Below are 95,506 nucleotides of genomic sequence, written 5' to 3'. Positions count from 1 at the left end.
ACCCGGCGGCTTGCTTGCCGTTGTTCCGTGTCAGTGGAGGCGCATTATAGGGAGTTCTGAGACGTTGACAAGCCCTGTTTTCAAAAAATTATTCAACCGTCTCTTTTTTGTGCAAAACGCCGTTAAAGCGGTAATTTTTCCAGCGTCGAGAAGCCATAGCGATGCAAAACGGGTAAAAGTTGTTCCGTTTCTGCCGTCAACGCCATGCAGAATGCTTTATTCTCGTCGCTGGACTTCGCGTCCGGCGCTTCATGCTCTAACAGCCAGGCGGTGCGACGGGCAATCGCCGCGCCGGAATCGATCAGCCGCGTGCCCTCGGGCAGAACGTGCTGCAGCTCCTCCTGTAAAAGAGGAAAGTGGGTGCAGCCCAGCACCACCGTATCCGGCGGCTCCTGCATCCGCAGCCACGGGCGCAGGATACGGCGCAGTTCTTCTAACGGCACAGGCTCGCCGTGCAGCTTCGCTTCCGCCAGCTCCACCAGCTCCGCCGACCCCAGCATTTCAATCCGACATTCATTGGCAAAGCGGTCGATCAGCTCACGGGTATAAGGACGCTTTACGGTGCCGCGCGTCGCCAGCAGGCCGACAATGCCGTTCGCCGTTAAGCGGGCGGCGGGCTTGATCGCCGGCACCACGCCGACAACGGGGAAGGCGAACTTTTCACGCAGAGCAGGCAGGGAGACGGTACTGGCGGTATTGCAGGCGATCACCGCCAGCGCCAGGGGATAACGCTGCTGGACAGCGGTGACGATTTCCACAACGCGCTCAACGATAAACTCCTCGCTCTTCTCGCCATAGGGGAAGGCAACGTTATCGAAAGCATAGATGTAATGCAGATTCGGCAGCAGCTGCCGAATCTCATTATAAACCGACAACCCACCGACGCCGGAATCAAACACCAGCACGGTGGGACGTGGATCAGAAGGTGTAGCTGCCAGACAAGGTGTATTCCCGTCCTGCAGATTGGTAGCCATAAACTGTCTCGTAATCTTTATCGAACAGGTTGGCTATTTTACCACGAACTGTCAGGTGTGAGGTGACGGGATACGATAAACCGACATCCCAGAGGCTCAACCCACCCATATTGACGGTACGCGAGTTGTCGTAATCATAATCGTAGCGCTTGCCGATGTAGTGATACGTCACATCCCACCCCAGATCGTAGACCTGGCCGTTCAGCTCGTATTTCACCTGCTGCTTCGCCCGGCGATAGAGGATCTTGTTAGTTTCATCATCGCGAGGGTCAACATACTGCAGCGTCAGATGGTGCTCCACCGGCCCTGTGGTGACATTCCCTGTCCACTCCAGCCCCTTGATTGTCGCAGACTTGACGTTGTAATAGGCGTTGTTGTCGTAATCGATGAGGTTTTGAATCTCATAGCGATACGCGGAGAGACGCCAGTCGACCGGCCCCGTCAACCCTTCGAGGCCCGCTTCCCACTGCTTCGACTCCTCTGGCTTCAGGTTCGGGTTAGAGGCGATGCCAAAACGTTCTGCGCCGTACTGCTGTCCGAGGGAGGGGGCGAGGAATCCTGTACCGTACGAGAGCGTTGTCCGATAACCCTCGATAAATTCCCAGCCTGCCGCCGTCTGCCAGGTACCGTGCCAGCCAAACTGCTCGTCATGATCCTCACGGCCGGAAGCTTCCAGCGTCACGCTGTCAATCTGCTGCTGGCCCGTCAGATAAAGACCGGTGGTATCGCGCTTATACACGTCGGTACTGGTCGTTCCGCTGGATTTCAGCTTCTCCTGTTTCCAGTCTACGCCACCGCTCACTGCGCCATGGCCCACCACAACATTATTTCCCCATTGGATATAGCGTTGTTCCATATCATCCAGGGTGGTGCCCGCGGCATAGCGGCCAGCGTCGCTGCTGTAGTTGTAATCTTTAATACGCTGATAGTTCGCAATCAGCTGGGAGGAGTAAATTCCGGAATGGTAGTGCAGACCGGTGTCCCAGGATTGGGTATAGGACTGATCTTCATCGTTTCCACCTGCGTAGCCCCAGTTACCCTGGTCATAGTCAGCATTGGCGGAATAACCATAGCCGCGGAAGAACCCCGAGAAGTTGTCATCGAACTGATGCTGTACCCCGCCCCATAGCATTTTATTGCGGTAGCCGTCGCGATCGCTGTCGCCGCTATAAGAGGAGTTCGGCTGGACGTTAAACCCTTTGGTGGTCTGATAGGCGCCGGCAGCGGTAACCAGCGTATCGCCAAACCGCTTGTTAAAGGCGCCATCGTAGGACTGATAGCCGTTCGTTCCCGCGCCGGCGTTGATCTGCGAACGCTCAGCATCGGTCATGGTGATGATGTTCACCACCCCGCCGATCGCCCCGGAGCCGTACACCGCGGAGCGCGGGCCGCGGATGTATTCCACCCGCTGGACCAGAGAGATAGGGATCTGACTGATATCCACGCCGTTGGAGATCCCCGGACGCGCCATCGGCACACCGTCGATCAGCACCAGCACGTGGCGAGCCTCCGTCCCCCGAACATACAGCGAAGCGCTCTGCCCCATGCCGCCGTTGCGGGCAATATCGACGCCGGGAAGACGACGCATGACATCGTTTAAATCTTTGGACTGCCAGCGGTCGATGTCATCGCGCGTCACTATATCGGTCGGCGCCAGCACGGTATTGACCGGCTGTTGAAAACGGTTTGCTGTCACCACCAACGTGTCTGAATTGCTGTCCTGCGCCCAGCCGGAAAATGCCGTGACGGATAAGGCCGTCATCAGCGAAGCTTTTTTAATCATTGTAAAAGCATCCGAAACAGAAAAAGGATGCCGCAGGTTTTATCAGTTGCTCGCGACGATAAAACCCAGTGCGACGTATTCCGGCAGGTCTTCGGGCTTGGAGGCTGTTTCAAGAAATAATGACTTCCCACGGCTAACCGCAGTGTCTGCACCGAGTGCGCTCATTTCTCACCTTCCTTACCGCTGCGCGTCAGCCCCAGATTTCCACTGGGTTCCCTTTTAACTCACAGGACCGGTAGGCGAATGCTACAATCAGAAACATATAGATGTCCAGACTGCTAATTATATTTCCCGCGGCATTCGAGGCTGGACATCCCCGGCGCTTTCCCTACAATCCCCGCGTACTTATTTTATTCAGGATACATCATGACCCCCGAACACCTTCCTACCGAACAATACGAAGCGCAGCTGGCAGAAAAAGTCGTCCGTTTGCAAACCATGATGGCGCCTTTCGCCGCGCCGGTTCCGGAAGTGTTTCGTTCGCCGGTCAGCCACTACCGTATGCGCGCCGAGTTCCGTCTGTGGCACGATGGCGACGACCTGTACCATATTATTTTCGATCAGCAGACCCGGTCGCGGATTCGCGTTGACAGCTTCCCGGCCGCCAGCGCGCTCATCAATCAGCTGATGACCGCCATGCTGGAGGGCGTGCGCAACAATCCCGTGCTGCGCCATAAGCTGTTTCAGATTGACTATCTGACCACCCTCAGCAACCAGGCGGTCGTCTCGCTGCTGTATCATAAAAAGCTCGATGATGCCTGGCGTGAGCAAGCGGAGGCGCTGCGTGACGCCCTGCGAGCCCAGGGGCTCAATGTGCATCTGATTGGTCGGGCGACTAAAACTAAAATCGAGCTCGATCAGGATTATATAGATGAACGCCTGCCGGTTGGCGGTCGGGAGATGATCTACCGTCAGGTGGAAAACAGCTTTACCCAACCGAACGCGGCCATGAACATTCAGATGCTGGAGTGGGCGCTGGATGTCACCAAAGGGGCGACCGGCGACCTGCTGGAATTGTACTGCGGCAACGGTAACTTCTCGCTGGCGCTGGCGCGTAATTTCGATCGCGTACTGGCCACTGAAATCGCCAAACCGTCGGTGGCGGCGGCGCAGTACAACATCGCCGCCAACCATATCGACAACGTGCAGATTATCCGCATGGCGGCTGAAGAGTTTACTCAGGCGATGAACGGCGTGCGTGAGTTCAACCGGCTGCAGGGTATCGATCTGCAAAGCTATCAGTGCGAGACTATTTTCGTCGATCCGCCGCGTAGCGGGCTGGACAGTGAAACGGAGAAAATGGTGCAGGCCTATCCGCGCATACTGTACATTTCGTGCAACCCGGAAACGCTGTGCCGTAATCTGGAAACGCTAAGTCAGACGCACAACGTTACCCGGCTGGCGCTGTTCGACCAGTTCCCGTATACCCATCACATGGAGTGCGGCGTTCTGCTGACCCGGAAATAGGCCAAAAAAAACCGGCAACGTCATATTGCCGGTTTTTTATCACTGGCGGCTTATTCAGCGGCGGTATTTTTGCGGTTACGCATCTTGTAGCCAATCCAGAAGACCATCGCGACGGACAGAACGGCCGGGAAGAAGTTAGAGCCGATATCCGGGTACTCCGCACGCACGACGGTGCTGTACAACAGCACCCCGAGAATAAAAAAGGCGGCGGCCAGGCCCGGTAGCCCGACGGGCATACTGCGATTCTGATAGCGCTGATGCAGACAGTAGACCGTCAGCAGCAGGGATAAGATGGGGAAGACGGAAAACGGAACTATCGAACTGAACAGCGCCGCAAAGGCGCCATTAATAGATAACCCGGCAATCAGCGCCAGCAGCAGCGTACCTTTATCTTGAACTGAGTGTTTCATTGCTCGTCCTTCACGTTATTCGGAATGATGTGACATTTTTTCTTGTTCACGGCGATACCAGTAATACGCGCCTTTAGAGATCATTCTGAGCTGCAGTACCAACCGTTCTTCCAGCTGTCGGCGCTGTTCAGGGCCGACATCCAGCGCTTCCGCGCCAGCGCTAAAAACGATGGTGACCATAGCTTCAGCCTGCGCTTCGGTAAAGGCGCGCGGCATATGGTTTTCGAGTTCTAAATAGTCGGCGAGTTCCGCAATAAAATGCTGGATTTCGCGTGCGACGGCGGCGCGAAACGCCGCAGACGTTCCCGAGCGCTCGCGCAGCAGCAGGCGGAAAGCGTTCGGGTTGTTACCGATAAACTCCATAAAGGTTGAGACCGAGGTGCGGATCACGCTGCCGCCTTTGGCAATCCGCTGGCGCGCCTGGCGCATCAGCTGGCGCAGCATCAGTCCGCTCTCATCGACCATCGTCAGGCCTAACTCATCGACATCGCGAAAATGACGATAAAAGGACGTCGGCGCGATCCCTGCTTCCCGCGCCACTTCACGCAAGCTCAGGCTGGCGAAACTCCGCTCAGCGCTAAGTTGGCTGAATGCCGCTTCCACCAGCGAACGGCGGGTTTTTTCTTTTTGTTGTGCTCTTACGCCCATCACGATGTATGAATCCTTCCAATAGCCCTGCTGGCACTATACCAGAGATTAAAACTAATCGGTTTGCCCTGGATTGTGAATGATTGTTTACGAGCCGTTTCTGCTTTTATGCCGCAAAAAAGCACAACGATAATTGGGTTAAAGCGCAGCGAATGTTATCATCGTGTTTATTTTATGTATAAAACAGGTGAGTAATGCCATGTCACACTCTTGGGATTATGATGCAATAGTGATTGGTTCCGGTCCTGGCGGCGAAGGCGCCGCCATGGGACTGGTGAAACAGGGAGCACGCGTTGCCGTCATCGAGCGCTACCATAATGTCGGCGGCGGTTGCACCCACTGGGGCACCATCCCGTCGAAAGCCCTCCGCCATGCCGTCAGCCGTATTATCGAGTTTAACCAAAACCCCCTCTACAGCGACCACTCCCGCCTTCTTCGCTCTTCTTTCGCCGACATCCTTAACCATGCCGACAGCGTCATCAACCAGCAGACTCATATGCGCCAGGGATTCTATGAGCGCAACCACTGTGAAATTCTGCAGGGCAATGCCCACTTCGTTGATGAGCATACTCTGGCGCTGGAGTGCCATGACGGCACGGTCGAGACGGTGACCGCGGAGAAATTCGTTATCGCCTGCGGATCTCGCCCCTATCATCCGGCGGATGTCGATTTCCACCACCCGCGCATCTATGACAGCGATTCGATTCTCAGCCTGCAGCATGAGCCGCGCCATGTGATCATTTACGGCGCCGGGGTAATCGGTTGTGAATATGCGTCGATCTTCCGCGGCATGGAGGTGAAGGTCGATCTGATCAACACCCGCGATCGTCTGCTGGCCTTCCTCGATCAGGAGATGTCAGATTCGCTCTCCTATCACTTCTGGAACAGCGGCGTGGTCATTCGCCACAACGAGGAGTACGAAAAGATTGAAGGCGTTGATGACGGCGTCATCATGCATCTGAAATCCGGCAAAAAGCTCAAAGCGGACTGCCTGCTGTACGCCAACGGCCGCACCGGCAATACCGACACTCTGGCGCTGGAAAACATCGGTCTGCAGACCGACAGTCGCGGCCAACTGAAGGTCAACAGCATGTACCAGACCGCCCTTCCGCACATTTATGCGGTTGGGGATGTCATCGGCTATCCGAGCCTCGCCTCCGCGGCGTACGATCAAGGACGCATTGCCGCCCAGGCGCTGGTGAAAGGCGAAGCCTCAGCGCATCTGATTGAAGATATCCCGACCGGGATCTACACCATTCCGGAAATCAGCTCCGTCGGGAAAACCGAGCAGCAGCTGACGGCGATGAAAGTGCCGTATGAGGTGGGTCGCGCTCAGTTTAAACACCTGGCGCGGGCGCAAATCGTTGGCATGAGCGTGGGAACCCTGAAGATCCTGTTCCACCGGGAGACCAAGGAGATCCTCGGCATTCACTGCTTTGGCGAACGCGCAGCCGAAATCATTCACATCGGCCAGGCGATCATGGAGCAGAAAGGTGGTGGTAACACCATTGAGTACTTCGTCAACACCACCTTTAACTACCCGACCATGGCGGAAGCGTACCGGGTTGCCGCGCTGAACGGCTTAAACCGCCTGTTTTAACGCCTTGTCGAAATGGCCATCCATCGTGCCGCGGATGGCCTCCGCCAGATGTTCATAGCGGCTGCGCAGCGGTGAGCCCGGACGGTAAACCAGACCGATGGTGCGTCTTGGCTCTGGCTTAATGCACGGCAGGTAGACCACGCCATCGCGTTTTCTTTCCTGCGGCACTGCCAGCGCAGGCAGCAGGGTAATACCGCTGCCTGCCGCCACCATATTGCGCAGCGTTTCCAGGCTGGTCGCGCGGAAGTGGGTATCCTCATCCGCCCCCGCTTCAAAGCAGAAGCCCATCGCCTGATCGCGCAGGCAGTGGCCATCCTCCAGCATCAGCAGCTTTTCACCGGCCAGATCCGACATCGGCACCCGGTCGCGGTTTGCCCACGGATGATCTTCATAGATAGCCAGCATCATCGGCTCATCGAACAGCGGCACCTCGATAAAGGCCTCGCTCTCTTTGACCAGCGCCAGGATGGCGCAGTCGAGCTTACCGCTGTCGAGCTGAGCCAACAGCTGATGGGTCTGCGCTTCGTGCAGATACATTTCCAGCTTCGGGAAGGTCTGATGCAGCATCGGAATGATGTGCGGTAGCAGGTACGGGCCAATTGTCGGGATCAAGCCGATATGCAGCGGCCCGGACATGGTTTCCCCTTGTTGGCTTGCCATCTCCTTGAGCACTTTTACTTCGCGTAACACGGTACGCGCCTGATCCACCAGCAACAGCCCCGCCTGGGTAAACAGAACCTTACGGCTGGTGCGCTCCAGCAGCATGACGCCAAGCTCATCCTCCAGCTTGCGGATCTGTCCGCTGAGCGTCGGTTGGCTCACATGGCATGAGTCAGCCGCCCGCCGGAAGTGGCGGTGTTCGGCGAGCGCTACCAGGTATTCAAGATCGCGAATATTCATTATTCATCCTCCATCGCCACGATAGTCCATGGCGATAGATAGCATAGCAACGAACGATTATCCCTATCAAGTTTTCTGTTCAATAATACGCCCATAAAGACGGTGAACCTGTGAAAACCACTGACCCGTCACACTGTTTCTCTACCCAAACAACTAAAGCCAACGTGAACTTTTGCGGACCTTGCGTCCGCTTTTTTTTTGCATAAAAAACCCGGCGTCGCTGGGCTCGGCCGGGTCAGGGAAGACAGATATCTGTGGATTAACTCAGACGGGCCTTCGCCTCGCCGATAGCCTGCGCCACCTGCTGCGGCGAGACGCCGCCTTTTGCCGCGCGTTTATCAAGGCAGGACTGCAGCGACAGGATCGGATAAACATCGTCCGCAATCACCGGGCTGAATTTCTGCAGGTCGGCCAGGGCCAGCGCTTCCAGCGGTTTCCCTTGCGCAATGGCTTCCACCACCGCTTCACCGACAATATGGTGCGCCTCGCGGAACGGTACGCCTTTCGCCACCAGATAATCCGCCAGCTCAGTGGCGTTGGCATAGCCCTGCTGCGCCGCTTCCGCACAGCGCGGACGTTTCACCTGGATGCCATCCAGCACCAGGGTCGCCATATGCAGGCAGTCGAGCCAGGTATCCAGAGCGTCGAAAAGTCCCTCTTTATCTTCCTGCATATCTTTGTTGTAGGCCAGCGGCAGCCCTTTCAGGGTCATCATCATGCCGGTCAGCGCGCCCTGCACGCGGCCGCATTTGCCACGGATAAGCTCCAGGGCGTCCGGGTTTTTCTTCTGCGGCATCAGCGAGGAGCCTGAGGTTACGCGGTCGGAAAGCTCGACGAAATTCGCTTCGCCAGAGTTAAAGAAAATCAGATCTTCCGCAAAGCGCGACAGATGGACCATGCCGATAGAGGCATCGGAAAGCAGCTCCAGAACATGGTCGCGGTCGGACACGCTGTCGAGGCTGTTGCGGGTGGCGGAGGCAAAGCCCAGCCAGCCGGCCAGCTGCTCGCGGTCGATTTCATACGCCGTCCCCGCCAGCGCGCCGCAGCCCAGCGGGCTAACGTCGAGGCGCTTCAGCGCGTCCTGCAGGCGGCTTTCATCGCGCGCCAGCATTTCGACATAGGCCAGACACCAGTGCGCGAACGTCACCGGTTGGGCGCGCTGCAGGTGGGTGTACCCCGGCATCACCGCGTCCTGGTTCTGCTGGGCCGTCTCCACCAGCGCGCTCTGCAGCTGGCGGTTCGCCGACAGCAGTTCGACAACGGTATCTTTGCACCACAGTTTAAGATCGGTAGCGACCTGGTCGTTACGGCTGCGGCCGGTATGCAGTTTCTTGCCCAACTGGCCCACTTTGTCGATCAGTTTGCCTTCCACCCAGCTGTGAATATCTTCAGCATCGCTGGCGAGGATTTGCTGCGGATTGGCGCGCACCTCTTCCAGTAGCACGTTCAGCGCTTCTTCCAGCTGCTGTTGTTCATCGGCACTCAGTACGCCGACCGTTACCAGCGCTTTCGACCAGGCGACAGAGCCAACGATATCCTGCTCCGCCAGACGATAGTCGAAGCGCAACGAGTCGTTGAACTGTTTGAACCGTTGATCTGCTGCCTGTGTAAAACGCCCGCCCCAAAGTGCCATAACATGCTTCCTTTATTCGTTAGTTCCGCCGGTGGCGTTGTGCCTCCCCGGCCTACGGTCTTGTAAGCCCGGCAGACAACGCGCCGCCGGGCATGAAATCTTAAGCCAGAATACGTGTGCCGATAGGCGTGCCGTTAAACAACGCCGGCAGCTGCTCGGCGTGACGCCAGGAGGCGATATCCACCGGACGGCCCAGAGCACGCGCCGCGTCGAGGGCCGCATTCACTTTGACAATCATGCCGTCAGTGATAATCCCCTGCTCGATCAGCTGCTCCGCTTTCTCGGCGGTCATCTCGGCAATACGCTGCCCTTTACCGTCGAGGATACCGCTGACGTCAGACAGCAGGATCAGATCCGCCCCCAGGGTAGCCGCCAGCGCCGTCGCCGCCTGGTCAGCATTGACGTTCATCAGCTGGCCCTCGTCGGTCACGCCGATAGAGCTCACCACCGGCAGGTAACCGCCCGCCAGCAGGGTGTTGATCAGCGTCGGAGAGCCCGGCTGCGCCAGCCCGACATGGCCCAGCTCAGCATCCAGCTGTGTCACCTTCACGCTATCGCCATCGCCGAGGAACAGGCCGACAGAGGCCAGACCGTGCTTTTTCGCCCACGCCAGCAGCGTCTTGTTGGCGGTTCCCGCCAGCGCGCCGGTGATGATGTCGATTTGCTCAGCCGGCGTCACCCGCAGACCATTTTTCTTCTGCACCGGCAGGTTGAGCTGCTTCATCAGCTCATCCACCACGCAGCCGCCGCCATGGACGATAATCAGCGGACGCTGGTGCGCTTCACGGTAATTGACCAGCGCGGTAAACAGACGCTCCAGCGCTTCTTCGCTATCGAGTAATACGCCGCCGAGTTTGATAATTAATGGGTTCATCATCACACCTTAAATAAGAGACTGCGTCTCAGCGAAGCCGAAACGAATATTCGCGCACTGCACCGCCTGCGCTGCGGCGCCTTTCAGCAGGTTATCTTCTGCCGCGACGACGATGAGATGGTCGTCCTGCACGGCAAAACCGATATCACAGAATGGCAGACCTTCGACGCTTTTCAATGCGGGCACGCCTTTATCATATAAACGTACCAGCGGTTTATCGGCGTAAGCCTGCTGGTAAACCGCCGCGATCTGCGCATGGCCAACGCCCGGCTTCAGGCGGCAGGTAATGGTTTCCAGAATGCCGCGCTTAAAATTACCCAGATGCGGGGTAAAAATCACCTTCGCTCCGAGGTGGCTGGCAATCTCCGGCTGATGACGATGGTTAAAGATGCCGTATGGCTGCAGGCTGACTTCACAGAAGCTGTTGCCGATCGCGGCTTTGCGTCCCGCGCCGCTCACCCCGCTGGTGGCGTTGATCACTGGCCACTGGTTGAGATCCAGCAGACTGGCATCAATCAGCGGCTTCAGCGACAGCTGCGCCGCCGTCGGGTAGCAGCCAGGCACCGCGATTAACTGCGCTTCTTTAAGCGCATCCGCGCTCCACTCCGCCAGACCATACACCGCCTGTTTAAGCAGGTCGGGATGCTGATGAGTGAAACCATAATATTTTTCGTAGAACGCCCCATCGTTAACGCGGAAGGCACCGGAGAGATCGAACACCACGCAGCCGGCGGCAAGGAACTGCGGCGCCAGATCGTGACTCACTTCGTGCGCGGTGGCGAGAAACACCACGTCCACGCCAGCGCTGAATTCGCTGATATCGGACATCGGCTGCAGCGGCATATCGACAATGCCTTTGAGCTGCGGATGCAGGTCGGAAATTAATTTTCCCGCATCATTGCTTTGCGCGGAGACCGTCAAAGCGGTTATGTTCATATGCGGATGACGATTGATATAGGTCACCAGCTCTGCGCCGGCATAACCACTGGCACCCACAATCAGCGTATTTAACATTGGAAGCGCATCTCCTTACATTCGATGGGTTTTCTTACGCTCAACGATATTGTATTTTTATTCACAATAAATGCATGAATATTGATACTATCACGACCCAAGGTGTGTCAACAATGAAAAACAATTTACCGCCCTTTATCGAGATTTACCGCGCGTTGATCGCCACACCGTCCATCAGCGCGACCGAAGAGGCTCTCGATCAGAGCAATGAGTCTTTAATCAATTTGCTGGCCGGCTGGTTCCGCGATCTCGGCTTTAATGTCGAGGTACAGCCGGTGCCGGATACGCGCCATAAATTCAACCTGCTGGCCAGCACCGGACACGGCGCCGGCGGCCTGCTGCTCGCCGGGCATACCGATACCGTGCCGTTCGATGACGGCCGCTGGACGCGCGATCCGTTCACCCTTACCGAACACGATAACAAGCTCTACGGCCTCGGCACGGCCGATATGAAAGGCTTCTTCGCCTTTATTCTCGACGCCCTGCGCGATGTCGACGTCACCACGCTGAAAAAACCGCTGTATATTCTGGCCACCGCCGACGAAGAGACCAGCATGGCCGGCGCGCGCTATTTTGCCGAAACCACCCGGCTGCGCCCCGACTGCGCCATCATCGGCGAGCCCACCTCCCTGCAACCGATCCGCGCCCATAAAGGACATATGTCCAACGCGATCCGTATTCAGGGCCAGTCCGGCCACTCCAGCGATCCGGCGCGCGGGGTCAACGCGATCGAGCTGATGCACGACGCCATCGGTCGGATTATGCAGCTGCGCGATTTGCTAAAAGAGCGCTACCACTTCGAGGCGTTCACGGTCCCTTACCCGACCCTCAACCTCGGCGCCATCCATGGCGGCGATGCCTCAAACCGTATCTGCGCCTGCTGTGAACTGCATATGGACATCCGCCCGTTGCCGGGGATGACCCTCAACGACCTCAATGGTCTGCTGGACGAGGCGCTGGCCCCGGTCAGCGAACGCTGGCCGGGCCGCCTGACGGTCTCGGAGCTGCATCCGCCGATCCCCGGCTACGAGTGCCCGCCGGACCATAAGCTGGTGCAGGTGGTTGAGAAACTGCTTGGCGCCCAGACCGACGTGGTGAACTACTGTACCGAAGCGCCGTTTATCCAGACGCTGTGCCCAACGCTGGTTCTCGGCCCGGGCTCGATCAATCAGGCCCATCAGCCTGACGAGTTTCTGGAGACGCGCTTTATCAAGCCGACGCGGGAGCTGATTAGCCAGGTGGTTCACCACTTCTGCTGGCACTAAAATCGCCCTCTTTTTCCGCCCCGCTCTCCCGGGGCGGAACGGTGACGATCGTCACATTTCCATAAGCGATGCTTATCCAGCGCCCCCTGAGTTAAATTTCGCAAATTACGGGTATTTACTCGTTTGCTGAAGCGATTTCGCAGTAATTGACGTGGGGGTATTTACGTGGCTTTATAAAAGACGGGTTGCTTATCCGTTGCTCACGTTCCAGCGCAGCGGATATAACAAAATAAAATGAGATGGGGTGTCTGGGGTAACATGAACGAACAATATTCCGCATTGCGTAGTAATGTCAGTATGCTCGGCAAGGTGCTGGGCGATACCATCAAGGATGCATTGGGAGAAAATATTCTTGATCGTGTCGAAACTATCCGTAAGTTGTCCAAATCTTCACGCGCCGGCAACGAAGCTAACCGCCAGGAGCTGCTGACCACGCTGCAGAATTTGTCTAACGACGAACTGCTGCCGGTGGCCCGTGCCTTCAGCCAGTTCCTGAATCTGGCCAACACCGCTGAGCAGTACCACAGCATTTCGCCGAATGGCGAAGCGGCCAGCAATCCGGAAGTCATTGCGCGCACCCTGAGAAAGCTCAAAGACCAACCCAATCTCAACGAAGACACCATCAAAAAAGCGGTGGAATCTCTGTCCCTGGAGCTGGTGTTAACCGCCCACCCGACCGAGATCACCCGCCGGACGCTGATCCATAAAATGGTGGAAGTGAACAACTGCCTCAAGCAGCTGGATAACAAAGATATCGCGGACTACGAGCACCACCAGCTGATGCGCCGCCTGCGCCAGCTGATCGCCCAGTCCTGGCATACCGATGAAATTCGTAAGCACCGCCCTTCCCCGGTCGATGAAGCCAAATGGGGCTTCGCGGTGGTGGAAAATAGCCTGTGGGAAGGGGTGCCTAACTACCTGCGCGAGCTGAACGAACAGCTGGAAGCCAACCTCGGCTATCAGCTGCCGGTGGACTTTGTCCCGGTGCGTTTCACTTCGTGGATGGGCGGCGACCGCGACGGCAACCCGAACGTGACCGCCGATATCACCCGCCACGTGCTGCTGCTCAGCCGCTGGAAAGCGACCGATCTGTTCCTCAAAGATGTGCAGGTGCTGATCTCCGAGCTGTCGATGGTGGAGTGTACTGACGAATTGCGCGCCCTGGCCGGCGCCGAGGGCGCTCAGGAACCGTACCGTTACCTGATGAAAAAACTGCGCACTCAGCTGATGGAAACCCAGGCCTGGCTGGAAGCGCGTCTGAAAGGTCAGAAGCTGCCGAAACCGGCGGGACTGATCACTCAGAACGAGCAGCTGTGGGAGCCGCTATACGCCTGTTATAAATCGCTGCAGGCCTGCGGCATGGGCATTATCGCCAACGGCGAGCTGCTCGACACCCTGCGCCGCGTGAAGTCTTTCGGCGTACCGCTGGTGCGTATTGATATCCGTCAGGAAAGCACCCGCCACACCGAAGCGCTGGGCGAAATGACCCGTTACCTCGGGATCGGCGATTACGAAAGCTGGTCAGAAGCCGACAAACAGGCTTTCCTGATCCGCGAACTAAATTCCAAACGTCCGCTGCTGCCGCGCCAGTGGGAGCCAAGCGAAGAGACCCGCGAAGTTCTCGACACCTGTAGAGTGATCGCCGAGGCGCCGCGCGGATCGATCGCCGCCTACGTGATCTCGATGGCCAAAACGCCGTCCGACGTGCTGGCGGTTCATCTGCTGCTGAAGGAGGCCGGGATTGGCTTTGCCCTGCCGGTGGCCCCGCTGTTCGAAACGCTGGATGACCTGAACAACGCCAACGACGTCATGACCCAGCTGCTGAATATCGACTGGTACCGCGGCTTTATCCAGGGCAAACAGATGGTCATGATCGGCTACTCTGATTCCGCGAAAGACGCAGGCGTGATGGCCGCCTCCTGGGCGCAGTACCAGGCGCAGGACGCGTTGATCAAAACCTGTGAGAAAGCCGGGATCGAACTGACGCTGTTCCACGGTCGCGGCGGCTCCATTGGCCGCGGCGGCGCGCCGGCCCACGCCGCGCTCCTCTCACAGCCGCCGGGAAGCCTGAAGGGCGGCCTGCGCGTTACCGAGCAGGGTGAGATGATCCGCTTTAAGTACGGCCTGCCGGAAGTCACCATCAGCAGCCTGTCGCTCTATACCAGTGCGATCCTCGAAGCCAACCTGCTGCCGCCGCCGGAACCAAAACCGCAGTGGCGCGACATCATGGCCGAGCTGTCCGACGTGTCGTGCAAGATGTATCGCGGCTACGTGCGTGAAAACAAAGATTTCGTGCCTTATTTCCGCTCCGCCACTCCGGAGCAGGAGCTGGGCAAACTGCCGCTGGGTTCGCGTCCGGCAAAACGTCGTCCGACCGGCGGCGTCGAGTCGCTACGCGCCATTCCGTGGATCTTCGCCTGGACCCAGAACCGCCTGATGCTTCCAGCCTGGCTGGGCGCTGGCGCTGCGCTGCAGAAGGTGGTTGAAGGCGGAAAACAGAGTGAACTGGAAGCGATGTGTCGCGACTGGCCGTTCTTCTCCACCCGCCTCGGCATGCTGGAGATGGTTTACTCGAAGGCCGACCTGTGGCTGGCGGAGTACTACGATCAGCGCCTGGTGAAACCAGAGCTGTGGGCGCTGGGTACCGAGCTGCGCAAGCTGCTGGCTGCCGATATCAACGTCGTGCTGGCCATCGCCAACGACTCCCATCTGATGGCTGACCTGCCGTGGATCGCCGAGTCTATCCAGCTGCGTAATATCTATACCGACCCGCTGAACGTCCTGCAGGCGGAACTGCTGCACCGTTCGCGCCAGGCTGAAGAAGAGGGCAAAGACCCGGATCCGCGCGTTGAACAAGCGCTGATGGTCACCATCGCCGGCGTCGCCGCCGGTATGCGTAACACCGGCTAATCGCTGTCTTTCCCCCGGCCGCCCGGCCGGGGGATTTTTCACCCGTTCTAGTGGTGCAGCATCTCATCAACGATCTGCTCTTTATGCAGCGCATACGGATAATAGGTCGGCCAGTTATCCATCTCTTTCAGCAACGCTTCCTGTGATTCATTGCCCATGAAAATATGGAAATGCTGCGATTTACGCGGGCCAATGATATGGTCGCTGAACTGGACATATTTTGGCGCGCTGGCATCTCCCTGCTGGCACTCGAACAGATAACGTACGCCCTTCTTACCGGAGGCGTAATGCAGGATTTTGTAGCCTGAATAGCGGTATTTGCAGCTGTTGACGGTCTCGCCAATGTGGAACTCAATCACGTCATCTTCAATGCCAATCTGTTCCACATCGGTGGCGTAGCCCTTCTTATAATAGGCGCGATACTCCTCCACGCTCTTGCCGCCGGGCTTTTTCGCCTTCTGCTCCAGCACCGGATCGAGATCGCCGTTGAGCAGATACGGGTTCACCGACTGCCAGACGCCCTCCCAGTCGCTCAGCGCGCGGTCCTGCACATCTTTATCCGCAAAAATGCCTTCGCTGGCCTGACGCTCCACTTCGGTTAGCGCCGGCCCATGGCTATGGTTGCCGTGGGCGAACGCCTGGGCGCTGGCTAGCGCCATGCCGAGTCCCAAGGCCAGCAGGGGGATCTTTCTGGTCATTACTCTCTCCTGAGTTTGCTATCAATGGTGACAAATTGTTACGATATAACATATCGTAACTGAGAAGCAATAGCGACAGGCTGGCGCTTTTACCGCTGGAATAATGTCCGGTATGATGAAAGGGGTGATGCACGGGGCGGAACAATGATGGACAACGATATCAATCAACTTATTGATGCATTGCTAAAAAAGCAGACCAGCCTCGGACGGGTTTATTTCGCCGGCGAGACGCGCTCGCCTGCTGAACCGGTGGTGCAGGTTGATTTTCCCCGTCTGAATATCCTCCTCGATGGTCAGCTGCGCGACCAGGCGCTCGGCGATAACGCCCCGCTCCTGGAGGCCCATGACGTGCTCTATATTCCTGGCGATAGCTGGAACTGCCCACAGTGGCAGGCGCCCTGCCTGCTGTTAAGCATCCTGTTCGCTAAGCAGCAGCTGGAGTGCTCGCTGCAGCGCTGGAATGGCAAGACGATCGCCGTTGTTGAAAAGCTACAGGCGCTGCGTCGCGGGCCGCGCGTCGGTTCCTTCCTGCTGCAGGCGCTCAACGAGATCCGGATGCAGCCGCAGGAGCAGCAAACCGCCCGCAGCATCGTCATCAGCCTGCTCAGCCACTGCCATGATCTTCTCGGCAGCCAGGCGCAAACCTCCTCGCGCAGCCAGGCGCTGTTCGAGGCAATCCGTCAGTACATCGAGGTCCATTACGCGGAGCCGCTGAGCCGGGAATCGGTCGCCCAGGCGTTCTATCTCTCTCCCAACTATCTTTCCCATCTGTTCCAGAAATGTGGGCCAATGGGCTTCAATGAATATCTAAACCACATTCGTCTCGAACAGGCCCGTATGCTGCTGAAGGGCCACGATATGAAAGTGAAAGACATCGCCCACGCCTGCGGCTTCGCCGACAGCAACTACTTCTGCCGCCTGTTCCGCAAAACCACGGAACGCTCGCCGTCTGAATACCGCCGCCAGTACCATAGCCAGCTGACGGAAAAATCGTCCGTGGCAAAAAACTAGATTTTTGTGTGTTAAACCTGACTTTTGTGCGCGCTATAGTTTCCTGCCATCCCAGCCAGCGTCGATAAATGTGATCTAAATCATCCTTAATCGCGATGCGTACATTTATCCAGTTTTTGGCAAATTTGTCATCTGGCGATCCTTCGAACGAAAGCCGTATGCTTACCTCAACGACAGCACCGAATTAAGCATTGAGGAAAACGCTATGGAACTCTATCTGGATACCGCCAACGTCGCCGAAGTGGAACGCCTGGCCCGCATCTACCCGCTGGCCGGGGTGACCACCAACCCGAGCATTATCGCCGCCGGTAAAACCCCGGTCTGGGATGTACTGCCGCGCCTGCAAAAAGCCGTTGGCCCGGAAGGAATTCTGTTCGCGCAGACCATGAGCCGCGATGCGCAGGGCATGGTGGCAGAAGCCAAACGCCTGAGCAACGCCGTGCCGGGCATCGTGGTCAAAATCCCGGTCACCGCCGAAGGCCTCGCCGCTATCCAGCTGCTGAAGAAAGAAGGTATCCCGACCCTTGGCACCGCCGTCTACAGCGCTTCACAGGGTCTGCTGGCCGCGCTGGCCGGCGCAAAGTACGTCGCGCCTTACGTTAACCGCGTCGACGCTCAGGGCGGGGACGGCATCCGCATGGTGCAGGAACTGCAATCCCTGCTGGAAATGCATGCGCCCGAAAGCAAAGTGCTGGCGGCAAGCTTCAAAACGCCCCGTCAGGCGCTGGATTGCCTGCTGGCTGGCTGCGAAGCAATCACCCTTCCACTAGATGTAGCGCAACAAATGCTCGGCACCCCTGCGGTAGAGTCAGCCATAGAGAAGTTTGAACAGGACTGGAATAACGCCTTTGGCACGCTGAACCTGTAACCGGACCCGCGCGCCGCCTGCGGGCGGCATCACGGTCATCGAGGAGGAATCGAAATGGATCGCATTATTCAATCACCAGGCAAATACATCCAGGGCGCAGGCGCCATCAAGCGACTTGGCGACTACCTGAAACCGCTGGCCGAACGCTGGCTGGTCGTTGGCGATAAATTCGTGCTGGGATTCGCGGAAGAGATGCTACGCAAAAGCCTGGCTGACGCCGGCCTGGCGGCGGAAATCGCGCCGTTTGGCGGTGAATGTTCGCATAATGAAATCAATCGCCTGCGCGATATCGCCGGCAGTGCGAAATGCACCGCCGTGCTGGGGATCGGCGGTGGTAAAACCCTGGATACCGCGAAAGCGCTGGCCCATTTTATGAAGGTGCCGGTGGCGATCGCCCCCACCATCGCCTCCACCGATGCGCCGTGCAGCGCGCTGTCGGTGATTTACACCGACGAAGGCGAGTTCGACAGCTATCTGATGCTGCCGCACAACCCTAACATGGTCATTGTCGATACGCAGATCGTTGCTGGCGCGCCGGCTCGCCTGCTGGCCGCCGGGATTGGCGATGCGCTGGCCACATGGTTCGAAGCCCGCGCGTGCTCACGCAGCGGCGCCACCACCATGGCGGGCGGGAAATGCACCCAGGCGGCGCTGGCGCTGGCCGAGCTGTGCTACAACACCTTACTCGAAGAGGGTGAAAAAGCGATGCTGGCCGCCGAACAGCACGTGGTCACTCCGGCGCTGGAGCGGGTGGTGGAAGCCAACACCTATCTGAGCGGCGTCGGTTTTGAAAGCGGTGGCCTGGCGGCAGCCCACGCGATTCATAACGGCATGACGGCCATCCCTGACGCCCACCACTATTATCACGGTGAAAAAGTGGCGTTCGGCACCCTGACGCAGTTGGTGCTGGAAAACGCGCCGGTGGAAGAGATCGAGACTGTCGCCGCGCTGTGTCACAGCGTTGGGCTGCCGATCACGCTGGCGCAGCTGGATATCAAAGGCGACATCCCGACCAAAATGCGCCTGGTGGCGGAAGCCGCCTGCGCTGAAGGCGAAACCATCCACAATATGCCGGGCGGCGTCGACGCCGACCAGGTCTACGCCGCGCTGCTGGTCGCCGACCAATATGGCCAGCGCTTCCTGCAGGAATGGGAATAATCCAGAGCAAAACAAAACACCCGGCGTCAGCCGGGTGTTTTTTATGTTTATCAGCCGGACGCGTCGCCCACTGACGGCGGAAATGGCAAGCACTCAGGCCGGACGCACGCCCAGCGTATGACAGATGGCGTAACTCATTTCGGCGCGGTTAAGGGTGTAGAAGTGGAAATCTTTTACCCCTTCCCGACTTAAGATCTTCACCATGTCCATGGCGATATTCGCCCCCACCAGCTGACGGGTTTCGGCGTCATTATCCAGCCCTTCGAACATTTTCGACATCCACACCGGGATACGAACGTTGGTCATATCCGCAAACTTTTTCGCCTGTTTAAAGTTGGAAACCGGCAGGATACCCGGAATAATTTCCACGTCGATGCCCGCCGAGACGCAGCGATCGCGAAAACGCAGGTAGCTTTCCACATCGAAGAAGAACTGGGTGATCGCGCGGTTGGCGCCTGCCTCGACTTTGCGTTTCAGGTTGAGCAAATCCGCCTGCGCGCTTTTCGCTTCCGGATGCACTTCCGGATACGCGGCGACGGAGATATCAAAATCCCCCACCTCTTTCAGCAGAGTGACCAGATCGGCGGCGTACATCTCCGGTTTACCGCTGCCCGGCGGCAGGTCGCCGCGCAGAGCGACGATATGGCGGATGCCGTTGTTCCAGTAATCCTGGGCGATAGTGCGCAGCTCATCGCGAGTAGCATCGATACAGGTCAGGTGCGGCGCCGCTTCCAGACCGGTTCGCTCTTTAATACCTTTGATGATGCTGTGGGTGCGATCGCGCTCGCCGGAGTTCGCGCCATAGGTCACCGAGACAAACTTCGGTTTCAGACTGCTCAGGCGATCGATGGATTTCCACAGGGTTTGCTCCATTTCACTGGTGCGCGGCGGAAAGAATTCAAAGGACACATTAATCTGGCCCTGGACTTCCGCCAGGCTCTGATTCAGGGCTTCCCGCTGATTGGCGTGAAAAAAGCTCATACCTTACCTCATCAATCGCATGTAATGGCTGTTGTGTTGCGAACTTCTATACGTTTAGACGTCCAGATGTAAAAATGACGGAAAAGCGCCCGGGCGTCAATAGAAAAATCTGCGTAAAGAGTGAGGAAAAGGCTGCCAACATGAAAAAACTTCATCTACCGGCGCTTTGCCAGCCTAAAGAGCCCGCTCTGCGGTCAACATGGGGTAGAACGATATTCAGCATGAGACGAGCGAGTCGTCAGGTGATCATCCAGCAGTGAGAGCCATTGCTGCACGGCTCCTGCCTGGTGAGGCGCATAGATCACCCCAAGGCTTAACGGCATGCTGTCGCCTTCAGCGACAGGACAGAACACTACCCCCTGACGCTGGATCGCGGAAAAGGACGCCGGCAGGAGGATCATGCCTTCCCCACGCGCGATTCGCGCCAGCAGCACATCATGTTCGGCGGGCTCTTCCACATAAGCGGGGGTATAGCCAGCCCGGTCGAAAATGCGCCGCGTGTAGTCAAAGAAATCGGGGTTACGCTCGCGTTTAAACCAGAACAGCGGCCGATGATTGAGCGCGCTTAGCGTTAACGCTGGTATGACGGCTTCCGGCCAGGAGGCTGGCACTGCTGCGATGAGCGGCTCCTGATACGGCAATGGATGCAGGTGCAGCCCTTCAGTATTGAGCGGCAGCGCGACCAGCGCCGCATCGAGTTTGCCTTTGCGCACCTGCTGCGCCAGCGCCGGTGAGGCGTGGCGGGTGATATGCAACCCGGGGGTATGTTCGCTTAGCGCAGATTCAACAGCAGCGAAAATGCCTTGTTCGAAGGCGGTGGTCACGCCCAGACGCAGAGACGGCGGCGAGTGAACGGAGAGCTCACTCAATGCCGCCAGCGTGCGTTCCTGGAGCGCCAGCATGGGCCGAATGATCGCCAGCACCTCTCTGCCCGCGTCGGTAAGGATCAGGCCTTTGCTATGGCGCTGAAACAGCGTCACCCCCAGCTGCGCTTCCAGATAGCGCATATGGCGACTCAGCGGCGGCTGCGAGATAAATAACCGCTGTGCCGCCCGGCTGATGTTATTTTCCTCAGCTACCACGGCAAAGGCACGCAGCAGGCGGATATCAAGAGAATGTAATCGCGAAGTTGTCATACTGAAAAGGTATCACGAAAAGGGTATTACTCAAGTCCGGTAAACTTCCCTACCCTTCCTCTCAACGCATCATCACAGAGAGGAAAAAACGATGTCCAGCGAACGTTATACCACCGGTCAGGAAATGCTTCAGCGCGTGGACGGTAGCGGCGGGGAGGCCGTCGTCAACAGCCTGCGGGATATCGCCCCCGACTTCGCCCGCTATCTGATTGAGTTCCCCTTCGGCGATATTTACGCCCGGCCAGGGCTTGATTTGCGTAGCCGGAAAATCGCCACCATCGCCGCGCTCACCGCGCTGGGTAACGCCGAGCCGCAGCTGAAAGTGCATATTGCCGCGGGATTAAATGTCGGTCTGACGCAAGAGGAAATTACGGAAGTGATCATGCAGATGGCGGTCTACGCCGGCTTCCCGGCGGCGCTAAACGGCCTGTTTGCCGCTAAAGCAGTTTTTGCGGCGCACTAACAAAAAAGACCAGGCCGCGCCTGGTCTTTTTCCCGGGACTACAGCAGCTGCGCCAGACGGTTAATATCCGACTGGATCGCCCCGGCGGTCACATCGCGCCCGGCGCCGGGCCCGCGGATCACCAGCGGATTATCGCGATACCAGCGGCTTTCGATAGCGAACACGTTATCGCACGGCAGCAGCGCCGCCAGCGGGTGCTCTTCGCGTACCGCTTCCACGCCGACGCGTGCTTTGCCGTTGGCATCAAAACGCGCCACGTAGCGGAGCACCAGCCCCATCTCGCGGGCCGCCTCCAGGCGCTGCAGCATCTGCTCGTTCAGCTCTTCGCCATTCTCAAAGAAGTGATCGACCGAACCCTCTTCACAGTGCGCCGGGACCAGTGATTCCACGCGCACCTGATCCGGCTCGATGTCGTAACCCGCTTCCCGCGCGAGGATCACCAGCTTGCGCATCACATCTTTACCGGACAGATCGACGCGCGGATCCGGCTCGGTCAGACCCTGCTGCCACGCCTGATCCACCAGGTCGGTGAACGGCACGGTGCCATCAAACTGCAGGAACAGCCAGGAGAGCGTTCCCGAGAAGATACCGCTCAGGCCGAGGATGGTATCGCCGCTGTCGATCAGGTCGCGCACCGTATGGTTCACCGGCAAGCCGGCGCCCACGGTGGCGTTATACAGCCAGTGGCGCCCTGTCTTCTCAAACGCGTCGTGGATCTGGCGATACTTATCGCTGCTGCTGGCCCCCGCCAGCTTGTTGGCGCTGATCACGTGGAAGCCATGGCTGGCGAAATCAAGATACTGGTCTGCCAGCTGCTCGCTGGCGGTGACGTCCAGCACCACTAAATCATCATACGGGTGCGCGCGCATCCACAGGAACAGCGACTCTTCGTCCTGCTCCACCGCTTCATCGTTGAAGAAAGCCAGCGCCCGGCTGGCGTCCAGCCCGTCGTAGTTCAGCAGACTGCGTTTACTGTCGACCACGCCGGCGAGCACAAACTCAAAGCCGGTGCGCGCCGAGAGCGTGGTTTGTTCACGGGCGAACAGCTCCAGCCAGCGGGAACCGATGTTCCCTTTGCCGAACAGCATCAGGCCGATACGCTTTTCGGCACGAAACAAGGACTGGTGCAGCCCCTGGATCAGGCTTTCCGTCGGCCCGGCGCGCAGGACGGCCACCAGGCTGATCCCCTCTTCCGACTGCCAGGTGAACTCCACCGGCTGCCCTTTCAGCTGCTGCCAGAAACGGTGGCAGTGCAGTGGGTTACGGGTGACGCCCGCGCCCACCATCGCCACCAGCGCCAGCTTCTGACGCAGACGCAGCTCGCCCGGAAGACCTGCCTCATCGAGCAGCTTCAGCGCGCTGTCGGCCACCTCGGAGGTATAGCAGAACTGCAGCAGTTTGCGGTCGGCATGGACGCCAACGGCTAACGGGCGCAGCTGGGCGCGTTTGAGCAGGGCGTCCAGCTCTTTATGCGCCAGTTTGAAATCGTGACCGGCCGGCACCTGGAACTCCACCAGGCAGACATCGTCATGGCTGGTGACAATCCGGGCGCCAGTACCGGAGGCCAGCACGCGCTCAATGCGCGTGGAACCCTGTTCCGGCGTATAGCTGCAGCGTAACTGCAGATCGATATCGCTGGCGGAAACCGGCTGTAGCGTGCGGGCATGGAGCACCGGCGCGGCCAGACGCGCCAGCTCGCTGGCTTCGTCCAGACGCAGCAGCGGCAGCAGACAGGCGTCTTTCACCTTGCGCGGATCCGCGCTGTACACCCCGGCGACGTCGCTCCAGATAGTGACGCGGGAAGCGCCCGCCAGCGCGCCGATCTGGGTGGCAGAGTAGTCAGACCCGTTACGGCCCAGCAGGACGGTTTCACCGGCCTGGTTGCGGGAGATAAAGCCGGTCACCACCAGACGCTTGTTAGGATGCTGCGCCATCAGCTGCTGCAGCAGTGGATAGGATAATCCTTCATCCACCTGCGGCTGCGCGGCGCGTTCCGCGCGCAGGAACGCGCGCGCGTCCAGCCAGGCGGCTTCCATTCCCAGCTGGTTGAGAACCGCCGCCATCAGGCGCGCGGACCACACTTCCCCATGGCCGACCACTTCCGCATAGACCGCTTCGGAAACCCCGCCGTCCAGCAGACCAGCCAGACGCTCAAGGTCGTGGATAAAGGCGGCGATCAACGTATCCGCCGCCGCAGGCTCCACCAGACCGCCAATCAGCTCGGTGTGATAGCGGCGAAGCGACTGCTGAACCTGATGCGCAGCAAGGCGATCGCTCTGGCTAAGCTTAAGCCAGCTGATCAGCTGGTTGGTGGTGCTGCCAGCGGCGGAGACGACCATCATGTCCCCCGCCTGCGAATACTCCTTCATGATCCCCGCGACGCGCAGGTAACATTTCGCATCCGCTAAACTACTCCCACCAAATTTGTGCAGCTGACGACCCTTCGCCCCTGCCTGCGCAATCACACTCATCTTTATTCCTCGTTTGCTGCCCGGAAGCCATTTTCCAGGTCGGCAATTAAATCTTCACCATCTTCGATACCGGTCGAAATACGCAGGAGCGTTTCTGAAATTCCGGCGGCGGCACGCGCTTCAGGCGCCATGCCGGCATGCGTCATCGTTGCCGCATGGGAAATCAGGCTTTCAACGCCCCCCAGCGATTCCGCCAGTGTAAACAGCGACAGCCCGCTCAGGAAGCGGCGCAGCGTCTGCTCGTCACCGTCCAGCTCGAAGCTTAACATTGCGCCAAAACCTTTTTGCTGACGCGCCGCAATTTCATGTCCCTGGTTTTCCGGCAGCGACGGATGATACAGCTTTTTCACCAGCGGCTGGGTTTTCAGATACTCGACGATCGCCAGGGCATTACGCTGCGCCACTTCCATACGGGGAGAAAGCGTCCGCAGCCCGCGCAACAGCAGATAGCTGTCGAAGGCGCTGCCGGTGACGCCAATGTTATTCGCCCACCATGCCAGTTCGGTGACAGTCGCCGGATCGTTGGCAATCACCACCCCGGCCACCACATCAGAGTGACCATTAAGGTATTTAGTACAGGAGTGCAACACCAGATCGGCGCCCAGCGCCAGCGGGTTTTGCAGCGCCGGACTCAGGAAGGTGTTATCGACCACGCTGATCGCCCCGGCTTCGCGCGCCAGACCACAGATTTTCGCAATATCCACCACCCGCAGCAATGGATTACTTGGGCTTTCGACCAGCACCAGCTTCGGTTTTTCCGCCAGCGCCGCCCGCAGCGCCTGCTCATCGTTTTGATCGACGAACTGAACGCGATAGCAGCCGCGCTTCGCCAGGCTATCGAACAGACGGTAGCTGCCGCCGTAGCAGTCGTGCGGCGCCACCAGCAGATCGCCAGGCTTAAGGAACACCGTCGTCACCAGCAGGATCGCCGACATACCGGTATTGGTCAGCACCGCGCCAGCGCCGCCCTCCAGCTCCGCTAAAGCGCGCTGCACCACATCACGCGTCGGGTTGCCGCGGCGGGAATAGTCGTGAGCGCGAGGTTCATTAAAGTCGGTGAAGTTATAGGTACTGGAGAGGTGGATCGGCGGGACAACGCAACCGTACTGCTCGTCGTCATTTAAACCGCTACGCACTGCGATGGTGGCCTGTTTACGCGTCATGTTGGGAAGTTCCTGGGCTGAATCGGTGAAAAGTCAGGCTTCAGAGTAAACATTGTCACAATAGACGTCAATACATCTGGACATCTAAACTTCTTTGCGTATAGATTGAGCAAAGTGCAAATAGCCGTTAAAATTATATGCATTAGCGCACGTCGGCGGCGGCTTATCTCATGTCAGAAAGCCCGCGCATACGGTAAACTACGCGCGATTATAGCCCGGGCGGAATATTCTGGCCCTTCACTAATAAACAGAGGATTAAGGTATCTCATGGCTGAATGGAGCGGCGAATATATCAGCCCATACGCTGAGCACGGTAAGAAGAGTGAGCAAGTAAAGAAAATTACGGTTTCCATTCCTCTGAAGGTGTTAAAAATCCTCACCGATGAACGCACGCGTCGTCAGGTGAATAACCTGCGTCACGCGACCAACAGCGAACTGCTGTGCGAAGCGTTCCTGCATGCCTTTACCGGACAACCGTTGCCTAACGATGAAGACCTGCGTAAAGAGCGCAGCGATGAGATCCCGGAAGCGGCGAAAGCGATTATGCGTGAACTGGGTATCGACCCGGATACGTGGGAATACTGAGACGATAAAAAGGGCGGAAGCACGCTTCCGCCCTTTTTCTTTCCCGCCCAGGCAGGCGAGAGACACAAAAAAGCCGCCCTGAGGCGGCTTCTTCTGGCAACTTACTTGCTGCCCGGGATGCTGAAGCGCTTGTTGAAGCGGTCAACACGGCCACCGGTAGCAACATCACGCTGTTTGCCGGTGAAGAACGGGTGGCATTTGCCGCACACGTCGAGGTTCAGGTCGTGACCTACGGTGGAGCGGATTTTCATGACATTACCGCAAGAACAGGTAGCAGTAATTTCGTCGTAATTTGGGTGAATACCTTTTTTCATGGGAGAACCTCAGTTAAGGCCGCGTCGCTCTTCCAGCCCTAACGCCAGACACCACGCGATATTAGTAATTTCCCGTCGCCCTCTACGCTGTTGACAGCGTGAAGCACGCGGTAATGGTCAATCTTCAATGCGATATAAAGCGCATCAAAGGCGGCGAATCATACAGAATTTGACCAGCATATGCAAACTGATCCGCGCCGCCTTATCGTAATGTGTATACTATCCCGCCAGATTTCAAGTCAGGAAGATGACATGCCCGTCGCCCACGTTGCCCTACCCGTTCCGCTACCGCGCACTTTTGACTATCTGCTGCCTGAAGGCATGGCGGTCAAAGCGGGCTGTCGGGTGCGGGTGCCGTTCGGCAAACAGGAGCGGATCGGTATTGTCGCGGCGGTCAGCGAACGCAGCGAGCTGCCGCTGGACGAGCTAAAACCGGTCGCGGAAGCGCTGGACGACGAACCGGTCTTCTCCGGTACCGTCTGGCGGCTGCTGATGTGGGCGGCTGAGTATTACCATCATCCGATTGGCGATGTGCTGTTCCATGCGCTGCCCATTCTGCTGCGCCAGGGCAAACCCGCCAGCGCGACGCCGCTGTGGTACTGGTTCGCCACCGAGCAGGGGCAGGCCGTCGACCTTAACGGTCTGAAACGCTCGCCGAAGCAGCAGCAGGCGCTGGCGGCGCTGCGCCAGGGAAAAATCTGGCGTCATCAGGTTGGCGAACTGGAATTTAATGAAGCGGCGCTGCAGGCGCTGCGCGGCAAAGGGCTGGCGGAGCTGGCCTGCGAAGCGCCCGCCCTCATCGACTGGCGCAGCGCGTATTCGGTTGCCGGCGAACGCCTGCGTCTTAATACCGAGCAAGCCACCGCCGTCGGGGCGATCCACAGCGCCGCCGATCGCTTCTCCGCCTGGCTGCTGGCGGGTATTACCGGCTCAGGGAAAACGGAAGTCTATTTGAGCGTGCTGGAGAATGTGCTGGCGCAGGGGCGCCAGGCGCTGGTGATGGTGCCGGAGATCGGTCTGACGCCGCAGACCATCGCCCGCTTCCGCCAGCGCTTTAACGCGCCGGTGGAAGTGCTGCACTCCGGACTCAATGACAGCGAACGTCTTTCGGCCTGGCTGAAGGCGAAAAACGGCGAAGCGGCCATTGTGATCGGCACCCGCTCCTCGCTGTTTACCCCTTTTAAAGACCTCGGCGTCATCGTTATCGACGAAGAGCATGACAGCTCCTACAAGCAGCAGGAGGGCTGGCGCTACCATGCCCGCGACCTGGCGGTATGGCGCGCCCACAGCGAACAGATCCCGATTATTCTCGGCTCGGCGACGCCGGCGCTGGAGACCCTGCATAACGTCCGCCAGGGCAAATACCGCCAGTTAACCTTAAGCAAACGCGCGGGCAATGCGCGCCCTGCCCAGCAGCACGTGCTCGATCTCAAAGGGCAACCGCTGCAGGCGGGTCTGTCTCCCGCGCTGATTAACCGTATGCGCCAGCATCTGCAGGCGGATAACCAGGTGATCCTGTTTCTTAACCGCCGCGGCTTTGCGCCAGCGCTGCTGTGCCACGACTGCGGCTGGATAGCGGAATGTCCGCGCTGCGACAGCTACTACACGTTGCACCAGGCGCAGCACCATCTGCGCTGCCACCATTGCGACAGTCAGCGCCCTATCCCGCGCCAATGTCCCTCCTGCGGCTCCACGCACCTGGTGCCGGTGGGTATCGGCACCGAACAGCTGGAGCAGGCCCTGGCGCCGCTGTTCCCTGACGTGCCTATCTCGCGTATCGACCGCGATACCACCAGCCGCAAAGGGGCGCTGGAGGAGCATCTCGCCGCCGTCCATCGCGGCGGGGCGCGTATTTTAATTGGCACCCAGATGCTGGCCAAAGGCCACCACTTCCCGGACGTCACCCTCGTCTCCCTGCTGGACGTCGACAGGGCGCTGTTTTCCGCGGATTTCCGCTCCGCCGAGCGTTTCGCTCAGCTCTATACCCAGGTCTCCGGGCGAGCGGGACGGGCAGGAAAACAGGGCGAAGTGATCCTGCAAACCCACCATCCTGAACACCCTCTGCTGCAGACCCTGCTGTATAAAGGCTACGACGCCTTCGCCGAACAGGCGCTGGCAGAGCGGCAGACAATGCAGCTACCGCCGTGGACCAGCCATGTGCTGATTCGTGCGGAAGACCATAACAACCAGCAGGCGCCGCTGTTTTTACAACAGCTGCGCAATCTGCTGCAGGCCAGTCCGCTGGCCGACGACAAGCTATGGGTGCTCGGTCCGGTTCCGGCGCTGGCGCCGAAGCGCGGCGGCCGCTGGCGGTGGCAGATATTGCTGCAGCATCCTTCGCGGGTACGCCTGCAGCATATCGTCAGCGGTACGCTGGCGCTGATCAATACGCTGCCGGAGGCGAAAAAAGTGAAGTGGGTGCTGGATGTCGATCCTATTGAAGGGTAAGCCTTCTCTTGCGAGCCGGATCGAAAAATTTAATAAGCATCACGTTTTTCATGAAAATTCTGTAACTCACTGCCGCGACTATCTGATAAAAATGATGCAGCAGTTAGCGCGCAAGGGAAATGCCAGCGCCATTCAGCGAGGAGAAACCAGGTGAAGCCCAAAAAACAAGTGGTTGCCGCCACCATGAAAGACGTCGCCTTAAAGGCAAACGTTTCCACGGCAACCGTGTCCCGAGCGTTGATGAACCCTGATAAGGTGTCGCAAGCCACCCGTAACCGGGTCGAGCAGGCGGCGCTGGAAGTCGGCTATTTACCGCAGTCGCTCGGACGCAATATGAAGCGCAACGAATCGCGGACGATCCTCGTGATCGTCCCGGATATCTGCGATCCCTTTTTTAGCGAAGTGATCCGCGGTATTGAAGTCACTGCCGCCGAGCACGGATATCTGGTGTTAATCGGCGATTGCGCCCACCAGAATCAGAAAGAAAAAACCTTTATCGACCTTATCATCACCAAGCAGATTGACGGCATGGTGCTGCTCAGCTCGCGCCTGCCGTTTGACGCCAGCGTGGAAGAGCAGCGCAATTTGCCGCCGATGGTCATGTCGAACGAGTTCGCGCCGGAGCTGGAGCTGCCCACCGTCCACATCGATAACCTGACGGCGGCTTTTAACGCGGTAAACTATCTTCACGAGCTGGGACACCAGCGTATCGGCTGCATCGCCGGCCCGGAAGATATGCCGCTGTGCCATTATCGCCTGCAGGGTTACGTGCAGGCGCTGCGCCGCAGCGGTATCACCGTTGATCCGCACTATATCGCTCGCGGCAACTTTACCTTCGAAGCTGGCGCCAATGCGCTGGAGCAGCTGCTGTCGCAGCCGGTACCGCCCACCGCGGTCTTTTGCCATAGCGATGTGATGGCGCTGGGCGCCTTATCGCTGGCGAAACGCCGCGGTCTGAAAGTGCCGGACGACCTGTCGATTGTCGGCTTCGATAACATCGCGTTGTCTGAATTTTGCGATCCGCCATTGACCACCGTGTCACAGCCGCGTTTTGATATCGGCCGTGAAGGAATGCTGCTATTACTTGAGCAAATGCAGGGTCATAACGTGAACAGCGGCTCGCGCCTGCTCGATTGCGAACTGATTGTTCGCGGCAGTACGCAAAAAATCAGACGATAACCATCAGGCTTTCGGGCCTGCTCTTCTGGTCAAAGGCCCGCCGCTTAAGTAACATGGCGGGCTGACGAACGAATATAAGACAGCGAAACGATAGTGGCACAACGAGATTATGTACGCCGCAGCCAACCGGCTTCTTCGCGGCGCAAAAAGAGCACTACCCGAAGCTCAAGGAATAAGCAAAGCAGCCTCCCGGCAATTTCACCGGCTATGGTGGCGATCGCGGCGGCTGTGCTGGTGGCCTTTATCGGTGGACTCTATTTCATTACGCACCATAAGAAAGAAGAAGCGGAAGCGATGCAAAATCGCCAGGCCGCCGGCAACGGCTTGCCGCCAAAACCGGAAGAGCGCTGGCGCTATATTAAAGAGCTGGAAAGCCGCCAGCCGGGCGTTCGCGCGCCGACCGAACCGACCGCCGGCGGCGAAGTGATGAAACCGGAGCAACTGACCGACGAACAGCGTCAGCTGCTGGCCCAGATGCAGGCCGATATGCGTCAACAGCCGACTCAGCTGACCGAAGTGCCGTGGAACGAACAAACGCCGGCCCAGCGCCAGCAGACGCTGCAGCGTCAGCGTTTAGCGCAGCAGCAGCAGCAGGCGCAACAGCAACAGTGGGCGCAAACTCAGCCGCAGACCGCGCAGCAGCAGCCGCGCGTTCAGCAGCCGAAGCCGGTCCAGCAGCAACAGCCGAAGCAGACCGCGTCAAACCAGCAGCCGTACCAGGATCTGCTGCAGACGCCGGCGCACACTACGACTACGCAGCCGCGCGCGCAGGCCGCCGCGCCGGTGACTCGAGTGGAGGAAGCGCCGAAAACGACCGCCGAGAAAAAAGACGATCGTAGCTGGATGATCCAGTGCGGCTCCTTTAAAGGCGCCGAGCAGGCCGAAACCGTCCGCGCTCAGCTGGCTTTCGAAGGGTTTGCTTCGCACATCACCACCAACAACGGCTGGAACCGCGTGGTCATTGGCCCGCTGAAAGGCAAAGAAAGCGCCAACGAGATGATCACCCGCCTGAAGATGGCTGGACACGCGAACTGCATTCGTCTCGCCGCCAGGGGTTGAAACCCTCAAAATCCCCCCCATCTATAATTGCATTCGGCCCCGCGGACAGCGCGGGGCCCCTGTTCCGCTTTTGCAACCAAGGGGTCTGCTCGTGACTACAATTGTAAGTGTTCGCCGTAACGGCCATGTTGTTATTGCCGGTGATGGCCAGGCTACGCTGGGCAACACCGTAATGAAGGGCAACGTGAAAAAAGTGCGTCGTCTGTACAACGACAAAGTGATTGCCGGTTTCGCTGGCGGCACCGCCGACGCCTTCACGCTGTTCGAACTGTTTGAACGCAAACTGGAAATGCACCAGGGCCATCTGGTGAAGGCCGCCGTTGAGCTGGCTAAAGACTGGCGAACCGATCGGATGTTGCGCAAGCTGGAAGCGCTGCTGGCCGTCGCGGACGAAAACGCGTCGCTTATCATCACCGGTAACGGTGACGTGGTACAGCCGGAAAACGATTTGATTGCTATCGGCTCCGGCGGTCCTTACGCCCAGGCCGCGGCCCGCGCGCTGCTGGAAAACACCGATATGGGCGCGCGCGATATCGCCGAGAAAGCGTTGGATATTGCAGGTGATATCTGCATCTATACCAACCATTTCCACACCATCGAAGAATTACCTTCTAAAGCGTAAGGATCTCCCATGTCTGAAATGACCCCACGCGAAATTGTCAGCGAACTGGACAAACACATTATCGGCCAGGACGCCGCCAAGCGTTCTGTTGCTATCGCCCTGCGTAACCGCTGGCGCCGGATGCAGCTTAACGAAGAGCTGCGTCATGAAGTCACGCCGAAAAACATTCTGATGATCGGCCCAACCGGCGTCGGTAAAACCGAAATCGCTCGTCGTCTGGCGAAACTGGCCAACGCGCCGTTTATTAAAGTTGAAGCGACGAAGTTCACCGAAGTGGGCTATGTCGGTAAAGAAGTGGACTCTATCATCCGCGATCTGACCGATGCGGCGATCAAAATGGTTCGTATGCAGTCCATCGATAAGAACCGTTACCGCGCGGAAGAGCTGGCGGAAGAGCGCGTGCTTGACGTGCTGATCCCACCGGCGAAGAACAACTGGGGCCAGACTGAGCCGTCGCAGGAACCGTCTGCGGCGCGCCAGGCGTTCCGTAAGAAACTGCGCGAAGGCCAGCTGGACGATAAAGAGATTGAAATCGATCTCGCTGCGGCGCCAATGGGCGTTGAAATCATGTCCCCTCCGGGCATGGAAGAGATGACCAGCCAGCTGCAGTCCATGTTCCAGAACCTTGGCGGCCAGAAGCAGAAACCGCGTAAGCTGAAAATCAAAGACGCGATGAAGCTGCTGATTGAAGAAGAAGCGGCCAAACTGGTCAATCCGGAAGAGCTGAAGCAGGAAGCCATCGACGCTGTTGAGCAGCACGGTATCGTCTTTATCGACGAAATCGACAAAATCTGTAAGCGCGGCGGCAACACCTCCGGCCCGGACGTCTCCCGTGAAGGCGTACAGCGCGACCTGCTGCCGCTGGTGGAAGGCTGCACCGTCTCCACCAAGCACGGGATGGTCAAGACCGACCACATCCTGTTTATCGCCTCCGGCGCGTTCCAGGTGGCCAGCCCGTCCGATCTGATCCCGGAACTGCAGGGACGTCTGCCGATCCGCGTTGAGCTGAAGGCGCTGACCACCCATGACTTCGAGCGCATCCTTACCGAACCGAACGCCTCCATCACCGTGCAGTACAAGGCGCTGATGGCGACCGAAGGGGTGAATATCGAATTCACCGAAGACGGTATCAAGCGTATCGCTCAGGCCGCATGGCAGGTAAACGAAACCACCGAGAACATCGGCGCGCGCCGTCTGCACACCGTGCTGGAGCGCCTGGTGGAAGATATCTCCTATGATGCCAGCGAGATGAACGGCCAGACCGTCACTATCGATGCCGAATATGTGAGTAAGCACCTGGATGTTCTGGTGGCAGATGAAGATCTGAGCCGTTTTATCCTATAATCCGGTGCAATGCATTTTCATCACTGTTGATGGGGGCTATCGCCCCCATTTTTATTGGCTAAAATAACTATGACTGATATCAGCCGTTCTCAGGCGTGGCTGGAAAGCCTGCGTCCTAAAACGTTACCGCTGGCGTTTGCCGCGATTATTGTTGGCACCGTCCTTGCCTGGGAGCAGGGGCATTTTGATCCCTGGGTCGCTCTGCTGGCGCTGATCACCGCCGGCTTGCTGCAAATTCTTTCCAACCTCGCCAATGACTACGGCGACGCGGTCAAGGGGAGCGATAAACCGGACCGCATCGGGCCGCTGCGCGGGATGCAGAAAGGGGTGATTACCCCCCAGCAGATGAAGCGCGCCTTGATTGTCACCGTCGCGCTGATCTGTCTGTTTGGTCTGGCGCTACTGTGCGTCGCCTGGCAGAGCGTCGGCGATTTCATCGGTTTCCTCGCGCTGGGTGGCCTGTCGATCGTGGCCGCCATCACCTACACAGTGGGCACCCGCCCGTATGGTTATATTGGCCTCGGTGATATTTCGGTACTCGTTTTCTTCGGCTGGCTGAGCGTCCTCGGCAGCTGGTATCTGCAAGCCCACAATGTGGAAGCGGCCATTTTTCTGCCGGCAACGGCCTGCGGTCTGCTGGCGACCGCCGTACTGAACATCAATAACCTGCGTGATATCGACAGCGACCGGCAGAACGGGAAGAACACCCTCGCCGTGCGCCTGGGGCCGGTCAATGCCCGCCGCTATCATGCCTGCCTGCTGCTCGGCGCCCTGCTGTGTCTGGCGCTGTTTAACCTGCTGGCGCTGCATTCTGCCTGGGGCTGGCTGTTTATTCTCGCCACGCCGCTGCTGGTCAAACAGGCGCGTTACGTCCTGCGCGAATCCGATCCGCTGGCGATGCGGCCGATGCTCGAAAAGACGGTCAAAGGGGCTTTACTGACCAACCTGCTGTTTGTTATCGGGATTATTGCCAGTAAGCTGGCGGCTTAACTGACAAATATCAATTAACAATTGATGATTTTGCCAACAATGCGATTCGCGGGATATACTAAAAACTCTCGCAGCAACTGAACGTTAAGCCTATGAAATACGATACTTCCGAGCTTTGTGACATCTACCAGGAAGATGTCAACGTCGTGGAACCGCTGTTCTCTAACTTTGGAGGACGGTCGTCGTTTGGTGGACAGATCATTACGGTAAAATGTTTCGAGGATAACGGGTTGCTCTACGATCTGCTCGAGCAGAATGGCCGTGGTCATATTCTCCTGATCGACGGCGGCGGCTCAGTACGACGCGCGTTAATTGACGCTGACCTGGCGCGTCTGGCCGTACAGAATGAATGGGAAGGGTTGGTGGTCTATGGCGCGGTGCGCCAGGTTGACGACCTTGAGGAACTGGATATCGGCATCCAGGCGCTGGCGGCCATTCCGGTCGGCGCGGCTGGCGAAGGCATCGGCGAAAGCGACGTGCGCGTCAATTTCGGCGGCGTGACCTTCTTCAGCGGCGACCATCTGTATGCCGATAACACCGGGATGATTCTGTCGGAAGACCCGCTGGATATCGAATAAACCTTGCGCCATAAAAAAGGCCTTCTCCATGAGAAGGCCTTTTGTTTATCCGGCGCGTAACTTAGTACAGTTTCTTCGCGCAATCCAGCCAGTCGTTCTTGAACGGACGCTTCATGTTCTCGATGGCATCGATGATGTCGTGGTGCACCAGCTTCTCGTTCTGGATGCCGACGCAACGGCCGCCATGGCCCTGCAGCAGCAGCTCAATCGCATAGGCGCCCATGCGGGAAGCCAGGATACGGTCGTAAGGAACCGGGGAACCGCCGCGCTGAATGTGCCCGAGGACGGTAGCGCGGGTTTCACGGCCGGTCTCTTTCTCGATGTAGCTTGCCAGCTCGTCAACGTCGCACATGTGCTCGGTGATCGCCACGATAGCGTGTTTCTTCCCTTTCGCGATGCCGGCTTTGATTTCCGCTACCAGATCGTCACGGGTATATTCCACTTCCGGCACCATGATGAACTCACAGCCGCCGGCAATCGCCGCCGCCAGAGTCAGGTCGCCACAGTAACGGCCCATCACTTCCACCACGGAGATACGCTGGTGCGAAGAGGAGGTGTCGCGCAGACGGTCAATCGCTTCCACCACGGTGCTCAGAGCGGTGAAGAAGCCGATGGTGTAGTCAGTGCCTTTGATATCGTTGTCGATGGTGCCCGGCAGGCCGATGCACGGGAAGCCCATCTCGGTCAGGCGCATCGCCCCCATATAGGACCCGTCACCACCGATAACCACCAGCGCGTCCAGGCCACGCTTCTTCATGTTTTCGATAGCCACTGCGCGGATGTGTTCTTCGCGGAATTCCGGGAAGCGAGCGGAGCCCAGGAAGGTGCCGCCGCGGTTGATCATGTCGGAAACGCTGTAACGGTCGAGCTGAACCATACGGTCTTCGTACAAGCCGAGGTAACCGTCATAGATTCCAAAAACTTCCAGACCTTCCGTTAATGCCGCGCGCACAACGCCACGAATTGCTGCGTTCATGCCCGGCGCATCACCGCCACTTGTCAACACACCGATTTTCTTAATCATGACTACCTCTGAACTTAGGAAGCAAAAAATAATTCTGTTGCCTGAAGCGCTCCCTCACCAGGAGTGCACGACGCTAATGACAATAGTATATCAAACGCCTCAAGCTGAATTGATTCAGGTCAGACCAAACGGCGGTAATTTATACAAAAAATGCCGAGCTGACCCACATTTTTACATCGAGTTTACAGACTATAACCTAACGCTCAAAAAAGCCCTGCTGCGCCGCCGGCACCACAGAACTGGGATCCTGATGGATAATGACATCGGAACCCGGGAAACGGCGCAGAATCGCCTGCTCCACCTGGTCTGCAATCACGTGGGCTTGCACCAGCGGGAGGTTATCTTCCATTTCCAAATGAATCTGAATAAAGCGGGTCGGCCCTGACTGCCGCGTTCGTAGATCGTGCGCCCCGCGGATGCCGGGCCATGCGGTCACGATGGTGATAATGTCCTGACGCTCCTCGTCAGGCAAAGCGCGGTCGAGTAACGACTGAACCGCCTCATAGCCCATCCGCAGCGCGCTATATAAAATATAGATGCCAATTCCTAAGGCAAACAACGCATCGGCGCGATGCCAACCGTACCAGGAGAGGCCCAGCGCCACCAGAATGGCGCCGTTCATCATAACATCAGACTGATAATGAAGCATATCCGCCCGCACCGCCTGGCTTTGGGTTTTTCGTACCACCCAGCGCTGGAAGGTCACCAGCGCCAGCGTGCTGAACAGGGCAATCAACGTGACGACAACCCCGACGCCGGCGGCCTGTAGCGGCTCCGGACGCACCAGGTGCTGAATACCGGTAAGAAACAGAAACAGCGCCGAGCCGGAGATAAACATGCTTTGCGCCAGCGCCGCCAGCGACTCCGCTTTGCCGTGGCCAAAGGTATGTTCTTCATCAGCAGGCTGCAGCGAATAGCGCACCACCAGCAGGTTGGTCAGCGAGGCGGCAATATCCACCAGCGAATCCACCAGCGCGGCCAGAATACTGACTGAACCGGTATACCACCACGCAAAAATTTTGATCAAAAGTAACGCGGAGGCCATCGCCGTCGCAGCGATAGCGGCGCGACTGACCAACCGGCCATAAGATTGATTCATATAGGCTCCTTCTCCTGCACTGCGCTTAGTATAACCTGAACTGGTGACGCTCACGGGACAGGCGAAGAAGTTGATTTGCCGAAAAAAGGACAAAAAAAACCCCCACATCATGTGGGGGAAGACAGGGATGGTGTCTATGGCAAGGAAAACAGGGTTTGTTACTGGGGTTGCAGGGTGTTGCTACTACTCGAAAGCATCATCGCTGAGCCTTTCTGCGTCCTTGCAACCTCACGCAACTGATCCATACGTTGCTGGTGCTTAGCATTTAAAACCGCTTGCTGCTCTGGCGTAAGCAGGTGGTACATCTGGTTGCGGACCTTAGCCATCTCGACCTGGCGAGCAACCTGTTCCTGCGCCATCTTTTCTGCCTGAGCGCGCACAGCGTTTTCATCAAAATTTTCTGCGGTGACAAGGCGATGCATTGTCTCCATTTCGCTAACATTAACGGGGAGCCTGTCGTGGCGTGCCCGTTGCATAAGATCCCGTAACTGCTGACGTTGCTGCTCGGTTAAACTTATGCCGTCAAACATATGGCTCTGGCTACCGCGCTGTCCCCCTTCGTCTCCGGGGAGCCAGTTAACGCTGGTAACGACTTCAGCGGCCTGGCTATATGCACTTAGCGCCAGCGTTGAGGCCATGACGGCAGCGATAACATTGCGCATCACATACTCCCAAAACGTTTGTGTCGCGATTCAACGAGAGACAGTCTACGATTCAGGCTGCAAACATGCGTCAGGGGGTGTAAAACAACGTAAAGTCATGGATTAGCGGGCCTTGATGACGTAATTTCTGCCTCGGAGGTATTTAAACAATGAATAAAATCCTGTTAGTTGATGATGACCGGGAGCTCACCTCCCTGTTAAAAGAGCTGCTCGATATGGAAGGTTTTAACGTGCTGGTGGCCCATGATGGGGAACAGGCGCTGGCCCTTCTGGACGACAGCATTGATTTATTGCTGCTCGACGTAATGATGCCGAAGAAAAACGGTATCGATACGCTTAAAGAGCTGCGTCAGACACACCAGACTCCGGTTATCATGCTAACAGCGCGCGGGAGCGAGCTGGATCGCGTTCTCGGCCTCGAGCTGGGCGCAGATGACTATTTGCCTAAGCCGTTCAACGATCGCGAACTGGTGGCGCGTATACGCGCGATTCTGCGCCGTTCCCACTGGAGCGAACAGCAGCAGACGACCGAAGCCGGCTCGCCGACCCTGGAAGTGGATGCCTTAAGCCTCAATCCGGGCCGTCAGGAAGCCAATTTCGATGGCCAGACGCTGGAGCTCACCGGCACCGAGTTCACCCTGCTCTATCTGTTAGCGCAGCATCTCGGCCAGGTGGTGTCACGCGAACATTTAAGCCAGGAAGTGTTAGGCAAGCGCCTGACGCCGTTCGACCGCGCCATCGATATGCATATTTCCAACCTGCGGCGTAAGCTGCCGGAGCGCAAAGATGGCCATCCGTGGTTTAAAACGCTGCGTGGCCGCGGGTATCTGATGGTTTCCGCTTCATGATTGGAAGTTTGACTGCACGCATCTTCGCCATCTTCTGGCTCACGCTGGCGCTGGTGTTGATGCTGGTGCTGATGCTGCCCAAACTGGACTCCCGGCAGATGACCGAGCTGCTGGAAAGCGAGCAGCGTCAAGGCATCATGATCGAGCAACACGTCGAGGCCGAGCTGGCCAACGATCCGCCAAACGACCTGATGTGGTGGCGTCGTCTGTTTCGCGCCATCGATAAATGGGCGCCTCCGGGTCAGCGCCTGCTGCTGGTCACCAGCGAAGGCCGCGTGATCGGCGCAGAACGCAACGAGATGCAGATCATTCGCAACTTTATCGGCCAGGCCGATAACGCCGATCATCCGCAGAAAAAACGCTATGGCCGCCTGGAAATGGTGGGCCCGTTCTCCGTCAGGGATGGGGAGGATAACTATCAGCTGTATCTGATCCGTCCCGCCAGCACCTCACAATCCGACTTTATCAACCTGCTGTTTGACCGGCCGCTGCTGCTGCTGATCGTCACAATGCTGGTTAGCGCCCCGCTGCTGCTGTGGCTGGCGTGGAGCCTGGCGAAACCGGCGCGTAAGCTGAAAAATGCCGCTGACGAGGTCGCCCAGGGCAACCTGCGGCAGCATCCAGAGCTGGAAGCCGGACCGCAGGAGTTTTTAGCCGCTGGCGCCAGCTTTAACCAGATGGTGACGGCCCTGGAGCGGATGATGACCAGCCAGCAACGGCTGCTGTCCGATATCTCGCACGAGCTGCGCACGCCGCTCACGCGCCTGCAGCTGGGCACCGCCCTGCTGCGCCGCCGCAGCGGTGAGAGCAAAGAGCTGGAGCGTATCGAAACTGAAGCGCACCGGCTGGACAGCATGATCAACGACCTGCTGGTGATGTCGCGCAATCAGGCGAAAAACGCCCTGGTGAGCGAGACGGTCAAAGCCAATCAGCTGTGGGGCGAAGTGCTGGACAACGCGGCGTTTGAAGCCGAGCAGATGGGTAAATCGTTCACCGTTGAGTATCCGCCGGGTCCGTGGCCGCTGTACGGTAACCCCAATGCGCTGGAAAGCGCGCTGGAGAATATCGTCCGCAACGCCCTGCGCTACTCGCACACCAAGATTTCCGTCAGCTTCTCAGTGGATAAAGACGGGATTACGGTTAACGTCGATGACGACGGCCCGGGAGTCAGCCCGGAGGATCGCGAGCAGATTTTCCGGCCATTCTACCGGACCGACGAGGCGCGCGACCGCGAGTCCGGCGGCACCGGCCTGGGGCTGGCGATTGTCGAAACCGCTATTCAGCAGCACCGTGGCTGGGTGAAGGCCGACGACAGCCCGCTGGGCGGTCTGCGCTTAACCCTCTGGCTACCGCTGTATAAGCGGACCTGACGCTGACCCGGCCTGCGCTGCGCCGGGTTACCGCCAGGAACGGTCAGGTCGCCCGGGTAAGGCGCTTGCGCCGCTACCCGGGAGACGCTGCGGAAAGCGCCAATATGGGGGAATTATTTCCCCCACAATCGCCGTGAATTATCCTCGATCTTGCCGCTTAAACGGCGCTTCTGCATGGTTCGACTCCAGCTTACCGACAGGCCCGCTACCGACAATAAGCGGTGGTACTGATCGTCATCAAACGGCATCTGCCAGGCAATCGCCCCGGCCTCATGGACGCTGACATCGCTCAGGCGAGAGACCAGTTCGAGCGGCGCATCGCTGGAGACTTGCCCCCCGGCGATCACCCGGTACAACCAGCCGGTCTTCCCGCTGTTTTGCATCAGCTGCGCCATATCACCGATCGCAAAATGAAAGTTGAGCTTGAAGCACGGAGAGCGCGGCTGGGTGACCTGGATCAGCGCCTCGCCCCAGCAAAAGATATCGCCAATGTAGACGTTTTGTTCGGTGAGGCCGGTAGTGGAGAGGTTTTCGCCGAACGCCGGGGCGCAGAACCGATCGGCCTGCTGGGGGAATTCACGGATCCAGTCGGCATAGTGTTCGCGCGGATAGTGACACAGCGCGCGGTCCGGCCCGCCGTGTATTTTCTTCTCCGCCTGCTCATCCCCTTCGAGACCGAGATCGCCGAGCTGCAACTCGCCGTCAACCTGGATTTTGCCGATCGCGCTGGGACGACTGCCCGTGTAGTCCCTGATTTTGCCGACAAAGACATTCACCGGATAATGCATGTCTGCTCTCCTTGCTACCGATATAAAAAAAGCGAGCCATCAGACTCGCTTCTCTCTTAGCACATTGCAACCTTATTTTTTGGCGGCAAAACGCGCTGCAGCTTCGTCCCAGTTCACCACATCCCAGAAGGCTTTGATGTAGTCCGGGCGACGGTTCTGGAATTTCAGGTAGTAAGCGTGTTCCCACACGTCCAGACCCAGGATTGGGAAGCCGGAAGCGCCGGAAATGGCTTCGCCCATCAGCGGGGAATCCTGGTTTGCGGTGGAGACAACGGCCAGTTTGTCACCTTTCAGGACCAGCCACGCCCAGCCGGAACCGAAACGGGTCGCAGCGGCTTTTTCGAATTCCGCTTTGAAGTTGTCCACAGAGCCGAAATCGCGCTCGATAGCCGCTTTCAGGTCGCCCTGCAGGGTGGTACCGGTTTTCAGGCCTTTCCAGAACAGGCTGTGGTTCGCGTGGCCGCCGGCGTTGTTACGCAGTACGGTTTTTTTGTCAGCCGGCAGCTGATCCAGCTTGGTGATCAGCTCTTCAGCGGACAGGTTAGCGAACTCCGGTAGGCTTTCCAGCGCGGCGTTGGCATTGTTCACGTAGGTCTGGTGGTGTTTGGTGTGATGGATCTCCATCGTCTGCTTGTCGAAGTGCGGTTCCAGAGCATCGTAAGCGTACGGCAGGGATGGCAGGGTATAGCTCATAATCATCTCCATTATTGTCGAGCGGCTCAAGTGTTAACGCCGCGTAAGCAGTTTGTCCATTATAGTTAATTAAATGGTATTGAAAATGCTTATCAATGCCGTATTTTTCATATGGATATAACCAGAAGAAATACCCGTCGTTTTGTGATGTAGAACAACTAATTAAGCCCATGGTTGCCAGAGTTCGCCATCCTGTGGCAACGTCCTGAAGGCGGCCAAAGCGGCTAATTTTTACACTCATCGCATCGGAAGCCGCCGTCTCCGATAAAAAAAGATGAGGATAAAATCAATGAACCACGCGATTACGATGGGTATTTTTTGGCATTTGATAGGGGCCGCCAGTGCCGCCTGTTTCTATGCCCCGTTCAAGAAAGTAAAACACTGGTCGTGGGAAACCATGTGGTCGGTCGGGGGGATCGTCTCCTGGCTGATCCTGCCCTGGGCCATCAGCGCCACCCTGTTACCCGATTTCTGGGCCTACTACCGCTCCTTTAACGCCTCCACGCTGCTGCCGGTCTTTCTGTTCGGCGCCATGTGGGGCATCGGTAATATCAACTATGGCTTGACCATGCGCTATCTCGGCATGTCGATGGGGATTGGCATCGCCATTGGCATCACGCTGATTGTCGGTACGCTGATGACGCCGATTATTAACGGTCAGTTTTCGGTGCTGATGCACACCCAGGGCGGTCAAATGACGCTGCTCGGCGTGCTGGTGGCGGTGGTTGGCGTTGGCATCGTCACCCGCGCGGGCCAGCTGAAAGAGCGCAAAATGGGCATCAAAGCCGAAGAGTTCAATCTGAAGAAAGGGCTTCTGCTGGCGGTGATGTGCGGTATCTTCTCGGCAGGGATGTCGTTCGCGATGAACGCCGCCAAACCGATGCATGATGCCGCCGCGGCGCTCGGCGTCGACCCGTTATATGCGGCGCTGCCAAGCTACGTGGTGATTATGGGCGGCGGGGCGCTGGTCAACCTTGGCTTCTGCTTTATTCGTCTGGCGAAAGTGAAGACTCTGTCAGTCAAAGCCGATTTCTCACTGGCCAAACCGCTCATCATCAGCAACCTACTGCTTTCCGCCCTCGGCGGCCTGATGTGGTATCTCCAGTTCTTCTTCTATGCCTGGGGCCACGCCAGCATTCCGGCGCAGTATGACTATATGAGCTGGATGCTGCACATGAGTTTCTACGTACTGTGCGGCGGTCTGGTGGGTCTGGTGCTGAAAGAGTGGAACAACGCCGGTCGTCGTCCGGTGAGCGTCCTGAGCCTCGGCTGCGTGGTGATCATCATCGCCGCCAACATCGTCGGTCTGGGAATGGCCAGTTAAGCACCGGATCATCTGCCTGACAAAGACGCTCTTCAGGCGGCGGCGCGACTGCGCTGCCGCCACTGCCCCGGCGACATGCCGATTTCCCGGCTGAACACCACCGAAAAGTAGTTACTGTCCTCAAAGCCGCACTGCATGGCGATATCGCCGATTAAGCGCTCGGTATGCTGCAACAGATACTGCGCATGGCAGATCCGTAGCTGGCGTAAATAGTGATTGATGGTCATGCCGGTTTGCTGGCGAAATTGCTGCCGTAGCGCCCGCTCGCTGCCGCCCTCCTGCTCGCAGAAACGCTCCAGGACAAAGGGTCGGCTCAGGCTGGCCGCCAGCGCGGCCAGCAGTTTGTCCAACAGCGCTTCGCGCTGCGTCGCCGCCAGATTATCCGTCGCGTAGCGATGGCGCTGGAGGGTCAGCGCCAGCTGAGCAAACAGCAGCTCGGCCATCGCATTCCCCTGCGCATCGTGCCGGGAACACTCGTGCTCAAGCTGGCTAATTACCTGGCGCGCCTGCGCCATACCGGTGCTGCCCATACGCCAGTGGGGCTTCCACGGCGTGCCGAAGAGGCCAGGGATCGCCCCCGCCCAGTCGAAATTGAGCTGCAGCCGCTCCGGGCAATAGATGATGTTCTGCAGAACCAGATCGTTAACGGAAGCATAGGAGTGTTTATCTTCGGCGCGAATATAGAACAGATCGCCGCGGGTAATGCGCCAGGGACGGTCGTTGAGAACGTGCAGCCCGTTGCCCCGCCACACCAGCACCAGCTCGCAGAACTCATGGGTGTGTTCAGCGAAGACGTTTTGCGGGTAGCGGTCGGCCACCGCCACCGCCTGCGTGGCGGAAGGGAAAAACTCCTCTTTACGTAGAATCAGACCGGCCACGGCTCACACTCCCAACGCGGATAACGGCGCATTATTCGCGTTTTTGGTCCGCAATACGTTGACTCCTCTCGCGTTACTGAAGAATAGCGTCGCGCCCCTGGCGGATATCGCGCGGCGACCAGGAAAACTCGCGGCGAAAAAGCGTCGAAAAGTGGTTACTGTCGCCGAATCCGCAGCGATAGGCGATATCAGTCACGCTTTCATCGCTGTGGCGCAGCAGGTGGCGGGCTTTCATCAGGCGCACCCGATTGAGATAGCGCTGCGGCGTCAGGCCGGTCTGCTGCTTCAGCTGGCGGTGTAGAGTACGCAGCGACAGCGAAAACTGCGCCGCCACCTCCTCCCAGCAGATCTCCTGCGCAAAATGGTCTTCCAGCCAGGCCAGCAGCTGATTCAGCCGCGCATCGTTGTTGGTGGCCTCTTCCGCAAGGCTGCTTTTCCGCAGCAGCACCAGCAGCTGCATAAACAGGATCTCACGGCTGGCGACGGCATGGGTATCCGTTTCGCTCCCCATGGCCTCCATCTGCGCCACGATATGCCGCACCTGCTGCAGGACCGTCTGGTTTACCCGCCAGTGCGACGGGTAGTTGCCCTCTTGCTCCTGGGGCAGCAGCTGGCTGACCCCGGCGAGAAAACGAAACGCATCCGGCGCGCGATAGAGCACGTTGGTCAGACACAGATTGTCCGTGTGCTCGTAAAGATGCCGGTCGTGATCGCGAATAAAGCAGACCGAGCCGCCGCCGATGGTATAAGGCTGGCCATTGAAGACGTGAATGCCCGTGCCCTGCTCCACGATGACAATTTCATGGAAATCATGGTGATGCTCCGGAAAGGCCGACTGAGGGAGGCGGGGTTCAATAGCCACCGTCGAGATCCCGGCCTTAAAGAAATCCGTACTGTGCAATATGGTCATGATGCCACCCTCGTAATGAGAAAAATTATCAGTCACCGGCTGATAGTAATGAAGGGTTGGCTATCCGGCCTTCAATTTTTGACCGCGAAATTCGTAAATCCTGCCGCTTTTTCAAGAATCAGCCGGAAAGATGCGGAACTGCGGACCCCATCACATCCTCCTCACCACCGCCCAAAACCGCAATTTGTGATTTTCCTCACGGTCACCTTTGCTTTCTTGCCAGCGGCCAGTTTCGGCTGTCCGTAGCGAGAAGGTGTTAGTCAGCGCCCTTTTTTAGACTGCGGACAATGATTTTAAGAAGGGTCGTTCCATGAGTATTCGTCATTGTGTCGCCGTCGATTTAGGCGCCTCCAGCGGGCGGGTCATGCTCGCCAGCTATCAGTCCGGGCCGCGCGCCCTGACGCTGCGTGAAATTCATCGCTTCACCAACAGCCTGCAGAAGGTGGATGGCTTCGACTGCTGGGATCTCGATAGCCTCGAAGGCGAGATCCGCCGCGGGCTGGAGAAAGTGTGTGAGCAGGGCATCCTGATCGACAGCATCGGCATCGATACCTGGGGCGTGGATTATGTCCTGCTGGATAAGCAGGGTCAGCGCGTCGGGCTGCCGGTCTCCTATCGTGACGACCGCACCCAGGGCCTGCTACGTCACGCTGAAGAACAGCTGGGCCGGGCGGAGATCTATCGCCGCAGCGGCATTCAGTTTCTGCCGTTTAACACCCTTTATCAGCTGCGCGCCCTGGTGGAGCAGCAGCCGGAGCTGGTCAGTCAGGCCGCCCATGCCGTGCTGATCCCCGACTATTTCAGCTTCCGCCTGACCGGCAATCTGAACTGGGAATATACCAACGCCACCACCACCCAGCTGGTCAACATCCACAGCGATAGCTGGGATGAGACGCTGCTGAACTGGACCGGCGCGCCGCGCGAATGGTTCGGTGCGCCGACGCATCCCGGCAACGTTATCGGCCACTGGATTTGTCCGCAGGGTAATAACATCCCGGTGGTCGCCGTCGCCAGCCACGACACCGCCAGCGCGGTGATCGCCTCCCCGCTGGCCGACCGCCATGCCGCCTATCTCTCCTCCGGGACCTGGTCGCTGATGGGGTTTGAAAGCCTGACCCCGTACACCTGCGACGCGGCGCTGCAGGCCAATATCACCAACGAAGGCGGGGCCGAAGGCCGCTATCGGGTGCTGAAAAATATTATGGGCCTGTGGCTGCTGCAGCGGGTGCTGAAAGAGCAAAACGTCAGCGACCTGCAGGGGCTAATCGCCCGCACCGCCGCGCTGCCGGCGTGCCGCTTCATCATTGACTGCAATGACGACCGCTTTATCAACCCGGCCAGTATGAGCGCCGAGATCCAGGCCGCCTGCCGCGGATCCGGTCAGCCGGTGCCTGACAGCGACGCCGAACTGGCGCGCTGCATTTTCGACAGCCTGGCGCTGCTCTACGCCCGGGTGCTTAACGAGCTGGCGGCGCTGCGCGGCCAGCCCTTCAGCCAGCTGCATATCGTCGGCGGCGGCTGCCAGAACGAACTGCTCAACCAGCTGTGCGCCGACGCCTGCGGGATCACCGTCGTGGCCGGCCCGACAGAGGCCTCCACCCTCGGCAATATCGGCATCCAGCTAATGACCCTCGACGAGCTGGCCAGCGTCGATGAGTTTCGTCAGGTGGTGCGCGGCAACGCGTCCCTCACCACCTTTACCCCCAATCCTGATAGTGAAATTGCCCGTTTCGTGGCGCAGTTTCAGCCACAACAGACCAAGGAGCTTTGCGCATGACCACTCAACTTGAACAAGCCTGGGAAATTGCTAAGCAGCGCTACGCCGCCGTCGGCGTGGATGTCGAGGAGGCCCTGCGCCAGCTGGACCGTCTGCCCGTATCCATGCACTGCTGGCAGGGTGACGACGTCGCCGGGTTCGAAAATCCGGCGGGAAGCCTGACCGGCGGCATCCAGGCCACCGGCAACTACCCGGGCAAAGCGCGCAATGCTCAGGAGCTACGCGCCGACCTTGAGCAGGCGCTGAGCCTGATCCCGGGGCCAAAGCGTCTCAACCTGCACGCTATTTATCTGGAATCCGACGCGCCGGTGGCGCGCAATGAGATTAAGCCGAAGCACTTTAAAAACTGGGTTGAGTGGGCGAAAACCAACAAACTGGGGCTGGATTTCAACCCCTCCTGCTTCTCGCATCCGCTGAGCGCCGACGGCTTTACCTTGTCGCATGCCAACGATGAGATCCGCCAGTTCTGGATCGACCATTGCAAAGCCAGCCGCCGCGTATCCGCTTATTTTGGCGAACAGCTGGGCACCCCGTCGGTGATGAATATCTGGGTGCCGGACGGCATGAAGGACATTACCGTTGACCGCTTCGCGCCGCGCCAGCGGCTGCTGAACGCGCTGGATGAAGTCATCAGCGAAAAATTCGACCCGGCGCATCACATTGACGCTGTGGAGAGCAAGCTGTTCGGTATCGGCGCCGAAAGCTACACCGTCGGCTCCAACGAGTTCTATATGGGCTACGCCACCAGCCGCCAGACGGCGCTGTGCCTGGATGCCGGCCACTTCCACCCGACGGAGGTCATCTCCGACAAGATCTCCGCCGCCATGCTCTACATCCCGCGTCTGCTACTGCACGTCAGCCGCCCGGTGCGCTGGGACAGCGACCACGTGGTGCTGCTGGATGATGAGACCCAGGCCATCGCCAGCGAAATCATTCGCCATAACCTGTTTGACCGCGTGCACATCGGCCTCGACTTCTTCGATGCCTCCATCAACCGCATCGCGGCCTGGGTGATTGGTACCCGCAATATGAAAAAAGCGCTGCTGCGCGCCCTGCTGGAACCGACCGATCAGCTGCGCCAGCTGGAGAACGACGGCGATTACACCGCCCGCCTGGCGCTGCTCGAAGAGCAAAAATCCCTGCCGTGGCAGGCCATCTGGGAGATGTACTGCCAGCGTCACGACACGCCGGCGGGCAGCCAGTGGCTGGACAACGTGCGGGCTTATGAGAATGCGGTTCTGAGCCAGCGCGGGTAATGCACGGGCTTCCCCGGGTCGCGGCTGACGCCTTACCCGGGCGACGAACCGGTAGCCCGGATAAGCCGTTTACGGCGCAATCCGGGGGCACGCACATATTTAGGGTGAGGGGGTCAACCCCTCACCGAATCAACAGGAAAGACAAGACTATGCAGACCATTATCGACGCCTGGTTCGTCCAGGGCATGATCAAAGCCACCTCCGACGCCTGGCTGAAGGGCTGGGACGAGCGCAACGGCGGCAACCTGACGCTGCGTCTGGATGAGGCGGATATCGAACCTTACGTGGCGGATTTCCACGCTAAACCACGCTATATCGCCCTCAGCCAGCCGATGCCAACCCTGGCTAACCAGCCGTTTATCGTCACCGGCTCCGGCAAATTCTTCCGTAATGTCCAGCTCGACCCGGCCGCTAACCTTGGCGTGGTGAAAGTCGACAGCGACGGCGCGGGATACCATATCCTGTGGGGCCTGACGGAGGATGCAGTGCCGACCTCCGAGCTGCCGGCACACTTCCTGTCGCACAGCGAGCGCATCAAACTGACCGACGGCAAGGACCGGGTGATCATGCACTGTCATGCCACCAACCTGATTGCCCTGACCTACGTCCTGGAGAACCACAGCGATCTGTTCACCCGCAAGTTGTGGGAAGGCAGCACCGAATGTCTGGTGGTCTTCCCGGATGGCGTCGGCATTCTGCCGTGGATGGTGCCAGGCACCGATGAAATCGGCCAGGCGACTGCGGAAACCATGCAAAAACACTCGCTGGTGCTGTGGCCGTTCCACGGCGTCTTCGGCAGCGGCCCAACCCTGGATGAGACCTTCGGCCTGATCGACACCGCCGAGAAGTCCGCCGAAGTGCTGGTGAAAGTCTTGTCCATGGGCGGTATGAAGCAGACCATCACTCGCGAAGAGCTTATCGCCCTTGGCAAACGCTTCAACGTGCAGCCGCTGCAGTCCGCGTTAGATCTTTATCCATAACAACATCGCGCCCCGCTCACCGAGACGGGGCGAAGCCTCACCTGCAAACCCTACAAAACTGACTCATGTGGAGTAAAAGCAATGAAAACAAAGACAAGCTTGATCCTCACCGTTGCCGCCCTGGCGTTGTCCGGTTCCGCCTTAGCAGAAGTCAAAATCGCCCTCGTGGCGAAATCGCTGGGAAATGGCTTCTTCGAAGCCGCCAACGTTGGCGCCCAACAGGCAGCCAAAGAGTTAGGTGATGTCAAAGTGATCTACACCGGCCCGACCACCACTACCGCCGAAGCGCAGATCGACGTGCTGAACGGGTTGATCGCCCAGGGGGTGGATGCGATCGCCATTTCCGCTAACGATCCGGACGCGGTGGTGCCGGTGCTGAAAAAAGCGATGCAGCGCGGCATCAAGGTGGTCTCGTGGGACTCCGGCGTGGCGCCGGCAGGCCGCCAAATCCATCTTAATCCCTCCAATAACGCCTTAATTGGCGAGACCAACGTCAAGCTCGCCGCCGATGCGCTGAAGGCGCTGAACGTGGAGAAGGGGGATGTGGCAGTGTTAAGCGCCACTCCGACCTCCACTAACCAGAATATCTGGATTGAGGAGATGAAAAAGGTGCTGCCGCAGTATCCGTCCGTACACCTTGTCACGGTCGCCTACGGTGACGATCTGTCGGATAAAAGCTACCGCGAAGCGGTGGGCCTGCTGAAATCATATCCGGACCTGAAAGTCATTGTTTCGCCGTCATCGGTGGGGATTGTGGCCGCCGCGCAGGCGGTGAAGGACCAGGGCAAAATCGGCAAAGTGTATGTCACCGGGCTGGGGCTGCCGTCGGAAATGGCCGGCGCGATCAAGTCTGGCGCCAGCAAAAGTTTCGCCATCTGGAACCCGATTGACCTGGGCTACGCCGCCACCTATCTGGCCGACGATTTAGTCAAAGGCACCGCGACCAAAACCGAAGCCAGTATGGGCAAGCTGGGCAAAGTGAAGCTGGATGCCGAGGGGAATGGCGCGATGGCCGAGCCGTTTGTCTACGATGCGAGCAACATCGATAAGTTCTCGAAGATTTTCTAACCCTTGTTCCCTCACCCCGGCCCTCTCCCAGAGGGAGAGGGGCAACGACTGGCCCTCTGCGCGATGCGGCCAGCGGGCGCCGGACCGTTCCCTCTCCCCTTTGGGGAGAGAGTTAAGGTGAGGGGCGATTTTACGGAGAACTATCATGTCAGCATCAACGCCACTGCTGTCGCTGAAGGGGATCACCAAGATTTTTCCCGGTGTGCGTGCCCTTGAGAACGTACAGCTTGATCTCTGGCCCGGCAAAGTGACCGCCCTCATCGGCGAAAACGGCGCGGGGAAATCCACGCTGGTCAAAGTCATGACCGGTATTTATCAGCCCGAAGAGGGGGAGATCCTCTATAAAGCGATCCCCATTCATCTGCCGACGCCGGAATCGGCGCACAAGGTAGGGATCACCGCCATTCACCAGGAAACCGTGCTGTTTGACGAACTCTCGGTCAGCGAAAACATTTTCGTCGGCCAGTATCTGTATAAGGGGCTGTTCAAAACGCTCGACTGGCCCGCGATGCATCGCCGGGCTGGCGAGATCCTCGCCCGGCTTGAAGTTCTGATCGACCCGCGCGCCACGCTGAAAACGCTCAGCATCGCCCAACGGCACATGGTGGCGATTGCCCGGGCGTTGGCTTTCGACGCCCAGGTGGTGATCCTGGATGAGCCGACCGCCGCGCTCTCGCAACATGAAATTCTGGAGTTTTATCAGATCGTTGAGCGTCTGAAGCAGGACGGGAAAGCGATCCTGTTTATCTCGCATAAGTTCGATGAAATTTTCGAGCTGGCCGACTATTACACCATCCTGCGCGACGGCGTTTACGTCAGCTCCGGGGCGATGAGCGATATCACCGAAGAGCGGATGGTGTCGATGATGGTGGGCCGGGCAATCGACCAAACCTACCCGAAAGTCGACTGCACGCCCGGAGAAACTGTGCTGGAGGTAAACGATCTTTGTCATCCTACCGAGTTTGCCCACATCAGCTTCAGCCTGCGCAAGGGAGAAATTCTAGGCTTTTACGGCCTGGTGGGCGCCGGACGCACCGAGCTGATGCAGGCACTCTCCGGCGTAACGCATCCCTCCTCCGGCGAGATCCGGCTGAACGGCAGCCCCATGCGCTTTCGCCAGCCCGCCGACGCCATCCGCGCGGGCATCGTCTGCGTACCGGAAGAGCGGCAGAAACAGGGGGCGATCATCGCCCTGCCCATCGCCCAAAACATCAGTCTGCCGCAGCTCAGTAAGCTCAACCCTAACGGCGTCCTGAACGACGCCCGGGAATGGCGGCTGGCGGACGAGTACGCCTCGCGCCTGCAGGTTAAAGCCTTCAGCTGGCGGCAGCCGGTGGAGACCCTCTCCGGCGGCAACCAGCAGAAAGTGGTGATCGGCAAATGGCTGGCGACCCATCCCGAGGTGATTATCCTCGACGAGCCGACCAAAGGCATCGATATCGGCTCTAAAGCCGCCGTGCATCAGTTTATGTCCGAGCTGGTCAGCCAGGGGCTGGCGGTGATTATGGTCTCGTCAGAGTTGCCCGAAGTGATGGGCATGGCCGACCGGATTATCGTGATGCACGAAGGGCTGATGGTCGCCGAGTACCGGGCCGGGGAAGCGACGGCGGAAACCATCGTTAGCGCCGCCAGCGGCATTGGCCAGGAGGCAGCATGATGGGACACGCATGGCTGAAGCATCGCGAAGCGCTGCTGGCGGTGGTCATCATTTTGATGATCGGCGCCATTGGCAGCCGAGCGCCATCGTTCGTTTCACCGGGCAATCTGGTGGAGATGTTTAACGATACCGCCATCCTTATCATCCTCGCCCTCGGGCAGATGATGGTGCTGCTCACCAAAGGCATCGATCTGTCGATGGCCGCCAACCTGGCGCTGACCGGGATGATCGTCGCCCTGCTTAACGCCCACTATCCGGGTATTCCGGTGGTGGCGCTGCTGGCGCTGGCAACCCTGCTGGGCCTGCTGATGGGGGTGATTAACGGCCTGCTGGTCTGGCGCCTCGGCATTCCCGCCATCGTGGTGACCCTGGGCACCATGAGCATTTATCGCGGCATTATCTTTCTGCTGACCGACGGCGGCTGGGTTAACTCACATCAGATGAGCGCTGATTTCCTCAGTCTGCCGCGCAGCGCCCTCCTGGGATTGCCGCTGCTGAGCTGGTGCGCCATCGCCGCGCTGCTGCTGGTGGGTTATTTCCTGCGCTACAGCCGCACCGGCCGGGCCTTATACACCGCAGGCGGCAACGCGACGGCGGCGTACTACACCGGTATTAACGCCGGGAAAATGCAGTTCGTCAGCTTCTGTCTCTCCGGCGCGCTGGCCGGCTTCTGCGGCTATCTGTGGATCTCGCGCTTCGCCGTCGCCTATGTCGACGTAGCGAACGGCTTTGAACTGCAGGTGGTCGCCGCCTGCGTGATCGGCGGTATCAGCACCATGGGCGGAAGCGGACGGGTGCTGGGCTGCCTGTGCGGCGCGCTGTTCCTCGGCGTCATCAATAATGCCCTGCCGGTGATCGGCATCTCGCCGTTCTGGCAAATGGCGATTTCCGGGGCGGTGATCGTCATGGCGGTGCTGCTTAACGAGCGCGGCAATCGCGGTCACGGGCGGTTAATCCTGCGTAACGCGGCGCTAGCCCGGCAGAAACAGGGGGTGAAATCATGAGCAAGATGATGGTATCTGAAGAGATGAAAAACGCCCCGGCCGCGCCGTCGCCGCTGCGCCGCCTGCTGTGCTGGGAAGGGTTTTTACTGGCGGTCACCCTGGCGGTATTTATCGGCAACGCCCTGGCTTCCCCTTATTTCCTTAATATCTGGAACCTGTCGGACGCCACCTTCACCTTTACCGAGAAGGCGATCGTCGTCCTGCCGATGGCGATGCTGATTATCGCCCGGGAAATCGATCTGTCGGTAGCCTCGACGATGGCGCTCAGCTCAACGGTGATGGGCTTCTGCGCGGCGGCGGGGATGGATACGCCGCTGCTGGTATTGGTCGGGTTGGGCGTGGGTCTGCTGTGCGGCCTGTTCAACGGTATCCTGGTGACGCGTTTTAACCTGTCGTCGATCGTGATCACCATCGGCACCATGAGCCTGTATCGCGGCATCACCTATATCCTGCTGGGCGATCAGGCGCTCAACCACTACCCGGAGAGCTTTGCCTGGTTCGGCCAGGGGTACGTGTGGGGCGCGCTCTCTTTTGAGTTTGCGCTGTTTATCCTCCTCGCGGCCGCCTTCACCTTCTTGCTGCATAAAACCAACTTTGGTCGCCGGACCTACGCCATCGGCAATAATCCGACCGGCGCCTGGTACTCCGGGATCAACGTGAAGCGCCATAACCTGGCGCTGTTCGCGCTGGTCGGGCTGATGGCCGGACTGGCGGCGGTCCTGCTGACCTCACGGCTCGGCAGTACCCGCCCTACCCTGGCGATGGGCTGGGAGCTGGCGGTTGTCACCATGGCGGTGCTCGGCGGCGTCAATATTCTCGGCGGCTCCGGCAGCATGCCCGGGGTGATCATCGCCGCCTTTCTGATGGGGCTGGTGACCTTCGGCCTGAGCCTGCTCAACGTCCCCGGCATCGTGATGTCGGTGATTATCGGCGCGATGCTGATCGTGGTTATCTCCCTGCCGATTATGACCCGGCGGATGCTGCAGCGAAGACGATGTTAATTTCCCCTTCACCCTAAATCCCGGAGGCGGTGCTACGCACCTGTCCTGGCTACCGGCCTGCAGACGCCAGTGAACCTGTAGCCCGGGTAAGGCGCCAGCCGCGACCCGGGAGTGGGTGAAGGGAAACGGATTACCCAAATCAACATTAAGGAGAATTATCATGAGTTTTATGTTGGCACTACCCAAAATCAGCCTCCACGGCGCGGGCGCAATCGGTGATATGGTTAAGCTGGTGGCAGGTAAAGGGTGGGGTAAAGCGCTGATCGTCACCGACGGGCAGCTGGTGACGCTGGGCCTGCTGGACAGTCTGTTTTCCGCGCTGGATGAACAGCAGATGGCATATCAGCTGTTTGACGACGTGTTCCCCAACCCTACCGAAGCGCTGGTGCAGCAAGGCTATGCGGCGTACCAGGCGGCCCGCTGCGATTACCTGATCGCCTTCGGCGGCGGCAGCCCGATTGATACCGCCAAGGCGATAAAAATCCTCACCGCCAACCCTGGCCCCTCCACAGCCTATTCCGGCGTCGGCAAAGTGAAAAACGCTGGCGTGCCGCTGGTGGCCATCAACACCACTGCCGGCACGGCGGCGGAGATGACCAGCAACGCAGTGATTATCGATAGCGAGCGTCAGGTAAAAGAGGTGATTATCGACCCGAACCTGATCCCGGATATCGCCGTCGACGACGCCAGCGTGATGCTCGACATCCCGCCAGCCGTTACCGCCGCCACCGGCATGGACGCCCTGACCCACGCCATCGAGGCCTTTGTCTCCGTTGGCGCCCATCCCCTGACCGACGCCAACGCCCTCGAGGCCATCCGCCTGATCAACCTGTGGCTGCCGAAAGCGGTAGACGATGGACACGATCTGCAGGCCCGCGAGCAGATGGCGTTTGGCCAGTATCTGGCGGGCATGGCGTTCAACAGCGCCGGCCTCGGGCTGGTACACGCCCTGGCCCATCAGCCTGGCGCCACCCACAACCTGCCGCACGGGGTGTGCAACGCCATCCTGCTGCCGATCATCGAAAACTTTAACCGCCCGAACGCCGTGGCGCGCTTCGCCCGCGTGGCGCAGGCGATGGGTGTCGATACCCGCGGCATGAGCGATGAAGCCGCCAGCATGGAGGCCATCAACGCCATTCGCGCGCTGAGCAAACGCGTGGGGATCCCCCAGGGCTTCAGCCAGCTTGGCGTCAGCAAAGCCGATATCGAAGGCTGGCTGGACAAAGCGCTGGCCGACCCGTGCGCGCCATGTAACCCGCGCCCCGCCAGCCGCGATGAGGTCCGCGAGCTCTATCTGGAGGCATTATGATCCGTAAAGCCTTTGTCATGCAGGTGAACCCCGACGCGCACGAGGAGTACCAGCGCCGTCATAACCCCATCTGGCCGGAGCTGGAGGCTACGCTGAAAGCCCACGGCGCGCACCACTACGCCATCTATCTCGATAAAGAACGCCACCTGCTGTTCGCCACGGTGGAGATTGAGTCGGAAGCCCGCTGGGAGGCGGTCGCCAGCACGGAAGTGTGCCAGCGCTGGTGGAAATACATGCGCGAGGTGATGCCCAGCAACCCGGACAACAGCCCGCTGAGCGCGAAGCTCAAAGAAGTGTTTTATCTGGCGTGAACCCCCACGACGCCGGAGAGTACCTTCCCCGGCCTCCCGCCATGCGTGCTGGAGGCCGTTTCAACGGCGGTAATGCAAAACAGGGAACACGATCCTTTGCGCCCCCAGTTTTTCTCGCCCATCATCCGGGAAAAAGTACGTATTTGTCTTTATCCGCATCGGTAATTTCTCTTAATACCCGGCAAGGTACGCCTGCGGCAACCACATTCGCCGGTATGGAGCGATTGACCACACTGCCCGCGCCTATGACTGAATTCTGGCCAATCGTTACCCCGGGATTAATAATCACCCCCGTGCCTAACCAGACCCCATCTTCAATCACCACCGGTAATGAAAACTGTTGATGCGTATGGCGCAGCGCGGGGTGGATGGGATGCCCGGCGGTGGAGATAGTGACATTTGGCGCAAACATGACGTTATTGCCGATGATAATGTCCGCATCGTCGACCAGCGTGAGGTTAAAATTGGCATAAAAATTATCACCAATCGTCGTATGGATCCCATAGGCAATATTGATCGGCGGCTCTATCCAGCATTGTTCGCCGACCTTCGCGAACATGCGCTGAATAATATCGTTGCGCAATTCCTGATTAAACGGATGCGAATGATTATATTCATAGGCCCGCGCTTTACCCATCAGCCGCTGCTCCGGCAAACCATATCCTGCATCCAGGTAAAGCTCACCGCTGTTCATACGTTTTTTCATATCCATCATGACCTCTTCCTTCTCTGTCAGGCACCATCCTGTGCCACGGAATGTTGATAATTAAACCGTCATCGCATTATCGCGCAGCGGCTCAGTTTTCGTCTTACCCGCTAACGTAAACGCCGATATTAAAGTGACGGTGAGGGCAATACCGCCGAGGATCATATAAGTCTCCTGGAAACCAATCCGATCATACATATTCCCGGCGAAGGCGGAGAGGAAGATCGCCGCCACCTGCTTGGCGAACTGGAAGCCCACCAGGTAAATGGTCGCCGACAGCCGGACGTCAAACACGCCGGTAATATATTTAAAGGCGCCCACCAGCAGGAACGGCACCTCCAGCGCATGGAGCATTTTCAGCGCCACCACTTCCGCGGCGGTGGTGGCGAAGGAAGAGCCAATCATTCTTGCCGCCATCACCATCCCGGCAATCAGCAAGGTATTCTTCGCCCCGATGCGGTTAATAATCCACGGCGAGCTGAACATAATGATGGCGTTACAAATTTCTCCCGCGGTGGTGGCGAAACCAAAGGCACGGGTGCCTGCTTCCGGGGTCGCGAAGAACGATTTGAAGAAGGTGGCGAACTGCTGATCGAAAACGTCATACACGCAGGCCACGCCGATGACGTACAGAATAAACATCCACATCTTCCGCTGGCGGAACATGCGCACCGCCGTTTTTAAATCGATCGCCGGGCGATTGGCGCCGAGCGAGTCCATTACCTGCGCGGACTGACTGGCCTGCGGTTTGGCGATAGCCACCAGCACCACCAGCAGCAGCGCGGCGGCCGAGCCCATCCAGAACACCCACTCCGGGTTAACGCTGAACAGCATCCCCGCCGTGGTGGCGCACAGCGCCCAGCCCAGGCAACCAAAGGTGCGCGCCTTGCCGTATTCAAACCCGCTGTTGCGGCTTACCCGTTCGATATAGGCCTCCATCGCGCCGGCGCCGGCGGAGAACACAAAGCCAATGTAAGCGCCGCCGCTCAGCGCCCCGAGCCAGATATTGGTTTTCAGCAGCGGAGCGAAAACATAAAGGAAGAAGGGAGCAATCAACACCAGCAGAACGGTCACGATCCACATCAGGTGTTTTTTCAGCCCCAGCTTGTCAGAGATCACCCCGAGGATCGGCTGGAAACAGATGGCGAACAGCGACAGGCTGGAGAAAACGAGGCCGGTTTCGGTTTTATTCAGGCCGATGACGTCCGACAGCCAGATCGGCAGAAACGGAAAGCAGGTGGCCATGATGAAGAAGTAGAGAAAGAAGAACAGCCCGAAAATCCAGAAGTTGGGGTTGTTTTTGTGGGTACAGACGGTCGGGTTCATTATATTTTCCTCAAGAAGGGCCGCGGCGCGGCCCGGTACCATCACACGCGTTGCAGGCCAATCAGAATGGCGCTTTCCGGGTCGAGGATGGGCAGCGCCAACCCCGCCTGCTGTAGCCACTCACCGCTTACGGTCTGCGGCGTCGTCATCCATGCCGGCAGCTTCCGCATGGTGTGGCCGCCCTCGCCGGTGATCTGTATGTTCGGATGATCGAGGAGCGTCACCTGATAGCGGGCGCTCGCCTCCAGCCCCGCCAGGCGCAGCGGCGCCATCAGGGTGTAGTCCGGCATCGCCAGCTGGCTGACGAGGAAAATCGCCTGCGCTTTATCCGGGCTGACGACGCCATGGGCAAGGGTGGTGGCGTCCGGCATATCCATCCGCCACTGCACGCCGTGATGGATCACGTCGCGCCATTGCTTATGCAGGGCCGCGTATTTCCGGTACCCGGCGCGTTCTTCTTCATCGGCGCTCACCGGATCCAGCTCAAGCCCCATATGACCGAACAGCGCCGTCAGGCCGCGGAAGGCGATACTGTGCTGGCGGAAGGTGGCATGACAGTGGCGATTACCGATGTGCGCGCCCATCACCTCCGGCGGGAAGAAGTAGCTCATGCCGCGCTGGATGGTATTGCGTTCAAGGGCGTCATTGTTGTCAGAAGCCCAGAAGCGATGGCTGCGCTTGAGGACTTCATAATCGATACGACCGCCGCCGGAGGAGCAGGATTCAAATTCAATATGCGGGAAGCGGGCCACCAGCGTATCGAGCAGGCGATAGAACTGGCGGGTTTGCGCATCGGCGGCAGCTTTACCGTTATGCCCGGGCTGCACCAGCTCGCGGTTCATATCCCACTTCACATAATCCACCGCGTGCTCGCCCAGCAGCCAGCTCATCCGCTCCAGCAGATAATCAAAAGCTTCCGGAATATTCAGGTTCAGGACAAACTGATGACGCCCGGGAAGCGGCGTATAGCCCGGCAGCGCCAGCACCCAATCAGGGTGTGCCCGAAACAGATCAGAATCCGGGTTAATCATCTCAGGCTCCACCCAGATGCCGAACTCCATCCCCAGCGATTTCACGTGGTCGATAACCGGCGTCAGACCGTGGGGATATTTGTCCTCATCGAGATACCAGTCGCCAAGCGCCGCCCAGTCGTCGTTGCGTCCTTTAAACCAGCCGTCGTCAATGATAAAACGCTCCACGCCCAGCGCCGCTGCTTCATCCGCCATGCGCATGATGTAGTCCGGATCGTGGTCGAAATAGATCCCCTCCCAGGTATTGAGATGCACCGGGCGCGGCTTGTTGCCCGGGAAGCGAATGATCCGTTCGCGCAGATAACGATGGAACTGCTGGCTCATACCGTTCAGCCCGTTCGCCGAGTAGCTGGCATACAGGTACGGCGTCCATAAGGTTTCCCCTTCCGCCAGCGCCATTTCGCCAGGCAGATAGAGCGCCTCGGCCTGCAGATAGCGGCGGCCATCGGTTTTCACCTCCGCCCGCAGGCGATGGTTGCCGCTCCAGCCCAGATGCACGCCCCAGACTTCACCCTGCATCTCGCTAAAGGCGTTGCTGCCGGTGATCAAGGCCGGGAAATGTTCGTGAGAGGTACGCCCGCGGCGGTTCTCCAGCACAAAGCTGTCGTGCTCCAGGGTCAGGCGATGAGGCTGAAACTCGCGGATCCAGCGGCCGTGGAAAGCCATTACCTCGCGAGCGCGTTCGGCGACCGGCAGCGTGACCGCCAGGCGCTCCACCTGCCATGGGCTGGCGCGCAGATTGGTCACGCCATGGCGCACGCTCAGCACGCCGCTGCTATCAAGCTGGATTTCACTGCACAACCGCAGGCCGGCCTGCGGGTCTTCGCTGACCAGGGTCAGCGTCTGGCCCTCGTGCCGCACTTCGCTGGTGGCGAAAATCGGCGAGGCATCCAGCCCCTGGCGATGGCCTTCAATGCCCGGAGCGCCAAACAGACCGTGACCCAGCTCCGCCATTAAGGTGACCGGGGAATCGACGTCGAGGCGGCCATTGGCGACCGGCCGCGTCAGGCTGTCGGCATCCTGCGGCGAAAAGTGGCTTAAATGCGGCCCCCAGTAGATAATTTCGGCGAAAGGGTGGGTTTTGATCACCACGTCAGCCGCTGCGCTTTGCAGGCGTATAATCGAATCAGACATTAGACATCTCCACTTCAAGGAATGCCTTACTGTTGATCCGAAACGTTTCGGACGCCAACCAAAACGTTTTGGATCCGTGATCGAGTTCAGGAAATTAATCTGTGGAGAGCGGTATCAGGCGGTTTCGCCGGGGATGAATTCGGGCTGCCAGAGCACCTGGAGCGAGGCCAGATCCTCGCCGGCGATTAAGCGGCGGACCATCGTGGCTATCTGGCGTCCAACCCCCTGTCGGGTGGACTGAACCACTGCGCCTACCGGGGTGTCGATGATGCTGTCCTGCGGCAAACCGTCGTAGACCACCAGTGAGACGCGCTCGGCGCCGGTAAGACGCCCGAGCTGAGCCAGGGCCATCGCCGCGCCGTCGCCATGGGTGTTGCAGTCGGTGACAATCGCCGTTGGCGGTTCAGGCAAGCGCAGCAGCTCCATCGTTGCCTGAAACCCGCCGCGGCGGGTGGGCGGCACGCTGCGCAGCCAGGTTTCCGCCAGGCCCGCTTCGCGCAGGGCTTCCAGGTATCCGTTGCGCCGTTGGGTAATAAACGCCTGATTATTATTTTCACTCAGCAGCGCGATGCGCCGATGCCCCTGTCTAATCAGATGGCGGGTGGCGCGGTAGGTGCCCGCCTGGTTATCGAAATCAAACCAGGCGTAGGGCTGCGGCAGGCGGCTACGGCCCAGCGCGAGGAAAGGAAAGCCGGAAGAGAGCAGCTGAATCAGGCGCGGGTCGTCGTCCAGGGTATGCGCGACGATCAGCGCATCGACGCGACGGCTCTGCACCATGCGCATATACCCGTGCTTATCGGCCTGTTCATCATCGGCGATCAGCAGTAAATCAATCTCATAGCGCGCCAGTTCGTGGCTGATTTCTCCCACCATTTCGAGAAAGACGTTGTTATTCAGCGGCGCGGGGCGCACGGGGAACACGAGGCCAACGGCGTCGATTTTGCCCATTTTCAGGCGACGCGCGAACGTGTTTGGCCGATATCCGCGACGCTGCGCTTCAGCCTCGACGCGAGCACGGGTCTCCTGCGACACATCATCATAGCCGTTTAACGCGCGGCTGACGGTCGTAACCGAGATCCCAAGTTCTTTAGCAATGGCTTTCAGCGACATAGGTATGCCTGTCTTCGCGGAAGAATGCGGCTAGTGTCCCGCAATACGGCTATGGCGTCCAGCGAGAGCGCGACGCCCGCCGGTGCGATGTCAGTTTTGCTCAGCGATCAGCAGCGCCTGCGTATCCGGCTCCAGGGCCTGAAACACATGCTCCTGATCCGCCGGGTAGCAGATATAGTCGCCCTCGCCGAGCTCTTCCGGCGCCGACGTCAATCCTACCCGCGCGCGCCCCTGAGTGACGATAATATGTTCCACTGACCCTGGCGGATGCGGATGCGAAATGCGGTCGGCGCCGGGCTGGGTGAGCAGCAAATAGATGTCCCTACGCGCGCCGGGCGGGCAGGCGGCCAGCAAAATAGCCTGATAGTTCGCCTGCTCCGCCACCACTTTTGTCCCCTCGCCGCGGCGGATCACCTGCGTTTTGTTCACCTGCGGCTCAAGCAGCCGGGCAAATGGAATATCCAGCGCCACGCAGAGCGACCACAGCGTTTCCAGACTAGGATTACCGTTGCCGGACTCCAGTTGCGATAGCGTGGATTTGGCGATACCCGCCCGACGCGCGACTTCCGCCAGCGAAAGCCCGGTCCGCGCCCGCTCCCGCACCAGACTTTTGGCGATAACGCTGATTGGCTGTGTCATACCCGCCCCTTTGTTTTTTATATCGAACGATTCGTTCGCCTTGAAAAACGATCATTATGTGTTCATTATAATGGAAATTCGTTCGATATGGCTAAGTGATATGAAACAAACTCTCTCCAGTCTCAGCGGAGACACGATAAAAGCGATTGCTTTAGTTTGCCTCGCCGTCGGGGTGGTGGGCATGTCCTATGGGTCGCTGGCGGTGGCTTACGGCTTCCCCTTATGGGTGCCGCTCGTGCTTTCGGTGTCCGTGCTGGCGGGCGCCTCTGAATTTATGTTTATCGGCATTGTCGCCAGCGGCGGTAGCCCACTGGCCGCCGCCGCCGCTGGCCTGTTAGTCAACGCGCGTCATATCCCTTTCGGGGTGACCGTGCGCGAACTGGTGGGTCGGCGCGCCTTAAGCTTTATCGGGTGCCACATTATGAACGACGAGAGCGTGGTCTTTGGCTTGTCGCAGCCCACCCCCGTGCAGCGCAAAGCGGCCTACTGGCTGTGCGGCGCCGGCGTGGCGCTGATCTGGCCTTTGGGTACGCTCACCGGCGCGGCCGTCGGCAAACTGCTGCCGGCGCCGGAGACCATCGGGCTTGATGCGGTCTTCCCGGCAATCCTGCTGGCGCTGGTGATCCCGGCCTTTAAAAACCGTACCACGCTGATCCGCGCCGCCAGCGGCGCCGCGCTGGCGCTTGCCGCCGTGCCGTTTGCGCCTACCGGGCTGCCGGTGCTGCTCTCGCTGTTTGGTTTACTGTCGAGGAAAAAATAATGGGCAATATGACGCTGTTTATCGCCGGTATCGCCATCCTGTCGCTGGGAACCTATCTGATGCGTCTTGGCGGCGCGAAGCTTGGTAATCAGCTGGCCTTTTCCGAGCGCTCGCAGGCGCTGCTTTCCGATGCGGCGACGGTGCTGCTTTTTTCCGTCGCCCTGGCCACCACTTTTTATGAAGGCGCGCATTTCGCCGGCATGGCGCGCGTTCTGGGCGTTGTCGTCGCCGTGTTCCTCGCCTGGCGCAAGGTGCCGCTGATCGGCGTAATTATCGCCGCGGCGGTGGTGACGGCGCTGCTGCGGCTGGCGGGTATGCCCTAGGACGGGTATGCGAAATTCGCCAGACCGGTGCGTTGTCCGCTAATTGTGCCTTCAAGCCAGTGAATAACCGGCGTTATCTCCAGCGGGCGCCGCTGGTCTATCGTCAGAAGGGGCCCTAAAGACATGGGCTGCGCACGCCCGGCCAGCTGGGCCAGCTCCGGCAGATACTCTTCGCCGGGGTGACCCGGCGACCGCGTCGCCAGCCGCGAGGCATAGCGCGCGACCGCCAGCTCGGGGGAGATATGGTTCCAGATCTCAATCACCTGCTCCACGCCCGCCTGCTGCAGCAATTTTTGCAAGGTCTCCCGGGGCTGGAAGCCGAACCAGGCGTCGATCAACCAGACCATGCTGGCAGGCGATGCGCCGACAATCGACCAGATCACCTCATACGCCGCACAGCCCAGTTGGCGATTCATTGGCCGGTCGACCGGGGCCAGACGCGCCATAAACGGCTCTTTGATGCCGTCGATCGTCAATACCGGCAGGCTGAAGGTCTCCGCCAGCAAACGGGTGATGGTACTCTTCCCCGAAGCCGGAATGCCGTTGATTAAAATAGCCGTTTTGCAGACTGGGGTCAGATGTCTGTTCATAGTAATGCGACAACCTCCTCCCGGCTGCGGGCCATCCGCAGTTTGGCCATCGTGTCATTGTTATCCAGCAGCGCGACGATGGAGCGGATCCCCTCCTCGATATGCGCATTGCTATCCCGGGCGCCAAACATAATGACAATGTCGGCCTTTTCACTGTCTGCAAAGGGAATCGGCTTTTCCAACAGCACCAGGCTAAAGCAGTTGCGTCTGACGCCGCACTCGGGTCGGGCATGGGGGATAGCAATACCTTCATCGAAAACGTAATAGGCGCCATGGTTCAGGGTATTGTCGATCACCGCCTGGCTATATTCGGTCGAAATAAAGCCTTTTGCCTCCAGCGGGCGGGCAGCCAGCTTTATTACCCGCTGCCAGTCGGACTCCACAACGCCAACCTGAATAGCATCGGCCTCAATAAGCAGTTCTTTTATGGTCATTCTGTATTCCTAAATATTGCGGCGAATAATATTGCGTAAATTATCAATCTGCAGAAACAGCGTATCAATATCCTGCCGGTGAGTGGTGCTTTTGGCATATATGGATAGCGCCCGGTTGTAAGTCAGCATCAATGTTTTTTGCACCTCGCTATTGCCAGGCTGGCGCTGTAGTGCGCCTTCCAGCCTGGCAATCTCCTCCGCCAACTGACGGGACTGTTGATCATAATCCTGCAGCGGGGTTTGCTCTTTTTTCCACAACGTTTTCAATGATTCAAACATAGCAAGTTCCCTCCCTGGCGGAAGACAGGGCAACGAAATAGAGAGTGACGGAGAAAACGTTATTTAAATAACGCCATTTTTTCCATTAAGACATCAGTGACAGCCTGGTTGGCGGGAATTAAGAATTTCCGTACGCTGTCATTCACTTTCCCTTTCTCAAACGTCGTTTTACAGCGGTCAACCCACTGCACGTTCATTTCCGTCCCGACGTTCACTTTATTAATCCCTTCGGTGACGGCCAGCCGCATATCCTCATCGCTGACGCCGGTACCGCCGTGCAGTACCAGCGGCACGCCGGTCGCCGCGCTAATCTGTTTCAGCCGCTGGTGCTGTATCTGCGCTTTACCGGTGTAGAGGCCATGCACAGTGCCCACCGAGACGGCCAGCATATCGACCTGGGTCTCCTCCACAAAGCGTTTCGCGTCTTCGACGGTGGTAAAGCAGATATCTTCCGCCGCCACCGCTTTTCCATCCTCTGACCCGCCGATCGCCCCCAGTTCGCCTTCTACCGTAATATTGCGCGGGCGGGCCATCTCCACCACTATTCGCGTATTACCGATATTTTCCTCAAGGCTTAAATGTGAGCCGTCGTACATCACCGACGAAAAGCCCGCGTTCATTGCCGTCTCGATGGCCTTAATATCTGAGCAGTGGTCAAGATGCAGACAGGTTGGAATATTTTCACTGTCCGCTAATGAACGCACGGCGTCGACCAGCAAACGATAGCCGAGGTACTCCGCGGTCCCGGTTGAAATTTGGATCATTAACGGGCTGTGGCTGTTTTGCGCGGCTTTGAAAAATGCCGGTAGCATCTCAATACAGTGCAAGTTAAACGAGCCAATCGCTTTAAAATTTCTCTCTTGGGCGATTTTTAAAATCTCATTGAAATTATACAGACTCATGAACATTTTCCCCTTTCGGCTTAGCGGATTTCCCGTTGACAAACCATGCCAGTGCGGCGACAAACACAATAAATAAGGCGACAAAGAGCCAGTTATTCTGGAAGGCGTGGCCTAATACCAGACCCGAGCTGATGACGTCAGAGTCGCTGAAGGTGACGCCCGTAAAGCCGTAACTCTCCAGCATGGGCACCAGAATGGCCGGCAGAAACGTGATAAACAGACCGTGAATAACCCCGCCGATCATCGCCCCGCGGCGTCCGCCCAGCGCGTTGCCAAATACCCCTGCCGTGCCGCCGGCGAAAAAGTTGGTTAACAGCCCGGGGAGGATCATCGCCAGACCGAACATAGGGAAGATCAGCATGCCGATAATCGAGCCGGCGGTCGTCGCCAGAAATCCGACAATCACCGCATTCGGCGCATAAGGAAACAGTACCGGGCAATCGAGAGCCGGCTTCGCATCCGGAACAATACGCATCGCGATACCGCGAAAGGCCGGCACCAGCTCATTGAGCAATAAACGCACGCCGCTATAGAGGACAAAAACCCCGGCGACAAACTGAATGGACTGCATAAAGGCATACATCAGGTAGTTAATCCCGCCGGAGAACTGCGCGATGTACTGCGGGCCCGCCGCGATAGCCGGGATGAGATACATCGGCACCATCACCACCGCCATGGCCAGATAGGTATCCTGCAGAAACTTAAAGTTATCAGGCAGCTCGAGATCTTCCGTGGAGCGGGAACCTTTGCCAACGACCTTCGCGACGGCGGCCTGCACCAGATAACCGATGGTACAGAAGTGCCCCAGGGCTACGTCGTCAGACCCGGTTATGCGCCTGACCACCGGCTGCGCCAGGGCCGGCATTAACACCGCCATCACGCCGCCGAAGATGCCCCCGGTTAAAATCAGCGGTACGCCGGTGAGCCCGGATTTATAGCCAATCACAGCGCCGATCGTCGCCATCCACAGCAGCGCCTGACCGGTAAGGAAAATATATTTTAGCGGCGTCAGACGAGCGATAATAATATTGACGGCAAAGATCACCAGCAGCGTCAGCGCCACTTCCGAACCTAATTCCCGATTCGCTAACCCGGCGATGGCGGCCACATCGGTAATGTAGCCCTTCATGCCAAACCCGTGGGTGAAGATATCGTTAAGGAAGGTTAGCGTGGCGACAATGATGTTGATCCCAGCCATCATAATTAAGAAGCCGAGCAGCGTTTTAAACGTCCCTTCCGCGGTTTTGCCCGGGGATTTCTTTTGCAGGATCAGGCCAAGCATGGCAATAAAAGCAATAAGAATAGATGCCTGACCAAGTAAATCCTTAACGATAAACGTAACGAAGCTATTCATAATCAGCCACCTTCAGATGACGTTCTTTTAAGAATGCGACGATTTTGGTTTCAATTTCCTCTTTATCCGTAAGTTTATTGAGCACCACGACGCGTTTAATTTCCTCTTCAGTGGCATCGGCGGTTAAGATGTCGGCAAAGGTTTTTTGCGTCAAAATCATATCCGATTTAAAGGCTCCGGCTTCGGATACGGTGGTGTGTTCAATATGAGCGGGAATTTCCAGCTTTTTTAAAACTGCCTTCGCCGTCATTTCAATGGCAAAGCTTGAACCGAGGCCGCAGCCACATACGCATAAAATTTTCAGCATGGAGGGTCTCCTCAAATAATATTGAGTTGCTTGGCAAGTTTATAATGATGTCCTTCAGTATCGACCAGACGTTTTTTCATACTGACTAAATCAATCGGAATAGGTTTATTACTGGAATTAATTATTATGGCTTTATTTTTCATACCTGACTGAATACAGCGAACCACCTCACTGGCCATAATGGTGCCCTGATAAATCTCTTCACAGGTCGGGTCACCGCTGCGTAAGCCATAGCCGACAATCGTTTTACGGATACGAACGCCAATTTGCGGTTCCAGCTGTTTGATCATGGTATCAATCGCTCCCTGAAAGCCGGGAGAGTACTCTTTGGTGTAGCCTTCTGAGCAGAGGATAACGACGCTGTTCTGGATGCTCAGCTTCCGGGTAATCCGTTCCGCAAGCATGGCCAGCGGCATCTGCGCCTCCGGGATCAGGGCAATATCCGCATTGCATTTAATGGCGGACTGTAACGTTAGTTCTCCACAATAACCTCCTAATATCTCAACCATAAAAACCCGCCCCGGCAGCGCTCTTCCGGTATTTCTTAAACGGGAGACTTCTTTAATAATCTGCTCGCAGGCCGTGGAAAAACCAATCGTATAATCACTGCCATACACATCATTATCGATAGTCATTCCCACGCCAAAGCAATTAATATCAAATTCACTTAGGGTATTGAGAAACTGCAGGCTGCCATCCCCCCCGGCCATAATAAGCACATCAATACGCAACGATTTAAGTTTTTTAGCAATCATTTCATATTCGCTGCGCTGCAGTTTGCGACTGGTGCGTCCGGAGGTAATGATCGGCACAGCGGTAATAGAGAAATCAACCAGATCGCGCCACGCGATATCCTGATGATTTTTCTCCAGCAGACCAGGAATACCGCCATTAAACAGGGTGATCTCGGCATCAGCCTGCCTGGCAATCTGGAATATAAAATTATTCATTCCCGAAACATCCCCGCCGCTAATAACGATGCCAATTTTCATGACGCTTCCTCGATCATTTGCCTGACGACATTTTTCCCTGACTGCAAGACTTCTATTTGCAATGGAGATCACATAATGCGTATTAAATTAGGTCCGTGAATAGTTGACAGGAGTGATATCACACTTATTTTTGTGATAAACATCTCATTAAAAGAGAGTGATCTTCATCGCTTTCTGGTTTTAATATCTTTATATTTCATAGCGTTAAAACATCGAGATATTCAGCATTGAAGATGTTTTATTTGCGGTAATAATGGGGATTTAAGAAAAGAACGGAAACGTGAGTACTGCCACATTTTTTTCGCGGCGGTGGGAAATAGTGGCTGTTTTTTGCCAAAGCGGAAACAAAAAAAGCGCCCTGAGGCGCTCTTTCGACAGTAGCGTTACGCTTATTTGTTCAGTTCCGCAGTCATATGCACGCGGTTGCCGGTAAACGCTTCGGTAATTTTGTAAGACGAAGCGCCTGCTGCCTGGGCCTGTGCGGCGATTTTCGCTTCCGCGCCGTCCATCGTTGTCGCGGTAGCGGTGACGGTTTCAGCAGCGAAGGAAGCAAAAGAGGCGGCCATAGCGATTACTGCGACAAAAGTTTTGATGCTTTTCATGAGATAAACCCTTTCATTTAGTTGTTTAGATAAGGCGTTGTGCCTTGATGTGTTAAATAGTAGCCCGCACATCGCTAAACAAAAAGCGGAAGGATTTGCTGTCATTGTTCAAATTTACTGATCAACTTTTAACCCGCATTCAAACGCTGCGGGTGGGTGTAGATCGTCGCCCTGCCCGGCTTGCAAAAGCCCACCAGCGTCAGGTTGCAGCGCTCGGCGACTTCCACCGCTAAGGTGGTAGCTGCTGATACCGCGAACAGGATCTCGACGCCGCACATCGCGGCTTTCTGCACCATTTCATAGCTGGCGCGGCTGGATACCAGCGCGGCGCCAGGCAGCCAGCCCTCGCCGATTTCCGCCCGCCGGCCGAGCAGTTTATCCAGCGCCACATGCCGGCCGACGTCTTCAAAACCGCCCGCCAGTTCGCCCGTCGACCGGACCCAGGCGGCCGCGTGGGTGCAGCCGGTGAGTCGGCCGATCGGTTGAAAGTCGTTAAGATGCGCCAGAGCCTGGTCGAGGTTGGCGAGATCGAACGTCTGGGTGAACGGCAGCGGCTGGACCGGCTTACCAATATCATTGAGCTGCTCGACGCCGCATACCCCGCAGCCGGTGCGCCCGGCCAGCGCGCGTCGCCGGGCTTTGAGCCCCATAAAACGCCGGCTGGAGAGTTCAATCTGCACTTCAAGGCCGTTGCACATCGACACCACGTCCATGCCGAAAATCTCCCGCCGATGCTCAATAATCCCTTCGGATAAGGAGAAGCCGACGGCGAATTGCTCGAGGTCTTTCGGCGTGGCCATCATCACTACGTGGGAGATACCGTTGTAGACCAGCGCGACGGGGACCTCTTCCGCTAACTCATCTGGCTGAGGGTGTTGCAGATCCTCGCGCTTCCAGAGGGAGACCTGGCGATATCCTGTGATGTTCGTCACATTTTCGATTTGTTCGAGAGGCTTCTTGTTCACTTTGCTTTAACCGTATTGGAACAGGCATACACACAATGTGGTATTCTGTTTTTATCCCTTCAGGAATGAGGGAAATATGCCCTAATTCTGAACCTTTGCGGCCTTCACCGCAAAGCAAATAACTACATGTGACAATGTCGAAACAAGGAGCGAACCATGCAGGTCAGCAGAAGGCAGTTCTTTAAGATCTGCGCTGGCGGTATGGCGGGAACCACGGCAGCAGCGCTGGGCTTTGCCCCGGCAACTGCGCTCGCGGAGACACGGCAGTACAAATTGCTGCGCACACGCGAAACCCGTAACACCTGCACATACTGTTCTGTCGGCTGTGGGCTGTTGATGTATAGCCTCGGCGACGGCGCAAAAAACGCCAAAGCATCCATTTTCCATATCGAAGGCGATCCGGATCATCCGGTTAACCGTGGTGCGCTCTGCCCGAAAGGGGCCGGTCTGGTGGACTTTATCCATTCTGAAAGCCGCCTGAAATTCCCGGAATATCGCGCGCCAGGCTCCGATAAATGGCAGCAAATCAGCTGGGACGAAGCCTTCGATCGCATCGCGAAGCTGATGAAAGAGGACCGCGACGCCAACTTTATCGCGCAAAACGACGCCGGCACCACCGTCAACCGCTGGTTGACCACCGGGATGCTGTGCGCCTCCGCTTCCAGTAACGAAACCGGCTATTTAACGCAAAAATTCACCCGCGCCCTCGGGATGCTGGCGGTGGATAACCAGGCGCGTGTCTGACACGGACCAACGGTAGCAAGTCTTGCTCCAACATTTGGTCGCGGTGCGATGACCAACCACTGGGTGGATATTAAGAACGCCAACCTGGTCGTGGTGATGGGCGGTAACGCCGCTGAAGCGCATCCGGTGGGATTCCGCTGGGCGATGGAAGCCAAAATCCATAACGGTGCCAAACTCATCGTTATCGATCCGCGCTTCACGCGTACAGCGTCAGTGGCTGATTTCTATACCCCGATTCGTTCCGGTACCGACATTACCTTCCTGTCGGGCGTGATCCTGTACCTGCTGAATAACGAAAAATTCAACCGCGAATACACCGAAGCCTACACCAACGCCAGCCTGATCGTGCGTGAGGACTACAGCTTCGACGACGGGCTGTTCAGCGGCTATAACGCAGAAAAACGCCAGTACGACAAAACCAGCTGGAACTATGAGCTGGATGAAAACGGCTTCGCTAAACGCGATACCACGCTGCAACATCCGCGCTGCGTCTGGAACCTGCTGAAGCAGCACGTTTCCCGTTATACCCCGGATGTGGTCGAAAACATCTGCGGTACGCCGAAGGCCGACTTCCTCAAAGTCTGTGAATACATTGCCGAAACCAGCGCGCCGGATAAAACCGCGTCGTTCCTGTACGCTCTCGGCTGGACCCAGCACTCCATCGGCGCGCAGAACATCCGCACCATGGCGATGATCCAGCTGCTGCTCGGCAACATGGGGATGGCAGGCGGCGGCGTCAACGCCCTGCGCGGCCACTCCAATATCCAGGGTCTGACCGACCTCGGCCTGCTCTCTACCAGCCTGCCGGGCTACATGTCGCTGCCTAACGAAAAACAGGCCGACCTGCAGACCTACCTGACGGCTAACACGCCGAAGCCGCTGCTGAAAGACCAGGTCAACTACTGGGGCAACTATCCGAAGTTCTTCGTCTCCATGATGAAAGCCTTCTTCGGCGATAAAGCGACAGCAGAAAACAGCTGGGGCTTTGACTGGCTGCCGAAGTGGGATAAGAGCTACGACGTTCTGCAGTACTTCGAGATGATGAATCAGGGCAAAGTGAATGGCTATATTTGCCAGGGCTTTAACCCGGTCGCCTCGTTCCCGAACAAAAACAAGGTCGTCGCTTCCCTGTCGAAGCTGAAGTTCCTCGTGACCATCGACCCGCTCAATACCGAAACGTCCACCTTCTGGCAAAACCACGGTGAGTCGAACGATGTTGACCCGTCGAAAATCCAGACCGAAGTGTTCCGTCTGCCGTCCACCTGCTTCGCCGAAGAGAACGGGTCTATCGTCAACTCCGGCCGCTGGCTGCAGTGGCACTGGAAAGGTGCGGACGCCCCGGGGATCGCTGTCACCGATGGCGAAATCCTCGCCGGTATCTTCACTCGCCTGCGTAAGATGTATGCCGAAGAGGGTGGCCCGGCGCCAGAGCCAGTGCTCAACATGACGTGGAATTACTCCACACCGCATGAGCCGGCGTCGGAAGAAGTGGCGATGGAAAGCAACGGTAAAGCGCTGGCGGATATTACCGACCCGGCGACCGGCGCGGTGATCGTCAAGAAAGGGCAGCAGCTGAGCTCCTTCGCACAGCTACGCGACGACGGCACGACCTCCAGCGGCTGCTGGATCTTCGCCGGAAGCTGGACGCCGGAAGGCAACCAGATGGCGCGCCGCGATAACGCCGATCCGTCCGGTCTGGGCAATACGCTGGGCTGGGCCTGGGCATGGCCGCTCAACCGCCGCATCCTGTATAACCGCGCCTCCGCGGACCCACAGGGTAAACCGTGGGATCCTAAACGTCAGTTGCTGAAGTGGGACGGCGCGAAATGGGGCGGCGTGGATATTCCGGACTACAGCGCCGCCGCGCCTGGCAGCGACGTCGGTCCGTTTATCATGCAGCCGGAAGGGATGGGCCGTCTGTTCGCTATCGATAAGATGGCGGAAGGACCGTTCCCGGAACACTACGAGCCGTTTGAAACGCCGCTCGGGACTAACCCGCTGCACCCGAACGTGGTCTCTAACCCGGCCGCTCGCGTCTTCAAAGGCGATCTCGAGCAGATGGGCAAAGCGGAGAAATTCCCGTACGTCGGCACCACTTACCGCCTGACCGAACACTTCCACTACTGGACCAAGCACGCGCTGCTTAACGCCATCGCGCAGCCGGAGCAGTTTGTGGAGATCGGTGAAAAACTGGCGAATAAGCTTGGCATCAGCCATGGCGATACCGTCAAGGTCTCCTCCAACCGCGGCTACATCAAGGCCAAGGCGGTGGTGACCAAACGTATTCGCACGCTGAAAGTGGACGGTAAGGATATCGATACCATCGGCATTCCTATTCACTGGGGCTATGAGGGCGTGGCGAAAAAAGGCTTTATTGCCAATACCCTGACGCCGTTCGTCGGTGATGCGAACACGCAGACGCCGGAGTTCAAAGCTTTCCTCGTGAACGTGGAAAAGGTGTAACGGAGACGACTTATGGCTTATCAATCGCAAGATATTATTCGTCGTTCCGCGACTAACGGTTTCACCCCCGCGCCTCAGGCGCGGGACCACCAGCAGGAGGTGGCGAAGCTTATCGACGTCACCACCTGTATCGGCTGTAAAGCCTGCCAGGTGGCCTGTTCCGAGTGGAACGACATCCGGGATGAAGTCGGTCACAACGTCGGGGTGTATGACAACCCGGCGGACCTGACCGCCAAGTCATGGACGGTAATGCGCTTCTCGGAAGTGGAGCAAAACGACAAGCTGGAATGGCTCATCCGCAAAGATGGCTGCATGCACTGCGCCGATCCGGGCTGCCTGAAGGCCTGCCCGTCAGAAGGCGCGATCATTCAGTACGCCAACGGCATCGTCGATTTCCAGTCCGAGCAGTGCATCGGCTGCGGTTACTGTATCGCCGGCTGTCCTTTCGATGTGCCGCGTCTGAACCCGGAAGACAACCGCGTCTACAAATGTACCCTGTGCGTAGACCGCGTTACCGTCGGCCAGGAACCGGCCTGCGTGAAAACCTGCCCAACCGGCGCCATCCACTTTGGCTCCAAAGAGGATATGAAAACGCTGGCCGGCGAGCGCGTGGCTGAGCTGAAAACCCGCGGTTACGACAATGCGGGCCTGTACGATCCGGCCGGCGTCGGCGGCACCCACGTCATGTACGTGCTGCACCATGCCGACAAGCCGAATCTGTACCACGGCCTGCCGGAAAACCCGGAGATCAGCCAGACCGTCAAGTTCTGGAAAGGCATCTGGAAACCGCTGGCGGCCGTCGGCTTCGCCGCGACCTTCGCAGCCAGTATCTTCCACTACGTCGGCGTCGGTCCGAACCGCGCGGAAGAGGAAGAGGACAACCTGCATGAAGAGAAAGACGAGGTGCGCAAATGAAACGACGTGACACCATCGTGCGCTACACGGCGCCGGAACGCATCAACCACTGGGTCACCGCCTTCTGCTTCATCCTGGCGGCGGTAAGCGGGTTAGGCTTTTTCTTCCCGTCCTTTAACTGGCTGATGCATATCCTCGGCACGCCGCAGCTGGCGCGAATTCTCCACCCATTCGTCGGGGTGGTGATGTTCGCGTCGTTCATCATCATGTTTTTCCGTTACTGGCACCACAACCTAATCAATCGGGATGATATCTTTTGGGCGAAGAATATTCGTAAGATCGTCGTCAACGAGGAGGTGGGCGATACCGGGCGCTATAACTTCGGCCAGAAATGCGTATTCTGGGCGGCGATTATCTTCCTGGTACTGCTGCTGGTGAGCGGTGTGATCATCTGGCGTCCGTATTTTGCGCCGGCTTTCTCAATCCCGGTGATCCGATTTGCGCTGATGCTGCATTCATTTGCCGCAGTGGCGTTAATTGTGGTTATCATGGTGCATATCTACGCCGCCCTCTGGGTGAAAGGCACCATTACCGCGATGGTGGAAGGCTGGGTCACCAGTACGTGGGCGAAGAAACATCACCCGCGCTGGTACCGAGAGGTCCGCCAGAAACAGGAAAAGTCATCTGAATGAGTATTCGCATAATCCCGCAAGACGAGCTGGGTTCGAGCGAGAAACGCACGGCGGAAGCCATTCCGCCGCTACTGTTCCCCAGACTGAAAAATTTGTATAACCGCCGCGCTGAACGCCTGCGCGAGCTGGCCGCCAACAACCCGCTGGGCGATTATCTGCGCTTTGCCGCGCTGATCGCCCATGCCCAGGAAGTGGTGCTGTACGACCATCCGCTGCAGATGGATCTCACCGCCCGCATTAAAGCGGCCAGCGAACAGGGCAAGCCGCCGCTGGATATCCACGTCCTGCCGCGCGACAAACACTGGCACAAGCTGCTGCACTCGCTGATTGCCGAGCTGAAGCCGGAGATGAGCGGCCCGGCGCTGGCGGTGATTGAGAATCTGGAAAAAGCCTCTGAGCAGGAGCTGGAGCAGATGGCCAGCGCGCTGTTTGCTTCCGACTTCGCCTCGGTCAGCAGCGATAAAGCGCCGTTCATCTGGGCCGCGCTGTCGCTCTACTGGGCGCAGATGGCCAGCCTGATCCCCGGAAAAGCGCGCGCCGAATACGGCGAACAGCGCCAGTTCTGCCCGGTGTGCGGCTCGATGCCGGTCTCCAGCATCGTGCAGATCGGTACCACCCAGGGGCTGCGCTATCTGCACTGCAATCTGTGCGAAACCGAGTGGCACGTGGTACGCGTCAAATGTAGCAATTGCGAACAGAGCCGCGATCTGCACTACTGGTCACTGGACAACGAGCAGGCTGCGGTGAAAGCTGAAAGCTGTGGCGACTGCGGAACCTACCTGAAGATTATGTATCAGGAGAAGGATCCAAAAGTCGAAGCCGTCGCCGACGATTTGGCATCCCTGGTACTCGACGCCCGCATGGAGCAGGAAGGCTTCGCCAGAAGCTCAATAAACCCGTTCATGTTCCCTGGCGAAGGGGAGTAAGTTCTCATCAAACCGGGAAGCACTTGCGACCCGGTCTTTCAATGCGTTTCTATAAAGATCATCTTGCTACGCCATTGGCTTACAGTAATCGAATCAGGCTCGTACAGCTACCAGTCACACATTACAAGTGCCAAACCGCAGTATCCAGCACCTCGGCCGGCGTACACGCATTTTTGCGAGCCGCTTTCCAGAACGTAAAGGCGATCTCATCAAGTCTGTCTTTTCGCCATAATCCAGGCTATAACACTGGATATTAAAACAGTATAAGGAACTTCACATGGCGCTGGAAAAAGGGATTGCTTCGCTGGTTGAGGCGTTTATTGCGGCAGAGCGTCCGTCATCACGCGATCAACATATTGATGATCGGAGAGCCGGCTATATCGCCAGCGCGGTGCTCGCCGGGGAGATGGAAACGAGAGTGCGGGTGGAGGATATCACGCTGGAGGGGATGAACTTCCGCATCGTTTCACCACCCACCGCCAGCGGCTTGTTGCCGACACTTATCTACTACCACGGCGGCTGTTTTGTCAGCGGCGGCTTTGCCACCCACGACAATCAGCTCCGTCAGCTAGCCTGGTTCAGCGGCTGCCGGGTGATCGCCGTGCAGTACCGCCTGGCGCCGGAGCATACCTTTCCGGCAGCGCACGATGACGCAGAACAAGGTGTCATGATTATCCACCGACACGCGGAGCAGCTTGGCGTTGACGCATCACGCATCACCCTGGCTGGCGACAGCGCCGGCGGGCACCTCGCTCTGGTAACGGCCCTGCGCCTGAAAGCGAATACGGCGTGGCAACCCGCGCAACTGATTCTGATTTATCCCATGCTTGACCCCACCGCCAGCATGGCGAGCTACGTCAGCAACGGCGCTGACTATGTGATTACCCGGGACACGCTGCTGAGCGGCTATGAAATGTACCTCGCCTCGACGCAGGCGAACCATCCGGATGCCAGTCCGCTCTGGCGCGACGATTTTCACGGTCTGCCGCCGGTGCATATTCTGACGGCGGAGTTCGATCCTTTACGCGACGAGGGCGAAGCGCTGCATCGAAGGCTGATGGCGCAAGGGGTGGAGAGTTCCTGTCAGCGCTATCTGGGGGTGATCCACGGCTTCTTTCAGCTGGGGGGGATCAGCCGCGCCGCGCGAGAGGCCATGCGGGATATCGCCTGGCGCGTAGCATCGCCAGGACGATAACCGCCCGGGGCTACTCTTCCTCGTTGCCGCCCTCTTCGTAAGAGCCAAAGGGCTTCGCCGGCAGCACGATGTAGATCCCCTCGAATACGGCGCCCTGTTTATCGTCGCCAAAAAGCTCCACCTGCATTTGCACGCGGGCTTTACGCCCACGCGCCAGACGGTCAAGATCGCCGCTCAGAGAACCGAGGTCGGCAATGGCGCTGGGGCGGCCGCTAATGGGCTGACTGTAGCGGATGTGCGCATCCGCCAGAATGATGGTGCCCCCCAGGTGCCGCTCGCGCAGCATCAGCCAGATAAGCCCCCATCCGGTTAAGGTGGCGAGCGAGAACAAGCTGCCGGCAAACAGCGTGTGGTGCGGATTCTGATTCCCCGCTTCCGGCATGGTAGTAATAAATTTCTGCCCGGTGTACTGCTGAATGCGCACGCCCATCTTTTCACTCAGCGGGATATGCTGATACCACGCATGCTGTAGCTGCGCGCACCAGTCGCCGCGGTGGAGAATATCGTCCAGCGACGCGACCGGTTTAATCATCAGGAAATGACGGATCGGCGTGGTGGTCGGGGTAGTAATCTCCCCCTGATTGACAAAGCCGAGCTTGGCGAAAAACTCCACCGCATCTTCGCGAGCGCTACAGGTGACCCGCTTAACCCCTTCCTGACGCGCGACGGACTCGAGGGTCATCGCCATCAGCGTACCCAGCCCTTTATCCTGCACCGAGGGATGAACGGCCATAAAGCGAATGGAAGCTTCATTCTCCGCATTGATATATAGCCGGCCGACGGCCACCAGGTTGCCCTCTTCATCCACCACCATCTGATGATGCGCCATCGCATCCCAGGCGTCACGTTCCGAACCCTTAGGCTGATGCAGCGGCTTACGCAGCATTTCCCAACGGAACTGATAGTAGCTCTCTAACTCTTCTGCTGTTTGCGGTACACGAAGGTGATACATAGTCGTACTCTCTTTTGTTACCCGCAGCCTGCCCGGAAGCTGGGTCATACCTGCAACCAAAAGGTCACGGGACCATCATTGACCAAAGAAACCTGCATATCCGCAGCGAATCTTCCGGTCTGGGTGTTCATTTCCTGCTGGCGACAGCGGGCGACAAAATACTCATACAGCGCCTCAGCGCGGTCCGGAGCAGCACCTTTCGAGAAGCTCGGCCGCATCCCCCGCTCGGTATCGGCCGCCAGCGTAAATTGCGAAACCACCAGCACGCTGCCGCCCGCCTGCTGAACATTCAGGTTCATTTTCCCCTCCGCATCGCTGAAGATGCGGTAGCCCAGCACGCGCTCGCAGAGGCGATTCGCTTTTTGTTCATCATCGTCTTTTTCGACCCCCAGCAGCACCAGAAGCCCCGGGCCAATTTCGCCCGTCACTTCGTCCGCCACGGTAACGCTTGCACGGGATACGCGTTGAATTAATGCAATCATGGTTGTTCTGTTTCTTCTGTTTTAAGTTTGCGGTATTCACCGAGAGTGACAGTAATTTCAGCGCCAAGCAAGACGATACACCAGGTCCAGTACACCCAGACGAACAAAATCGGCACCACCGAAATCACGCCATAAATGAGCTGATAGGACGGAAAGGTGGTGATATAGAGGGCAAACGCTTTTTTACCTGCCTCGAACAGCAGCGCCGCCACCAGCGCCCCGATCACCGCGTCGCGGTTACGCACCTGGGTGGTGGGTACAATACTGTAGAGCAGCCAGAATGCTGCCCAGGAGAGGATCAGCGGGAAAAGGCGGAGCAGATTATCAATTACGCCGTCCAGGTCGCTTGCCCAGCGCAGCGACAGCAGATAGGAACTGATCGCCAGGCTGGCGCCCGCCAGCAGCGGACCAAGGGTCAGGATCATCCAGTAGACGGCAAAGGAGTAAACTTTGGGCCGGCTGCGCGTGCTGCGCCAGATGGTGTTTAGCGCGCTGTCGATCGAGTACATCAGCAGCAGCGAGGTCACGATCAGGCCAAAGGCGCCTACGGCGGTCATGCGGCTGGAATTGGCGACGAACTGCTCGATATATCCCTGGATCACATCCCCGGTCGCCGGAATAAAATTGGCGAAGATAAAATGGCGGATCTGCACGCTGACTTCGGAGAACATGGGGAAGGCCGCAAACAGCGCGAACACGACGGCAATCAGCGGCACCAGGGACAGTAATGACACATAGGCGAGGTTCCCCGCCAGGGTGGTCATATGGTCTTCATCAATACGCCGCCACAGCAGCTTAAGCCACGCCAGCAGCGGCCGGGTATGGTGGAGTAATTTTTGATGAACGGTTCTTAGCATAGCTGTTTCGCGAAATAGTCAGGGATGGTCTTCTTCCCGGTCACCAGAATACTGGTGATCCCCAACCGGTTAGCCCCTGCTATATTATCGACGTTATCATCAAAAAAGACCGTATCTGCGGCGGAAAAACCCTCTTCTTCCAGTACTCGCTGATAAATTTGCGCTTCAGGCTTACGCATTCCCATCTCCTGAGACAGATAGATGCGATCGGCGGCAGCGCGCACTTCCGGGTATTCATCCGGCCAGAACGTGGTGTGAAGACGATTGGTATTGGAGAGCACCACCACGCGATGGCCCTGGGCACGCAGTTTTTGCATGATCGCAATCACTTCCGGACGCAGCGCGACAAACACCGCCTGCCAGCCGTGAGCAAACTGCTCATAGCTGAGGGACATATTCATTTCATGGCACATGGCGGCGGCAAAATCTTCATCGCTGAGCTCGCCGCGCTCATGCTGATGGAATGCCTCTCCCATGGTGAAATGCTGCTTCAGCGTCGCCAGCGGGATGCGGGTTAAATCGCTCCAGGCCCCCAATACCCGGTTGAAGTCAATGTCGACAATCACATTACCTAAATCAAAGATATAGAGCATTTTCGTCTCCTTCCGCGCCGTGGAAAATTAACTTTAGCGGGAAAGGCAGGATTTGACTATTGGCGTGTGATGCAGGAATCAAAAAAAGAAACCCCGCCGGAGAGGCGGGGTTTTACGAACAACAAGAAGAATAAATTACTCTTCTTTTGCACCGCGCATTGCGCGTTTACGGTCGTTCTCGGTCAGGTGACGTTTACGGATACGGATAGAGGTCGGAGTGACTTCTACCAGTTCGTCGTCATCGATGAACTCCAGAGCCTGCTCCAGGGTCATCTTAACCGGCGGAACCAGAACCGTGGCTTCGTCAGTACCGGACGCACGCATGTTGGTCAGTTTCTTACCGGTCAGGCAGTTTACCGTCAGGTCGTTAGAACGGCTGTGAATACCGATGATCTGGCCTTCGTAAACTTCCGCACCGTGACCGAGGAACAGCTTACCGCGATCCTGCAGACCGAACAGGGCGAACGCTACCGCTTTACCCTGACCGTTGGAGATCAGCACGCCGTTGTTACGCTGGCCCACTTCGCCCGGACGAACGTCGTCGTAGTGGCTGAAGGTGGAGTACAGCAGACCGGTACCGGAGGTCATGGTCATGAACTCTGAACGGAAGCCGATCAGACCGCGGCTTGGGATCACGTAGTCGAGACGTACGCGGCCTTTTCCGTCCGGATTCATGTTTTTCAGGTCGCCTTTACGCTCGCCCAGCGCCTGCATAACAGAACCCTGGTGCTGCTCTTCGACGTCCAGCGTCACGTTCTCGAACGGCTCTTGTTTACGGCCGTCGATTTCACGGAAGATAACTTTCGGACGGGAAACCGCCATCTCGAAACCTTCACGACGCATGTTTTCAATCAGAACGGACAGGTGCAGTTCACCACGGCCGGAAACGCGGAACGCATCAGCGTCTTCGGTTTCTTCAACGCGCAGCGCCACGTTGTGCACCAGCTCTTTGTTCAGGCGGTCCAGAATCTGGCGAGAGGTAACGAACTTACCTTCTTTACCGCAGAACGGAGAGGTGTTGACGTTGAAGAACATGGAAACGGTCGGTTCATCGACGGACAGGGCCGGCAGCGCTTCGACATTCTGCGGGTCGCAGATGGTGTCGGAGATGTTCAGCTCGCCCAGACCGGTGATCGCGATGATGTCGCCAGCTTCAGCTACGTCGCTCTCGATACGCTCAAGACCCAGGTGGGTCAGTACTTTACCGACTTTACCGTTACGGGTTTTGCCTTCGCTATCGATGATAGTGACCTGCTGGTTCGGCTTCACTTTACCGCGTTTGATGCGGCCGATGCCGATGACGCCAACGTAGTTGTTGTAGTCCAGCTGGGAGATCTGCATCTGCAGCGGACCGTCAAGGTCAACGTCCGGCGCCGGCACGCGATCGACAATCGCCTGGTACAGCGGGGTCATGTCTTCAGCCATGTCTTCGTGGTCCAGACCCGCGATACCGTTCAGCGCGGACGCGTAAACGATCGGGAAGTCCAGCTGTTCGTCGGTCGCGTCGAGGTTAACGAACAGGTCGAACACCTGATCGACAACCCAGTCCGGACGCGCGCCCGGGCGGTCAACTTTGTTGATGACCACGATCGGCTTCAGACCGTGGGCAAAAGCTTTTTTGGTCACGAAGCGCGTTTGCGGCATCGGGCCATCAAAGGCATCTACCACCAGCAGCACAGAGTCAACCATGGACATAACACGCTCAACTTCACCTCCGAAGTCGGCGTGCCCTGGGGTATCAACGATGTTGATACGGTAATCATTCCATTTGATTGCGGTGTTTTTCGCGAGGATGGTAATCCCACGCTCTTTCTCCAAATCGTTGGAGTCCATCACACGTTCTTGTGCTTCAGTACGTGCGTCGAACGTACCGGATTGCTGTAGCAGCTTGTCAACCAGGGTAGTTTTACCATGGTCAACGTGCGCGATGATGGCGATATTACGCAGATTTTCGATCACAACTTTGCCTCAGGCATTAGAAATAGCGCGTTATTGTACACGTATTAAGCGAAGGACTGAACAGGATCACAAACATCCTCCGCAAACAAGTATTGCAGAGTTTCTTTGTGACCGCTTTCACGGAGCGATAAAAGGGCACCGTAACAAAAATTGCACCAAAATGGTGCTCAATGTTCACACTGAGGCACTATTTTGGTGCATTATCTCCATCATGGTGCAGTCCTTTTGCACTATGGTGCGCATGATACAGCGTTTTATAGGGCATTTAAAAGTTGGCACAGATTTCGCTTTATATTTTTTAAGGCAACAACGCCACTTTTAAGCAGTATGAAGTTTTCGTTACCACGACGACAATGACCAATCCGGGAGAGTTTAAGTATGTCCGCTGAACACGTTTTGACGATGCTGAACGAGCACGAAGTGAAGTTTGTCGATCTGCGCTTCACCGATACCAAAGGTAAAGAACAGCACGTCACGATTCCGTCTCATCAGGTAAATGCCGAATTCTTCGAAGAAGGCAAAATGTTTGATGGCTCCTCGATTGGTGGCTGGAAAGGTATCAACGAATCTGACATGGTCCTGATGCCGGACGCTTCCACCGCGGTCATTGACCCGTTCTACGAAGAACCGACCCTGATCATCCGCTGCGATATCCTCGAGCCAGGCACCCTGCAGGGCTATGACCGTGACCCGCGCTCCATCGCGAAACGCGCTGAAGAGTACCTGCGCGCCACCGGCATCGCTGACACCGTCCTGTTTGGGCCAGAACCAGAATTCTTCCTGTTCGACGACATCCGTTTCGGCGCCTCTATCTCCGGCTCCCATGTCGCGATCGATGACATCGAAGGTGCGTGGAACTCCTCCACCAAATACGAAGGCGGTAACAAAGGTCACCGTCCGGGCGTGAAAGGGGGTTACTTCCCGGTTCCGCCAGTAGACTCTTCTCAGGATATCCGTTCCACCATGTGTATGATCATGGAAGAGATGGGCCTGGTTGTTGAAGCTCACCACCACGAAGTGGCTACCGCAGGTCAGAACGAAGTGGCAACCCGCTTCAACACCATGACCAAAAAAGCGGACGAAATTCAGATTTACAAATACGTTGTTCACAACGTCGCTCACCGCTTTGGTAAAACCGCGACCTTTATGCCGAAACCGATGTTCGGCGACAACGGCTCCGGCATGCACTGCCATATGTCTCTGGCGAAGAACGGCACCAACCTGTTCTCCGGCGACAAATACGCAGGTCTGTCTGAGCAGGCGCTGTTCTACATCGGCGGCGTAATCAAACACGCTAAAGCCATCAACGCCCTGGCGAACCCGACCACCAACTCCTACAAGCGTCTGGTCCCGGGTTACGAAGCGCCGGTTATGCTGGCTTACTCTGCCCGTAACCGCTCTGCCTCCATCCGTATTCCGGTGGTGACCTCTCCGAAAGCGCGTCGTATCGAAGTGCGCTTCCCGGACCCGGCTGCCAACCCGTACCTGTGCTTTGCGGCGCTGCTGATGGCTGGCCTCGATGGTATCAAGAACAAAATCCATCCGGGCGAAGCAATGGACAAAAACCTGTACGACCTGCCGCCGGAAGAAGCGAAAGAGATCCCGCAGGTTGCCGGTTCTCTGGAAGAAGCCCTGCAGGCCCTGGATGCTGACCGCGAGTTCCTGACAGCTGGCGGCGTATTCACTAATGACGCTATCGATGCTTACATCGCCCTGCGTCTGGAAGAGAACGACCGCGTACGCATGACTCCGCATCCGGTTGAGTTCGAACTGTACTACAGCGTCTAATTTTGCTGTAAATCCAGGGTATGTCGTGTTGTGGCGCGGGATGCCCGGGATATTTTGTTGCCGTGGAAACTTTCAGCCCATCTCAGGATGGGCTTTTTTCTCCACCAACACGCTGATCTCGCGAGCTTTTTACCGATAAAAAGCTATACTGCACTAAATTGGTGCACTCTTTTTCAGGAGACTGTCGAATGGCAACAGGCACACTGCCCGATGCTGGGCAGATCCTTAACTCTCTTATCAACAGTATCTTACTGGTCGATGACGACCTGGCGGTGCACTTTGCCAATCCTGCGGCCCAGCAGCTGCTGGCGCAGAGTTCGCGCAAACTGTTTGGCACCCCGTTACCTGAGCTGTTGAGCTATTTCTCATTGAATATCGGGCTGATGCAGGAGAGTCTGCAGGCGGGCCAGGGTTTTACCGATAACGAAGTGACGCTGGTTATCGATGGCCGCTCGCATATCCTGTCGCTGACCGCCCAGCGGCTGCCGGAAGGCTTTATTCTGCTGGAAATGGCGCCGATGGATAACCAGCGCCGCCTGAGCCAGGAGCAGCTGCAGCACGCGCAGCAGGTCGCCGCCCGCGATCTGGTCCGCGGCCTGGCGCACGAGATTAAAAACCCGTTAGGCGGCCTGCGCGGCGCGGCACAGCTGCTCAGCAAAGCCCTGCCCGACCCGGCGCTAACGGAATATACCAAAGTGATCATCGAGCAGGCCGACCGGCTGAGAAATCTGGTCGATCGCCTGCTCGGGCCACAGCATCCGGGCATGCACGTTACCGAAAGCATCCACAAGGTCGCCGAACGGGTAGTGAAACTGGTCTCGATGGAGTTGCCGGACAACGTGAAGTTGATCCGTGATTACGACCCCAGCCTACCGGAACTCCCCCACGACCCGGATCAAATTGAACAGGTGTTGCTGAACATCGTCCGTAATGCGCTGCAGGCGCTGGGGCCGGAAGGGGGCGAAATTGTTCTCCGTACCCGGACCGCTTTCCAGCTCACGCTGCACGGGGTGCGTTATCGCCTCGCCGCCCGTATTGACGTCGAAGATAATGGCCCGGGTATTCCGCCCCAGCTCCAGGATACGTTGTTTTATCCGATGGTCAGCGGCCGCGAAGGCGGTACCGGCCTGGGCTTATCTATCGCCCGCAGCCTTATCGATCAGCACTCCGGCAAAATTGAATTCACCAGCTGGCCGGGTCATACCGAATTTTCGGTATACCTGCCTATTCGGAAGTAGAGGTGTTTATGCAACGAGGGATAGCCTGGATCGTTGATGACGATAGCTCCATCCGCTGGGTGCTTGAACGCGCGCTCACCGGAGCCGGCTTGAGCTGCACAACGTTCGAAAGCGGCAATGAGGTGCTAGATGCCCTCACCACCAAAACCCCGGATGTACTGCTGTCAGATATCCGTATGCCGGGAATGGATGGCCTGGCGCTGCTCAAACAGATTAAGCAGCGTCATCCAATGCTTCCGGTCATCATAATGACCGCGCATTCCGATCTGGACGCCGCGGTCAGCGCTTATCAACAAGGCGCGTTTGATTATCTGCCCAAACCTTTTGATATCGATGAAGCCGTCGCCCTCGTCGACCGGGCGATTAGCCACTATCAGGAGCAGCAGCAGCCGCGAAATGCGCCGATAAGCAGCCCCACCGCCGATATCATTGGCGAGGCGCCGGCCATGCAGGATGTCTTTCGCATTATTGGCCGTCTGTCGCGCTCATCCATCAGCGTGCTGATCAATGGCGAATCCGGTACCGGTAAAGAGCTTGTCGCTCATGCCCTGCATCGTCATAGCCCGCGCTCAAAAGCGCCATTTATCGCGCTGAATATGGCGGCGATCCCCAAGGACCTGATCGAATCGGAACTGTTTGGGCATGAAAAAGGGGCCTTTACCGGCGCCAATACCGTCCGTCAGGGTCGCTTTGAACAGGCTGACGGCGGCACGCTGTTCCTGGATGAAATTGGCGATATGCCGCTGGATGTCCAGACTCGCCTGCTGCGCGTTCTGGCGGATGGCCAGTTTTATCGCGTGGGCGGTTACGCGCCGGTGAAGGTCGATGTGCGGATCATCGCCGCCACCCACCAGAATCTGGAGCAGCGGGTACAGGAGGGGAAATTCCGTGAAGATTTATTCCACCGCCTGAACGTGATCCGGGTGCATTTGCCGCCGCTGCGCGAGCGTCGGGAAGATATTCCTCGTCTGGCCCGCCATTTTCTGCAGATTGCCGCCCGCGAGCTAGGTGTTGAAGCCAAACAGCTGCATCCGGAAACGGAGACAGCGCTGACCCGCCTGGCGTGGCCGGGCAACGTTCGCCAGCTGGAAAACACCTGTCGCTGGCTCACCGTCATGGCCGCCGGCCAGGAGGTGCTGACGCAGGATCTGCCGAGCGAACTGTTTGAGACCACCATTCCTGATAGCCCGACGCAGATGCAGCCAGACAGCTGGGCGACGCTGCTGGGTCAGTGGGCCGATCGGGCGCTGCGCTCTGGTCATCAAAACCTGCTCTCAGAAGCGCAACCCGAAATGGAACGCACGCTGCTGACAACCGCCCTGCGTCATACTCAAGGACATAAACAGGAGGCTGCGCGCCTGCTGGGATGGGGTCGTAATACCCTGACGCGTAAGCTAAAAGAGTTGGGTATGGAGTAGGGTTTAACGGCGTGATGAAAAATAGCCGATCAGCGCAAAGTGCTGCTATTTTGTACTTTACTGTTCCGATGAGTTGAGTATGATCGTGCCCGGCATTAGGGGAGAGCATCATGTTTGAATCACTGGTGAGTATGATATCGAGCGGCGCCGCTGCGAGTCACACGCCGCAAACGGCAGTCGCTGCCGTGCTGTGCGCTGCGCTGGTCGGGCTGTTCAGCTAATTGTTCCCCCTCTCCTGCGGGAGAGGGGGAAAACATTAAATCACCCGTGAGAACTGCTGCATCCGAGCCTTTTGCCGGAGATAGGCATCAAAGCACATGCAGATGTTGCGGATCAGCAGGCGGCCTTTCGCCGTTACCTGGATAGCCTTACTCTCCACCACCACCAGCCCGTCATGCGCCAGCGGCGCCAGCAGTTTCAGGTCCTCGGCAAAATAAGTCTGAAAATCCATGGCCCACTGCGCTTCGACGGCATCAATATCCAGACGGAAGTTACAGATCAACGCCTTAATCACGTCGCGACGCAAACAGTCGTCACGGGTTAACGCGATCCCGCGCCACAGGGCGTTCCCTTGCTCTGCCACCTGCTGGTAGTACTGCTTCAGCTCTTTTTGGTTCTGAGCGTAGCTGTCGCCAATCATGCTGATCGCAGACACGCCCATCCCCAGCAAATCGGTATCGCCCTGAGTGGTGTAGCCCTGGAAATTGCGGTGCAGTACGCCGTGACGTTGCGCGACCGCTAATTCATCATCAGGACGCGCGAAGTGGTCCATGCCGATAAACTGATAGCCCGCCGCCGTCAGCGAGCCGATGGTCTCCTGGAGGATCTCCAGCTTCTGTTCAGCGGAGGGCAGATCGGCATCTTTAATTTTGCGCTGTGCGGCAAAGAGCGTGGGCAGATGCGCGTAGTTAAACACGCTCAGGCGGTCAGGGTTGAGCTCGGCGACCTTTTGCAGGGTGAAGGCAAAGCTCTCCGGCGTTTGCTTCGGCAGGCCGTAGATGAGGTCGATATTGGTCGAAGTAAATCCAATCTCCCGCGCATGGCGAAGCAAGTCAAAGATGAACGCTTCGTCCTGCTCGCGGTTAACCAGACGCTGAACCTCTTTATTGAAGTCCTGCACGCCCATACTCAGGCGGTTGAAACCCTCAGCGCGTAAATGATCGAGGACATCCAGCTCGATTTCACGCGGATCGACCTCGATAGAGATCTCGGCTTCGGCGCTGAAATGAAAATGGGTACGCAACAGATCCATCAGGCGACTGATTTGCGCCTTATTGAGATAGGTCGGCGTGCCGCCTCCCCAGTGCAGTTGCTTAACCTGACGGTTGGCAAACAGCGGCGCGCGGTGGATGATCTCCTGTTCAAGGAGATCGAGATACTGATCGGCCTTATGCTGCTGGCGGGTGACGATCTTATTGCAGCCGCAGAAATAACACAGCTTATGGCAAAACGGGATATGCACATACAGCGACAGGGGGCGCTGTGGGTAACGGGCCACAGCGGCATCGAATTCCGCCGCGCCGAATTGTGGTGAAAACTCCAGCGCGGTGGGATACGAGGTATAGCGCGGCCCGGAATAGTTATATTTCTGGATCAGGGCCAGATCCCAGTCGATTATCTGCTCAGACATGCTCACTCCTTCCGATGGTGCCGCCGACGGGTACGCCGTCCCGGCCCCACCGCACCGCGGGTCATGAGCCGGTTGCGCAGCCATTTCTGACGCCGCGACAACCGTCGTAGTTTAACGAATAACCACAGCAGATAACATATAACCAGAAGGGTTATAAGCAGTACCGGGGATCCGATGGGATGCAAATGTTAGTTTCCACCCTTCAGCAGACGCATCATATCTTCCTGACGCTCTTCCTCTTCTTCATCTTCGTCATCGTAAGAGAGGCCGAGCTGCTGCATCAGCTCATCAATACGATCCAGTTTGGCATCCACCCAGCTCTGCTCTTCAGCATTCAGGGTACCGCCCTCTTCCAGACGTTCCAGCAGCGCGTCCAGGCGCTCATCATTCTCCAGCAACTCCAGCTCAGCCTGCGGTGAAAGCATAGGTTTCTCGCTCTTTGGTTTATGCTGCTTGGGAGCTGGAGCGCTGCTTTCGCTCACGCCCAGCGGGATTGGTTTTTTGCTGCCCACGCGCGGATCTTGCGCCTGGCGCTGTTTTTTACCCGCTGAAGCCGCATCGCCGCCGTTCGCGCGACTTCCTGCCGCGTGGCCACGATGTTTCTTCTGCCGTTTGCGATCGCGAGCTTCCTGATTTAACTCTTCACGCGACTTGCGGCCGGATTTGCCACGGGTGGCGGATGTCGGTTTTTTCATGGTGTGTAATCTTCAGACAGTATTATTCAGTATAGAATTGAGGCGGAATCTAGCAGAAAGCAAGCAAAGAAAAAAGGCGACAGATTACTCTGTCGCCTTTTTCCTCACTGACCACCCTTAACGGGCTCTTCTTTCCCTGTTCGCTAACGACTTACCCTGTCTTTCCCTTAGCGTCCAACGGTCCCTGTTTCTTCCTTTTCCCTTTGAAACGTTTCCAAAACGCGTGTCATCCTGACAATCCTGTGGTCTTCGCCTCCTGGCGCTTCCTGACCCCTCGTCCTGAGTCCTCATCCTTTTCAGCATCCTCGCCGTTGTGTATTACTTTACCGTGTTGACAAAAATCGACAACCAGTCTGGCCGTTAAAAATCTACTTTCAGATTTCTCTATTTTTATAATTTATTTAGTTTCATATGGTTATGATTTATTGGCCTTATTTTTCTCAGGCATGTCCTATACGAAGAATAGCCAATGTCTCACAAAGTGAAGGGTTTTTACTTACAGAACCGGCGTGCGGTAAAAACAGCCTTTTTCTGCTGTTCAGGTATAATCCCTGCCATAGCCTGTTTTAACGGAGACGACCGTCTTGACCAACTGGAATTATCAACTGACGCACTTTGTCACCAGCGCGCCAGATATCCGCCATCTTCCTGCCGATACTGGTATTGAAGTGGCATTCGCCGGCCGCTCCAATGCGGGAAAATCCAGCGCACTGAATACGCTGACCAACCAGAAAAGCCTGGCGCGGACCTCCAAAACGCCCGGACGTACACAGCTGATTAACCTGTTCGAAGTTGCCGAAGGCAAACGCCTGGTCGACCTGCCCGGCTATGGTTATGCGCAAGTCCCGGAAGAGATGAAGATCAAGTGGCAGCGCGCGCTGGGAGAATACCTGGAAAAACGTCTGTGCCTGAAGGGCCTGGTGGTTCTGATGGACATTCGCCACCCGCTTAAAGATCTCGATCAGCAGATGATCCAATGGGCGGTAGAAAGCGATATTCAGGTGCTGGTGCTGCTGACCAAAGCCGATAAGCTCGCCAGCGGCGCGCGTAAAGCGCAAGTGAATATGGTGCGTGAAGCGGTACTGGCCTTCAATGGCGATGTCCAGGTTGAACCCTTCTCCTCGCTGAAAAAATCTGGCGTGGATAAGCTGCGACAGAAGCTGGATAGCTGGTTTAACGAAATCCCGCCGCAGGAAGAAGAGCGCGCCGCAGACGAGTAATCGTCACGAACAGCCGGATAAGAGCGTACCGCGCCTTATCCGGGTTCCTCTTCAGAATCAAGCACAAGCGTGTCCTGTCCCTTTGCCACTTTTCTTTCGCGCAATAAAAAACGCCCCGGTCATAAATGACCGGGGCGGCTAAAATATTCAGCCAAATCCGATTACGTGAAGTAAAAGGTCTGAAAGATAGAACATCTTACCTCTGTACCCTACGCGAATAACTCTACTCTTCTTTCGCTCACGGATAAAGCATTTTTTGTAGTTTTTTTTCACTATTTACATAGCAAATTCAAATGATCCTCACAAAACTCTATAAGTTATGTTGCTTACTTACAGAAAATCGCGTTGCGCTTTGTATACTTAGTGCGCTTGATCCCAGTTTTCTCCGCTGCCCACTTCCACCAGCAACGGTACCGCCAGCGTAGTGCTGTTCTCCATCAGTTCGTGGATCTTTTTCGATACGGCATCAAGCTCATCTTTATGCACTTCAAAGACCAGTTCATCGTGAACCTGCATGATCATCCGCACGCGAGGCTTCTCGCTGCGCAGCCATTCATCAACGGCAATCATCGCCCGCTTGATGATATCCGCAGCCGTCCCCTGCATCGGGGCGTTAATCGCCGCACGTTCCGCACCGGCGCGACGAGCGCCATTGCTGGACTTGATATCCGGCAAATAGAGTCGACGACCATCAAGCGTTTCAACATAACCTTGCTCCTTCGCCTGTGCGCGGGTGCGCTCCATATACTCCAGCACGCCCGGATAACGCTCGAAATAAAGATCCATGTACTTCTGCGCTTCTTTACGCGGGATGTTCAGCTGGCGGGCCAGGCCAAAGGCGCTCATGCCATAGATCAGACCGAAGTTGATAGCTTTCGCACTGCGCCGCTGTTCGCTGCTGACGCTGTCCAGCGGTAAGCCAAACACTTCAGCCGCCGTCGCCCGGTGAATATCCTTCCCTTCCGCGAAGGCGGTCAGCAGGCCTTTATCCCGCGACAGGTGCGCCATAATGCGCAGCTCGATTTGCGAGTAGTCCGCCGAGACAATGACGTAATCTTCCGGCGCGATAAACGCCTGGCGAATACGGCGCCCTTCTTCGTTACGCACCGGAATGTTTTGCAGGTTTGGATCGGTAGACGACAAACGGCCAGTGGCGGTAACCGCCTGATGATAGGAGGTATGCACGCGGCCCGTTTTGGGGTTAATCATCAGCGGCAGCTTATCGGTATAGGTCGACTTCAGCTTCGCCAGCCCACGGTACTCCAGAATCACTTTCGGCAACGGGTAATCGAGCGCCAGCTCTTCCAGTACCTCTTCAGAGGTTGACGGCGCGCCGCCCGGCGTCTTCTTCAGCGGTTTGATACCCTGTTTTTCAAACAGGATCGTTTGCAGCTGTTTGGTGGAGGAGAGATTAAACGCTTCCCCGGCGATCTCATGCGCCCGCTGCTCCAGCTCAACCAGGCGCTGGGCAATTTCCTGCGAGTGCGCATGCAGCACGGCGGGGTCGATTTTAACGCCATTGCGCTCAACGCGAGACAGCACCGGCACCAGCGGCATTTCAATGTGCTGGAAGATATTCAGCGGACCTTCATGCTGCTGCAGCTTCGGCCACATTTTCAGATGCAACTGAAGCGTGACGTCGGCGTCTTCCGCCGCGTAGCGACCAGCCTCTTCCAGCGCAATCTGGTTAAAGGTGAGCTGATTCTTACCCTTGCCAGCGATCTCTTCGAAGGTAATCGTTTTATGCTTCAGCCAGCGGTCGGAAAGACTGTCCATATCGTGGCGGCCCGCCACGCTGTCGAGAATGTAAGATTCCAGCATGGTATCGAACGCAATCCCGCGCAGCTCAATGTCGTAATTAGCCAAAATGCCGCGATCGTATTTGAGATTTTGCCCAACCTTGAGCAGCTTCTCATCCTCCAGCAGCGGTTTAAGCAGCGCCAGCACGCGCTCGCGCGGGATCTGGTCCGGCGCATCAAGGTAATCATGCGCTACCGGGACATAGGCGGCCACGCCCGGCTCAACAGCGAATGAAAGGCCGACCATGTTGGCGGAGATGTTATCCAGGCTGTCGGTTTCCGTATCAAAGGCAAAGAGCGGCGCCTGCTTCAGCTTATCGATCCAGGTGAGCAGCGTGGCCTCATCAAGGATAGTGACATAGTGCTCTGCTGAAAGTGCAGTAGCGGCTTCAACCTCTTCTTCGGCTTCTGCCGCTGCTGCAGGCACTGCAGGTTTCGCAGCCGGTTTGCCCCCCTTCGCCTGCAGCCATTTCCCGGCTTCAACGTCGGTGGTCCAGCGCTTAAACTCATACTGTCTGAACAGCGCCAGCAGATCGTCTGCAGCCGGCGGCTGCACCTCAAGCTCTTCACAAGTGAGCTCCAGCTCGACGTCGGTTTTGATGGTCGCCAGCTGATAAGAGAGATAAGCCACCTCCTTGTTCTGCTCCAGCTTCGCCGCCATCGTTTTCGCGCCGCGGAAGCTCAGTTCAGCGATTTTCTCCGGTTCCGCATACAGCGTATCGAGGCCGCCAAGGCCTTGCAGCAGCGCCTGGGCTGTCTTTTCGCCCACGCCCGGCACGCCAGGAATGTTATCCGAGGAGTCGCCCATCAGCGCCAGGAAATCAATAATCAGCTCCGGCGGGACGCCGTATTTGGTAACCACCTCATCCGGCCCGAGGATAGTGTTGGTCATGGTATTGATCAGGGTGATCCCCGGCGTCACCAGCTGGGCCATGTCTTTATCGCCGGTACTGATCAGCACCGGACGTCCGGCCCTTTCCGCTTCCCGCGCCAGGGTGCCAATCACATCGTCAGCTTCGACGCCCGGGACCGCCATCAGCGGCAGCCCCATCGCTTTCACCATCTTATGCAACGGCTCAATCTGCGCGCGCAGATCGTCCGGCATCGGCGGGCGATGAGATTTGTAATGTTCGAACAATTCATCACGGAAGGTTTTCCCTTTCGCATCAAAGACCACGACGGCATGAGTCGGTTGATACTGCAGAATCAAACTGCGCAGCATATTCAGTACGCCGTACATAGCCCCGGTGGGCTCCCCTGCGCTGTTAGTCAGCGGCGGAAACGCATGATACGCCCGATAAAGATAGGAGGAGCCGTCAACGAGGATGAGAGGGTTTTCTGGGATCTGAACCATAATTTCCGTGCCTGTTTATCAGATTATGGATAAAGGATGCCACAGACGGGCATGAAATCCTGAATTTTTCCCGCATTTCGCGGAAAAGATTCAACGATCGTCGCGATCGCGCGACAACTTAGCTTGTGGATAACTTTGTGCATAGTTTTACAACGTCAGCTTATCCGCCCCGGGAAATAAATGAATAAATAGTATTAATTAATATTTATCAATCACTTAAAAACGGATCAACGATCCTGGCATTAATTTGATGACCTAATCTTCCATGTGGATAGAAGATCCTTGTTTTTTTCTGTTCTGGTAAGACCCGTCATTTGCCGCGTTTTCTGGTAAAATCAGCCCCTTGCGCAGCTTAAAGGCGCTCTTTGTCAGCCTAACTTTCTGAATAAACTAACTATGTCGAGATTACTCGCTGCGATAACACTTCCGCTGAGTATCGCCTTAACCATCTTAGTCACCGTTATCTGCTCTGTACCGATCATCGTCGCCGGGCTGATTAAACTGCTGGTCCCCATTCCAGCGGTATGGCGCTCTATATCCGTTTTTTGCAATTTTATGATGTACTGCTGGTGCGAAGGGCTGGCGCTGCTGTTGCATCTCAATCCCTGGCTAAAATGGGACGTCCAGGGTCTGGAAGGCCTGAACAAAAAGAACTGGTATCTGCTGATCAGCAACCACCACAGCTGGGCAGATATCGTGGTGCTGTGCGTACTGTTCCGCAAGCATATTCCGATGAATAAGTACTTCCTTAAACAACAGCTGGCGTGGGTACCGTTCATCGGTCTCGCCTGCTGGGCGCTGGATATGCCTTTTATGCGCCGCTATTCGCGTAGCTATCTTATTCGTCACCCGGAACGCCGTGGTAAAGATGTCGAAACCACCCGCCGTTCATGTGAGAAATTCCGCTCACATCCGACGACTATCGTCAATTTCGTGGAAGGCTCGCGTTTTACCGACGCAAAAAAGCGCGAGACGCGCTCCCCTTACCACAATCTTTTACCACCGAAAGCGGCAGGTATTGCCATGGCGCTCAATGTTCTCGGTTCGCAGTTCGATAAACTGCTGAACGTTACGCTGTGCTACCCGGAAAATAATGCAAGGCCGTTTTACGACATGTTAAGCGGCCGACTGACGCGCATTGTGGTTCGTATCAATCTGGTACCGATTGGCGAGGAGCTACACGGCGATTACGTCAACGATAAGAACTTTAAGCGTGGCTTCCAGCGCTGGCTGAATGGGCTGTGGGAAGAGAAAGACCGTCAGTTAACTGACATCATGCGGGACAAAGAAAGGACGCCACGGTAAAGCAGATAGAGTAACGCCGGTCAGTGACCGGCGTTTTTTTTATTTCTTCTCAACCAGCTGCTTCACGGTATCCGCATACTGAGCGACGAAGACATCCATATTGCTGGTGTCCATCCCCTGCGGGTTCAGCTGGTACTTACCATTGACGTACATAGCCGGTACCCCCTGCAGCTGCAGATCGGCTGCCGCTTTCTCCTGCTGAGCGACCAGAGATTTCACCACGAAGCTGTTCCATGCGGCATCGTAGTCTTCCCCTTTCACGCCAGCGTCGACGAACACTTTACGAATGTCAGCCAGGCTCTGCACGGTCTGGTTTTTCTGCACCGCTTCGAACATCGGCGCCGTAATTTTATCTTCAACGCCCAGCGCGATGGCAACAGCCCATGCCTGCGTCAGCTCCTTGCCCAGCGGCCCCAGGAACTCGACGTGGTATTTGGTCATTTTGGTGCCTTCTGGCAGTTTCTGGCGCACGCTGTCAGAGACATGCAGCACTTCTTCAAACTGATAGCAGTGCGGGCAGTAGAATGAAAAGAACTCAAGCACCTGTGGCTCGCCAGCAACCGGCTTATCAAGGGTGATGTACTGCTTGCCGTCGGTGATCTGGGCAGCGGATGCACTAAAAGCCAGAATCATACCAGCCAGCGCCAGCCAAACTTTTTTCATGATTTACTCTCTCCTGGATATATCACATTAATACATTGGCGTTAACTGAAGCGGGGGTTCCTGTAGAACCTTCACCTGCTCGAGAAAAGTAGACGTCTGCCCTCGCCAGTAATCCTCCCCGGTTAACCAGGGGAAATTAACCGGGAAAGCCGGATCGTCCCAGCGTCTGAGCAACCACGCCAGATAATAAACCAGTCGCATGGCGCGTAAAGGTTCGATAAGCGCGATTTCATCGCTGTTAAAGGGGCTGAATTCCTCATAGGCCTCGACGATGGTCTCCAGCTGCATACGCTGTTCAGCCTTATCGCCGTTGAGCAGCATCCACAGATCCTGAATCGCCGGGCCGGTTCGCGCATCGTCTAAGTCAACAAACAGCGGCCCATCGCGCCAGAGGATATTGCCTGCATGGCAGTCACCATGCAGGCGCAAAGTAGTCCCGCCGCCGTGCCATTGGGTCATGACGGCAGCGATGAGTTTATCGGTCGCCTTCAGGAAATCGGCCTTCAGGCCTGACGGGATAAGCGTCGACTGTTCAAATACCTGGCGCGGTTCCAGCAGATACTCCTGCACGCCAATCTCCGGACGCACAGAAAAGCGCTGTTTGCGCCCGGTCTGGTGCAGGCGCCCAAGATAACGGCCAACCCACTCCATCTGATCAAGGTTATCCGCCTCGAACTGTCGGCCGCCAAGGCTTGGGAAAACGGCAAAATAAAATCCCTGATGCTGATGAAGCGTACTGTCGTTAAATAACAGCGGCGCAGCAACGGGCACTTCATCTTCTACAAGCTGAAGCGCAAACTGGTGTTCTTCAAGGATCTGCGCTGCCGACCAGCGCTCAGGACGATAGAACTTCACCACATAGCGATGACGCTCTTCGTCCTGGAACTGATAAACGCGGTTCTCATAGCTGTTCAGCGGGGTAAGACCGGAGTCCACCCGCATACCCAGATCGAATAATCCATCGATAATGGTATCCGGGCGAAGCGTCTGAAAAGTAAAAGCCTTATCGTGCATCCTGACATCCGATAATCGTACGAATAGTTCAGGATATCATCTCATTGCGCTTTACGCGGCAGCGCTTACAACCTTTTACTCTTTTATTACGCCGCGGGCGCGCAACAGCGCGGTTTTAAAGTCCTCTTCATAATCCTTCTGAATACCCGGGATGACAGCATCTTTTGAAGAGTCACGCATCTTCAGGTGATAGATCAGAATATCGTCGGAAAGATCGCTCAGTTCGCCATCATAGCCGGCCTCTTTCGCCAGCTTCTGCAAAAATTGCATCAGGTTCAGTTCAGGCTCTTTCTGCCAGGCGGGCTGGAGGAGTTCAATTACTTCATTCAGACGTTTACATTTCATGGTCATGCTCCTTACTCTTGATAGGGACAAGTTAACAGGGTCAATCCCACAATGAAAGAGGCGATATTCATATGCAAAGCGAGGCGATAACCGGCGTCGTGCTGGCGGGCGGCAGGGCCACGCGAATGGGCGGCATTGATAAAGGATTACAGTTGCTCAATGGACGTCCTCTCTGGCGACACGTCGCGGAGGCATTAGCTCCGCAGGTAGATGAGTTAGTGATTAGCGCCAACCGTCACCTTACGCAGTGGCAAGCCAGTGGATATCCGGTGTTTCGTGATACGCAGGCGGGGTACCCGGGTCCTTTAGCCGGTATGCTTGCTGTGATGCAGCAGGTCGCGAGTCCATGGTTTGTTTTTTGCCCCTGCGACACGCCCTTCATTCCGTCATTTTTAGTTGAGCGCTTTATCCAGCAAAAAAGCGCTGCGCCGGTGGTTTGGGCCCATGACGGCGAACGGGATCATCCCGCCGTTGCGCTGGCGCATCGGCAAATTATTCCGCATCTGGAGGCCTATCTTGCCAGCGGCGAACGCCGGGTAATGGTGTTCATGCGCCAGATGGGCGGCCATCCGGTTAGCTTCAGCGAGGTAAAATCGGCTTTTATGAATGTGAATACGCTCGAGGATTTGCAACGTATGCAGGAGCCATCATGATCCCGCTATTAGCGATTGCCGCCTGGAGCGGTACAGGGAAAACGACATTATTAAAGCGTCTCATTCCTGAGCTGTGCGCTCAAGGATTACGCCCTGGTCTGATCAAGCATACCCATCATGATATGGACGTGGATAAGCCGGGCAAAGATAGCTATGAATTGCGCAAGGCGGGCGCTGCGCAAACCATTGTCGCCAGCGAACAGCGGTGGGCGCTGATGACCGAAACACCCGAGAAGCCGGAATTAGATCTCACATGGCTGGTCAGTCGAATGGATGCCAGCAGACTGGACCTTGTTTTGGTCGAGGGTTTCAAGCATGAAGCAGTGCCTAAGATCCTGCTTTTTCGGCAAAACAGCGGCCATCGTGTGGAAGAGTTAACGATGGATGATCATACGATCGCCGTGGCCAGCGATGTATCGATCGCGACCTCACTTCCGCTGTTGGATTTAAATAATATTCCGCAGATTGCGACATTTATTGTCGGCTGGTTAGCGAAGCAGTAGCAGGACTTCAGGCGATATTTTTCCCTAAGTCGGTGCTGCATATCTTGTCCGCGCCACAGGGGCGTAGCCCCATGTCAGATCCGTAGCCCCGGTAAGCGCAGCGCCACCGGGGAGGCGTACCGGCACCCTCCCCGGAGGACAAAAACGCAAAAAAGCTCAGTCTTTCGACTGAGCTTTCTGCTTTATTTGATGCCTGGCAGTTCC

89 protein-coding genes and 1 riboswitch are annotated in these 95,506 nt (G+C 57.4%); of the genes, 43 read left to right on the top strand and 46 right to left on the bottom strand.

What is annotated here, in order from left to right:
- Positions 1 to 122: 122 nt before the first annotated feature.
- On the bottom strand, positions 123 to 974 hold the full coding sequence (gene murI / locus ABLV04_RS15480; protein ID WP_132136065.1) for a glutamate racemase: 852 nt from the start codon (positions 972 to 974) through the stop codon (positions 123 to 125).
- Positions 919 to 2,757 (bottom strand): TonB-dependent vitamin B12 receptor BtuB, encoded by a 1,839-nt coding sequence (gene btuB / locus ABLV04_RS15475; RefSeq protein ID WP_032454489.1) that lies wholly within the window; start codon positions 2,755 to 2,757, stop codon positions 919 to 921. Before btuB ends, murI begins: the two co-directional genes overlap by 56 nt.
- 64 nt (positions 2,758 to 2,821) lie before the next feature.
- A riboswitch (cobalamin riboswitch) is annotated at positions 2,822 to 3,009 on the bottom strand.
- Between the two features lie 114 nt (positions 3,010 to 3,123).
- On the opposite strand from btuB, the gene trmA reads away from it, so the two are divergent.
- Positions 3,124 to 4,224, top strand: coding sequence for a tRNA (uridine(54)-C5)-methyltransferase TrmA (trmA, locus tag ABLV04_RS15470; RefSeq protein ID WP_004203692.1), 1,101 nt, complete (start codon positions 3,124 to 3,126; stop codon positions 4,222 to 4,224).
- 50 nt (positions 4,225 to 4,274) lie between these two features.
- Here trmA and ABLV04_RS15465 read toward each other — a convergent pair whose 3' ends face one another.
- Positions 4,275 to 4,634, bottom strand: coding sequence for a YijD family membrane protein (locus ABLV04_RS15465; RefSeq protein ID WP_004203691.1), 360 nt, complete (start codon positions 4,632 to 4,634; stop codon positions 4,275 to 4,277).
- Positions 4,635 to 4,649: 15 nt separating this feature from the next.
- Positions 4,650 to 5,285 (bottom strand): HTH-type transcriptional repressor FabR, encoded by a 636-nt coding sequence (fabR, locus tag ABLV04_RS15460; protein WP_004151856.1) that lies wholly within the window; start codon positions 5,283 to 5,285, stop codon positions 4,650 to 4,652.
- 196 nt (positions 5,286 to 5,481) lie between these two features.
- Between fabR and sthA the strand changes: the two genes are divergently transcribed.
- A complete protein-coding gene (gene sthA, locus ABLV04_RS15455; RefSeq protein WP_002883016.1) occupies positions 5,482 to 6,882 on the top strand; it encodes a Si-specific NAD(P)(+) transhydrogenase in 1,401 nt (466 codons plus the stop codon).
- Here sthA and oxyR read toward each other — a convergent pair.
- The 4 genes from oxyR to argC form a co-directional block, all read right to left on the bottom strand.
- Positions 6,865 to 7,782 carry a DNA-binding transcriptional regulator OxyR gene (gene oxyR / locus ABLV04_RS15450; protein WP_002883015.1) on the bottom strand — a complete coding sequence of 306 codons (918 nt, stop codon included), beginning with the start codon at positions 7,780 to 7,782 and terminating at the stop codon, positions 6,865 to 6,867. The genes sthA and oxyR overlap by 18 nt on opposite strands.
- A 259-nt stretch (positions 7,783 to 8,041) precedes the next feature.
- A complete protein-coding gene (gene argH / locus ABLV04_RS15445) occupies positions 8,042 to 9,415 on the bottom strand; it encodes an argininosuccinate lyase (protein ID WP_048336619.1) in 1,374 nt (457 codons plus the stop codon).
- Between the two features lie 100 nt (positions 9,416 to 9,515).
- Complete coding sequence (gene argB / locus ABLV04_RS15440; protein ID WP_085955164.1) at positions 9,516 to 10,292, bottom strand: acetylglutamate kinase; 777 nt, start codon at positions 10,290 to 10,292, stop codon at positions 9,516 to 9,518.
- 6 nt (positions 10,293 to 10,298) lie between these two features.
- Positions 10,299 to 11,303 (bottom strand): N-acetyl-gamma-glutamyl-phosphate reductase, encoded by a 1,005-nt coding sequence (argC, locus tag ABLV04_RS15435; RefSeq protein WP_025710967.1) that lies wholly within the window; start codon positions 11,301 to 11,303, stop codon positions 10,299 to 10,301.
- A gap of 113 nt (positions 11,304 to 11,416) precedes the next feature.
- Between argC and argE the strand changes: the two genes are divergently transcribed.
- Complete coding sequence (argE, locus tag ABLV04_RS15430; RefSeq protein ID WP_023291537.1) at positions 11,417 to 12,568, top strand: acetylornithine deacetylase; 1,152 nt, start codon at positions 11,417 to 11,419, stop codon at positions 12,566 to 12,568.
- A 258-nt stretch (positions 12,569 to 12,826) separates the two neighbouring features.
- Positions 12,827 to 15,478 carry a phosphoenolpyruvate carboxylase gene (gene ppc, locus ABLV04_RS15425; RefSeq protein WP_023291536.1) on the top strand — a complete coding sequence of 884 codons (2,652 nt, stop codon included), beginning with the start codon at positions 12,827 to 12,829 and terminating at the stop codon, positions 15,476 to 15,478.
- A 47-nt stretch (positions 15,479 to 15,525) separates the two neighbouring features.
- On the opposite strand, the gene zinT is transcribed toward ppc, so the two are convergent.
- On the bottom strand, positions 15,526 to 16,176 hold the full coding sequence (zinT, locus tag ABLV04_RS15420) for a metal-binding protein ZinT (RefSeq protein ID WP_023291535.1): 651 nt from the start codon (positions 16,174 to 16,176) through the stop codon (positions 15,526 to 15,528).
- Between the two features lie 69 nt (positions 16,177 to 16,245).
- Here zinT and ABLV04_RS15415 point away from each other — a divergent pair, with 69 nt between their 5' ends.
- The 3 genes from ABLV04_RS15415 (at position 16,246) to ABLV04_RS15405 (ending at position 19,213) form a co-directional block, all read left to right on the top strand.
- On the top strand, positions 16,246 to 17,187 hold the full coding sequence (locus ABLV04_RS15415; protein WP_257394959.1) for an AraC family transcriptional regulator: 942 nt from the start codon (positions 16,246 to 16,248) through the stop codon (positions 17,185 to 17,187).
- A gap of 205 nt (positions 17,188 to 17,392) precedes the next feature.
- Entirely contained in the window at positions 17,393 to 18,055 is a 663-nt protein-coding gene (gene fsa / locus ABLV04_RS15410; RefSeq protein ID WP_032454484.1) for a fructose-6-phosphate aldolase, read from the top strand.
- 54 nt (positions 18,056 to 18,109) lie between these two features.
- A complete protein-coding gene (locus tag ABLV04_RS15405; protein WP_032454483.1) occupies positions 18,110 to 19,213 on the top strand; it encodes a glycerol dehydrogenase in 1,104 nt (367 codons plus the stop codon).
- Between the two features lie 93 nt (positions 19,214 to 19,306).
- Here the strand turns inward: ABLV04_RS15405 and metF are convergent, their stop codons facing one another.
- Positions 19,307 to 20,194: a methylenetetrahydrofolate reductase gene (gene metF / locus ABLV04_RS15400; protein WP_023291532.1), complete on the bottom strand. Its 888-nt coding sequence runs from the start codon at positions 20,192 to 20,194 to the stop codon at positions 19,307 to 19,309.
- Between the two features lie 194 nt (positions 20,195 to 20,388).
- Positions 20,389 to 21,330 carry a LysR family transcriptional regulator gene (locus ABLV04_RS15395; RefSeq protein ID WP_117129504.1) on the bottom strand — a complete coding sequence of 314 codons (942 nt, stop codon included), beginning with the start codon at positions 21,328 to 21,330 and terminating at the stop codon, positions 20,389 to 20,391.
- A 91-nt stretch (positions 21,331 to 21,421) separates the two neighbouring features.
- Here ABLV04_RS15395 and ABLV04_RS15390 point away from each other — a divergent pair, with 91 nt between their 5' ends.
- A complete protein-coding gene (locus ABLV04_RS15390) occupies positions 21,422 to 21,793 on the top strand; it encodes a carboxymuconolactone decarboxylase family protein (protein WP_180266331.1) in 372 nt (123 codons plus the stop codon).
- Between the two features lie 38 nt (positions 21,794 to 21,831).
- Here the strand turns inward: ABLV04_RS15390 and ABLV04_RS15385 are convergent, their stop codons facing one another.
- Together ABLV04_RS15385 and metB are read right to left on the bottom strand one after the other, a co-directional pair.
- Positions 21,832 to 24,264 (bottom strand): bifunctional aspartate kinase/homoserine dehydrogenase II, encoded by a 2,433-nt coding sequence (locus ABLV04_RS15385; RefSeq protein ID WP_023291529.1) that lies wholly within the window; start codon positions 24,262 to 24,264, stop codon positions 21,832 to 21,834.
- Between the two features lie 2 nt (positions 24,265 to 24,266).
- Positions 24,267 to 25,427, bottom strand: coding sequence for a cystathionine gamma-synthase (gene metB, locus ABLV04_RS15380; protein WP_004203678.1), 1,161 nt, complete (start codon positions 25,425 to 25,427; stop codon positions 24,267 to 24,269).
- A gap of 267 nt (positions 25,428 to 25,694) precedes the next feature.
- Between metB and metJ the strand changes: the two genes are divergently transcribed.
- Entirely contained in the window at positions 25,695 to 26,012 is a 318-nt protein-coding gene (gene metJ / locus ABLV04_RS15375) for a met regulon transcriptional regulator MetJ (RefSeq protein WP_002882924.1), read from the top strand.
- 101 nt (positions 26,013 to 26,113) lie between these two features.
- Here the strand turns inward: metJ and rpmE are convergent, their stop codons facing one another.
- Complete coding sequence (rpmE, locus tag ABLV04_RS15370; protein ID WP_002882922.1) at positions 26,114 to 26,326, bottom strand: 50S ribosomal protein L31; 213 nt, start codon at positions 26,324 to 26,326, stop codon at positions 26,114 to 26,116.
- A gap of 252 nt (positions 26,327 to 26,578) precedes the next feature.
- Between rpmE and priA the strand changes: the two genes are divergently transcribed.
- From priA to rraA, 7 genes are all read left to right on the top strand, one after another.
- Positions 26,579 to 28,774 carry a primosomal protein N' gene (gene priA, locus ABLV04_RS15365; protein ID WP_348815862.1) on the top strand — a complete coding sequence of 732 codons (2,196 nt, stop codon included), beginning with the start codon at positions 26,579 to 26,581 and terminating at the stop codon, positions 28,772 to 28,774.
- Between the two features lie 150 nt (positions 28,775 to 28,924).
- Positions 28,925 to 29,953, top strand: coding sequence for a DNA-binding transcriptional regulator CytR (cytR, locus tag ABLV04_RS15360; RefSeq protein WP_004203676.1), 1,029 nt, complete (start codon positions 28,925 to 28,927; stop codon positions 29,951 to 29,953).
- Between the two features lie 93 nt (positions 29,954 to 30,046).
- Positions 30,047 to 31,012 (top strand): cell division protein FtsN, encoded by a 966-nt coding sequence (gene ftsN, locus ABLV04_RS15355; protein ID WP_072013396.1) that lies wholly within the window; start codon positions 30,047 to 30,049, stop codon positions 31,010 to 31,012.
- A 91-nt stretch (positions 31,013 to 31,103) separates the two neighbouring features.
- On the top strand, positions 31,104 to 31,634 hold the full coding sequence (gene hslV, locus ABLV04_RS15350) for an ATP-dependent protease subunit HslV (protein ID WP_002882918.1): 531 nt from the start codon (positions 31,104 to 31,106) through the stop codon (positions 31,632 to 31,634).
- Between the two features lie 9 nt (positions 31,635 to 31,643).
- Positions 31,644 to 32,978 (top strand): HslU--HslV peptidase ATPase subunit, encoded by a 1,335-nt coding sequence (gene hslU, locus ABLV04_RS15345; RefSeq protein ID WP_002882917.1) that lies wholly within the window; start codon positions 31,644 to 31,646, stop codon positions 32,976 to 32,978.
- A gap of 69 nt (positions 32,979 to 33,047) precedes the next feature.
- Positions 33,048 to 33,968 carry a 1,4-dihydroxy-2-naphthoate polyprenyltransferase gene (menA, locus tag ABLV04_RS15340; RefSeq protein ID WP_004203673.1) on the top strand — a complete coding sequence of 307 codons (921 nt, stop codon included), beginning with the start codon at positions 33,048 to 33,050 and terminating at the stop codon, positions 33,966 to 33,968.
- Positions 33,969 to 34,060: 92 nt separating this feature from the next.
- On the top strand, positions 34,061 to 34,546 hold the full coding sequence (gene rraA / locus ABLV04_RS15335) for a ribonuclease E activity regulator RraA (protein ID WP_002882913.1): 486 nt from the start codon (positions 34,061 to 34,063) through the stop codon (positions 34,544 to 34,546).
- A gap of 61 nt (positions 34,547 to 34,607) precedes the next feature.
- Here the strand turns inward: rraA and pfkA are convergent, their stop codons facing one another.
- The 3 genes from pfkA to cpxP form a co-directional block, all read right to left on the bottom strand.
- On the bottom strand, positions 34,608 to 35,570 hold the full coding sequence (pfkA, locus tag ABLV04_RS15330) for a 6-phosphofructokinase (RefSeq protein WP_002882911.1): 963 nt from the start codon (positions 35,568 to 35,570) through the stop codon (positions 34,608 to 34,610).
- Between the two features lie 196 nt (positions 35,571 to 35,766).
- The gene (gene fieF, locus ABLV04_RS15325; RefSeq protein WP_008807873.1) at positions 35,767 to 36,669 is read right to left on the bottom strand and encodes a CDF family cation-efflux transporter FieF; all 903 of its coding nucleotides are present in this window, start codon (positions 36,667 to 36,669) and stop codon (positions 35,767 to 35,769) included.
- A 158-nt stretch (positions 36,670 to 36,827) separates the two neighbouring features.
- Positions 36,828 to 37,331 carry a cell-envelope stress modulator CpxP gene (gene cpxP, locus ABLV04_RS15320; RefSeq protein WP_023291526.1) on the bottom strand — a complete coding sequence of 168 codons (504 nt, stop codon included), beginning with the start codon at positions 37,329 to 37,331 and terminating at the stop codon, positions 36,828 to 36,830.
- A gap of 149 nt (positions 37,332 to 37,480) precedes the next feature.
- Here cpxP and cpxR point away from each other — a divergent pair, with 149 nt between their 5' ends.
- Both cpxR and cpxA read left to right on the top strand, forming a co-directional pair.
- The gene (gene cpxR, locus ABLV04_RS15315) at positions 37,481 to 38,179 is read left to right on the top strand and encodes an envelope stress response regulator transcription factor CpxR (protein ID WP_004203671.1); all 699 of its coding nucleotides are present in this window, start codon (positions 37,481 to 37,483) and stop codon (positions 38,177 to 38,179) included.
- The gene (gene cpxA, locus ABLV04_RS15310; RefSeq protein ID WP_008807874.1) at positions 38,176 to 39,549 is read left to right on the top strand and encodes an envelope stress sensor histidine kinase CpxA; all 1,374 of its coding nucleotides are present in this window, start codon (positions 38,176 to 38,178) and stop codon (positions 39,547 to 39,549) included. Before cpxR ends, cpxA begins: the two co-directional genes overlap by 4 nt.
- A 113-nt stretch (positions 39,550 to 39,662) precedes the next feature.
- On the opposite strand, the gene yiiM is transcribed toward cpxA, so the two are convergent.
- Both yiiM and sodA read right to left on the bottom strand, forming a co-directional pair.
- The gene (yiiM, locus tag ABLV04_RS15305; protein WP_147734108.1) at positions 39,663 to 40,337 is read right to left on the bottom strand and encodes a 6-hydroxyaminopurine reductase; all 675 of its coding nucleotides are present in this window, start codon (positions 40,335 to 40,337) and stop codon (positions 39,663 to 39,665) included.
- A 72-nt stretch (positions 40,338 to 40,409) separates the two neighbouring features.
- Positions 40,410 to 41,030 (bottom strand): superoxide dismutase [Mn], encoded by a 621-nt coding sequence (gene sodA / locus ABLV04_RS15300; protein ID WP_004203668.1) that lies wholly within the window; start codon positions 41,028 to 41,030, stop codon positions 40,410 to 40,412.
- Between the two features lie 289 nt (positions 41,031 to 41,319).
- Between sodA and rhaT the strand changes: the two genes are divergently transcribed.
- Complete coding sequence (gene rhaT, locus ABLV04_RS15295) at positions 41,320 to 42,354, top strand: L-rhamnose/proton symporter RhaT (protein ID WP_023291524.1); 1,035 nt, start codon at positions 41,320 to 41,322, stop codon at positions 42,352 to 42,354.
- Positions 42,355 to 42,386: 32 nt separating this feature from the next.
- On the opposite strand, the gene rhaR is transcribed toward rhaT, so the two are convergent.
- Together rhaR and rhaS (ABLV04_RS15285) are read right to left on the bottom strand one after the other, a co-directional pair.
- Complete coding sequence (gene rhaR, locus ABLV04_RS15290) at positions 42,387 to 43,232, bottom strand: HTH-type transcriptional activator RhaR (protein ID WP_004203666.1); 846 nt, start codon at positions 43,230 to 43,232, stop codon at positions 42,387 to 42,389.
- 73 nt (positions 43,233 to 43,305) lie between these two features.
- On the bottom strand, positions 43,306 to 44,142 hold the full coding sequence (gene rhaS, locus ABLV04_RS15285; RefSeq protein WP_004203665.1) for an HTH-type transcriptional activator RhaS: 837 nt from the start codon (positions 44,140 to 44,142) through the stop codon (positions 43,306 to 43,308).
- A gap of 310 nt (positions 44,143 to 44,452) precedes the next feature.
- Here rhaS (ABLV04_RS15285) and rhaB point away from each other — a divergent pair, with 310 nt between their 5' ends.
- From rhaB to rhaM, 9 genes are all read left to right on the top strand, one after another.
- The gene (gene rhaB, locus ABLV04_RS15280) at positions 44,453 to 45,919 is read left to right on the top strand and encodes a rhamnulokinase (RefSeq protein WP_101978042.1); all 1,467 of its coding nucleotides are present in this window, start codon (positions 44,453 to 44,455) and stop codon (positions 45,917 to 45,919) included.
- A complete protein-coding gene (locus tag ABLV04_RS15275; RefSeq protein WP_180266330.1) occupies positions 45,916 to 47,175 on the top strand; it encodes an L-rhamnose isomerase in 1,260 nt (419 codons plus the stop codon). Before rhaB ends, ABLV04_RS15275 begins: the two co-directional genes overlap by 4 nt.
- 149 nt (positions 47,176 to 47,324) lie before the next feature.
- On the top strand, positions 47,325 to 48,155 hold the full coding sequence (rhaD, locus tag ABLV04_RS15270) for a rhamnulose-1-phosphate aldolase (protein ID WP_050534179.1): 831 nt from the start codon (positions 47,325 to 47,327) through the stop codon (positions 48,153 to 48,155).
- 81 nt (positions 48,156 to 48,236) lie between these two features.
- Entirely contained in the window at positions 48,237 to 49,223 is a 987-nt protein-coding gene (rhaS, locus tag ABLV04_RS15265; RefSeq protein WP_023291520.1) for a rhamnose ABC transporter substrate-binding protein, read from the top strand.
- Positions 49,224 to 49,368: 145 nt separating this feature from the next.
- Positions 49,369 to 50,880 (top strand): sugar ABC transporter ATP-binding protein, encoded by a 1,512-nt coding sequence (locus tag ABLV04_RS15260; RefSeq protein ID WP_060591305.1) that lies wholly within the window; start codon positions 49,369 to 49,371, stop codon positions 50,878 to 50,880.
- Positions 50,877 to 51,884: an ABC transporter permease gene (locus tag ABLV04_RS15255; protein WP_072096694.1), complete on the top strand. Its 1,008-nt coding sequence runs from the start codon at positions 50,877 to 50,879 to the stop codon at positions 51,882 to 51,884. The genes ABLV04_RS15260 and ABLV04_RS15255 overlap by 4 nt, the downstream gene beginning before the upstream one ends.
- Positions 51,881 to 52,885 carry an ABC transporter permease gene (locus ABLV04_RS15250; protein ID WP_032454468.1) on the top strand — a complete coding sequence of 335 codons (1,005 nt, stop codon included), beginning with the start codon at positions 51,881 to 51,883 and terminating at the stop codon, positions 52,883 to 52,885. The genes ABLV04_RS15255 and ABLV04_RS15250 overlap by 4 nt, the downstream gene beginning before the upstream one ends.
- Before the next feature lie 160 nt (positions 52,886 to 53,045).
- Positions 53,046 to 54,194, top strand: a complete 1,149-nt coding sequence (gene fucO, locus ABLV04_RS15245) for a lactaldehyde reductase (protein ID WP_180266329.1) — start codon at positions 53,046 to 53,048, stop codon at positions 54,192 to 54,194.
- Positions 54,191 to 54,505 carry an L-rhamnose mutarotase gene (gene rhaM, locus ABLV04_RS15240; RefSeq protein ID WP_180266328.1) on the top strand — a complete coding sequence of 105 codons (315 nt, stop codon included), beginning with the start codon at positions 54,191 to 54,193 and terminating at the stop codon, positions 54,503 to 54,505. Before fucO ends, rhaM begins: the two co-directional genes overlap by 4 nt.
- A gap of 121 nt (positions 54,506 to 54,626) precedes the next feature.
- On the opposite strand, the gene ABLV04_RS15235 is transcribed toward rhaM, so the two are convergent.
- The 5 genes from ABLV04_RS15235 to ABLV04_RS15215 form a co-directional block, all read right to left on the bottom strand.
- Positions 54,627 to 55,220 carry a maltose acetyltransferase domain-containing protein gene (locus ABLV04_RS15235; RefSeq protein WP_072414121.1) on the bottom strand — a complete coding sequence of 198 codons (594 nt, stop codon included), beginning with the start codon at positions 55,218 to 55,220 and terminating at the stop codon, positions 54,627 to 54,629.
- Between the two features lie 51 nt (positions 55,221 to 55,271).
- On the bottom strand, positions 55,272 to 56,537 hold the full coding sequence (locus tag ABLV04_RS15230; RefSeq protein WP_023291509.1) for an MFS transporter: 1,266 nt from the start codon (positions 56,535 to 56,537) through the stop codon (positions 55,272 to 55,274).
- Positions 56,538 to 56,578: 41 nt separating this feature from the next.
- Positions 56,579 to 58,702, bottom strand: a complete 2,124-nt coding sequence (locus ABLV04_RS15225) for an alpha-galactosidase (RefSeq protein ID WP_180266327.1) — start codon at positions 58,700 to 58,702, stop codon at positions 56,579 to 56,581.
- A 114-nt stretch (positions 58,703 to 58,816) separates the two neighbouring features.
- A complete protein-coding gene (locus ABLV04_RS15220; RefSeq protein ID WP_050534184.1) occupies positions 58,817 to 59,812 on the bottom strand; it encodes a substrate-binding domain-containing protein in 996 nt (331 codons plus the stop codon).
- Between the two features lie 90 nt (positions 59,813 to 59,902).
- On the bottom strand, positions 59,903 to 60,451 hold the full coding sequence (locus ABLV04_RS15215; protein WP_002882865.1) for a helix-turn-helix domain-containing protein: 549 nt from the start codon (positions 60,449 to 60,451) through the stop codon (positions 59,903 to 59,905).
- A gap of 100 nt (positions 60,452 to 60,551) precedes the next feature.
- Here ABLV04_RS15215 and ABLV04_RS15210 point away from each other — a divergent pair, with 100 nt between their 5' ends.
- Both ABLV04_RS15210 and ABLV04_RS15205 read left to right on the top strand, forming a co-directional pair.
- Complete coding sequence (locus tag ABLV04_RS15210; protein WP_050534185.1) at positions 60,552 to 61,211, top strand: AzlC family ABC transporter permease; 660 nt, start codon at positions 60,552 to 60,554, stop codon at positions 61,209 to 61,211.
- Positions 61,211 to 61,534 (top strand): AzlD domain-containing protein, encoded by a 324-nt coding sequence (locus ABLV04_RS15205; protein WP_180266326.1) that lies wholly within the window; start codon positions 61,211 to 61,213, stop codon positions 61,532 to 61,534. Before ABLV04_RS15210 ends, ABLV04_RS15205 begins: the two co-directional genes overlap by 1 nt.
- Here the strand turns inward: ABLV04_RS15205 and ABLV04_RS15200 are convergent.
- From ABLV04_RS15200 to fdhD, 9 genes are all read right to left on the bottom strand, one after another.
- A complete protein-coding gene (locus ABLV04_RS15200) occupies positions 61,531 to 62,124 on the bottom strand; it encodes an ATPase AAA (RefSeq protein ID WP_044520894.1) in 594 nt (197 codons plus the stop codon). The two genes, ABLV04_RS15205 and ABLV04_RS15200, sit on opposite strands and share 4 nt — an antisense overlap.
- Positions 62,121 to 62,558, bottom strand: a complete 438-nt coding sequence (locus tag ABLV04_RS15195) for a PTS sugar transporter subunit IIA (RefSeq protein WP_004203645.1) — start codon at positions 62,556 to 62,558, stop codon at positions 62,121 to 62,123. Before ABLV04_RS15195 ends, ABLV04_RS15200 begins: the two co-directional genes overlap by 4 nt.
- 9 nt (positions 62,559 to 62,567) lie before the next feature.
- Positions 62,568 to 62,837 carry a hypothetical protein gene (locus ABLV04_RS15190; protein WP_050534187.1) on the bottom strand — a complete coding sequence of 90 codons (270 nt, stop codon included), beginning with the start codon at positions 62,835 to 62,837 and terminating at the stop codon, positions 62,568 to 62,570.
- 59 nt (positions 62,838 to 62,896) lie between these two features.
- Positions 62,897 to 63,739, bottom strand: coding sequence for a class II fructose-bisphosphate aldolase (locus tag ABLV04_RS15185; protein ID WP_032429032.1), 843 nt, complete (start codon positions 63,737 to 63,739; stop codon positions 62,897 to 62,899).
- Entirely contained in the window at positions 63,726 to 65,093 is a 1,368-nt protein-coding gene (locus ABLV04_RS15180; protein ID WP_348815855.1) for a PTS sugar transporter subunit IIC, read from the bottom strand. The genes ABLV04_RS15185 and ABLV04_RS15180 overlap by 14 nt, the downstream gene beginning before the upstream one ends.
- A complete protein-coding gene (locus tag ABLV04_RS15175; protein ID WP_004203640.1) occupies positions 65,086 to 65,400 on the bottom strand; it encodes a PTS sugar transporter subunit IIB in 315 nt (104 codons plus the stop codon). The genes ABLV04_RS15180 and ABLV04_RS15175 overlap by 8 nt, the downstream gene beginning before the upstream one ends.
- An 11-nt stretch (positions 65,401 to 65,411) precedes the next feature.
- Positions 65,412 to 66,392: a 6-phosphofructokinase gene (locus ABLV04_RS15170; protein ID WP_049013713.1), complete on the bottom strand. Its 981-nt coding sequence runs from the start codon at positions 66,390 to 66,392 to the stop codon at positions 65,412 to 65,414.
- Between the two features lie 389 nt (positions 66,393 to 66,781).
- Positions 66,782 to 66,994, bottom strand: a complete 213-nt coding sequence (locus tag ABLV04_RS15165) for a YdgH/BhsA/McbA-like domain containing protein (protein WP_023291501.1) — start codon at positions 66,992 to 66,994, stop codon at positions 66,782 to 66,784.
- A gap of 128 nt (positions 66,995 to 67,122) precedes the next feature.
- The gene (fdhD, locus tag ABLV04_RS15160; protein WP_023291500.1) at positions 67,123 to 67,959 is read right to left on the bottom strand and encodes a formate dehydrogenase accessory sulfurtransferase FdhD; all 837 of its coding nucleotides are present in this window, start codon (positions 67,957 to 67,959) and stop codon (positions 67,123 to 67,125) included.
- A 156-nt stretch (positions 67,960 to 68,115) separates the two neighbouring features.
- On the opposite strand from fdhD, the gene fdnG reads away from it, so the two are divergent.
- The 5 genes from fdnG to ABLV04_RS15135 all read left to right on the top strand — a co-directional run bounded on the left by fdnG (position 68,116) and on the right by ABLV04_RS15135 (position 74,834).
- Positions 68,116 to 71,166 (top strand): formate dehydrogenase-N subunit alpha, encoded by a 3,051-nt coding sequence (fdnG, locus tag ABLV04_RS15155; RefSeq protein WP_089849836.1) that lies wholly within the window; start codon positions 68,116 to 68,118, stop codon positions 71,164 to 71,166.
- Positions 71,167 to 71,178: 12 nt separating this feature from the next.
- Entirely contained in the window at positions 71,179 to 72,081 is a 903-nt protein-coding gene (gene fdxH, locus ABLV04_RS15150; protein WP_002882822.1) for a formate dehydrogenase subunit beta, read from the top strand.
- On the top strand, positions 72,078 to 72,713 hold the full coding sequence (fdoI, locus tag ABLV04_RS15145; protein ID WP_004203632.1) for a formate dehydrogenase cytochrome b556 subunit: 636 nt from the start codon (positions 72,078 to 72,080) through the stop codon (positions 72,711 to 72,713). Before fdxH ends, fdoI begins: the two co-directional genes overlap by 4 nt.
- On the top strand, positions 72,710 to 73,639 hold the full coding sequence (fdhE, locus tag ABLV04_RS15140; protein WP_004203631.1) for a formate dehydrogenase accessory protein FdhE: 930 nt from the start codon (positions 72,710 to 72,712) through the stop codon (positions 73,637 to 73,639). The genes fdoI and fdhE overlap by 4 nt, the downstream gene beginning before the upstream one ends.
- A gap of 277 nt (positions 73,640 to 73,916) precedes the next feature.
- Positions 73,917 to 74,834, top strand: coding sequence for an alpha/beta hydrolase (locus ABLV04_RS15135; RefSeq protein WP_180266324.1), 918 nt, complete (start codon positions 73,917 to 73,919; stop codon positions 74,832 to 74,834).
- 10 nt (positions 74,835 to 74,844) lie between these two features.
- Here the strand turns inward: ABLV04_RS15135 and fabY are convergent, their stop codons facing one another.
- The 5 genes from fabY to typA form a co-directional block, all read right to left on the bottom strand.
- On the bottom strand, positions 74,845 to 75,786 hold the full coding sequence (gene fabY / locus ABLV04_RS15130; protein WP_180266323.1) for a fatty acid biosynthesis protein FabY: 942 nt from the start codon (positions 75,784 to 75,786) through the stop codon (positions 74,845 to 74,847).
- 44 nt (positions 75,787 to 75,830) lie between these two features.
- A complete protein-coding gene (dtd, locus tag ABLV04_RS15125; protein WP_004203627.1) occupies positions 75,831 to 76,268 on the bottom strand; it encodes a D-aminoacyl-tRNA deacylase in 438 nt (145 codons plus the stop codon).
- Positions 76,265 to 77,125 (bottom strand): virulence factor BrkB family protein, encoded by an 861-nt coding sequence (locus tag ABLV04_RS15120; RefSeq protein WP_004203625.1) that lies wholly within the window; start codon positions 77,123 to 77,125, stop codon positions 76,265 to 76,267. Before ABLV04_RS15120 ends, dtd begins: the two co-directional genes overlap by 4 nt.
- On the bottom strand, positions 77,119 to 77,718 hold the full coding sequence (gene yihX, locus ABLV04_RS15115) for a glucose-1-phosphatase (protein ID WP_017899838.1): 600 nt from the start codon (positions 77,716 to 77,718) through the stop codon (positions 77,119 to 77,121). The genes ABLV04_RS15120 and yihX overlap by 7 nt, the downstream gene beginning before the upstream one ends.
- Before the next feature lie 135 nt (positions 77,719 to 77,853).
- A complete protein-coding gene (gene typA, locus ABLV04_RS15110; protein ID WP_023291496.1) occupies positions 77,854 to 79,677 on the bottom strand; it encodes a ribosome-dependent GTPase TypA in 1,824 nt (607 codons plus the stop codon).
- 378 nt (positions 79,678 to 80,055) lie between these two features.
- On the opposite strand from typA, the gene glnA reads away from it, so the two are divergent.
- From glnA to ABLV04_RS15090, 4 genes are all read left to right on the top strand, one after another.
- Positions 80,056 to 81,465 (top strand): glutamate--ammonia ligase, encoded by a 1,410-nt coding sequence (gene glnA / locus ABLV04_RS15105; protein ID WP_004203622.1) that lies wholly within the window; start codon positions 80,056 to 80,058, stop codon positions 81,463 to 81,465.
- Positions 81,466 to 81,653: 188 nt separating this feature from the next.
- A complete protein-coding gene (glnL, locus tag ABLV04_RS15100; protein ID WP_004203621.1) occupies positions 81,654 to 82,703 on the top strand; it encodes a nitrogen regulation protein NR(II) in 1,050 nt (349 codons plus the stop codon).
- Positions 82,704 to 82,711: 8 nt separating this feature from the next.
- Positions 82,712 to 84,121, top strand: a complete 1,410-nt coding sequence (glnG, locus tag ABLV04_RS15095; protein WP_002882749.1) for a nitrogen regulation protein NR(I) — start codon at positions 82,712 to 82,714, stop codon at positions 84,119 to 84,121.
- A gap of 110 nt (positions 84,122 to 84,231) precedes the next feature.
- Positions 84,232 to 84,342 carry a YshB family small membrane protein gene (locus tag ABLV04_RS15090; protein ID WP_004152951.1) on the top strand — a complete coding sequence of 37 codons (111 nt, stop codon included), beginning with the start codon at positions 84,232 to 84,234 and terminating at the stop codon, positions 84,340 to 84,342.
- Positions 84,343 to 84,377: 35 nt separating this feature from the next.
- Here ABLV04_RS15090 and hemN read toward each other — a convergent pair whose 3' ends face one another.
- Positions 84,378 to 85,751: an oxygen-independent coproporphyrinogen III oxidase gene (gene hemN, locus ABLV04_RS15085; RefSeq protein ID WP_110238354.1), complete on the bottom strand. Its 1,374-nt coding sequence runs from the start codon at positions 85,749 to 85,751 to the stop codon at positions 84,378 to 84,380.
- Between the two features lie 188 nt (positions 85,752 to 85,939).
- Positions 85,940 to 86,446 carry a Der GTPase-activating protein YihI gene (gene yihI, locus ABLV04_RS15080; RefSeq protein ID WP_002882743.1) on the bottom strand — a complete coding sequence of 169 codons (507 nt, stop codon included), beginning with the start codon at positions 86,444 to 86,446 and terminating at the stop codon, positions 85,940 to 85,942.
- A gap of 584 nt (positions 86,447 to 87,030) precedes the next feature.
- On the opposite strand from yihI, the gene yihA reads away from it, so the two are divergent.
- On the top strand, positions 87,031 to 87,666 hold the full coding sequence (gene yihA / locus ABLV04_RS15075; protein WP_023291493.1) for a ribosome biogenesis GTP-binding protein YihA/YsxC: 636 nt from the start codon (positions 87,031 to 87,033) through the stop codon (positions 87,664 to 87,666).
- Positions 87,667 to 88,026: 360 nt separating this feature from the next.
- On the opposite strand, the gene polA is transcribed toward yihA, so the two are convergent.
- The gene (gene polA, locus ABLV04_RS15070) at positions 88,027 to 90,819 is read right to left on the bottom strand and encodes a DNA polymerase I (protein ID WP_048296380.1); all 2,793 of its coding nucleotides are present in this window, start codon (positions 90,817 to 90,819) and stop codon (positions 88,027 to 88,029) included.
- 396 nt (positions 90,820 to 91,215) lie between these two features.
- On the opposite strand from polA, the gene ABLV04_RS15065 reads away from it, so the two are divergent.
- Complete coding sequence (locus ABLV04_RS15065) at positions 91,216 to 92,124, top strand: acyltransferase (protein WP_023291491.1); 909 nt, start codon at positions 91,216 to 91,218, stop codon at positions 92,122 to 92,124.
- A gap of 39 nt (positions 92,125 to 92,163) precedes the next feature.
- Here the strand turns inward: ABLV04_RS15065 and dsbA are convergent, their stop codons facing one another.
- The 3 genes from dsbA to ABLV04_RS15050 all read right to left on the bottom strand — a co-directional run bounded on the left by dsbA (position 92,164) and on the right by ABLV04_RS15050 (position 94,146).
- The gene (gene dsbA / locus ABLV04_RS15060) at positions 92,164 to 92,787 is read right to left on the bottom strand and encodes a thiol:disulfide interchange protein DsbA (protein WP_004203613.1); all 624 of its coding nucleotides are present in this window, start codon (positions 92,785 to 92,787) and stop codon (positions 92,164 to 92,166) included.
- Positions 92,788 to 92,814: 27 nt separating this feature from the next.
- The gene (locus tag ABLV04_RS15055) at positions 92,815 to 93,801 is read right to left on the bottom strand and encodes a serine/threonine protein kinase (protein WP_023291490.1); all 987 of its coding nucleotides are present in this window, start codon (positions 93,799 to 93,801) and stop codon (positions 92,815 to 92,817) included.
- 75 nt (positions 93,802 to 93,876) lie between these two features.
- The gene (locus ABLV04_RS15050; RefSeq protein WP_002882612.1) at positions 93,877 to 94,146 is read right to left on the bottom strand and encodes a YihD family protein; all 270 of its coding nucleotides are present in this window, start codon (positions 94,144 to 94,146) and stop codon (positions 93,877 to 93,879) included.
- A 71-nt stretch (positions 94,147 to 94,217) separates the two neighbouring features.
- On the opposite strand from ABLV04_RS15050, the gene mobA reads away from it, so the two are divergent.
- Both mobA and mobB read left to right on the top strand, forming a co-directional pair.
- Positions 94,218 to 94,799, top strand: a complete 582-nt coding sequence (gene mobA / locus ABLV04_RS15045; protein WP_023291489.1) for a molybdenum cofactor guanylyltransferase MobA — start codon at positions 94,218 to 94,220, stop codon at positions 94,797 to 94,799.
- The gene (gene mobB, locus ABLV04_RS15040) at positions 94,796 to 95,302 is read left to right on the top strand and encodes a molybdopterin-guanine dinucleotide biosynthesis protein MobB (RefSeq protein WP_023291488.1); all 507 of its coding nucleotides are present in this window, start codon (positions 94,796 to 94,798) and stop codon (positions 95,300 to 95,302) included. The genes mobA and mobB overlap by 4 nt, the downstream gene beginning before the upstream one ends.
- The last annotated feature ends 204 nt before the right edge of the window (positions 95,303 to 95,506 follow it).

It is taken from the genome of Klebsiella sp. JN_Kp127 (assembly GCF_040062505.1).
Taxonomy (GTDB): domain Bacteria; phylum Pseudomonadota; class Gammaproteobacteria; order Enterobacterales; family Enterobacteriaceae; genus Klebsiella; species Klebsiella quasipneumoniae.
The sequence above is the reverse complement of the archived record's forward strand: the minus strand, read 5'-3'. Positions and strand labels throughout refer to the sequence as shown.

Coding starts and splice junctions, on each gene's coding strand:
- rhaS (WP_004203665.1), bottom strand. CDS start 44,142: ATGACCATATTGCACAGTACGGATTTCTTTAAGGCCGGGATCTCGACG.
- fsa (WP_032454484.1), top strand. CDS start 17,393: ATGGAACTCTATCTGGATACCGCCAACGTCGCCGAAGTGGAACGCCTG.
- glnG (WP_002882749.1), top strand. CDS start 82,712: ATGCAACGAGGGATAGCCTGGATCGTTGATGACGATAGCTCCATCCGC.
- ABLV04_RS15055 (WP_023291490.1), bottom strand. CDS start 93,801: ATGCACGATAAGGCTTTTACTTTTCAGACGCTTCGCCCGGATACCATT.
- sodA (WP_004203668.1), bottom strand. CDS start 41,030: ATGAGCTATACCCTGCCATCCCTGCCGTACGCTTACGATGCTCTGGAA.
- argE (WP_023291537.1), top strand. CDS start 11,417: ATGAAAAACAATTTACCGCCCTTTATCGAGATTTACCGCGCGTTGATC.
- fabY (WP_180266323.1), bottom strand. CDS start 75,786: ATGTATCACCTTCGTGTACCGCAAACAGCAGAAGAGTTAGAGAGCTAC.
- trmA (WP_004203692.1), top strand. CDS start 3,124: ATGACCCCCGAACACCTTCCTACCGAACAATACGAAGCGCAGCTGGCA.
- ABLV04_RS15395 (WP_117129504.1), bottom strand. CDS start 21,330: ATGACAACTTCGCGATTACATTCTCTTGATATCCGCCTGCTGCGTGCC.
- ABLV04_RS15225 (WP_180266327.1), bottom strand. CDS start 58,702: ATGTCTGATTCGATTATACGCCTGCAAAGCGCAGCGGCTGACGTGGTG.
- pfkA (WP_002882911.1), bottom strand. CDS start 35,570: ATGATTAAGAAAATCGGTGTGTTGACAAGTGGCGGTGATGCGCCGGGC.
- ABLV04_RS15235 (WP_072414121.1), bottom strand. CDS start 55,220: ATGATGGATATGAAAAAACGTATGAACAGCGGTGAGCTTTACCTGGAT.
- polA (WP_048296380.1), bottom strand. CDS start 90,819: ATGGTTCAGATCCCAGAAAACCCTCTCATCCTCGTTGACGGCTCCTCC.
- sthA (WP_002883016.1), top strand. CDS start 5,482: ATGTCACACTCTTGGGATTATGATGCAATAGTGATTGGTTCCGGTCCT.
- glnA (WP_004203622.1), top strand. CDS start 80,056: ATGTCCGCTGAACACGTTTTGACGATGCTGAACGAGCACGAAGTGAAG.
- fdoI (WP_004203632.1), top strand. CDS start 72,078: ATGAAACGACGTGACACCATCGTGCGCTACACGGCGCCGGAACGCATC.
- ABLV04_RS15275 (WP_180266330.1), top strand. CDS start 45,916: ATGACCACTCAACTTGAACAAGCCTGGGAAATTGCTAAGCAGCGCTAC.
- ABLV04_RS15190 (WP_050534187.1), bottom strand. CDS start 62,837: ATGTTTGAATCATTGAAAACGTTGTGGAAAAAAGAGCAAACCCCGCTG.
- cpxR (WP_004203671.1), top strand. CDS start 37,481: ATGAATAAAATCCTGTTAGTTGATGATGACCGGGAGCTCACCTCCCTG.
- ABLV04_RS15170 (WP_049013713.1), bottom strand. CDS start 66,392: ATGAAAATTGGCATCGTTATTAGCGGCGGGGATGTTTCGGGAATGAAT.
- ppc (WP_023291536.1), top strand. CDS start 12,827: ATGAACGAACAATATTCCGCATTGCGTAGTAATGTCAGTATGCTCGGC.
- metJ (WP_002882924.1), top strand. CDS start 25,695: ATGGCTGAATGGAGCGGCGAATATATCAGCCCATACGCTGAGCACGGT.
- ABLV04_RS15215 (WP_002882865.1), bottom strand. CDS start 60,451: ATGACACAGCCAATCAGCGTTATCGCCAAAAGTCTGGTGCGGGAGCGG.
- ABLV04_RS15180 (WP_348815855.1), bottom strand. CDS start 65,093: ATGAATAGCTTCGTTACGTTTATCGTTAAGGATTTACTTGGTCAGGCA.
- rhaS (WP_023291520.1), top strand. CDS start 48,237: ATGAAAACAAAGACAAGCTTGATCCTCACCGTTGCCGCCCTGGCGTTG.
- ABLV04_RS15090 (WP_004152951.1), top strand. CDS start 84,232: ATGTTTGAATCACTGGTGAGTATGATATCGAGCGGCGCCGCTGCGAGT.
- murI (WP_132136065.1), bottom strand. CDS start 974: ATGGCTACCAATCTGCAGGACGGGAATACACCTTGTCTGGCAGCTACA.
- btuB (WP_032454489.1), bottom strand. CDS start 2,757: ATGATTAAAAAAGCTTCGCTGATGACGGCCTTATCCGTCACGGCATTT.
- mobA (WP_023291489.1), top strand. CDS start 94,218: ATGCAAAGCGAGGCGATAACCGGCGTCGTGCTGGCGGGCGGCAGGGCC.
- yiiM (WP_147734108.1), bottom strand. CDS start 40,337: ATGCATTATCCGGTGAATGTCTTTGTCGGCAAAATCAGGGACTACACG.
- priA (WP_348815862.1), top strand. CDS start 26,579: ATGCCCGTCGCCCACGTTGCCCTACCCGTTCCGCTACCGCGCACTTTT.
- ABLV04_RS15255 (WP_072096694.1), top strand. CDS start 50,877: ATGATGGGACACGCATGGCTGAAGCATCGCGAAGCGCTGCTGGCGGTG.
- rhaM (WP_180266328.1), top strand. CDS start 54,191: ATGATCCGTAAAGCCTTTGTCATGCAGGTGAACCCCGACGCGCACGAG.
- argH (WP_048336619.1), bottom strand. CDS start 9,415: ATGGCACTTTGGGGCGGGCGTTTTACACAGGCAGCAGATCAACGGTTC.
- ABLV04_RS15385 (WP_023291529.1), bottom strand. CDS start 24,264: ATGAGTGTGATTGCGCAGGCAGGGGCGAAGGGTCGTCAGCTGCACAAA.
- ABLV04_RS15260 (WP_060591305.1), top strand. CDS start 49,369: ATGTCAGCATCAACGCCACTGCTGTCGCTGAAGGGGATCACCAAGATT.
- ABLV04_RS15185 (WP_032429032.1), bottom strand. CDS start 63,739: ATGAGTCTGTATAATTTCAATGAGATTTTAAAAATCGCCCAAGAGAGA.
- yihI (WP_002882743.1), bottom strand. CDS start 86,446: ATGAAAAAACCGACATCCGCCACCCGTGGCAAATCCGGCCGCAAGTCG.
- rhaD (WP_050534179.1), top strand. CDS start 47,325: ATGCAGACCATTATCGACGCCTGGTTCGTCCAGGGCATGATCAAAGCC.
- ABLV04_RS15210 (WP_050534185.1), top strand. CDS start 60,552: ATGAAACAAACTCTCTCCAGTCTCAGCGGAGACACGATAAAAGCGATT.
- ABLV04_RS15120 (WP_004203625.1), bottom strand. CDS start 77,125: ATGCTAAGAACCGTTCATCAAAAATTACTCCACCATACCCGGCCGCTG.
- ABLV04_RS15405 (WP_032454483.1), top strand. CDS start 18,110: ATGGATCGCATTATTCAATCACCAGGCAAATACATCCAGGGCGCAGGC.
- zinT (WP_023291535.1), bottom strand. CDS start 16,176: ATGACCAGAAAGATCCCCCTGCTGGCCTTGGGACTCGGCATGGCGCTA.
- ABLV04_RS15135 (WP_180266324.1), top strand. CDS start 73,917: ATGGCGCTGGAAAAAGGGATTGCTTCGCTGGTTGAGGCGTTTATTGCG.
- metB (WP_004203678.1), bottom strand. CDS start 25,427: ATGACGCGTAAACAGGCCACCATCGCAGTGCGTAGCGGTTTAAATGAC.
- cpxA (WP_008807874.1), top strand. CDS start 38,176: ATGATTGGAAGTTTGACTGCACGCATCTTCGCCATCTTCTGGCTCACG.
- metF (WP_023291532.1), bottom strand. CDS start 20,194: ATGAGCTTTTTTCACGCCAATCAGCGGGAAGCCCTGAATCAGAGCCTG.
- mobB (WP_023291488.1), top strand. CDS start 94,796: ATGATCCCGCTATTAGCGATTGCCGCCTGGAGCGGTACAGGGAAAACG.
- rraA (WP_002882913.1), top strand. CDS start 34,061: ATGAAATACGATACTTCCGAGCTTTGTGACATCTACCAGGAAGATGTC.
- oxyR (WP_002883015.1), bottom strand. CDS start 7,782: ATGAATATTCGCGATCTTGAATACCTGGTAGCGCTCGCCGAACACCGC.
- ABLV04_RS15175 (WP_004203640.1), bottom strand. CDS start 65,400: ATGCTGAAAATTTTATGCGTATGTGGCTGCGGCCTCGGTTCAAGCTTT.
- fieF (WP_008807873.1), bottom strand. CDS start 36,669: ATGAATCAATCTTATGGCCGGTTGGTCAGTCGCGCCGCTATCGCTGCG.
- ABLV04_RS15195 (WP_004203645.1), bottom strand. CDS start 62,558: ATGACCATAAAAGAACTGCTTATTGAGGCCGATGCTATTCAGGTTGGC.
- argB (WP_085955164.1), bottom strand. CDS start 10,292: ATGATGAACCCATTAATTATCAAACTCGGCGGCGTATTACTCGATAGC.
- ABLV04_RS15390 (WP_180266331.1), top strand. CDS start 21,422: ATGTCCAGCGAACGTTATACCACCGGTCAGGAAATGCTTCAGCGCGTG.
- fucO (WP_180266329.1), top strand. CDS start 53,046: ATGAGTTTTATGTTGGCACTACCCAAAATCAGCCTCCACGGCGCGGGC.
- ABLV04_RS15205 (WP_180266326.1), top strand. CDS start 61,211: ATGGGCAATATGACGCTGTTTATCGCCGGTATCGCCATCCTGTCGCTG.
- ABLV04_RS15220 (WP_050534184.1), bottom strand. CDS start 59,812: ATGTCGCTGAAAGCCATTGCTAAAGAACTTGGGATCTCGGTTACGACC.
- ABLV04_RS15465 (WP_004203691.1), bottom strand. CDS start 4,634: ATGAAACACTCAGTTCAAGATAAAGGTACGCTGCTGCTGGCGCTGATT.
- argC (WP_025710967.1), bottom strand. CDS start 11,303: ATGTTAAATACGCTGATTGTGGGTGCCAGTGGTTATGCCGGCGCAGAG.
- cpxP (WP_023291526.1), bottom strand. CDS start 37,331: ATGCGCAATGTTATCGCTGCCGTCATGGCCTCAACGCTGGCGCTAAGT.
- ABLV04_RS15230 (WP_023291509.1), bottom strand. CDS start 56,537: ATGAACCCGACCGTCTGTACCCACAAAAACAACCCCAACTTCTGGATT.
- fdxH (WP_002882822.1), top strand. CDS start 71,179: ATGGCTTATCAATCGCAAGATATTATTCGTCGTTCCGCGACTAACGGT.
- yihX (WP_017899838.1), bottom strand. CDS start 77,718: ATGCTCTATATCTTTGATTTAGGTAATGTGATTGTCGACATTGACTTC.
- rpmE (WP_002882922.1), bottom strand. CDS start 26,326: ATGAAAAAAGGTATTCACCCAAATTACGACGAAATTACTGCTACCTGT.
- menA (WP_004203673.1), top strand. CDS start 33,048: ATGACTGATATCAGCCGTTCTCAGGCGTGGCTGGAAAGCCTGCGTCCT.
- dsbA (WP_004203613.1), bottom strand. CDS start 92,787: ATGAAAAAAGTTTGGCTGGCGCTGGCTGGTATGATTCTGGCTTTTAGT.
- ABLV04_RS15250 (WP_032454468.1), top strand. CDS start 51,881: ATGAGCAAGATGATGGTATCTGAAGAGATGAAAAACGCCCCGGCCGCG.
- ABLV04_RS15165 (WP_023291501.1), bottom strand. CDS start 66,994: ATGAAAAGCATCAAAACTTTTGTCGCAGTAATCGCTATGGCCGCCTCT.
- dtd (WP_004203627.1), bottom strand. CDS start 76,268: ATGATTGCATTAATTCAACGCGTATCCCGTGCAAGCGTTACCGTGGCG.
- glnL (WP_004203621.1), top strand. CDS start 81,654: ATGGCAACAGGCACACTGCCCGATGCTGGGCAGATCCTTAACTCTCTT.
- rhaT (WP_023291524.1), top strand. CDS start 41,320: ATGAACCACGCGATTACGATGGGTATTTTTTGGCATTTGATAGGGGCC.
- ABLV04_RS15200 (WP_044520894.1), bottom strand. CDS start 62,124: ATGAACAGACATCTGACCCCAGTCTGCAAAACGGCTATTTTAATCAAC.
- rhaB (WP_101978042.1), top strand. CDS start 44,453: ATGAGTATTCGTCATTGTGTCGCCGTCGATTTAGGCGCCTCCAGCGGG.
- hslU (WP_002882917.1), top strand. CDS start 31,644: ATGTCTGAAATGACCCCACGCGAAATTGTCAGCGAACTGGACAAACAC.
- hemN (WP_110238354.1), bottom strand. CDS start 85,751: ATGTCTGAGCAGATAATCGACTGGGATCTGGCCCTGATCCAGAAATAT.
- ABLV04_RS15050 (WP_002882612.1), bottom strand. CDS start 94,146: ATGAAATGTAAACGTCTGAATGAAGTAATTGAACTCCTCCAGCCCGCC.
- fdhE (WP_004203631.1), top strand. CDS start 72,710: ATGAGTATTCGCATAATCCCGCAAGACGAGCTGGGTTCGAGCGAGAAA.
- ABLV04_RS15065 (WP_023291491.1), top strand. CDS start 91,216: ATGTCGAGATTACTCGCTGCGATAACACTTCCGCTGAGTATCGCCTTA.